Source organism: Methanolobus chelungpuianus, from assembly GCF_024500045.1.
GTDB lineage: Archaea > Halobacteriota > Methanosarcinia > Methanosarcinales > Methanosarcinaceae > Methanolobus > Methanolobus chelungpuianus.
In genome coordinates, this window is record NZ_JTEO01000004.1 from 57,087 (window position 1) to 171,118 (window position 114,032).

The 114,032-nt window shown below is 50.3% G+C and carries 120 protein-coding genes and 4 tRNA genes (2 of these 124 cut by a window edge); 78 read left to right on the forward strand and 46 right to left on the reverse strand.

Annotated features, from left to right (window positions below; all coding sequences use genetic code 11):
* Positions 1–920, reverse strand: the 5' portion of a protein-coding gene (locus PV02_RS04655) for an ABC transporter permease (RefSeq protein WP_256622228.1). The gene continues 181 nt to the left of window position 1, outside the view; 920 of the gene's 1,101 nt are visible here — the first part of the coding sequence; its start codon is at positions 918–920; the stop codon falls past the left edge of the window.
* A complete protein-coding gene (locus PV02_RS04660) occupies positions 913–2,721 on the reverse strand; it encodes an ABC transporter permease family protein (protein ID WP_256622229.1) in 1,809 nt (602 codons plus the stop codon). Before PV02_RS04660 ends, PV02_RS04655 begins: the two co-directional genes overlap by 8 nt.
* 308 nt (positions 2,722–3,029) lie before the next feature.
* Here PV02_RS04660 and PV02_RS04665 point away from each other — a divergent pair, with 308 nt between their 5' ends.
* From PV02_RS04665 to PV02_RS04715, 11 genes are all read left to right on the forward strand, one after another.
* The gene (locus PV02_RS04665; protein WP_256622230.1) at positions 3,030–3,137 is read left to right on the forward strand and encodes a mechanosensitive ion channel family protein; all 108 of its coding nucleotides are present in this window, start codon (positions 3,030–3,032) and stop codon (positions 3,135–3,137) included.
* A 19-nt stretch (positions 3,138–3,156) separates the two neighbouring features.
* The gene (locus tag PV02_RS04670) at positions 3,157–3,537 is read left to right on the forward strand and encodes a mechanosensitive ion channel family protein (protein WP_256622231.1); all 381 of its coding nucleotides are present in this window, start codon (positions 3,157–3,159) and stop codon (positions 3,535–3,537) included.
* 19 nt (positions 3,538–3,556) lie between these two features.
* Positions 3,557–4,471 (forward strand): ABC transporter ATP-binding protein, encoded by a 915-nt coding sequence (locus PV02_RS04675; RefSeq protein ID WP_256622232.1) that lies wholly within the window; start codon positions 3,557–3,559, stop codon positions 4,469–4,471.
* 198 nt (positions 4,472–4,669) lie between these two features.
* Positions 4,670–5,029, forward strand: coding sequence for a MarR family winged helix-turn-helix transcriptional regulator (locus PV02_RS04680; RefSeq protein WP_256623051.1), 360 nt, complete (start codon positions 4,670–4,672; stop codon positions 5,027–5,029).
* On the forward strand, positions 5,026–6,426 hold the full coding sequence (locus PV02_RS04685; protein WP_256622233.1) for an MATE family efflux transporter: 1,401 nt from the start codon (positions 5,026–5,028) through the stop codon (positions 6,424–6,426). Before PV02_RS04680 ends, PV02_RS04685 begins: the two co-directional genes overlap by 4 nt.
* Before the next feature lie 228 nt (positions 6,427–6,654).
* Complete coding sequence (locus PV02_RS04690; RefSeq protein WP_256622234.1) at positions 6,655–7,878, forward strand: adenosylcobinamide amidohydrolase; 1,224 nt, start codon at positions 6,655–6,657, stop codon at positions 7,876–7,878.
* Complete coding sequence (locus PV02_RS04695) at positions 7,875–8,882, forward strand: TIM barrel protein (protein ID WP_256622235.1); 1,008 nt, start codon at positions 7,875–7,877, stop codon at positions 8,880–8,882. The genes PV02_RS04690 and PV02_RS04695 overlap by 4 nt, the downstream gene beginning before the upstream one ends.
* Positions 8,883–8,977: 95 nt before the next feature.
* Positions 8,978–9,544 (forward strand): ArsR family transcriptional regulator, encoded by a 567-nt coding sequence (locus PV02_RS04700; RefSeq protein ID WP_256622236.1) that lies wholly within the window; start codon positions 8,978–8,980, stop codon positions 9,542–9,544.
* Between the two features lie 150 nt (positions 9,545–9,694).
* Positions 9,695–10,837 (forward strand): radical SAM protein, encoded by a 1,143-nt coding sequence (locus PV02_RS04705; protein ID WP_256622237.1) that lies wholly within the window; start codon positions 9,695–9,697, stop codon positions 10,835–10,837.
* On the forward strand, positions 10,834–11,679 hold the full coding sequence (locus PV02_RS04710; protein WP_256622238.1) for a DUF4130 domain-containing protein: 846 nt from the start codon (positions 10,834–10,836) through the stop codon (positions 11,677–11,679). The genes PV02_RS04705 and PV02_RS04710 overlap by 4 nt, the downstream gene beginning before the upstream one ends.
* Positions 11,680–11,723: 44 nt before the next feature.
* Positions 11,724–13,838, forward strand: coding sequence for a MutS-related protein (locus tag PV02_RS04715; RefSeq protein ID WP_256622239.1), 2,115 nt, complete (start codon positions 11,724–11,726; stop codon positions 13,836–13,838).
* Positions 13,839–13,844: 6 nt separating this feature from the next.
* Here the strand turns inward: PV02_RS04715 and hisB are convergent, their stop codons facing one another.
* The 3 genes from hisB to hisG are packed head-to-tail and all read right to left on the reverse strand — an operon-like array spanning position 13,845 to position 16,069.
* A complete protein-coding gene (hisB, locus tag PV02_RS04720; RefSeq protein ID WP_256622240.1) occupies positions 13,845–14,420 on the reverse strand; it encodes an imidazoleglycerol-phosphate dehydratase HisB in 576 nt (191 codons plus the stop codon).
* A 41-nt stretch (positions 14,421–14,461) separates the two neighbouring features.
* Positions 14,462–15,205, reverse strand: a complete 744-nt coding sequence (gene hisA, locus PV02_RS04725) for a 1-(5-phosphoribosyl)-5-[(5-phosphoribosylamino)methylideneamino]imidazole-4-carboxamide isomerase (protein WP_256622241.1) — start codon at positions 15,203–15,205, stop codon at positions 14,462–14,464.
* A gap of 9 nt (positions 15,206–15,214) precedes the next feature.
* Positions 15,215–16,069, reverse strand: a complete 855-nt coding sequence (hisG, locus tag PV02_RS04730; protein ID WP_256622242.1) for an ATP phosphoribosyltransferase — start codon at positions 16,067–16,069, stop codon at positions 15,215–15,217.
* Between the two features lie 311 nt (positions 16,070–16,380).
* On the opposite strand from hisG, the gene PV02_RS04735 reads away from it, so the two are divergent.
* From PV02_RS04735 to PV02_RS04750, 4 genes are all read left to right on the forward strand, one after another.
* Positions 16,381–17,577, forward strand: a complete 1,197-nt coding sequence (locus tag PV02_RS04735; RefSeq protein ID WP_256622243.1) for a methionine adenosyltransferase — start codon at positions 16,381–16,383, stop codon at positions 17,575–17,577.
* A gap of 242 nt (positions 17,578–17,819) precedes the next feature.
* Positions 17,820–17,929: transfer RNA gene (locus PV02_RS04740), tRNA-Tyr, on the forward strand.
* A gap of 73 nt (positions 17,930–18,002) precedes the next feature.
* Positions 18,003–18,075 (forward strand) — tRNA-Asp (locus PV02_RS04745).
* Positions 18,076–18,356: 281 nt separating this feature from the next.
* Positions 18,357–18,818 (forward strand): SRPBCC family protein, encoded by a 462-nt coding sequence (locus PV02_RS04750; protein WP_256622244.1) that lies wholly within the window; start codon positions 18,357–18,359, stop codon positions 18,816–18,818.
* Between the two features lie 240 nt (positions 18,819–19,058).
* Here PV02_RS04750 and PV02_RS04755 read toward each other — a convergent pair whose 3' ends face one another.
* The gene (locus PV02_RS04755) at positions 19,059–19,859 is read right to left on the reverse strand and encodes a helix-turn-helix transcriptional regulator (RefSeq protein WP_256622245.1); all 801 of its coding nucleotides are present in this window, start codon (positions 19,857–19,859) and stop codon (positions 19,059–19,061) included.
* Positions 19,860–20,161: 302 nt separating this feature from the next.
* Positions 20,162–20,416, reverse strand: a complete 255-nt coding sequence (locus PV02_RS04760; RefSeq protein WP_256622246.1) for a hypothetical protein — start codon at positions 20,414–20,416, stop codon at positions 20,162–20,164.
* Positions 20,417–20,589: 173 nt separating this feature from the next.
* Between PV02_RS04760 and PV02_RS04765 the strand changes: the two genes are divergently transcribed.
* From PV02_RS04765 to PV02_RS04790, 6 genes are all read left to right on the forward strand, one after another.
* Positions 20,590–21,015, forward strand: coding sequence for a hypothetical protein (locus PV02_RS04765; protein ID WP_256622247.1), 426 nt, complete (start codon positions 20,590–20,592; stop codon positions 21,013–21,015).
* A gap of 101 nt (positions 21,016–21,116) precedes the next feature.
* A complete protein-coding gene (locus tag PV02_RS04770) occupies positions 21,117–22,292 on the forward strand; it encodes a M24 family metallopeptidase (protein ID WP_256622248.1) in 1,176 nt (391 codons plus the stop codon).
* Positions 22,293–22,333: 41 nt separating this feature from the next.
* Entirely contained in the window at positions 22,334–23,230 is an 897-nt protein-coding gene (map, locus tag PV02_RS04775) for a type II methionyl aminopeptidase (RefSeq protein WP_256622249.1), read from the forward strand.
* Positions 23,231–23,244: 14 nt separating this feature from the next.
* Positions 23,245–24,015 (forward strand): hypothetical protein, encoded by a 771-nt coding sequence (locus PV02_RS04780; protein ID WP_256622250.1) that lies wholly within the window; start codon positions 23,245–23,247, stop codon positions 24,013–24,015.
* Between the two features lie 36 nt (positions 24,016–24,051).
* The gene (locus PV02_RS04785) at positions 24,052–24,339 is read left to right on the forward strand and encodes a YunC family protein (protein WP_256622251.1); all 288 of its coding nucleotides are present in this window, start codon (positions 24,052–24,054) and stop codon (positions 24,337–24,339) included.
* 47 nt (positions 24,340–24,386) lie between these two features.
* Positions 24,387–25,427: a TRM11 family SAM-dependent methyltransferase gene (locus tag PV02_RS04790; protein WP_256622252.1), complete on the forward strand. Its 1,041-nt coding sequence runs from the start codon at positions 24,387–24,389 to the stop codon at positions 25,425–25,427.
* On the opposite strand, the gene PV02_RS04795 is transcribed toward PV02_RS04790, so the two are convergent.
* From PV02_RS04795 to PV02_RS04805, 3 genes are read right to left on the reverse strand one after another with little or no spacing between them, the layout of a single operon-like run.
* A complete protein-coding gene (locus tag PV02_RS04795) occupies positions 25,405–25,992 on the reverse strand; it encodes a M48 metallopeptidase family protein (RefSeq protein WP_256622253.1) in 588 nt (195 codons plus the stop codon). The genes PV02_RS04790 and PV02_RS04795 overlap by 23 nt on opposite strands.
* Before the next feature lie 13 nt (positions 25,993–26,005).
* Positions 26,006–26,815, reverse strand: coding sequence for a tRNA pseudouridine(38-40) synthase TruA (gene truA / locus PV02_RS04800; protein ID WP_256622254.1), 810 nt, complete (start codon positions 26,813–26,815; stop codon positions 26,006–26,008).
* A 16-nt stretch (positions 26,816–26,831) separates the two neighbouring features.
* Positions 26,832–27,794, reverse strand: a complete 963-nt coding sequence (locus PV02_RS04805) for an ArsR/SmtB family transcription factor (protein WP_256622255.1) — start codon at positions 27,792–27,794, stop codon at positions 26,832–26,834.
* Between the two features lie 129 nt (positions 27,795–27,923).
* On the opposite strand from PV02_RS04805, the gene PV02_RS04810 reads away from it, so the two are divergent.
* From PV02_RS04810 to PV02_RS04830, 5 genes are all read left to right on the forward strand, one after another.
* Entirely contained in the window at positions 27,924–28,991 is a 1,068-nt protein-coding gene (locus PV02_RS04810; protein ID WP_256622256.1) for a formate--phosphoribosylaminoimidazolecarboxamide ligase, read from the forward strand.
* Between the two features lie 57 nt (positions 28,992–29,048).
* Entirely contained in the window at positions 29,049–30,455 is a 1,407-nt protein-coding gene (locus PV02_RS04815) for an NAD(P)/FAD-dependent oxidoreductase (RefSeq protein ID WP_256622257.1), read from the forward strand.
* Positions 30,456–30,953: 498 nt separating this feature from the next.
* Positions 30,954–31,433 (forward strand): 3-isopropylmalate dehydratase small subunit, encoded by a 480-nt coding sequence (locus PV02_RS04820; RefSeq protein ID WP_256622258.1) that lies wholly within the window; start codon positions 30,954–30,956, stop codon positions 31,431–31,433.
* 31 nt (positions 31,434–31,464) lie between these two features.
* A complete protein-coding gene (locus tag PV02_RS04825; RefSeq protein ID WP_256622259.1) occupies positions 31,465–32,592 on the forward strand; it encodes an isocitrate/isopropylmalate dehydrogenase family protein in 1,128 nt (375 codons plus the stop codon).
* A 272-nt stretch (positions 32,593–32,864) separates the two neighbouring features.
* The gene (locus tag PV02_RS04830) at positions 32,865–33,173 is read left to right on the forward strand and encodes a hypothetical protein (protein WP_256622260.1); all 309 of its coding nucleotides are present in this window, start codon (positions 32,865–32,867) and stop codon (positions 33,171–33,173) included.
* A gap of 40 nt (positions 33,174–33,213) precedes the next feature.
* On the opposite strand, the gene pyrH is transcribed toward PV02_RS04830, so the two are convergent.
* The 4 genes from pyrH to PV02_RS04850 all read right to left on the reverse strand — a co-directional run bounded on the left by pyrH (position 33,214) and on the right by PV02_RS04850 (position 35,948).
* A complete protein-coding gene (gene pyrH / locus PV02_RS04835; RefSeq protein ID WP_256622261.1) occupies positions 33,214–33,918 on the reverse strand; it encodes a UMP kinase in 705 nt (234 codons plus the stop codon).
* 15 nt (positions 33,919–33,933) lie between these two features.
* Positions 33,934–34,665 carry a hypothetical protein gene (locus PV02_RS04840; RefSeq protein WP_256622262.1) on the reverse strand — a complete coding sequence of 244 codons (732 nt, stop codon included), beginning with the start codon at positions 34,663–34,665 and terminating at the stop codon, positions 33,934–33,936.
* A gap of 9 nt (positions 34,666–34,674) precedes the next feature.
* A complete protein-coding gene (gene asd / locus PV02_RS04845) occupies positions 34,675–35,706 on the reverse strand; it encodes an aspartate-semialdehyde dehydrogenase (RefSeq protein ID WP_256622263.1) in 1,032 nt (343 codons plus the stop codon).
* A 65-nt stretch (positions 35,707–35,771) separates the two neighbouring features.
* Entirely contained in the window at positions 35,772–35,948 is a 177-nt protein-coding gene (locus PV02_RS04850; protein WP_256622264.1) for a DUF362 domain-containing protein, read from the reverse strand.
* A 305-nt stretch (positions 35,949–36,253) separates the two neighbouring features.
* On the opposite strand from PV02_RS04850, the gene PV02_RS04855 reads away from it, so the two are divergent.
* The 7 genes from PV02_RS04855 (at position 36,254) to PV02_RS04885 (ending at position 43,227) form a co-directional block, all read left to right on the forward strand.
* Positions 36,254–36,925, forward strand: coding sequence for a type IV pilin domain-containing protein (locus PV02_RS04855; protein WP_256622265.1), 672 nt, complete (start codon positions 36,254–36,256; stop codon positions 36,923–36,925).
* A gap of 49 nt (positions 36,926–36,974) precedes the next feature.
* Positions 36,975–39,155, forward strand: a complete 2,181-nt coding sequence (locus PV02_RS04860) for an ATP-dependent DNA helicase (RefSeq protein ID WP_256622266.1) — start codon at positions 36,975–36,977, stop codon at positions 39,153–39,155.
* 91 nt (positions 39,156–39,246) lie between these two features.
* Complete coding sequence (locus tag PV02_RS04865; RefSeq protein ID WP_256622267.1) at positions 39,247–39,684, forward strand: GerW family sporulation protein; 438 nt, start codon at positions 39,247–39,249, stop codon at positions 39,682–39,684.
* A 44-nt stretch (positions 39,685–39,728) separates the two neighbouring features.
* Complete coding sequence (locus tag PV02_RS04870) at positions 39,729–40,475, forward strand: DUF2953 domain-containing protein (protein ID WP_256622268.1); 747 nt, start codon at positions 39,729–39,731, stop codon at positions 40,473–40,475.
* Positions 40,476–40,529: 54 nt separating this feature from the next.
* A complete protein-coding gene (locus PV02_RS04875; protein WP_256622269.1) occupies positions 40,530–41,489 on the forward strand; it encodes a beta-ribofuranosylaminobenzene 5'-phosphate synthase in 960 nt (319 codons plus the stop codon).
* A 185-nt stretch (positions 41,490–41,674) separates the two neighbouring features.
* Positions 41,675–42,526, forward strand: coding sequence for an NOP5/NOP56 family protein (locus PV02_RS04880; RefSeq protein ID WP_342765627.1), 852 nt, complete (start codon positions 41,675–41,677; stop codon positions 42,524–42,526).
* Complete coding sequence (locus tag PV02_RS04885) at positions 42,526–43,227, forward strand: fibrillarin-like rRNA/tRNA 2'-O-methyltransferase (RefSeq protein WP_256622270.1); 702 nt, start codon at positions 42,526–42,528, stop codon at positions 43,225–43,227. Before PV02_RS04880 ends, PV02_RS04885 begins: the two co-directional genes overlap by 1 nt.
* Before the next feature lie 48 nt (positions 43,228–43,275).
* On the opposite strand, the gene PV02_RS04890 is transcribed toward PV02_RS04885, so the two are convergent.
* From PV02_RS04890 to PV02_RS04905, 4 genes are all read right to left on the reverse strand, one after another.
* Complete coding sequence (locus PV02_RS04890; protein WP_256622271.1) at positions 43,276–43,614, reverse strand: HepT-like ribonuclease domain-containing protein; 339 nt, start codon at positions 43,612–43,614, stop codon at positions 43,276–43,278.
* Positions 43,611–43,916, reverse strand: a complete 306-nt coding sequence (locus PV02_RS04895; protein WP_256622272.1) for a nucleotidyltransferase family protein — start codon at positions 43,914–43,916, stop codon at positions 43,611–43,613. Before PV02_RS04895 ends, PV02_RS04890 begins: the two co-directional genes overlap by 4 nt.
* Positions 43,917–44,281: 365 nt before the next feature.
* Positions 44,282–45,337 (reverse strand): disk-shape morphogenesis protein volactin, encoded by a 1,056-nt coding sequence (locus PV02_RS04900; protein ID WP_256622273.1) that lies wholly within the window; start codon positions 45,335–45,337, stop codon positions 44,282–44,284.
* 2 nt (positions 45,338–45,339) lie between these two features.
* Positions 45,340–46,122 (reverse strand): cell division protein CdpA domain-containing protein, encoded by a 783-nt coding sequence (locus tag PV02_RS04905; RefSeq protein ID WP_256622274.1) that lies wholly within the window; start codon positions 46,120–46,122, stop codon positions 45,340–45,342.
* 309 nt (positions 46,123–46,431) lie between these two features.
* Here PV02_RS04905 and PV02_RS04910 point away from each other — a divergent pair, with 309 nt between their 5' ends.
* The 3 genes from PV02_RS04910 to PV02_RS04920 all read left to right on the forward strand — a co-directional run bounded on the left by PV02_RS04910 (position 46,432) and on the right by PV02_RS04920 (position 47,954).
* Positions 46,432–47,103: a winged helix-turn-helix domain-containing protein/riboflavin kinase gene (locus tag PV02_RS04910; RefSeq protein WP_256623053.1), complete on the forward strand. Its 672-nt coding sequence runs from the start codon at positions 46,432–46,434 to the stop codon at positions 47,101–47,103.
* Positions 47,104–47,105: 2 nt separating this feature from the next.
* On the forward strand, positions 47,106–47,843 hold the full coding sequence (ribB, locus tag PV02_RS04915; protein WP_256622275.1) for a 3,4-dihydroxy-2-butanone-4-phosphate synthase: 738 nt from the start codon (positions 47,106–47,108) through the stop codon (positions 47,841–47,843).
* A 33-nt stretch (positions 47,844–47,876) separates the two neighbouring features.
* Positions 47,877–47,954: transfer RNA gene (locus PV02_RS04920), tRNA-Pro, on the forward strand.
* A 259-nt stretch (positions 47,955–48,213) separates the two neighbouring features.
* Here PV02_RS04920 and PV02_RS04925 read toward each other — a convergent pair.
* Positions 48,214–48,393, reverse strand: a complete 180-nt coding sequence (locus tag PV02_RS04925) for a CxxC-x17-CxxC domain-containing protein (protein WP_256622276.1) — start codon at positions 48,391–48,393, stop codon at positions 48,214–48,216.
* Positions 48,394–48,527: 134 nt separating this feature from the next.
* Positions 48,528–48,944: a fasciclin domain-containing protein gene (locus PV02_RS04930; protein ID WP_256622277.1), complete on the reverse strand. Its 417-nt coding sequence runs from the start codon at positions 48,942–48,944 to the stop codon at positions 48,528–48,530.
* A gap of 122 nt (positions 48,945–49,066) precedes the next feature.
* Here PV02_RS04930 and PV02_RS04935 point away from each other — a divergent pair, with 122 nt between their 5' ends.
* The 3 genes from PV02_RS04935 (at position 49,067) to PV02_RS04945 (ending at position 51,753) form a co-directional block, all read left to right on the forward strand.
* Entirely contained in the window at positions 49,067–49,972 is a 906-nt protein-coding gene (locus PV02_RS04935) for an ABC transporter ATP-binding protein (protein WP_256622278.1), read from the forward strand.
* The gene (locus tag PV02_RS04940) at positions 49,969–50,760 is read left to right on the forward strand and encodes an ABC transporter permease (RefSeq protein WP_256622279.1); all 792 of its coding nucleotides are present in this window, start codon (positions 49,969–49,971) and stop codon (positions 50,758–50,760) included. Before PV02_RS04935 ends, PV02_RS04940 begins: the two co-directional genes overlap by 4 nt.
* A 72-nt stretch (positions 50,761–50,832) precedes the next feature.
* Positions 50,833–51,753, forward strand: a complete 921-nt coding sequence (locus PV02_RS04945; protein WP_256622280.1) for a hypothetical protein — start codon at positions 50,833–50,835, stop codon at positions 51,751–51,753.
* Between the two features lie 28 nt (positions 51,754–51,781).
* On the opposite strand, the gene PV02_RS04950 is transcribed toward PV02_RS04945, so the two are convergent.
* The 3 genes from PV02_RS04950 to PV02_RS04960 form a co-directional block, all read right to left on the reverse strand.
* On the reverse strand, positions 51,782–52,522 hold the full coding sequence (locus tag PV02_RS04950) for an MBL fold metallo-hydrolase (protein ID WP_256622281.1): 741 nt from the start codon (positions 52,520–52,522) through the stop codon (positions 51,782–51,784).
* Positions 52,523–52,531: 9 nt separating this feature from the next.
* Positions 52,532–53,809: an ATP-binding protein gene (locus tag PV02_RS04955; RefSeq protein WP_256622282.1), complete on the reverse strand. Its 1,278-nt coding sequence runs from the start codon at positions 53,807–53,809 to the stop codon at positions 52,532–52,534.
* A gap of 136 nt (positions 53,810–53,945) precedes the next feature.
* The gene (locus PV02_RS04960) at positions 53,946–54,473 is read right to left on the reverse strand and encodes a DUF5817 domain-containing protein (RefSeq protein WP_256622283.1); all 528 of its coding nucleotides are present in this window, start codon (positions 54,471–54,473) and stop codon (positions 53,946–53,948) included.
* Between the two features lie 66 nt (positions 54,474–54,539).
* On the opposite strand from PV02_RS04960, the gene rimI reads away from it, so the two are divergent.
* On the forward strand, positions 54,540–55,004 hold the full coding sequence (rimI, locus tag PV02_RS04965) for a ribosomal protein S18-alanine N-acetyltransferase (protein ID WP_256622284.1): 465 nt from the start codon (positions 54,540–54,542) through the stop codon (positions 55,002–55,004).
* A 12-nt stretch (positions 55,005–55,016) separates the two neighbouring features.
* Here the strand turns inward: rimI and PV02_RS04970 are convergent, their stop codons facing one another.
* Both PV02_RS04970 and PV02_RS04975 read right to left on the reverse strand, forming a co-directional pair.
* Positions 55,017–55,682: an undecaprenyl diphosphate synthase family protein gene (locus PV02_RS04970; RefSeq protein WP_256622285.1), complete on the reverse strand. Its 666-nt coding sequence runs from the start codon at positions 55,680–55,682 to the stop codon at positions 55,017–55,019.
* Between the two features lie 50 nt (positions 55,683–55,732).
* Positions 55,733–56,914 carry a redox-regulated ATPase YchF gene (locus PV02_RS04975; RefSeq protein ID WP_256622286.1) on the reverse strand — a complete coding sequence of 394 codons (1,182 nt, stop codon included), beginning with the start codon at positions 56,912–56,914 and terminating at the stop codon, positions 55,733–55,735.
* Between the two features lie 123 nt (positions 56,915–57,037).
* On the opposite strand from PV02_RS04975, the gene PV02_RS04980 reads away from it, so the two are divergent.
* The 3 genes from PV02_RS04980 (at position 57,038) to dprA (ending at position 59,550) form a co-directional block, all read left to right on the forward strand.
* Positions 57,038–57,109: transfer RNA gene (locus PV02_RS04980), tRNA-Arg, on the forward strand.
* A gap of 564 nt (positions 57,110–57,673) precedes the next feature.
* Entirely contained in the window at positions 57,674–58,462 is a 789-nt protein-coding gene (locus tag PV02_RS04985; RefSeq protein WP_256622287.1) for a ComF family protein, read from the forward strand.
* A 17-nt stretch (positions 58,463–58,479) separates the two neighbouring features.
* On the forward strand, positions 58,480–59,550 hold the full coding sequence (gene dprA, locus PV02_RS04990) for a DNA-processing protein DprA (RefSeq protein WP_256622288.1): 1,071 nt from the start codon (positions 58,480–58,482) through the stop codon (positions 59,548–59,550).
* 286 nt (positions 59,551–59,836) lie between these two features.
* Here the strand turns inward: dprA and PV02_RS04995 are convergent, their stop codons facing one another.
* Together PV02_RS04995 and PV02_RS05000 are read right to left on the reverse strand one after the other, a co-directional pair.
* The gene (locus tag PV02_RS04995) at positions 59,837–60,271 is read right to left on the reverse strand and encodes an HNH endonuclease (protein WP_256622289.1); all 435 of its coding nucleotides are present in this window, start codon (positions 60,269–60,271) and stop codon (positions 59,837–59,839) included.
* 216 nt (positions 60,272–60,487) lie between these two features.
* On the reverse strand, positions 60,488–61,084 hold the full coding sequence (locus PV02_RS05000) for a dihydrofolate reductase family protein (protein WP_256622290.1): 597 nt from the start codon (positions 61,082–61,084) through the stop codon (positions 60,488–60,490).
* Positions 61,085–61,206: 122 nt separating this feature from the next.
* On the opposite strand from PV02_RS05000, the gene PV02_RS05005 reads away from it, so the two are divergent.
* Both PV02_RS05005 and PV02_RS05010 read left to right on the forward strand, forming a co-directional pair.
* Positions 61,207–62,010 (forward strand): hypothetical protein, encoded by an 804-nt coding sequence (locus PV02_RS05005; RefSeq protein ID WP_256622291.1) that lies wholly within the window; start codon positions 61,207–61,209, stop codon positions 62,008–62,010.
* A 225-nt stretch (positions 62,011–62,235) separates the two neighbouring features.
* A complete protein-coding gene (locus PV02_RS05010; RefSeq protein ID WP_256622292.1) occupies positions 62,236–63,363 on the forward strand; it encodes a cytochrome-c peroxidase in 1,128 nt (375 codons plus the stop codon).
* 176 nt (positions 63,364–63,539) lie between these two features.
* On the opposite strand, the gene PV02_RS05015 is transcribed toward PV02_RS05010, so the two are convergent.
* Positions 63,540–63,827, reverse strand: coding sequence for a DUF1269 domain-containing protein (locus tag PV02_RS05015; RefSeq protein WP_256622293.1), 288 nt, complete (start codon positions 63,825–63,827; stop codon positions 63,540–63,542).
* Positions 63,828–64,090: 263 nt separating this feature from the next.
* Here PV02_RS05015 and PV02_RS05020 point away from each other — a divergent pair, with 263 nt between their 5' ends.
* Positions 64,091–65,422, forward strand: a complete 1,332-nt coding sequence (locus PV02_RS05020; protein ID WP_256622294.1) for a COG1470 family protein — start codon at positions 64,091–64,093, stop codon at positions 65,420–65,422.
* Positions 65,423–65,659: 237 nt separating this feature from the next.
* On the opposite strand, the gene PV02_RS05025 is transcribed toward PV02_RS05020, so the two are convergent.
* Complete coding sequence (locus PV02_RS05025) at positions 65,660–65,989, reverse strand: hypothetical protein (RefSeq protein ID WP_256622295.1); 330 nt, start codon at positions 65,987–65,989, stop codon at positions 65,660–65,662.
* Between the two features lie 100 nt (positions 65,990–66,089).
* On the opposite strand from PV02_RS05025, the gene PV02_RS05030 reads away from it, so the two are divergent.
* From PV02_RS05030 to PV02_RS05065, 8 genes are all read left to right on the forward strand, one after another.
* Entirely contained in the window at positions 66,090–66,530 is a 441-nt protein-coding gene (locus PV02_RS05030; RefSeq protein ID WP_256622296.1) for a hypothetical protein, read from the forward strand.
* Positions 66,531–66,701: 171 nt separating this feature from the next.
* Positions 66,702–68,324 carry a thermosome subunit alpha gene (thsA, locus tag PV02_RS05035; RefSeq protein WP_256622297.1) on the forward strand — a complete coding sequence of 541 codons (1,623 nt, stop codon included), beginning with the start codon at positions 66,702–66,704 and terminating at the stop codon, positions 68,322–68,324.
* Positions 68,325–68,690: 366 nt separating this feature from the next.
* Positions 68,691–69,245: a biotin transporter BioY gene (locus PV02_RS05040; RefSeq protein WP_256622298.1), complete on the forward strand. Its 555-nt coding sequence runs from the start codon at positions 68,691–68,693 to the stop codon at positions 69,243–69,245.
* Between the two features lie 28 nt (positions 69,246–69,273).
* On the forward strand, positions 69,274–70,083 hold the full coding sequence (locus PV02_RS05045) for an ATP-binding cassette domain-containing protein (RefSeq protein ID WP_256622299.1): 810 nt from the start codon (positions 69,274–69,276) through the stop codon (positions 70,081–70,083).
* Positions 70,074–70,913 carry an ATP-binding cassette domain-containing protein gene (locus PV02_RS05050; RefSeq protein WP_256622300.1) on the forward strand — a complete coding sequence of 280 codons (840 nt, stop codon included), beginning with the start codon at positions 70,074–70,076 and terminating at the stop codon, positions 70,911–70,913. The genes PV02_RS05045 and PV02_RS05050 overlap by 10 nt, the downstream gene beginning before the upstream one ends.
* Positions 70,910–71,677 carry an energy-coupling factor transporter transmembrane component T family protein gene (locus PV02_RS05055; protein WP_256622301.1) on the forward strand — a complete coding sequence of 256 codons (768 nt, stop codon included), beginning with the start codon at positions 70,910–70,912 and terminating at the stop codon, positions 71,675–71,677. Before PV02_RS05050 ends, PV02_RS05055 begins: the two co-directional genes overlap by 4 nt.
* Positions 71,678–71,753: 76 nt before the next feature.
* Positions 71,754–72,110 (forward strand): ArsR/SmtB family transcription factor, encoded by a 357-nt coding sequence (locus tag PV02_RS05060; protein ID WP_256622302.1) that lies wholly within the window; start codon positions 71,754–71,756, stop codon positions 72,108–72,110.
* Between the two features lie 2 nt (positions 72,111–72,112).
* Complete coding sequence (locus PV02_RS05065) at positions 72,113–73,234, forward strand: SO_0444 family Cu/Zn efflux transporter (protein WP_256622303.1); 1,122 nt, start codon at positions 72,113–72,115, stop codon at positions 73,232–73,234.
* A 12-nt stretch (positions 73,235–73,246) separates the two neighbouring features.
* Here PV02_RS05065 and PV02_RS05070 read toward each other — a convergent pair whose 3' ends face one another.
* Genes PV02_RS05070 through PV02_RS05080 form a run of 3 tightly spaced genes read right to left on the reverse strand, consistent with a single transcriptional unit; the run spans position 73,247 to position 74,424 of the window.
* Entirely contained in the window at positions 73,247–73,786 is a 540-nt protein-coding gene (locus tag PV02_RS05070; RefSeq protein WP_256622304.1) for a TOBE domain-containing protein, read from the reverse strand.
* A gap of 24 nt (positions 73,787–73,810) precedes the next feature.
* The gene (locus PV02_RS05075; protein ID WP_256622305.1) at positions 73,811–74,017 is read right to left on the reverse strand and encodes a helix-turn-helix transcriptional regulator; all 207 of its coding nucleotides are present in this window, start codon (positions 74,015–74,017) and stop codon (positions 73,811–73,813) included.
* Positions 74,018–74,028: 11 nt separating this feature from the next.
* Positions 74,029–74,424, reverse strand: a complete 396-nt coding sequence (locus tag PV02_RS05080) for a hypothetical protein (RefSeq protein ID WP_256622306.1) — start codon at positions 74,422–74,424, stop codon at positions 74,029–74,031.
* Between the two features lie 308 nt (positions 74,425–74,732).
* Here PV02_RS05080 and PV02_RS05085 point away from each other — a divergent pair, with 308 nt between their 5' ends.
* Positions 74,733–78,941 carry an alpha-2-macroglobulin family protein gene (locus tag PV02_RS05085; protein ID WP_256622307.1) on the forward strand — a complete coding sequence of 1,403 codons (4,209 nt, stop codon included), beginning with the start codon at positions 74,733–74,735 and terminating at the stop codon, positions 78,939–78,941.
* 47 nt (positions 78,942–78,988) lie between these two features.
* On the opposite strand, the gene PV02_RS05090 is transcribed toward PV02_RS05085, so the two are convergent.
* From PV02_RS05090 to PV02_RS05105, 4 genes are read right to left on the reverse strand one after another with little or no spacing between them, the layout of a single operon-like run.
* A complete protein-coding gene (locus PV02_RS05090; RefSeq protein ID WP_256622308.1) occupies positions 78,989–79,387 on the reverse strand; it encodes a putative zinc-binding protein in 399 nt (132 codons plus the stop codon).
* Positions 79,388–79,402: 15 nt separating this feature from the next.
* Positions 79,403–79,636, reverse strand: a complete 234-nt coding sequence (locus PV02_RS05095) for a thioredoxin family protein (RefSeq protein WP_256622309.1) — start codon at positions 79,634–79,636, stop codon at positions 79,403–79,405.
* Between the two features lie 37 nt (positions 79,637–79,673).
* Positions 79,674–80,363: a metallophosphoesterase family protein gene (locus tag PV02_RS05100; RefSeq protein ID WP_256622310.1), complete on the reverse strand. Its 690-nt coding sequence runs from the start codon at positions 80,361–80,363 to the stop codon at positions 79,674–79,676.
* A 27-nt stretch (positions 80,364–80,390) separates the two neighbouring features.
* A complete protein-coding gene (locus tag PV02_RS05105; protein WP_256622311.1) occupies positions 80,391–81,431 on the reverse strand; it encodes a permease in 1,041 nt (346 codons plus the stop codon).
* A 174-nt stretch (positions 81,432–81,605) separates the two neighbouring features.
* Between PV02_RS05105 and PV02_RS05110 the strand changes: the two genes are divergently transcribed.
* From PV02_RS05110 to mutS, 3 genes are all read left to right on the forward strand, one after another.
* Positions 81,606–82,460: a universal stress protein gene (locus PV02_RS05110; RefSeq protein WP_256622312.1), complete on the forward strand. Its 855-nt coding sequence runs from the start codon at positions 81,606–81,608 to the stop codon at positions 82,458–82,460.
* A gap of 5 nt (positions 82,461–82,465) precedes the next feature.
* Positions 82,466–83,593, forward strand: a complete 1,128-nt coding sequence (gene arsB, locus PV02_RS05115) for an ACR3 family arsenite efflux transporter (RefSeq protein ID WP_305891135.1) — start codon at positions 82,466–82,468, stop codon at positions 83,591–83,593.
* 107 nt (positions 83,594–83,700) lie between these two features.
* Complete coding sequence (mutS, locus tag PV02_RS05120) at positions 83,701–86,361, forward strand: DNA mismatch repair protein MutS (protein WP_256623055.1); 2,661 nt, start codon at positions 83,701–83,703, stop codon at positions 86,359–86,361.
* Between the two features lie 40 nt (positions 86,362–86,401).
* Here the strand turns inward: mutS and PV02_RS05125 are convergent, their stop codons facing one another.
* On the reverse strand, positions 86,402–87,586 hold the full coding sequence (locus tag PV02_RS05125; protein ID WP_256622313.1) for a multidrug effflux MFS transporter: 1,185 nt from the start codon (positions 87,584–87,586) through the stop codon (positions 86,402–86,404).
* Positions 87,587–87,729: 143 nt separating this feature from the next.
* Here PV02_RS05125 and mutL point away from each other — a divergent pair, with 143 nt between their 5' ends.
* The 8 genes from mutL to PV02_RS05165 all read left to right on the forward strand — a co-directional run bounded on the left by mutL (position 87,730) and on the right by PV02_RS05165 (position 96,003).
* Entirely contained in the window at positions 87,730–89,664 is a 1,935-nt protein-coding gene (gene mutL, locus PV02_RS05130; protein WP_256622314.1) for a DNA mismatch repair endonuclease MutL, read from the forward strand.
* 43 nt (positions 89,665–89,707) lie between these two features.
* Entirely contained in the window at positions 89,708–90,724 is a 1,017-nt protein-coding gene (locus PV02_RS05135; protein WP_256622315.1) for a cobalt-precorrin-5B (C(1))-methyltransferase, read from the forward strand.
* Entirely contained in the window at positions 90,721–91,302 is a 582-nt protein-coding gene (locus PV02_RS05140; protein WP_256622316.1) for a cobalt-precorrin-7 (C(5))-methyltransferase, read from the forward strand. The genes PV02_RS05135 and PV02_RS05140 overlap by 4 nt, the downstream gene beginning before the upstream one ends.
* 273 nt (positions 91,303–91,575) lie before the next feature.
* Positions 91,576–92,274, forward strand: coding sequence for an energy-coupling factor ABC transporter permease (locus PV02_RS05145; RefSeq protein ID WP_256622317.1), 699 nt, complete (start codon positions 91,576–91,578; stop codon positions 92,272–92,274).
* Positions 92,271–92,555, forward strand: coding sequence for an energy-coupling factor ABC transporter substrate-binding protein (locus PV02_RS05150; RefSeq protein WP_256622318.1), 285 nt, complete (start codon positions 92,271–92,273; stop codon positions 92,553–92,555). The genes PV02_RS05145 and PV02_RS05150 overlap by 4 nt, the downstream gene beginning before the upstream one ends.
* A gap of 263 nt (positions 92,556–92,818) precedes the next feature.
* Entirely contained in the window at positions 92,819–93,601 is a 783-nt protein-coding gene (gene cbiQ / locus PV02_RS05155; protein ID WP_256622319.1) for a cobalt ECF transporter T component CbiQ, read from the forward strand.
* Positions 93,602–93,610: 9 nt separating this feature from the next.
* Positions 93,611–94,927, forward strand: coding sequence for an energy-coupling factor ABC transporter ATP-binding protein (locus PV02_RS05160; RefSeq protein ID WP_256622320.1), 1,317 nt, complete (start codon positions 93,611–93,613; stop codon positions 94,925–94,927).
* A 389-nt stretch (positions 94,928–95,316) separates the two neighbouring features.
* Complete coding sequence (locus PV02_RS05165; protein ID WP_256622321.1) at positions 95,317–96,003, forward strand: HoxN/HupN/NixA family nickel/cobalt transporter; 687 nt, start codon at positions 95,317–95,319, stop codon at positions 96,001–96,003.
* Between the two features lie 21 nt (positions 96,004–96,024).
* Here PV02_RS05165 and PV02_RS05170 read toward each other — a convergent pair whose 3' ends face one another.
* Genes PV02_RS05170 through PV02_RS05180 form a run of 3 tightly spaced genes read right to left on the reverse strand, consistent with a single transcriptional unit; the run spans position 96,025 to position 97,705 of the window.
* Positions 96,025–96,870: a TIM barrel protein gene (locus PV02_RS05170; RefSeq protein ID WP_256622322.1), complete on the reverse strand. Its 846-nt coding sequence runs from the start codon at positions 96,868–96,870 to the stop codon at positions 96,025–96,027.
* On the reverse strand, positions 96,867–97,199 hold the full coding sequence (locus PV02_RS05175) for a hypothetical protein (RefSeq protein WP_256622323.1): 333 nt from the start codon (positions 97,197–97,199) through the stop codon (positions 96,867–96,869). Before PV02_RS05175 ends, PV02_RS05170 begins: the two co-directional genes overlap by 4 nt.
* Positions 97,200–97,246: 47 nt before the next feature.
* Positions 97,247–97,705, reverse strand: a complete 459-nt coding sequence (locus PV02_RS05180; RefSeq protein ID WP_256623056.1) for a phosphopantetheine adenylyltransferase — start codon at positions 97,703–97,705, stop codon at positions 97,247–97,249.
* 166 nt (positions 97,706–97,871) lie between these two features.
* Here PV02_RS05180 and radA point away from each other — a divergent pair, with 166 nt between their 5' ends.
* Both radA and PV02_RS05190 read left to right on the forward strand, forming a co-directional pair.
* Complete coding sequence (gene radA, locus PV02_RS05185) at positions 97,872–98,849, forward strand: DNA repair and recombination protein RadA (RefSeq protein ID WP_256622324.1); 978 nt, start codon at positions 97,872–97,874, stop codon at positions 98,847–98,849.
* A 42-nt stretch (positions 98,850–98,891) separates the two neighbouring features.
* Positions 98,892–99,572: a phosphoglycolate phosphatase gene (locus tag PV02_RS05190; RefSeq protein ID WP_256622325.1), complete on the forward strand. Its 681-nt coding sequence runs from the start codon at positions 98,892–98,894 to the stop codon at positions 99,570–99,572.
* 68 nt (positions 99,573–99,640) lie between these two features.
* Here PV02_RS05190 and PV02_RS05195 read toward each other — a convergent pair whose 3' ends face one another.
* Together PV02_RS05195 and PV02_RS05200 are read right to left on the reverse strand one after the other, a co-directional pair.
* The gene (locus PV02_RS05195; RefSeq protein WP_256622326.1) at positions 99,641–99,913 is read right to left on the reverse strand and encodes a PRC-barrel domain-containing protein; all 273 of its coding nucleotides are present in this window, start codon (positions 99,911–99,913) and stop codon (positions 99,641–99,643) included.
* Positions 99,914–99,963: 50 nt separating this feature from the next.
* A complete protein-coding gene (locus PV02_RS05200) occupies positions 99,964–102,201 on the reverse strand; it encodes a CDC48 family AAA ATPase (RefSeq protein WP_256622327.1) in 2,238 nt (745 codons plus the stop codon).
* Between the two features lie 263 nt (positions 102,202–102,464).
* Here PV02_RS05200 and PV02_RS05205 point away from each other — a divergent pair, with 263 nt between their 5' ends.
* Both PV02_RS05205 and PV02_RS05210 read left to right on the forward strand, forming a co-directional pair.
* Positions 102,465–102,674, forward strand: a complete 210-nt coding sequence (locus tag PV02_RS05205) for a TRAM domain-containing RNA chaperone (protein ID WP_015053914.1) — start codon at positions 102,465–102,467, stop codon at positions 102,672–102,674.
* A gap of 266 nt (positions 102,675–102,940) precedes the next feature.
* The gene (locus tag PV02_RS05210) at positions 102,941–103,183 is read left to right on the forward strand and encodes a DUF378 domain-containing protein (RefSeq protein ID WP_256622328.1); all 243 of its coding nucleotides are present in this window, start codon (positions 102,941–102,943) and stop codon (positions 103,181–103,183) included.
* A 32-nt stretch (positions 103,184–103,215) separates the two neighbouring features.
* On the opposite strand, the gene purL is transcribed toward PV02_RS05210, so the two are convergent.
* Together purL and PV02_RS05220 are read right to left on the reverse strand one after the other, a co-directional pair.
* Positions 103,216–105,363, reverse strand: coding sequence for a phosphoribosylformylglycinamidine synthase subunit PurL (gene purL / locus PV02_RS05215; protein ID WP_256622329.1), 2,148 nt, complete (start codon positions 105,361–105,363; stop codon positions 103,216–103,218).
* Positions 105,364–105,448: 85 nt separating this feature from the next.
* On the reverse strand, positions 105,449–105,805 hold the full coding sequence (locus tag PV02_RS05220; RefSeq protein ID WP_256622330.1) for a DUF192 domain-containing protein: 357 nt from the start codon (positions 105,803–105,805) through the stop codon (positions 105,449–105,451).
* A gap of 83 nt (positions 105,806–105,888) precedes the next feature.
* On the opposite strand from PV02_RS05220, the gene yciH reads away from it, so the two are divergent.
* The 7 genes from yciH (at position 105,889) to PV02_RS05255 (ending at position 111,350) form a co-directional block, all read left to right on the forward strand.
* Positions 105,889–106,197 (forward strand): stress response translation initiation inhibitor YciH, encoded by a 309-nt coding sequence (yciH, locus tag PV02_RS05225; RefSeq protein ID WP_256622331.1) that lies wholly within the window; start codon positions 105,889–105,891, stop codon positions 106,195–106,197.
* Between the two features lie 128 nt (positions 106,198–106,325).
* Entirely contained in the window at positions 106,326–107,495 is a 1,170-nt protein-coding gene (gene nifS, locus PV02_RS05230) for a cysteine desulfurase NifS (RefSeq protein WP_342765628.1), read from the forward strand.
* Positions 107,496–107,512: 17 nt separating this feature from the next.
* The gene (locus PV02_RS05235; protein WP_256622332.1) at positions 107,513–107,881 is read left to right on the forward strand and encodes an iron-sulfur cluster assembly scaffold protein; all 369 of its coding nucleotides are present in this window, start codon (positions 107,513–107,515) and stop codon (positions 107,879–107,881) included.
* Positions 107,882–107,908: 27 nt separating this feature from the next.
* Positions 107,909–108,271 carry a transcriptional regulator gene (locus PV02_RS05240; protein ID WP_256622333.1) on the forward strand — a complete coding sequence of 121 codons (363 nt, stop codon included), beginning with the start codon at positions 107,909–107,911 and terminating at the stop codon, positions 108,269–108,271.
* Entirely contained in the window at positions 108,268–109,491 is a 1,224-nt protein-coding gene (locus PV02_RS05245; RefSeq protein WP_256622334.1) for an Nre family DNA repair protein, read from the forward strand. Before PV02_RS05240 ends, PV02_RS05245 begins: the two co-directional genes overlap by 4 nt.
* 135 nt (positions 109,492–109,626) lie before the next feature.
* Positions 109,627–110,664, forward strand: a complete 1,038-nt coding sequence (locus PV02_RS05250) for an inorganic phosphate transporter (RefSeq protein ID WP_256622335.1) — start codon at positions 109,627–109,629, stop codon at positions 110,662–110,664.
* Positions 110,661–111,350, forward strand: a complete 690-nt coding sequence (locus PV02_RS05255; protein WP_256622336.1) for a TIGR00153 family protein — start codon at positions 110,661–110,663, stop codon at positions 111,348–111,350. Before PV02_RS05250 ends, PV02_RS05255 begins: the two co-directional genes overlap by 4 nt.
* Before the next feature lie 39 nt (positions 111,351–111,389).
* Here PV02_RS05255 and PV02_RS05260 read toward each other — a convergent pair whose 3' ends face one another.
* A complete protein-coding gene (locus tag PV02_RS05260) occupies positions 111,390–112,838 on the reverse strand; it encodes a phytoene desaturase family protein (protein WP_256622337.1) in 1,449 nt (482 codons plus the stop codon).
* 52 nt (positions 112,839–112,890) lie between these two features.
* A complete protein-coding gene (purC, locus tag PV02_RS05265; protein WP_256622338.1) occupies positions 112,891–113,604 on the reverse strand; it encodes a phosphoribosylaminoimidazolesuccinocarboxamide synthase in 714 nt (237 codons plus the stop codon).
* Positions 113,605–113,767: 163 nt separating this feature from the next.
* On the opposite strand from purC, the gene nikR reads away from it, so the two are divergent.
* Positions 113,768–114,032, forward strand: partial view of a nickel-responsive transcriptional regulator NikR gene (gene nikR / locus PV02_RS05270; protein WP_256622339.1) — the 5' portion only. The gene runs 158 nt beyond the window's last position; the window shows 265 of its 423 coding nt (coding positions 1–265); it begins with the start codon at positions 113,768–113,770; the stop codon falls past the right edge of the window.

Genomic DNA, 114,032 nt, shown 5'->3' on the forward strand with positions numbered 1-114,032 from the left:
ATCAGTATCATGGAGTACAGAAGCTGGGAAACTCCCCTGTCCCTGAAGCTGATCGATATCATGCTGCTTATCAGGACAAGTATGGCTCCAATCAGTGTGACCACCATCAGTATGCTGAAGAAGTTCCTTATGACTATCATATTTGCACCCATCAGCATCATCCATGCAAAGGCCTGGAGGGGCACTATGGCCACTGCAACAAGCACTTTACCGCTGACTATATCCATCATGGACGCCGGGGTGGCCAGCAGCAGCTCCATTGTCTTCCTCTCGAACTCCTCGGTGATGAAATCAATTACAAGGCCTCCTGAAATGAAAGCCGGGGTGAACACCAGCAGAGGAAGCAGGGCCACGTAAATGAATTCGAAATAGGTGGAAGAGGTCTTTATGCCTCTCTTATTGATATTGACCTCGATGGGCGAATACCCCGGCAGGCGCTGTGTCCTGATGTCCCTGACATGCTGCTCGAACTCCTCAAGAGGCTCTTTCATCTGGAGCGATATCAGGGTGGCCTTTATTTCCGATTTTGGGAGGTATATGTCAACATTCAGTATCTCCTCTCCCTCAGGAGGGCCGGGGGGAGCGATAACTATGGCGTCAACCTTGTGTTCGTAGAAGTCTCCATAGGCAGGTGTCAGGTCACTGTAGAGCCGGGTGTTGAGCTTGCTTTCCCGGAGCAGCCTGTAGAGCTCGTTGTCCCCGGTTCCCACAACTGCAATACTTATGCCCTGCATCTCTATATCTCCCATGATGGTGGGATCGTAGAACGACGTAAGCCCGATGACAAGGAATGTCGAGAAGGAAGCGATGAAAAGCTGGATGAGCACGGAAAGTATGAATGTCTTCTCGCGCATCAGTTCTCGTGTTTCCTTCCTGGCGATACTTCTTATTTTCCCGTAAGGTCTTGTACGCTCAGCCAAGAAGCACACCTCTCAGGATGAAAAGATTGTATATGCTGTGGACCAGGGTCGCCAGGATCACCGACAACAGGTACCTCCTGGTGCCGAACCTGTACATCACCAGAGAGCTGACCGATGCTGTGGAGATATGGAGTGCCAGGGGCACGAGCAGGAGAGTGCCCATGGTCATCACTGCCCCGAAAGCCGAACTTGCTATGGGCGCCAGGGTAAGGAATGCCACTGCCTTTTCCCCGACGAAGAATCCCGTGCCAGAGAGGGCCGCGAGCCTGAGGGCACTTTTCAGGTTGGCAGGCTGGAGCTTCCTTTTGAGGATCGTGTATATCCCGGCCGACTTGACCAGCTCCTCTGCCATGGCGGAGAGTATTATCATGATAACGACCGAATGCGGGGCAGGCAGGTTGAACAGCATGACGATGAGCATCAGCTGGGTCATGTATACGAAGGGGATGAAGATGATGCTCAGCAGGAACACAGAGCCGTATGAACTTGAAAGGAACATTTCCAGGCAGTCCGTTATCTTCTCCGGGACCGCCTTCTGGGTGAAAAGATCCTCTTCTCGATAGATGTATGTACCAAAAGCAAAGGCAGAAAGCGCTACAAAGTAGAATGGCAGTGTCGAGAACAGGTAAGTATTCATCAGCACGGTCTCGCCCTCTATAAGGCGGACGATGAGCGTGATGGGTGAAATAGAACTGATAGCGTGTATGTTCGCAAACATGGCCGGGAAGAACAGGTATCCTGAAATGACCACTGAGAGGAAAACGCTGGTGAAGGTCAGCTCCTTAAAGCTCCTTGAGAGTATGGCCCCGAAGAAGGAAAGTGCGAAGAACAGGAGAACGACGGGGAATATTGTTATAAGTATCAGCAGTGAGCTCTGTGCGGTCCTCATGTCGGCCGGGAATCCCGTGATGTACACGGTGATGACTGCCTGGATGAGAAGAGTTACAATGATGTATGGCAGTGTCTTGCCTATGACCACATCCCTGCTCAGGAGCGGTGCCGCCAGGACCAGCTCCCCTTTCTTGTTGGTACGCTCGTCCATGATGCTTGTGGAATAGAACTGCGAGACGAAGTAGATGGGAAATATGAACAGGAAAGCGTAAAGAATCGCTGTGAAGGGTATCGGAGGCGAGAAGAAGGATGGAGTGGAGAGTGTCTGCTTCTGGAAGAAGGCCCTGCCCCTGTAATCATCCAGCTCGCTGATGTCTTCCGGGAGCATGAACGAGGAGCCCCTGTTGAGATATTCCTGTGTGATCTCGCCCCGGGGATAATCTTCTCCCCGGTCCTTGTTCCCGGTGTCCTGCACTGCCTCCATGGCGCCTGTTGCATTCCGGGAGCTCAGTAGCTGGAAGTTCTGGGGTCTCTCGATATCGTGGACCGTGACCCATACCGGATGGCTGTTATTGATGTCATCGTAGGAGGTCAGCACTGCTTCACGGTACTCTTTGATGGTATTCTCAAGTGCGCTTCCGGCTGCTGCAGACTTGGCACTGTCCCCAAGGTACACGTTGTTACCAATGATGACAAGATCAGCCCCGTACATGTAGAACTGGGTGGCCTCATATATCGTTAAGGGCATATAGCTGAACCTCTGGTCACTTTCAAGTATGGGGCGAAGTGTAGGTTCGCTGGATGCTGCGGTATATATTTTCTGGTTCATACTCATCTGGGTCTGTACGGCTGCAAAGGATGCTGCTATGACCAGTGCAAGAGAGAATGCCAGAAGAAAGGTGGACCTGGTATCGAACTTGAGCTTTGACCTGAAAAACTCCCATTTAGCGATAGTGTACCATCCGGACATTAAATTTATTAAGCAGGTTATTATATTAATATGTATGCAATTATTTTGCTTTTACTGGTTATTTTTTTCTTATATGGAAAGTAACTGAAAATTGTACGCCTTCCGGAAAGGGATGTACAGTAGCTGTAAAAACGGTAGACCTTCCCACACTTTAATCCCGCCCCATTCCCTATAAGAATCTGCCAGTTTCAAAGCTGGTCTTTGTCTTTTTCCCCTTGCTATCGGAATTATCATTGCAGGTCTCCTTTCCGGTACTTTCCGGAGAGGGCTCAAGAAGACAAAGCTTCCGTAGCCTGTGACAGAGTTCCTTGCGAGGTTCATGCGCACCGGGAATTGATGTAAGTGCTGTTGTGATCGGCCTTTCCGCAGTCATAGGGCTGGCACTCGGTCTTGGTATGCAGGATTCCAGCCCGTAGAGTAAGCGTTGACGTTGGCGTGAGATACGGCACGGATATCGGCAGGGCGGTCAATGTTGCCCTTGAGCTGATAAGGGGACACCCGAAAGTGCTCGAAACACCCTCCCCTGCGGTGATCACCACCGAGCCTGCGGACCCGTCTGTAAATCTGCAGCTGCGCGCGTGGGTAAATACCTCCGACTTCTGGCCTGTCAAGAACGACCTGACAACAGGCATCCACAATACTTTCAACAGGGAAGGCATAAGCATTCATTCCCGCAGATGGATGTGTATATCAAGGAACATGCGAAGCGACAATGGAGTTAATAGTACCTCTGCAGCAGCAGGCCCGGCGGTTGCAGCGCGGAGCCGTGCTTTTACTTGTATGCATTTTTATTTTTATACTATTGCTTATATATAGTGAAGTATATTCTCTTTCTGTGGAACAGAAGATCATCACAGTGGAAGGACTCAGGAAAGAGTACGGGGATTTCGTTGCGGTCGAGAACCTGAGCTTTTCCATAGGAAAAGGAGAGATATTCGGGATAGTAGGTCCCAACGGTGCAGGGAAGACAACTACATTGAAGATGCTCAGCGGCCTTGTCAGGCCAAGCAGGGGCACCATCACAATGAAGGGGCTGGATATTGGCAGGGATGCCGTTAAGATCAAATCCTTCCTGGGATTCCTTCCGGAAGAGTCACCCCTGTACGAAGGCATGGAAGTGGATGACTACCTTATGTTCTTCGCTGAGCTGTATGGCGTCGGTAAGGATGTAGCCGGGAAGAGGATCAATGATCTGCTCTTCGACCTTTCCCTCAATGCCGGCGGCAAGAAGATAGGTGACCTCTCCAAAGGCATGAAGCGCAAGGTCGCAATAGCCCGCTCGCTGATCAATGACCCCGATATCCTGATCTTCGACGAGCCTGCCTCAGGCCTCGACCCCATGACCTCGCGCTATATTACGGATTACGTGCGTTCCCTCAGGGAGGCAGGCAAGACTGTCATCTTCAGCGCCCATAACCTGTACCAGGTGGAAAGCCTGTGCGACAATATCCTGATACTGAAGAATGGCAGGATGGTCACCCTTGGTACGGCAGCCCGCATCCGCGAGGAATTCGGGAAGATACAGTACCGGCTGGAGTTCAGGGTGGACAGCGCCGAGGACTACGGTCTTGCAGAACTGAAGAAGGCAGGAGATGACTATGTTATAATCACTAATGACATTAGCATTATCAATAACACCACCAAGTGGGTCGCATCCAAAGGCGGGGATATCGTCGAGATGCGCACCATCGTGCCTTCACTGGAAGAGATCTTCCTGGAGCTGATGGGAGTCGAGCTATTCGTTGACTGACCCTCAGCGTTTTTTTTATATAGGTATAGTTGCGTATGCAATTGTTGCAATAGCAATAAAAAGAGGGTTAATATAGTTCTTTCAGCTGAAAGCGCAGAGTGCCTGAAGGCAAGAGGCCACCAGTCAATAGGAAGGGATGCATTCCTGTTCTCCAGGGAGATCCATACCTTCATAGCCAGGGAGCTGGAGCCTTTCGGCATAGGAAGCGGACAGTTCCCTTTCCTTATGCGCCTGCTCCATCGCGATGGCATCAGTCAGGAGATACTGATACGGGAGCTGAACTGCGACAGGGCCACGGGTACCAGGGCTATCAATAAGCTTGAAGAGAGCGGTTATGTGCTCAGGGAGACGGACCCGCAGGATAAGCGTGCCTACCGCATATGCCTGACTGATGAAGGAAGGCATCTGGGGCCGGTGATCAGGCAGATGTCAGCCATCATTAACAATATAGTGTTCGATGGTTTCAGTGAAGAGGAAAAGGAACTCTTCATCAGGATGATAAGGCGTGCCGCCTTCAATATTGCACACGAGAATGACCTCAGGAAGGCCCAGAAATGAAAGAGGACACCACAGAAGGCAGTTCAGGGATGCGGACGCTGGCAGGCGATCCAAAGAAAGCCATTCTCAAGCTGGGCCTGCCTATGATGTTCGCAATGTCCATCCAGACAATATACAACCTGGTTGACACTTTCTGGGTATCGGGCCTGGGTTCCGATGCACTTGCAGCGGTGGGCTTTGTGTTCCCTTTCTTCTTTGCTTCCATAGCCCTCTCCACAGGTCTTGGCGTAGGCGGAGGCTCAGCAATATCCCGCAGGCTTGGTGCGAAAGACAAGCAGGGCGCTGATAACGTGGCAGTGCACACCATGATACTGATGCTTGCACTGTCACTGCTGTTCGCTGTGCCGCTGTTCTTCTTTGCAGAGAGCATCCTGAGTGCCATCGGTGCGGGGAATACCCTGGACATGGCAGCTTCCTACGGGAAGATCATTTTTGCAGGCACTCTGTTCATATTCTTCCCAAACGTTGCAAACGCCATCCTCCGCAGCGAGGGTGACACCAGGCGAGCCATGCATGCGATGATCCTCGGCTCGGTACTCAATATCATACTGGATCCTATCCTGATATACAGCTTTGACATGGGCGTGGCAGGTGCTGCATGGGCAACGGTGATATCCCTTGCCGTGACTGCTGTCCTGATGGCAAACTGGCTGTTCTTCAGGAAGGACACCTATATTTCCTTTGATTTCAGGGACTTCAGCTTTGACAGGGGAATCCTCAGGGACATATTCAGGGTGGGCCTGCCCGCATCGGTACAGCAGTCCTCCATGGCGCTGATGATGCTTATCATGAACGTCATCATAATATCTGTCAGCAACACGGACGGGGTTGCCGTATATACCGTGGGCTGGCGGGTAGCTACCATCGCGATCTCCCCGCTGATGGGAATTTCAACCGCCGTTGTTACCATGAGCGGGTTTGCGTATGGCGAGGGCTCCTATGGGAAGCTGTCCTCTTCTCATATCTATGCCACAAAGATCTCCCTTCTGGTGGAGACCGCGATAGCTGCCCTGACCTTTGTCCTGGCTCCTCAGATAGCCTACGTTTTCACCATGTCGGAGAGCGCCTCCCATATAACCGGCGATCTGGTAATATTCCTGCGGATCATCTGCCTGTTCTATCCTATGGTGTCGCTGGGTATGCTCTCCTCGTCGCTCTTCCAGGGAATAGGCAAGGGTGTCAACGCGCTTATTGCAACTATCCTGCGTGCCCTCATATTCGTGCCTGCCTTTGCGGCCTTCTTTGCAGTGTACCTGGGCCACGGACTTGCAGGTATATGGTGGGGTATTGTGGTCGGCAACATCCTCGGGTCCTTTTTTATCTTCACCTGGGCAAGGATGCACGTTGGATCGCTGCTCAGAAAAGAAGCAGCTTTTGCAGTCGCAGAGGCTGCCTAAGCTCCTGCTGGTAAGGGCTTTGCGCCCGTCCCTGAGAGCCTGTATCTCTTGAAAACCTATTTAATCAAGCCCTGATAATACCTATGTGGTTTCACGTGATCAGTACATCAACACTTGATATTGTCCAGCCGCTAAAGCCGCTGCCTGCATAAACAACAGGTATGGAGGTGCTCTGGATGGACAAGTTGGGTTTAATCGAATGTTGCTGTAGAATATGAAGGCGATCTTATGGTAAAAAATGAGGATACCGTCTGCAGTACAGATAGCCATCCGGAAGATCCTGTGCTTTCTGCCCACAAAGGTGCTGTCATACTGCTGGAAACATCCTCCGGGGAAAGGGTGTACAGGCACGATGATTCACTTGTCGTTACGCTGCCCCTCGGCAGGAGCACTCTCACTACTTCGTGGGTGGGGGGCGGATACAGGGAAGACCTTCAGGCAGTTTTCAATCATCACGTGTCCAGGGATAAGCACTCTGCAAAGGAGCTTGAGGGCGGCAGCATCCCTGCGTACCTGGAGATAGTTTCCCGCAGGCTCGGGCTTGACCCTCAGAGGTCTTCGGGACTGCTGACCGCAGCCTGCATGGAGAATGCCGCAATATCCACGCGCTCTTTCAGAGGAGTCGAGGTCACCGTAATCGTTACTGCGGGGATCGATGGCAATGGCGGAAGGGTGGGCGATCCAGCCTCCTATTATGAGGAGGACGGGAAATTCCTGTTCATCCCGGGCACCATTAACACTATACTGCTGGTAGGTGCGAACCTGCCTCCACATACAATGGCCAGGGCCCTCGTGACAGCAAGCGAGGCAAAAGCCGCAGCCCTGCAGCAGCTTATGGCCCCAAGCCGGTATTCACAGGGAATTGCCACAGGGTCGGGTACCGATATGAGTGCCGTGATCGCCGACAGGACGAGCCCCTGCTGCCTGACGGATGCAGGAAAGCACTCCAAGCTGGGGGAGATGATAGGCCTGTGCGTGCTTGAGGCGGCCACAAGGGCGCTGGAAATGGAGTCAGGAATAACGCCCCTGTCCCAGAGGGATATGCTGCTGCGCCTTGAGCGATTCGGTGTGGATGAGGCCATGTACTGGAAAACGGCATCAAAGCTGGAGGGCAGCAACCACAGAACAGATTTCCTGAAGGCCCTGCGGGAAGTGTCAAGAGCCCCGTCCCTTGTTGGAAGCACGTCTGCTGTCCTGCATATAATGGACGAGATCTCCTGGGGACTGCTGCCTGAAACAGCAGGGAGGAAGGCTGCAATATCGATCATGAAAGGCCTGCCTGACATGCTGGGATGCGCTGACGGAGTTCCCCTGGACCGCCTCCTTGATGAGAAGGATTGCATAATCGACAACTGGTTAAGGATAACTGCATGGATCATCAAGAACGGTAAATGGAGGGGAGTGTGCGGGCAGGTCCCCGGGCCTGAGATAAAAGAAGGGGGCCCGACATGAAGGAACTTATGAATCTCTCGACCTACGCGGTCGAGCTGGACATATTTGATTCTGACTGGGGCAAGGTCGAGGGTTTCCTGGCAAGGCACCGGCTTGACGGGTTAGAACTGTACGTGGACCAGTCAACCCTTACGGAAGGAATTCCCTCCCGGCTCATTCAGGGTGCTCACCTGCCGTACTGGATGGGGCGCCACAGGGCGTGGGTGGATGATAAGGCTTTCTCCTGCGGGATCGATGATTCTGAGAAAATATATCTTTTCGGCGGTCTCAGCCGCGATGAGGTGGTCGGGAGCTTCAGCAGGGCTATGGGAAATGCGCATTCCCTGGGAGCTGCATATGGTGTCTTCCACGTTGCCTACGTGGAGCTTGAGCATGTATTCACCCGTTCCTTCAACTGCACGGACAGGGATGTTATGGCTACTACAGCGGAATTCCTTAACGAAGCCGTGAGGTCCTTTCCCAATGAGGAACCTCCCGTGCGTCTCTTCTTTGAGAATCTCTGGTGGCCGGGGCTTACTTTCCTGGACCCGGAGACTGTGACTTATTTTACAGAGCTCCTTGATTTCGATAACTGGGCCTTTGTGCTTGATGTCGGGCACCTGATGGCTGCCACCATGCAGTGCACCAGGGAGGAGGATGCGGTGGATACTGTGCTGGAAGTGCTTTCAAGGCACTCAGACGACCTGATCGACCGCATAGAGGGGATGCACTTCCACTGCAGCCTGTCAGGCGAATACATGCGTGGGGGCCTGGGTATGGATATGCCTGAAGGATTCGGAGAGCTTCCTTTCTACGACCGTCTGGGCAAGGTAATGCAGATAGTTGAAAGAATGGACCAGCATATGCCCTTCACCCATGAGCGATGCGCCGATATAGTCGACTACGTCAGGCCTGATTACCTGACACATGAGTTCATACTTCAGGACCTGCTGTCAACGGATCACAAGCTCAGTACGCAGAGGGCTGCTCTTGCCAGTGGGACGTACAGGGATCTAAAGAGATGACCGGGTGTTTTCCTGCTGCACCGTTTTCATCAGCGTCCCTTCAGGTATTGATTATCAGGAACATATTTATATAAGTCTATATATCCCTTATATTTATGAGCATGCCCGATAACAACGATATTGAAGACCCTGAACATGCGGACCGCCTGAAACTGTTCAGCGCACTTGGGAGCGAGACCCGTCTGAGGATGCTGGAAAAGCTGACAGAGGGAGAAATGCATATCTCTGAACTTGCCAGGGAGCTCGACATATCTGTCCCCGTGGCGGCAAAACATGCCAATATCCTTGAGGCTGCCGCGCTGATCCAGAGAAAGGTCTACGGGAAAACGCACGTGCTTAAACTGAACAACAGGAACCTCTTCAATGCCCTTGACATGTTTGCGCCGTCAAAGACCGTTGAGATCGAGAAGGGTGCCACACTGCTTGAAACACTCAAAAAGGTGGCTGTTGTTGAAGTAAGGAATATACGCGGTCAGGAGAACGTCGTTTCCACCAATGGCGAGGAAGGCTTCTTCGTTTACGAGGTCAATGGCGAGTTCTCGGACAAGACCGTGAGTAATTTCACCTTCGATAAGAACTCCACCGTCATGTGGAAAAAACTGGAACCCGTAAGCGTCCTTAAGGTCAAGGTCAAGGTCAGGGACAAAGGACCGGAAAACTGAAGCCCTATCCGGACCTGTTGCTCATCCATTTTTGCTGCCCTTGCCTTCTAATTCTTTCTTCTGCTCAGCCTGAGCCATTTCCTCTTTGCACATAATACTTTCACCCCGCACGGCTCCGGCTTATATATTACTGAACTGCATTACTGTGCAATGACAAACCAGCACGCTGCAGGCGAACATCATTTCACCCTTACCGAGAGGATGAAGATACTCTCCGAGGGGACAAAATATGACAGCTGTAACCAGAGTGCTGTGTGTCACGCCTTCGGTCCTGACGGGCGCTGCATACAACTGTACAAGACCCTTCTCACAAATGCGTGCGCAGGCGAATGTACATATTGTCCCAACAGATGTGGACGCCACTCCACACGCACTTCCCTGACACCAGAGGAGATCGTCAGGATCACCTGGTCCTTTTACAGGAGAAATGCAGTGGAGGGACTGTTCCTTTCCTCCGGGATAATAGGGGATGCTGAAAGGACTGCGGAGAAGCAGCTTGAGGTGGCGAGGCTGCTGCGCAGCCAGGGCTTCACAGGTTACATCCATATGCGTGTGATGCCGGGAACCCCTCTGTACCTGCTGGAGGAAATTGCGGACTACGCCAACAAGTTCGGCGTGAATGCCGAAACGACCAGCTCGGTCAACTATTCGGAGATATGCCCTAATTTCGATTACACCAGCGATGTGCTCCAGCGTCTCCAGTGGACAAGGGACCTGATAAAGAGAAAGAGGCATGAGGTCGGATACGGTGGGCGGATAGTCGGTGCCAACGACACGCAGTTTGTGGTGGGTGCTCTCAACGAACCGGACAGGGACATCATCGGGACGGTGGACAAGTTCATGGTGGAGTATGAGCTGAGAAGACCTTATTTTATGAGCTTTGACCCCGTCCCGTCCACTCCTCTTGAGAATCAGCTGCCTTCTCCGAGGTGGAGGGAGATACGGCTCTACCAGACTTCATATCTTCTCAAGGATTACGGACTGAAGGCCTTTGATTTCGATGCAGTATACGATGACAACGGCTTTCTTGTAGATACGGACCCCAAGATCCTGCTGGCGATGTCACATCCCGAGCGCTTCCCGGTGAACGTGAACTCCGCCAGCAGGGAGGAACTGCTGCTGGTACCCGGTATCGGGCCGGTAAGTGCTAACCGGATAATCCAGTCCCGTCCGATCTCTTCCGAGAAGGAGCTCATGCGCATGGGTATAGTGATCTCAAGGGCAAGGCCCTATCTAGAGATAAACGGCCGCCGCCAGACAAACCTGTCATCTTTCATGGGGGCCGGTGCATGAGCCTGCGTGTTATAGCGTTCAGGGATAATGTTGAGGGAGTGCTCCTTGCAGCATATGAGTTATTGCAGGACCCCTCTGCAGAGCTTCTTTTTGCAAAAGACATGAATGAGCTCAGGAGCAAGATCGCTTTCTCGGGAACAGAACGTGAGCTGAAGGCTGTGGGCTTCAGGCCGCCGGCAGACTGTACCACCCTTGCACACAAACTGCTCGGTAAAAGGACGGGCCGCCTGTCCCCACGGGACCCGGATGTGGAGGGTTATATAAGTCTCGTCCTGCGCCATTCATCGTGCGATCCGGCTTCACTGGTGCGCTTCATCTGCTCATGCAACGGCAGCGCAGACATGCTTTACTCGGGCAAGACCCCTGCCGGTAAGAGATATTATACTTACATGCGCGATGTATCGCGTTCATATCACCGGCTGTCCATGTTCGCACGTCCGGAGCTTGTCAACGGGATACTCTCGGTGAAGGTGGATTCCCCTCACAGGATAGGTGACATGTTCTGCCGCTGGCTTGCCGGGAAGAACCCCGACCTTCCTGTAGCTGTCCTGGAGAAGGAAACAGCATGGATAGGCAATGGGCGTTACCTGGGACTTGAGAACTTCACACATATCCGTTCTTCTTTCCTTGGAAGCCTGAGCTTCTCCGGCGCTCCCGATGATATAGATGACCTGTGGGATGTCTACTATGATTCCCAGATGATACAGGGAAGAAGGAATAAGAGACATGCCAAGCACCTTCAGCCAAAGGCTTCCTCTTCCATAAGTGAAATGTCCGCACGGGACAGGTACAAGGTCGAAAGAGGCATTTCCAGCTGCACCCTGGACAATTTTACCGGATAGTGGTCTGGATAAGTGTTTATATTTAAAAATGAAAGGTAGTTTTTATGTCGGTTGATATCAGGAGCTTACGTGATATACCCCGCATAGGGGACAAGATGGCCAAGCGCCTCATTGAGCATTTCGGAAGTGAGAGCCTGGCCCTCGAAGCCATTGTAGGTGGCGATATTGCCAGCATCTCCCAGGTCGAGGGCATGGGCCAGCGTTATGCCATCACCCTCGTGCATGATGTCCGCTCCAGGAAGGAAGGAGTGACAGCGTGTGATTTCCTGAAGACCAGGGAAGCCATGGATGTTTACGAGAAGGTCCTTGACCTTGTAAAGGGCTTCGCCCACACTTCCTATGCCAGGGACAAACTGAACATCTATATTCCCTATCCATCCAGCAGGTCCGACATTATAATGGAGCTGCGCAGCTCAGTCTCATCCTGCATGGACACCGCGAGGCTCCTGAAGGATGATGAGGAGATACTCGCCCTGCTTCCCAAGGTAAAGCAGCTCAGCTTCAAGTTCACGATTCCCAAGGTGCGGGACCGGGTTATCGTAACTGCGGACCAGAAAGTGTTCGAGTATGCCCGTGAGAGATTCGGGTCGATGCTGGATGTGCACCTTGCAAGGTCACTGTCCGAGTTCATTGACACAGCAAGGGGATATTCCCATGTTATCGCAGCTGATGATGCATATCTCTCTTTTGATTTCCCGGAGGATGTAAGGCCGGAGTTCATCACTGACCTTAAGGGTGCAGAGAACTGGCAGATCATTCCCGAGAAGGATATATCCACCTTTGCAAGGAACCTCGAGAGCATCACCTGCTCGATACGGGTGGTGCAGCTGCTACGCTCAAAAGGTATTGGCTTCTATGCCGGCGTGCCTGATAAAGATCTCGGGAAACTTGCTTCCGTTCTCTCGGTGATAGATGAGAATGGCAATATAACCGCAGGCACTGACAAGGAGGTTGACAGGCTGCGTTATGTGATGGCCGGCCTTGACCAGTCCGTTTCCATCGCCGTGAGGAATGCCAATGCAAAACTGGATGAATGTCTCGTGAACAGTGAGTTCACATTGCGCGGGCAGGAGATGCTGAAGGTGATGAAGGGGTCGGTGGAGCTGAAGGATCTGGTGGGTAAAAAGCTGCGCGCTTCCTATCATACGGTGGTCAGGGAGTGCGCCGGTGAGGTATGCAGCACCCTGAGCCTTGAAAAGAAGGAAGCCCTCTTTGTTGACTCGCTCTTTCCTGAGGAGATCACGCATCCGCTTGAAGCCGATCGTGAGCAATTGAATGTTCTCAGGCAGCATATTGAAAAAAAGATCCTGAAAAGGCAGCTTGAGCACAAGCGTGAGGTTTCCAGGGTACTTGCATCTTCTCTTGACACTGTCAGGGGCATGGTCAGGGAAGTACTGGATTTCGACGTCGGCTTTGCAATAGGATGCTTTGCGTCTTCTCACAACCTCGTCATGCCGGAGATAGTAGAGGGTCCAGGTTTTGGTTTTGAGAAGGGCAGGAACATGTTCATCCTCTCCAGGCATGGCAAGGTCGTCCCGATAGATTATTCAGTAGGCGGAACCCGCTTCAGCCCTCAGGGAGATCCAAAACGGGTCGTGCTCCTCAGCGGTGTCAATTCGGGAGGTAAGACTTCCATGCTGGAGTTGCTGGCGCAGTCCGTCATACTGGCACACATGGGCTTCCCGGTGCCTGCATCAGCCTTCGAGCTTTCCTTCACTGACGGGATGTACTATTTCGCCAAATCCAAGGGCACCTTGGATGCGGGGGCCTTTGAGACCACGCTGACCGAGTTTGCAGTCGTTGCGGACGACACAAGCAAGCTGGTGCTGGTGGATGAGCTTGAATCCATAACCGAACCGGGAGCCTCGGCTAAGATCATAGCAGGCATACTCGAAGTGCTGACAGAGAACAGGCGGAGCATGGCAGTATTCGTATCGCACCTGTCGGAACTGATCCTTGAGAATACGAAAAGCAGCATCCGTGTGGACGGTATAGAAGCCAGCGGACTTGATGCGGACCTGAACCTCATCGTGGACCGCAGTCCAAGATACGATTATATTGCAAAGAGCACGCCTGAGCTCATTGTGGAGAGGCTCTCGAAGAAAACAAGTGGAAAGGAACAGGAATTCTATGCAAGGTTAAGGGAAAAGTTCAGGTAAGCCTGGCTATAACGTTCCCTTGGTGCTCTTAATGCCCTGTCCTTCAATGACCGCTGCTCTTTTCAGGGCGTATGCGAAAGCCTTGAAGAGTGCCTCTATCTTGTGATGGTCATTGTCTCCGTAGACGCTTGCGTGCATGTTTATCTTTGCGTGCTGGACGATGGATTCGAAGAAATGCCTGACCATCTGGGTGCTGAACTCCCCTACTTTTGGTGATACGAATGCCGCTTCAAGCACGAGGTAGCTGCGGCCTCCTATATCCAGGGCCACGCTTGCCATCGCCTCGTCCATGGGAATGCGGGCCTCGCCGAACCTGGCAATGCCTGCCTTGTTCTCAAGTGCTGTTGCTATGGCCTGTCCGAGGACAATGCCTGTATCCTCAATGAGGTGGTGGTCGTCCACGATAAGATCGCCCTTTGCGTCAACAGCAAGGTCGAAACCGCTGTGTTTTGAGAATGCTGTGAGCATGTGATCAAAGAACCCTATGCCCGTACTGATGGTGGATGAACCTGTCCCGTCAAGCTTCAGCTCAATGCGGATATCGGTCTCAGCTGTCCTGCGTGAAATTTTAGCTTCTCTCATGGGTGCACCTGTGGTATTTGCCTGGAAACGTCCTTATATCTTTAATTTATATCTTCATTAATAATATTTATCGCTTCTGCGAGCGTGAACTTGCCGGTGTACAGCGCACTTCCCACAACAACTGCCGAGGCGCCTGTTCTTTTGATGGCGATGAGGTCTGAGAGTCCCGTAACCCCTCCGGATGCGATCACGGGAATGTTTACTGATCTTACCAGCTCTTCGGTAGGTTTCGTATTGACTCCTTTCATAAGGCCTTCCGTGTCTATATTGGTGAAAAGCAGGCTTCCGGCCCCAAGCTCCTCAAACCTGGACCCCATCTCGACGGCAGTGTGTTCGGACTGCTTTTTCCAGCCTTCTATGGATATTTTCCCGTTCCTGGAATCAAGGGCGACGTTGACACGCTCGCTGCCGAAGGAGCCTGCCAGCTGCTTCACTAGGTCGGGATTCTTAATGGCAGCCGTACTGAGTATCACCCTGTCGACACCAAGTTCCAGCAGGCCTGCAGCATCCTCGAATGAACGGATGCCTCCGCCCACCTGGATGACCACGCCCATGGGCTTGCACTCCTTCACGATTCTCTCAATAATAGGAGCGTTATGGCGCTTGCCTTCTATGGCGCCGTCAAGGTCTATCAGGTGAAGGGTCCTTGCGCCCTGGGACACCCAGTCCTTTGCAACTGCCACCGGGTCGTCAAGGCTTACCAGCTCGCTGCCGGGCACGCCCTGCACCAGCTGTACACACTTGCCGTTCCTCATATCCACTGCAGGGATTATCTCAAAACTCACGTTAATACCTCAGGGCATCATCCTTTCGATGGGCACGACCAGGATGTCCCTGGCTCCTGCTGCCTTAAGTTCGCCGACTGTTGCAAATATCGTGTCTGATCCGACCACTGCATGGACTGCAAGCATGGACTCGTCGGATTCCACCTTCATGACTGTAGGTCCGGCAAGCCCCGGGAGCACTTTCTTCACCTGTTCAAGGTATTCCGCAGGCACGTTCATCATCAGGTAGCGCTTGCCCTTGGCACGCAGCACGCTCTCGACTGCAGTCTTTATCTGTTCGATCTTGCCATCCTTCTGCATGCTTTTCCTGTTGGCTATCAGGTAGACCGATGAAGAGAACACCTTCTCGATCATCTTCAGATGGTTCGTGACAAGGGTGGTGCCCGAGCTTGAGATATCCACAATGGCATCTGCAATGCCAACGTGAGGGGTCATCTCGCATGCCCCGCTTACCCTTATGATCTCTATCTTCACTCCTGCGTTGTCAAAGTACTTGCGGGTGATATTCGGGAAAACCGTCGCCACACGCATGCCTTCAAGTTGTTCTGCAGAGGATATGGGTGAGTCCTCAGGGACAGCGAGCACGAGGTTGGCGGCTCCGAACTTAAGGTCCAGCAGAACCTCTACCTTGGCATCGGTCTCGTTTATCAGGTCAAGCCCGGTGATACCCACATCTGCCGCACCGTCCTGGACATACTCGGGTATATCCGCAGCCCTTGCAAAAAGATATGTTATCTCAGGGTCCGTGGTTTTTGCAAAAAGCTTCCTTGTGCTGCCTTCAAGCACAGGCAGTCCCGCTTCCCTGAGCAGGCTGACCGTGGGGTCGTGCAGGCGTCCTTTATTAGGTATGGCAATACGTATCATGTATGATCCTTCTGGTAAAAGTGAACGGCCGGACGTATGGCTTCGATAGGTATCGATGAGCGATATTGCTGCCAGGATATCCGGCACTTATATGGATTGTTCTCTGAAAGTCCTTTATATGATATAGATTTCACGCTGACGGATGTATTATCCTATATTGCATATACGCATAATTAATTACTGAGAGTAATACGGATGGAGAGTTAATATTAAATAATACGTGGGTAGTTGATACAGAAAGAATACTTAATTATCTGTCCGATTATCTATTCTTTCGCAGTGTGTTACTTAATTCACATGAGGATCAAAAAATGATGCGTAATATCAATGTCGAACACCTGATACAGACGCCTATTGAAAAGCAAAAGATCGAAATTGTGGAAAGGAAGGGTATTGGTCACCCTGACAGCATTTCTGATGGTCTTTCAGAGGCAGTGAGCCGTGCGCTATGTAAAGAGTACATTAAGAAGTGCGGCGTGGTCCTGCACCACAATACCGATGAGACGCAGATCGTGGCAGGCAGGTCAAGCCCGAAGTTCGGCGGCGGAGAGGTCATCCAGCCCATATACGCCCTGCTTGTGGGAAGGGCCACGAAGGAGTTCGAAGGTGTGGAGATCCCTGCTGAGGCAGTGGCTCTCTCAGCTGCAAGGGAATACATCCGCAGGAATATAGTCGACCTTGATCTTGAAAGGGACATGATAATCGACTGCAAGATGGGTACCGGCTCATCCGACCTCAGGGATGTCTTTAACAGGGCAAGGGTGCCCGTTGCAAACGACACATCCTTTGGTATCGGCCATGCTCCCTTCTCTGAGCTTGAACAGATCGTCTACGAGACCGAAAGGAAGCTCATCACGGACCTCAAGAAGAAGATACCGGGCATAGGGACCGACATCAAGGTAATGGGCCTCAGGGATGATAACGACATCACTCTTACCATATGCTGCGGAATGGTAGGTCGGCACATCGACGATATGGACCATTACATCAACCTGAAGGAGGAGATGATGGACTACGTAACGGACCTCGCCATGAAGCGTACCGACAGGAATGTGTCTGCCTTCCTTAACACAGGCGACAATGAGAAATGCGGCTCGGTGTTCCTGACCGTAACAGGCACATCCGCGGAGATGGGTGACGATGGCTCGGTAGGACGCGGGAACCGCTGCAACGGCCTTATCACACCGGGCAGGCCCATGAGCATGGAGGCCACCAGCGGCAAGAACCCGATCAACCATATCGGCAAGATATATAACCCGCTGTCCACCCAGATGGCAAGGGATATAGTAAAGGCAGTGCCTGAGGTCCAGGACGTTTACATACGCCTGCTGTCCCAGATAGGCAAGCCAATAGACCAGCCCCTTGTGGCAAGTGCCCAGATCATTCCGGAAGACGGAGCGAACTTTGCATCCGTCAGGGCAGAGACCGAGGCTGTCATGGATGAGTGGCTGTCCAATATCACCAGGATCACCGATATGGTGAGCAAGGGTGAACTGGATACCTTCTAACCCTGTCAGGTTAATTACCCGTATATCAGAAGGCACTTCAGCAGAGGTGCCCTACGATACTTCTTTTTTGATTGCGTATCTTAATGCTGAAGCCCTTATTGCTTTTTGGCTTTCCTGTATCTGTGCAGGTTCCGTGCCTTCCCGGAATCCCATGGCCTTTGCGGCGAAAGAGATAAGTATTATTATGCGTATTGGAGTGTTACATCGCACGGCACTGCCGTGACGTTGCATGGTTTGCAGGACCCGCCTTAACTCAGTGGTAGAGTGCGCGGCTGTAGTATGGTTCATGTGATTCGCTCACACATACCGCGCAGGCACCGCGATGCCCCCGGTTCGAGTCTGGGAGGCGGGACTTCCAAAACCAGACAAAGGTTTATATGCTAAGAATCCCATGTAAGGGTGCTCAAAAGCGATAACCTCCGCGTGTCCGAATAGTGTAGAGGCCTATCATGAAGCCCTGTCGAGGCTTCGACCCGGGTTCGAATCCCGGTTCGGGCGCTAAACCTCAAATCCCGGCTTGTCCGGGATTGATTTTCTTCTTTTTTAGCAAGAGCTAAACTTTTAATTTGAACTAACTTTGTAATCCGGATTGTGGCATCTCTGCAGGCATTATGGTACGGTGCGCTATATCTTCTCATTACAGGACCAAAATTCGATAGATATTTATCTCATACTCCCTGACTAAAAATGTAGTACTTCTCTAAATAAGATAACATGAAGAGAAGTGGAATCGAAGGTCAACGGAAATTTGAAATTCAACCATGGGAGGAGAGGGTAGAATGCGCAAACTGCATTATTCGATTGTTATCAATGCACCAAAGGAAAAAGTATGGAACACTATGCTTAATCAGGATTCCTACAGGCTATGGACGGAGGTATTCGGACCCGGTTCACAATACGCAGGTGACTGGAGCAAAGGAAGCAAGATGCTTTTCCTTGCACCCGATGAAACAGGTGCTGGGTCCGGCATGGTGAGTCGGATAAAAGAGAACCGGCCATACGAGTACATATCCATAGAGCATATCGGCATTGTTCAGGGTGGAAAAGAATACACTTCAGGTGAAGCAGTGAAGGAATGGGCCGGCGCGCTTGAGAATTACACCTTTAGGGAAATGGACGGCAGAACCGAAGTAATGGTAGATGTGGATACGGCAGAGGAGGAGTACGAGGAGATGTTCCAAACTACCTGGCCCAAAGCACTGCAAAAGCTCAAGGAGCTTGCGGAGAAAGAGGCAAGCTGAAATTTCAATGCCGTTAAAACATTGTTTATTAACAAAAGATAGTATTATTCGTAAGATTAAGAACGGTTTATCTTATATAATGAAAAAACCTACTTACTATTGCGGGTTGTGGGGAAAATGAACCGCAAGGGAGTGGAGTAGCAGAGAGATGTTGGGGGACATCCCGGATTCGTAAGGAGGGAGGCGCCTTAAAGCGTGGTGGTTTGTCCGGCGCCTCACCCTGCCTTTTAGAACAGGATCTTACTGTTCGACTGGTATCCTTATATCGTTTATCGGTACTGCTTCCTTCAACAGGTATTCAAACAGCTCTTTGGCCCATTCATGCGCGCCGGGGTCAAAGCACTCGACCTGGGTACTATCGGGGCTTCCATCATTCTTGAGCAAGCGCAGCAGAACACTGTGATCGTTATATGTGAAACCCAAAAAGTCCATTCCAGGACAGACATACATGTGAAAGAGCTTGTTCTCCATTAATCGTGTAAGCTCTTCCCGGCCGCTGCCTATCATCTTCTCGAGTACGCTGCTGGTCGCTATATAATGAACAGCTGTTCCGTTTTTGACCATCCTGGAAAGGACCGAAGACATGTCCGTATGGTAATACGCACAAGCTGTGTGGTAGGACCCGGACCTGTAACCCGCTTCAATGATCTTTTGATTAAGCTCAAATGACTCTGTAAGGGGGGGTTTTACGATGCTGTGTTCGCCAAGTTCCGTTATTCTTTTCAGGAGATGTGGCGGGAGGAAGTCCAGCTTGTGAGTTCCCCAATAGTCGTCCTCTCCATTAAAGAATGAGACGCTGTCCATGAGAGGAATCATTTCATTAACTATCAGTTTTCCGATAGTCGTCAGTTCACAGGCATCCTTCTGGTGAATGATGAGATGATGTTTCTCCAGTATCCTCATCTGTGGAAGTAAGACCTGTCTTGTCGTATTAACGTGACAGAGTATTTCCTCCATTTCCCTGGGACCGTCTTTCAACAACAATAACACACTTCTTCTCTTCTCAGAAGCAAATATGACATCAAGTAACGGTTTGTTCATGTGTGGTACATCCTATTCAGCAGTATCTATTAACTATTATCACTTATGAACTATATTTAATCGGTATTACTAACTAAGATGCTGATACTGGGAGGATGGAAATACTGCTATTTATATCAATTCCTTTGTAATGGTCCGGATATTCTTACTAAGTCAGCTTCTAAGTATGCTTGCTACATTATGTTCCAGGCAGCAAGAGAGGCTCATGGGCAGCATTGCGGAGAAAAGCGGATTCTCTTTAAAAATGTACCTGATCCGCACAGAATATGGCGGCAGGGTCTGAGGCCCCGCCAATTCCCGTTCTAATCGGGATATACACGTTCCATTATCTCATCCAGGATGGAGTGGTCGGCCCCAAGGACGAACATGGCCTGGTAGAGGCCGACGACCCTATCCTTGTAACTTTCCATATCCTCTATCTCCCCATTATCATGCTTCTGGCGGACCATGTATACGTTGTCAATAAAGCTCTTGCATATCTCTCTTGTTTTCTCGTCCGGATTCTCGAACATCCCGATACATGTCCTTATATCCCTGTCAGACTCTTCTTTATCCATGCTGCACCCCCGGCGGGAACCATACCCGTTGTTCCCATAAATGATATGAGTTCATTTTACAAGAGGGTTACAGTCAGACACACTACTGCCTGCTTTCTGTAAAGAATCCGCCTGACACTGCACAAACTACATTAATACTGAAGACTACATTATTGAAAAACAGGAGGCACTTTTTGGGCGACATATTGAAAGTTCTTGCTATATCCTTTTTGATCCTGGCAGCGATAACGGCTGCAGGCAACTACTACTACGGGGCCGGAGGCTGCATGCAGGTCATCAGTGTGAGTGAAAGCAGCATGGGCAATGACAGGTTCATAGCTGTCACAAATGCTTACGATGACCGGCTGGAGTTCAGCTATGTTCTGCGTGAAGCTGCAATGGATGGTGATTATTATATTACCTACACCATCACAGTCGACGGCAACACCCTGGAGTCCTCCGGCAGGCAGTTACGTGAAAATGTAACGGTTGAGGAGCCCGTGATGATCACTATCCTTCGGCAGAGTTCTTCCTTGTACGAAATAGAAATGCTCATAGAGGACATGCAGGGAAATGCCGTACACAGAAGCACCATAAGGATAGGTCCGCAGGCTCAGTGAAAAGCAGAATTATGGTTCTTATCTTTCCGGGTTTGAGGCGGGATATTCCTTCCGGACAACCTTAACAACAATTTTGTACTAGCAGATACAAGATAATCAGCATGAAGACCGGAAAGAACGTACTTGATATCACTGAGACTCTCAGGGCCCACAGGTCCGATGCCTTCCTGATCGTAGGGAACTCGAATAACCCGGACATCTTTTATTCCACTCATTTCTTTGCCTCCGACGCATACGCCTATGTGCAGACAAAGGATGCTGCAGAGGTCATTCTCGTATCCGATATGGAGCGCACACGGGCGGAGAAGGAGTCCCGGGTTCCCAGAGTGCGCACCCTTCAGGATTACGGCTACCGCGACAAGATAAAAGCAAGGGGAGACCCCGCACTTGCATATTGCGACTGCCTGGCCCAGATGTTCCAGGAACTGGGGGTTCGCAGGATAGCCGTGCCCCGCGATTTCCCATATCATATAGCCCAGGTCCTCAAGGAGGAAGGTTTTGCATTCGAGGCTGTCAAAAGCCCGTTCCAGCAGCTGCGCGCCAGGAAAAATGCAGAAGAGATCGAGAAGGTCAGGAAGGCCCAGGATGCATGCAACCTTGCCATGAAAGCAGCAGTGGAGATGATCCACAAGTCTGAGATTGTCAACGGGCATCTCAACTACCACGGATATGACCTGACCGCCGAAAAAGTGCGTGCAGCCATAGACCTCACGCTCATCGAGCATGGCTGCGAGGCCGAGGGCACGATCGTTGCCTGCGGGAAAGGCTCGGCCAATCCCCACTGGGAAGGTTCAGGCCTGATTATGGCGGATGAGCCCGTAGTCATTGACATTTTCCCCCGCAACAAGCGCGACAGGTATTTTGCGGACATGTCCCGCACAGTGCTCAAAGGCAAATCCCCTGAAAGGCTTGAGGATATGTACAAGGCTGTCCTTGAGGCACAGGAGGAGGCCATAGCAATGGTCAGGCCGGGTGTCCTCTGCAGCGACATACACAACAGGGTATGTGAGATATTCGGGGAGAAAGGGTATGCAACATACAAGAGCGGATCCAGTGTAGGTTTCATCCACTCTACCGGTCACGGTGTGGGTCTTGAGATACACGAGGCTCCCTCCGTGGGAGAGCGCGAGGTGGCACTTGAGGAAGGTAATATCATCACCATTGAGCCCGGCCTGTACTATCCGGACATCGGCGGCATCCGCCTGGAGGACCTTATCCTCGTTACAGCTGACGGGCACGAGAACCTGACAGAGATGGAAAAGCGCTTCGCGGTATGATCCGCAAAAAGTTTATTTTATTTAAGGACAGGAGATAGCATATGAAAGAAGGACCCAGGATGACGGATGAGATAGTTGAGAAATACTTCAGCGCAGGCAGGATACTCTCGCAGGTAAGGAGTGAGGCAAAGGACAGGATAAAGGTCGGCGCCAGCATGCTGGAAGTGGCCGAGTTCGTGGAGAACCGCGCGGTCGAGCTGGGAGCCGATGGCTCGGCTTTCCCCTGCAATCTCTCCCGCAATGACGAGGCTGCGCATGCAACTCCCCTGCCGGGAGATGAGACCCTCTTCGGGGAGGATGTCGTAAAGCTCGACCTTGGTGTCCATGTTGATGGCTACATCGCAGACTCAGCCATAACCGTGGACCTGACCGGCAGGTACGGCGACCTTGTAAAAGCATCCGAGGCAGGCTTGGATGCTGCCATCGATACTGTAAAGAACGGCGTCACCACCGCAGAGATCGGCGCTGCCATAGAGGATGCCATCACATCATACGGCTTCAAACCCATAGGCAATCTCACAGGTCATGGCGTGGCCCGATATATTCCCCATGCTCCTCCCAGCGTTCCAAACCGCAGGATCGGGGGCGGTTCCGTACTGCACACCGGCGATGTCATTGCTATCGAGCCTTTTGCAACAGACGGCGCAGGCAAGGTGTTTGACGGCAGTCTCACGGAGATCTTCCAGGTGATACGCAGCAAGCCTGTAAGGTTGCCTGCTGTCAGGCAATTGCTCAAGGACCTGGAACCATACAGGACACTGCCCTTTGCAAGAAGGTGGCTGAAGGGTGATAAGATCGAGTATTCCCTGCTCCAGCTTGAGAAGGCAGGTATCATCCACTCCTTCCCGGTGCTCAAGGAAGCAGCGGGCGGAATGGTCTCCCAGACCGAGCACACGCTCATAGTGACAGAGGACGGGTGCCATATAACGACAAAGTGAGCGGTACCGATAACATGAGGCTGAATAACGTACTTCGCTCCCTCTGCCTTGTATTTATCTTTTACACCATGCTCGTTGCTCCAGCGGCTGCTTCCTATTCCTGGGAGAACAACATCACTGTGGGTATGGAAGGCATGACCTGGGAATATACGGAGGAGTATTCGGGACTCCAGTGCATCCTCTTCAGATCTGCCATCGATTCGGAACTGGGTAACGGCGACGGCTTTGTTGCCGCCTGGGAGGTCCTTAAGATGGATACTGTCAGCAGAAAGAACCTTCACGGTTCCGTAAGCCGGAAAATGGATGTGAGGATCAACGATTCCTCTTCCCGTATCCTGCTGTCAGGAGTGGAATGCGTCCTGTCTAAGAAACTCCTTGGCCCTGTATCGAAGCAGGAGCAGGTTCTCAATACCTACAGGGTCCGGTACAATTTCAGAGCACCTCTTTATGATCAGGGCGACAGGATATGGTTCCAGGGAGAACCAGGCACGTCTGTTCTTATAACCATGCCTGAAGGTATTGATATCCTGGAAGTGGAAGGCATCGGTAATGCAACTATCCGGAAGCAGGGCTCTGTTCAAAAAGTGAAGGGCGATTTTGACTTCACCGGCGAAGCAGTGCTTGTGTTCAGGGAGAACCGCACAGCAGCGCAAACAGGGGCAACTGTGGTGGTTACTGAGCTCAGGCCTGCCCAGGCCCGCAGATATCCTTCCACCCTGGACGGCGTCTTTCCAGGCACCACAGACAGGCTCCTTGAGATACTGGACAGGAGTTCAAAACTTTAATTTATATCCTTCTCAATCTGTAATATGTGATCCCTTATGCTCATCGAGAAGATAGAACTTAATAACGGAACGGCAATCGGTCTCAGTTATCAGATGCAAAAGGCTCCCATTATTGTGATCAATGCCGATAAGGGCTTTGTCATGTGCGGCTACCTTGACCTGGAAGCTGCAACAGCTCTTGATGATGTGGCTGTCAAGGTAAAGGGAGTCAGGACCTTTGAGGATGTACTTGAGGCGCCTGTGGTTGGTGCAACCCCATCAGCCATCAGCCTTGGAGTGAAGGTTGGGATGACAGGCAGGGAAGCCCTTGAACTAATGTTCTGAGTCCCATTGAAACACTTTAATAGTACTTCCTGCTTCTATTGCGGTACATGCTGTATGCTTTTGAATTGTCAGGGGAGCATGAAGGACTTCCCCGAAAGGAGATCCTATCCTGTCTCAGGCTGACAGGGTTCGTGTTCAGGGAACATGCCTGCCTGGACCAGTGCCTTGTAGTTGATATCGAGGGAGACGCCCTTGATACCGACAGAAGGCTTGTGTCAGTGGCAGAGCGGCTTGCCATGTCACATCATATAATCAGGGTCGCAGGCATATGTGATGTAAAGGCTGAAGATATCATATCACTGGCTGAGGAGAGCGATCTCTCCGGCCATATCGCACCCGGCAGCACTTATGTTGTGCGTGCCAAAAGGATCAAGCACTATGGGGAAGGTGTCAAAAGGGAGGATATCGAGGGAAAGCTCGGAGGCGCCATATTCCGCAAAGGCCACCAGGCAGATCTCAGGTCCCCTGATGTAAGTTTCCGCCTGGTCATAACGGACAGGGCTGTGTTCGGGTCCGTGGTAGCATCGATCGACAGGAGCAGCTACGAGCACAGGGCTCCCCATAAGAAACCCTTCTTCTATCCGGGTGTCCTGATGCCCAGGGTCGCCAGGGCCCTTGTGAATATCAGTGAGGTAAAGCCGGGAGAAGTGCTCCTTGACCCTTTCAGCGGTACGGCAGGCATACTTGTAGAGGCAGGCATGCTTTCCGTCCATGTGATAGGGCTTGAGGTCAGGCGGATGATATCCCATGGCGCGAGGATGAACCTGGAGCTTTTCGGTGCAGACCACTCGCTCATAACCGGGGATGCCTGCAGGGTCCCGCTGAAGGACTGCAGTATGGATGCAATTGCAACAGACCCTCCTTACGGGCGCTCGGCGGCAATAAAGGCAGAATCCCTTCATCACCTGTATTCTGGCTCGTTCTCGGAAATGTACAGAGTACTGAAAAAGGGCAGGCTTGCAGTGGTGGTATCGGAGATAGCGGTACTTGAGTACGCCACAGAAGCCGGTTTTTCGGTTGTGGATGTGTTCACCCAGCGGGTGCACCGGAGCCTCACAAGGACCTTTACCGTGCTGCGCAAGGACTGATGCTGTTAACATGCTGCTGTATCAGGAGCCAGTAAGCTGAAAGTTTCCGGTCACAGTCCTTATGCTCACTGAAGCGCGTCCTGATAAGGCTCTGGAAGGCAGGGCCGTGATTGAGTTCTATGAGATGCACCATCTCATGAAATACGATATACTCCATCAGCTTCTCAGGAAGGAACCTGATATGTGTGTTGAAACAGAGATTCCCTTTTGAACTGCAGCTTCCCCACTTCGTTCTCATCTTCCTGAAACGCACAGCCTTCGGGGCAACTCCCAGTTCCTCTGATATGGCGTCTGTCATCCGGTTCACAAGGGACCTGAACTCTTCTTCCTGCCTGTCGGTGACAAGCTCTGCTCCCTCTGCCAGGGCAAGCATATCCCGGGCCCGGCAGTGCCGGTTGTAGATCCATCTTCTGTGGCGGTGGATGATACTCTCAGGTCCGGCATAGTTCTTCGGGAGTATGAGTCTCAGCCTGCCTTCCCTGAACTCAAGCCTCGGGTTCTTGACGCTGCGCCGGATGACATCATAGCAGATGACGGCATCCTTTATAGTGACCTGGTGTTCCATGCAGTGCGACCCTTTATTCCCTGGGTACCAGATGGTCCATCACTTCTGCCATGACACGGTGACGTATCATGTATTCGTGGAAATTCTCATTGGCCTTGCGGATGGAATATGCATCTTCCTGCCAGTCTATCGGCTCGGGATATATTATCTCCATAAGGGTGAGTCCGTAGGCCGGTGCAGGTTCGAGCCCTTCCTCATAGACCTCGGGCTCAAGCATCTGCTGCAGCCAGGCCTCGTCCCTGGCACCGCTTCCCACAAGGGTAAGGGCTGTCACTATCTTGCGCACCATGTTCCAGAGGAAACTGTTGGCCTGGATATCGATCTTGGTCAGTGTCCCGCTGACCCTCACATCGACCTTCTCTATGGTGCGGACAGTGCTTTTCTCGCCTTCCTTCACGCAGAAGTTAGCAAAATCATGGGTACCAAGCAGGATCTTTGAGGCCGACCTTATTCTGGATATATCATATTGCTCTCCGCTCATGATATACCGGTACTTTCTTGCGATAGCTGCTCTCCGGGGATCAAAGTCATCGGCTATCGGGGAATGTGCCCAGGCCCATATGGCGCTCGGCAGTTTGGAGTTGATGACCCTGGGAATGGCAAGGTTGACCTTATCGGTATCAAAAGCAATGACCAGTTCCCTTGCATGTACTCCGGCATCCGTCCTTCCCGCACTTGTGAAGTTGGCGGATTTTGGGTCCTTTATTATTTCCAGCTCTGTGAGCGCCCTGAAGATCTCCCCTTCAATGGTTGCTACATTCGGCTGTATCTGTGACCCGTGGAATCCCGTGCCAACGTATGCTATCTTAAGTGCGACTCTCATGGCAATTCACAGAGGGTCATATATTCTTTTTTCTATAATACAGTTCTCTCACCAGCAGCAGGGTGATGATGAACAGGCACCCGAACAGGAACCATACGCTCACATGGGACAGCAGGTCGTAGGGTATTAGCCCCGATACCTGGTCGGAGGCTGCGGACAGGTTGTCTGATGCTATCCGGGAACTGTCCATGGCAGGTGCGCCTGTCATGTTGGTACTATCAAAAGTGTCCTGCGGCATCGAGGATACAAGTCCGGGATCTGCATCTTCCGGTACATATCCGTCAAGACCGGAACTGTCTGCAGCATAGTCCGGGCCCGGTGCTGTGTCTCCTGCGCTTGTTTTAAAGGCGCCGGCCTCATTGAGTGCATCCTCATCGATCCCCAGTCCCTTAACGCTCTCTTCGGTACCGGGAACACTCCCATTAGCCATAAGAGGTTCAGATCCGGGCATCTCCTGCGAAGCGCTCTCATAGACGTCCGCCATGGGGACATATTCCGCATTACGGTAAGCTGCATCTGCAGCTGTGTATGTTGTGGGGGCAGCTCCGATGCCAAATCCCCTGCTCCTGGCAAGAGCCTCCAGGCCCGTAGCCCCGAAAACAGCCCCTGCAACCAGTGCAAGATATTTCTTGAGCATGCTGAGCACTGAGGATTTGTCTTTCATGGAGCCAGGTGCCACTACAATGAACTTCTGGACAGGCTCGTATATCTTGATCTCCCTGCCCTTCTTGCTCCATTTCGTCTGCTTGACCTTGATAAGATCGACCTCGACCAGCGCATCTATATTATACTTGACCGTGGTCAGCGGCATTCCCATCTTCTCGGCCACATCCGTTGCCGACATGGGCTTATCTGTGAGGATCTCCAGGACCTTCATGGCCTTGTCATTGGAAAGGATCTGGGTGATCTTCTTTGAATCCTCACTCAGGGGCAAGATCAGAACTTTTTCCGAACTTGACGTTGTTTCGTTTTCTTGCATGAGGGTTACTATAGATCTAGGTAATTATATCGTTTCCTTAAGCTTCGAACCGGTTCGAAGTCTTCCCGGGGTAACTCGTAAAGTTAAAGAATGAGCAGGACAATATGGGGTAAATTTCGGGGCTATATTATGATTACTAAAGAACGTATAATGGAAATCATCGGGAACTACGACCTTGACAAGCTCAGTATTGCAACGGTCTGTTCCCACTCAAGCCTTCAGATCTTTGATGGGGCAAGGAAAGAAGGTTTCAGGACCATAGGGATATGTGTGAAGAAGCCTCCAAGATTTTACGATGCATTCCCTAAGTCAAAGCCTGATGAGTTCATTATAGTCGACAGCTACAAGGACATTCCTGGTATCGTCGACCAGCTTGTTGCAAGGAACGCTATTGTGATACCCCACGGTTCGTTTGTGGAGTATCTGGGACATGAGAGGTTCGTGGACCTGGCAGTCCCTTCCTTCGGTAACAGGGCTGTGCTTGAATGGGAGTCAGACAGGGAGAAAGAGAGGGTCTGGCTTGAGGGTGCGGGTATACACATGCCCAAAAAGGTGAACCCGAGGGAGATTAACGGACCTGTCATGGTCAAGTACCACGGTGCAAAGGGCGGCAAGGGCTTTTTCATAGCCAAGAACTATGAGGAGTTCCAGGAACATGTCAAGCCGGATGAGAAATACACCATCCAGGAATTCATAACGGGTACAAGGTACTACTTCCATTACTTCTATTCCCCTCTGCGCCAGGAAGGCTACCGCCTGAGCGAAGGCATACTTGAGATGCTGAGCATGGACCGCAGGGTCGAGTCCAATGCAGATGAGATCTTCAGGCTCGGCTCCCCGCGGGAACTGGAAGAGGCAGGCATACACCCGACATATGTTGTCACGGGCAATGTTCCCCTGGTAGCCAGGGAGTCCCTGCTGCCTCTCATATTCGAGCTGGGGGAGAAGGTCGTCGAGGAATCCCTCAGCCTCTTTGGCGGCATGATCGGTCCGTTCTGTCTTGAGACCGTGGTCACTGACAACCTTGAGATCAAGGTTTTCGAAATATCCGCGAGGATAGTTGCAGGTACCAACCTCTACCTGAACGGTTCTCCATACTCCGATCTTATAGAACCCGGCCTGTCCACCGGAAAAAGGATCGCCCAGGAGATAAAGTACGCAAGGTCCGTGGGCCAACTGGACAAGATTTTATCATAAGGACACCAACATACCCATGGATACCCTGTTTCGCGGCATCCGTGGGTGTGATATGTTTTGAGATTCTCTGATCCTGATTATGATGTTGTGATCGTGGGTGCCGGACCCGCAGGTCTCTTTGCGGCACATGAGCTTATGCTATCCGGCCTTTCTGTACTGGTCATTGAAGCGGGCAGGGATATAAGCGCGAGGATCTGCCCCATGAACGATGTTGTCAACTGCAGGCACTGCCATCCCTGCTCCATACTGCGCGGGGTTGGCGGTTCGGGTGCCTACTCTGACGGGACACTCAATCTGCATCCTGATATAGGGGGCACCCTTTCAGAATTCACAGGCGACCAGGGTTCTGCCTGGCGCCTGGTGGATGATGTGGATCGGATATTCCTGAAATACGGCGCCCCGGAGAACATATCGTCTCCTCCTTCCGTGGAAATAGAGTCCCTCAAAAGGAGGGCTGCCTCTTCAGGTGCAAGGTTCATTGATATCAGGCAGCGTCACATAGGATCTGATAATTCCATAGCCCTGATATCCGAGCTTAAGAATGAGCTTGAATCCAGCGGAATAAGTTTCCTGCTTAACACCGAGGTAAGTGATATTGTCATAGACAACGGTGCCTGCCAGGGTGTGATCCTTAAGGACGGCAGACGCCTGCATTCCCGATATACACTGCTTGCACCGGGCAGGGTGGGATGTGACTGGGTCAACGAGCTCGTGAACAGGTATTCGATAGCTTATTCCTTCAGCGGGGTTGACATAGGGGTGCGTGTTGAGGTACCATCTATTATTATGGACCCTGTGACCAGGATAAACCACGATCCCAAGTTCCACATACGCACAAAGCGCTATGATGATTCCGTCAGAACATTCTGTACCAATGAGCATGGTTTTGTGGTAAAGGAGGAATATGAAGGGTTTGTTGCCACGAACGGTCATTCGATGCATACCAAAGGCTCGGATAACACCAACTTCGCCTTCCTTGTACATGTGGAACTGACCCATCCCATGGAGAATACCATAAAATATGCACGGTCCGTGGCCAAACTTGCAACTACGATAGGTGGCGGGAAGCCTGTCCTCCAGAGAATGGGCGACCTGCGCAGGGGACGGCGCTCCACGGAGCAGCGCATAGGACGGAACGCGGTTGTGAACACCCTGAAAGATGTCACTCCGGGAGACATCTCCATGGCGATGCCTCACAGGATAGTCATGGACATTATAGAAGGCCTGGAAGTCCTGAACGAGATAATTCCCGGAGTGGATTCGGATTCGACCCTCCTGTACGCTCCGGAGGTCAAGTTCTATTCGATAAAACTGCAGGTGGACCGCCACATGCAGACCAGTATAGCAAACCTGTTCGCAGCTGGTGACGGCGCAGGCCTCTCCAGGGACCTGGTGAACTCGGCGGCTACAGGAGTGCTTGCAGCAAGAGGGATAAAGTCTCTGAATGCCGGAAAGCAAGCCTGATAAAAGGATGTAGTGATGCAGCTGTAGGCGGGAAAGAACGTAAGAGGAATCCTGCATTGGTTGGTTGGGTTGTGGGTGTGATATGTCCGTTAAAGAAGGACTGATGTATTGAGAGGGGAACTATTGGATGCAGGCTTTCCTCCGGGCGGTAAATAACCATTTCCATATATAAGCCTTGCTACTTGATCGCCCTTGGTTCGTGGCTCTTGCTATCTTTTCCTTTTTCTGTGAGTTACATGTGAATTACATTCTGTGCTATGTAAAATGTATATATTGCAGCAGCTCTTTCTTGGCAGGAAACGAAAAATCATTATGGCAGCACACTTGCTTCCGGTATTCTCATTAACCAGTGGCTCAGGCAGGGCCGCCAGCCGGGAATGTCGTCGTCTGCATGTCCTCAAAAGTTCCTTTTCACCATTACTATTTAGTATTATTGTATGTATTATATGCACTCAACGTTGACTATCATATACTCATAGATTGCAACCCGGTGTTAAAATGAAAGGAAGAGTCTGGAAATTCGGAGATGATGTTGATACGGATGCTGTTATTCCCGGCAGGTATCTTATCCTCAATACGCCAAAAGAGCTTGCAGCCCATGCCTTCGAAGGTGTGAGGCCGGAATTTGCGAAGCAGGTAAAAGAAGGCGATATCATTGTCGCAGGGAACAACTTCGGCTGCGGCTCCTCAAGGGAACATGCGCCTATCGCCCTGAAGGGCACCAGGATCTCATGCGTGATAGCAAAATCCTTTGCACGTATCTTCTTCAGGAACTCCATCAATATTGGAGTGGCACTCCTGGAGTGCCCTGACACTGACAGGATATCAGACGGTGATGAGCTGGATGTGGATTTTGCAACAGGTGTTATCACAAACCTCACAAGGAACGAGAAATACCAGGCGACCCCACTTCCTGACTTCGTGAGAGGCATCATGGACGCTGGCGGCCTGATAGAGTATACCAGGAAGATCATCTGAAATCCCATAATAACGATAGCAGGAGAATAACATGACACAGTACAAGATACCGGTGATACCCGGTGACGGTATAGGACCGGAGATCATCGCCGAGGGCTGCAAGGTAATCGATGCGGCAGGCGAGAAGTTTGGCTTCGATGTTGAATGGGTCGAGTATCCTCACGGTGCCGACCACTACCTTAAGACCGGTGAGCTTATCTCTGAGGATACGCTTGCGGAACTGAACAGGAACCCTGTAATCTACCTTGGCTCCATAGGAGACCCCAGGGTGGCACCCGGTGTGCTCGAGAAGGGTATACTACTTGCCGCCAGGTTCTACTTTGATGAGTACGTCAACCTGCGTCCCATCAAGCTGCTCGAGGGTGTCTGGACACCGATCAAGGACAAGACTCCCAAGGACATTGACTTCGTGGTTGTCAGGGAGAACACCGAGGACTTCTACATCGGTATTGGCGGAAAGGCCGGCAGGGGCACCAGCAAGGATCTGCTTGAAGTGTCTAGGAACCTGTACTCTGCAAAGTTCGGCCTCGATATCGAGACTGACAGCGAGGAGATAGCCTATCAGATAGGCATGATCTCCAAGGAAGGCACCCAGAGAGTCATCAGCTATGCATTCGACCTGGCCGAGAAGAGGAAAAAGCATGTATCCTCCGTTGACAAGGCAAACGTGCTCTCCGACATCTATGGCTTCTGGAGAAAGGAGTTCGAGGCAATTGCAGCAAAGCACCCCGGAGTGACCACTGATTTCAATTATGTGGATGCTATGACCATGTGGTTCGTTAAGAACCCGGAGTGGTTCGATGTCGTAGTAACCCCCAACATGTTCGGTGATATCATCACTGACCTTGGCGCAATGGTCCAGGGCGGTCTCGGCCTAGCCCCGGGAGGTAACATCAACCCCAAGGGTACCAGCATGTTCGAGCCAATCCACGGTTCAGCACCCAAGTACAAGGGGCAGAACAAGGTCAACCCCATAGCAACCATCTGGGCGGGTGCCATGATGATGGAACAGCTCGGCGAGAAGGAAGCTGCCGATACGATTGTCTCTGCAATTGAGACCAACATTCTCCAGGCCAAGGTAAGGACCTACGATATGGGCGGCTCCTCCACAACCTCCGATGTCGGTGACGACATTGCAAGGATAGTGCAGGGTAAGTAACTTAATAAGCTGACCATCTGTTTCTGCATCCTCAAGGCATGCAGACCCTTTTTTCTTTTCTCTATGCTTCCTTTTTCATCCCGGCAGCTGATCGGGGTTTAGCCTCATCATTATGATAAGCATTATCTACAATTCTATAGATATCTTTTTATATTTAAAGCCAGACACTATCATGTAACTGATATTGATGCATCAGTTATCGGATACCGGTATATGGAATGCCCCGGTCAGATCCGTTCATTCATGCTAATTGGATTGTGAGGTGTATGTTAATGGTAAGATCAATCGAAGACCTTGAAAAGGACCTGGATACTATGAATGAGATGTTCCGGAAGTATGTGAAGCTCTCCGAGCATTATCAGAAGCAGGTCGACAGTGCGAACATTCCTGAAGAACAGCGCAGGATGCTGCTGGAGAGGTTGGCACAGGAAAACGAAAAGGTCCAGAAGGCAAAAATGCAGATAGAAACCTTTGAGAGGACCATCCAGACACTGAAGGACTCCCGGGAAAAGCTGAAAGAAGTGGTCCACAAGACCGAAAAGCCGCCCTGCGAAACGGAATATCTTGTGGCCTATAACTGATATTATTTGATCACTTATTGGAAGGCTGTCCGGAAGGTCTTCAGCCTCTGATGCGGGTCCCCAGGTGGACTCCCTTCAGAGGTTCTGTCCTTATGCTCTCCTGAATGATCGCTTGCAACACGTTCCGGGCGTTTGTTCCGTCCATGACTATTGTCTCTATGTTGCAGCGCTCGATTATCTTTGCTGCGAGCGGGTCAACAGGTGACTTGGAGCCGGCCTTCATCTCAATGCTCATGACAATGCTCACAAGTTCCTTTGGGGACATTATCTCATACTTCTTTGCATTGGGATACTGCTTCGGGTCGGCTGTGTAGACGCCGTCCACTGCGGTAGCGATGACAAAAAGGTCCGCACGCAGGTATTCTGCAAGTATGGCTGCCACTGCGTCTGTGGTCTGTCCGGGTATGACCCCTCCCATGACAACTATCTTTCCTGAGGACAGTGCCTCCTGGGCTTCCACATAGTCGTGGGGAGGCTGCGGATATGCATCCTTGCCGAGAGCGGATATCAGTAGTTTCGCATTCAGCCGGGTTATGTCTATCCCTATATAATCGCACTCGACCTCGTTACATCCGGCACAGCGTGCCACGTTTATGTAGTCCCGTGCAGCAGTGCCGCCGCCTGTTACAACGGCAACTGTGTTTTCCTTTGCAAGCTCCTTCAGTACGGCAGCATAGGCCAGAAAGCTTTCCGGCTTCAGGTCCCTTGCCAGGATGGACCCGCCAACAGATAATACGATCAACATGATAATCTCCAGTCCTTAACGCTGTCTTTGGCTTAAAAGTATCGCCACCCCTCCAAGGGCAGCAAGGGACATCACGACCGAAAATCCCGGGACAAGGGCGGTAAGGGACAAAGGCGAGCGGTTCTTTGCCATGTTCTCGCTATGAAGGATGCCGCTATTGTAGAGTCCATACACTTTTACCTCCTCTCCGCCTTTGAGATCAGTGGCCCCGTAATAGAATACTTTAGTCTGTTCGCCAGTGTCTTCCTCTGTGACCATGGCCTTATAGCTTCCAGCCGAGAGCTCAATGCTGCTCAGGTTTCCGGTGATTGTCACGTATCTGCCGTTGTATAAGGCCTGATTCCCATTAATGTCGCTTATGCTGGCCTGGCCGGCATTCTGTACAGGGTAATGCAGTACGTAGCTGGGGTGCATGATGTCATCACCCAGGGAATTGTGCCTGAACTCACCGGTCAGCATCACCTGCTCTCCCAGCTCGAAACCCTCAAAAAGCTGGATTCTTGTAACATCGACCTTAAGCGCTGACCTATCGTCTGCAATGCTTGCAGAGTGTTTGTTTAATTCAGAAAGATTGCCCACCACGCTTATCTTACGGTATGCGAGGGTACTGTCATATACTGAAGGCTGCTCGATGAGCTTCGAGACAGGCACTATCTCCAGCTCGAACATCGAAGCACCTGCAAAAGTGGCAGTGCATGTGACCAACAGCAAGGATGCCATTAATTTCGCTGCACTGCCGTTTTTCAATTTACCACCTTAGAGTTTGCCCATCTTGTGCAGCAGCTCGGCATTGAGCACGCTGGCACCTGCAGCTCCACGGATGGTGTTATGTCCCATGGCCATGTAGCGGATACCTTCCCTTATCCTGCCGACTGTGATGCTCATACCCTTGCCCATGCTCCTGTCAAGGCGGGGCTGCGGCCTGTCCGGCTCGTCCCTGACGATGAGCACCTGCTCGGGCTCAGTGGGGAGGTCTCCAAGATCTGGCTTGAAATTGAGGAATGCCTGCCTGACCTGCTCAGGCGTAGGATTATCTGTCATCTTTGCCCATATGGCTTCCGTGTGCCCGTCCATCACAGGTACCCTGTTGCAGGATGCACTGATCTTTATATCCGCAGGGACCACTTCGGAACCGTCGAACTCACCCAGCAGCTTCAGGGGTTCGCTCTCCATCTTCTCTTCCTCGCTTCCGATGTATGGGATAATGTTATCCATTATTGCCATGGAGGCAACTCCGTCATAACCTGCGCCTGATACTGCCTGCATGGTGGCGACCTGGACAGACTCGAGGCCAAAGGCCATCAGCGGTTTGAGTGTCGGCACCATGATGATCGTTGAACAGTTGGGGTTTGTCACTATATAGCCGTCCCAGCCGCGCTTGTCCTGCTGTACGTCTATCAGCCCGAGATGGTCAGCGTTAACTTCCGGGACGACCAGGGGGACATCTTTCTCCATCCTGAACGCAGATGCATTGCTTGCCACCACGAAGCCTTCCTTTGCAAACTCGGCTTCAACTGTTTTGGCAAAGCTTGATGGAAGCGCTGAGAATACAACGTCAGCGTCAACCTTCTTCGGATCGACCGGCACGATCTCCATGCCTGTGACACTGTCCGGCATTTTGCTCTCGAGCCTCCAGTTGGCTGCCTTGCCGTATTTCTTGCCTGCACTCTTCTCTGATGCTGCAAGACATGTGATCTCGAACCAGGGGTGGTTCTCCAATGCCTGTATGAATCTCTGTCCTACCGCGCCGGTAGCACCCAGAATACCTGCTCTGATTGTCTCTGGCATAACCTTTCCTCGGGGAATGATGATAAAAAGTGTAAAAATAAGAATTTACGGAATAAACAGTTCGCTTATTCCATTTTAATTGCATTTGTCGGGCACACGTCGACACATGCACCGCAATCCAGACATTCGTCTGCATCCACGACTGCAATATTGTCGCCATTAAGGACAATTGCCTCTGCAGGGCACTCATCGATACATGTTCCGCAACCTACGCATTCATCGACAATGATTATTGCTACCATTTTACTTTTCTCCTTAATTCGTTCGCTTATATTGTATATTAGTCTATACTATATTAGTAGAAACCTACACTCTATCATAACAGAAATGAAATAAAAAGTTATCGTTATCTATCTAAAAACAGCATGCGTTCGGAGACTTGAGGGCGCATTTCCTTCGGTCCTGTAGTTCCTCTTTCCTAAACTAGCGCTCTGGAAACCGGACAGATAAATTAGTAATTCTCCCTAGTTTATTTATGAAAACATGACTGAAAATTATAATAGGCGAATTAAGCAAAATTTATATAGTTGCCTTCTAACAAGTCACTATGAAAAGATTATTGCCTGCAATGCCAAGTTCTAAGCACCTGCGTAAAAACAATATTGCTATTTCTCCCGTTATCGGAGTCATATTATTAATACTCCTGACCATTTTGCTTGCAGGCATCACCGTTTCTGCTGTCTACGGGAAGGACTATTCCACTTCACTGGAGCCTGCTCCCATGGCAGTGATAGAGATTGAAAGCGTGGTGGGCGGCGTGCCATATATAGGGTATCCTTATGGCATTAGATATGAGAAAAATTTCATAGTTCTGCAGCATAAAAGTGGAGATCCTCTGGATGTTGACTCTACATATCTCATAATAACCGGTGAAGGTGCTTCCACTATAGGAACGAGGCCACGCTATGCCATTCCCAAAGGTGAGATAGTCGTTATCTATGGAAATCTGGATTATGGGGGAAAAGAAAGACCGTACAAAACAAGAAATCCAGATATTTCCGATGGGATGTGGTCTGCGGGAGAAAGACTGGTTTTTAACGGTTATGACAGTATTGATGGGACCGCTAGATCTTCCGTACATGTAACCATTAATGGAATAAGCAACACTTACAACAATTACGGCCTCAAGGAAAACAGCGTCATCACAATAAAAATATTTGACCGGAAGAGCAACAAGATCATCGCCGAAGCGAAGTACAAGGTCACCCCTGCAAAATGAGCTTGCAATCAAAACCGTTTAAGTAATGTGAGTTCATAGGGGTAGTGAAATGAGCGAGAAACGCGGCTATATGAAATACTTCCCCAAGGGCGCCTGTTACCCTAATCAGCAGGATGCGATGGACAGGATGCATTCCGCACTTATGAACAGAGAGATCATCCTGTTCGAGGGAGCCTGCGGTACGGGCAAGACACTCAGTGCGCTCGCCCCTTCCTTGCATGTGGGAAAACAGCTTCAGAAAACAGTCATAATTGCAACCAACGTACACCAGCAAATGGTGCAGTTCATCAGCGAGGCCCGCGAGATAAAGCAGTCCAATGACGTCAAGGTGGCTGTGGTCAAGGGTAAGACCACCATGTGTCCCAATGGCGTGGACTACGAGGAATGCGCGGTAAAGCGGGACAACACCTTCGAGCTGCTTGAGACCGAACGCGAGCTGGCATTGAAGAAACAGGAGATGAAGTCCGCAACGGAGAATTACAAGCGCTCCAAGGACCATTCCCTGATAGCCCTCCGCGATGCCCTTGCAAAGGAAATGGATGTTGGAGAGGGAAAGATGAAGGAGCTGAGGGACAGGTCATGCAACCACCTTTACGAGGTGCTGCGCTCTGACAGTGAATCCTTCAGGCAGTGGCTCTTTGCGGACGTGCGTACTCCTGAAGAGGTGAATGACTACGCTTTCCATAGGGGCATGTGCGGCTATGAGCTGCTCAAACGGGAGCTGAAGCATGCAGACTTTGTTATATGCAATTATCATCATGTGCTCAATGCCGACATCTTCTCAACGGTCCTGAACTGGCTGGAAAAGGAGCCCCAGGATGTCATAGTTATCTTCGACGAGGCCCATAATATAGAATCCGCCGCAAGGTCCCATTCATCTATTACCATCACGGAGCATACGATTGACAAGGCCATCTCCGAGATAGAGGCGAACCTTGACCAGATGCCGGATGGCGGTGCCCATAATCTTTTCAAGATACTTCTCAACGTCACAAGGGAGACTTACACATCCCGTTTCAAGTTCGGGGAGCGTGAGCGCGTCGGCAGGAACTGGTATGATATACGCATAAGCGACCCCTATGAGCGCAACGACATGATCAGCGGTAAGTTCCTCAAGCTTGCAAAGGAAGCGGGATTCGGGGACGAGCCTGATATCCAGAGGACTCTCGCCGAAGCAAGCGCTTTCGGGGCCATGCTCGATGACAATTACCGTGACCAGTACAAGAAGGGGCTGAGCAAGGTGCTGAAACGCTCTCACATCCGCTATGCTGCTGACTTCCTTTCCTCGTATCTCGTACTGGCAAACAATCTAAACTACTATCCCGTACTCAACGTCAAGCGTGACATGAACGATGAGATATACGGCAGGGTGGAACTTTTCACATGCATACCCAAGAATGTGACAGAACCCCTGTTTGACTCAGTGTTCTCTGCTATCCTCATGTCTGCCACGCTGCGCCCCTTCGATATGGTGAAGTCCACTCTCGGCATCCGCAGGGAGACCTGCGAGATGGCTTACGGCACATCATTTCCCCCTGACAGGCGCCTCACCATTGCAGTATCGGTGCCGCCTCTCTTTGCAAAGAGCAGGGATGATCCCCACGCACTTCAGGCCGTCGAGGAAACCATATTCGATGCTGTAGAGAACACTCCGGGTAATGTCATTATCTTCTTCCAGAGCTATTTTGAAGCCAAGCGCTACCATGGCAAACTGAGCGAGCAGTTCGATATCCCGGTCTACCTTGATGAGGTTGGCATCTCCTCCCAGGAAGTAAGGGAAGAGTTCTTCAGGATCGGTGAGCAGGGGGGCAAGGCCATATTGCTCTCCTACCTCTGGGGCACGCTCAGCGAGGGCATCGATTACCGCGATGGCAGGGGCAGGACGGTCATAGTCGTGGGTGTGGGATATCCGGCCCTGAATGACCGGATGAATGCGGTGGAATCGGCATACGACCATATGTTCGGTTACGGCGCCGGATGGGATTATGCCGTACAGATACCCACCATCCGTAAGATCCGGCAGGCCATGGGAAGGGTTGTGCGCTCTCCAAGTGACTATGGTGTGAGGATATTGCTGGACGGACGCTTCATGACAGAGGCGCCGGCGAAGTTTGGAAAGTTCTCGGTATTTGAGGTGTTTCCGCCCGAGGAGAGGGATGAGTTCATCGATGTGGATCCTGCAAAGGTGAAATACTCGCTGCTCAACTTCTTCCAGGATAACAGGACATAAGCTCCTTACAATATTCCAGATACACTTTTTTAGTAGGAATATCCTATAGTTATTAAGGAGGAAATATTTCTTCATTCAAAGGGGTTGTAGTATGGCGCTTGAAGACGTAATTAAAGGAGTATCCTGCGAACTTGAACGGCTTGTGAACACAAAGACCATAATTGGCGAGCCTATTGTATTTGGAGCCAATACCATTATACCTGTGAGCAAGGTCTCGTTCGGGTTCGGGACTGGAGGAGGAGAGGGCAGGAAGAAAGGAGAGGAAGAAGGATTTGGCGGTGGCGGAGGGGCCGGTGCCAAGATAGAGCCTGTCGCATTCATTCATATATCTCCCGATGGTGTAAAACTGTTACCTGTCTCAGGAAAGGCCGATATAGGCCAGATAATTGATTCCGTTCCCGACCTTATCGACAGGATGAAGTCCATGAAGGACAAGGTCAAAAAGGGGAAAGGCAACGAGGGTCAGGGTTTACAGGAAGAGGAATGCGAGATCATAATTGAGCCTGTCGTGGAAACAAGAAGGGGCTAACGCCTGCCCCTCTGTTCCAGGATACTGTATCTGCGGAGAGGCTTATGGTCGTAGAGATAATCTTACTATTGATAGCGGTGCTAATACTGCTGATCCTGTTCGTTTCTTTTCACATCATGCTCGTTGCTGATAAAAAAGGGGAGCAGTCATATTATAAGTTGATTGTGAAATGGCTTTTCCTGAGCTATACAGTCAGCAAAGGCAGGATATCAGGTTCTGATGATCTTGCTAGGGGTGAGATCATAGGGGAAATGCCTGAGAATGTCATTGTCTGCAAGGTGCGTGAAGGCACTCCCACGGAGATCCGGAATCTTTCCCGCGACGACCGCGACGAGATAATCGGGGCTGAGACAAAGAAGAAGCCTGCTGAAGAAGCGATGATTGGTCTTGAAGAGGAAAAGGAAGGGGAGAACAAATGGACCTTCGGAAAGGTCGTACACCTGGCAAGGATGCTCTTTCATCCCATACTTCAGCTCGTTGAGGATGTCCTGAAGAAGATCCACATTTCCGAGATCAAATGCAATCTGCTGTACGGATTCGACAACCCCGCAGACACCGGGATAGTAAGCGGTTATGTATATGCGCTGAGAGGATACCTGCATGCCCAGTATGACCGGATCAGGTTGTATGCGGAGCCTACCTTCGTTGAGGAGAAAATGGACGTGCACATGCTGGCCGATATCAGCTTCAGGATAGCGAGCCTGGTGCCTGCGGTTATGACCTTCCTGCTCAACAGGGATGTAAGGCGGATTTCGTGGGCTCTTATCAGGAAAAAGGACCTGCCTGAATGAAAGCATTACTTGAGTGCTAAAGTTTAATAGTATGCTGAACTGATAAACACCTTCATGATAAGAATAACGTCGCCTTCCAGGTTACATCTGACACTTATCGATATGAATGCGTCACTGGGCAGGATCGATGGCGGTGCAGGTATATCCCTGACCTCTCCTCATGTTGTCATATCGGCGCAGAGGTCAGATATAGTGGAGGTAACAGCTGGTTCCGTACTGACGGACAGGATGGTGGCTGCAGCCAGGAAGGTCCTCCCGGAAGGCGAAGGTGTACGTATCACTATTGAAGAGGATATGTTCGCGCATGTAGGTCTGGGTTCAGGCACTCAGGCAGCGCTGTCTGCTGCTGCTGCTGTCAATGAACTGTACGGCCTGGGGATGAGCGTGCGCGAGCTTGCGATAGCAGTAGGTCGAGGAGGCACATCGGGGATTGGAGTCGCATCCTTTGAGTCGGGCGGTTTTATCGTTGACGGAGGTCATAGGTTCAGTGACAAGGGCTCCTTCATACCTTCATCTGCAAGCAGGGCAGCCCCGGCTCCGGTACTTTTCAGGCAGGATTTCCCCGACTGGGACATAGTACTTGCGCTTCCCGATGTACAGGGGGCTTACGATACGAGCGAAGTTGACATTTTCCGCAGGGCATGCCCCATACCCCTGAACCAGGTTCAGGAGCTGTCTCATTTAGTTCTCATGAAACTTATGCCTGCGGTTGTTGAAAAGGATATTGAGGCCTTCGGCCATGCAGTCAACCACATACAGACCCTGGGTTTCAAGAGATGTGAAGTAGAACTCCAGCATCAGGTGGTGCGGGATGTGATGACGCTCATGCAGGAATCCGGTGCATATGGTGCAGGCATGAGCTCCTTTGGCCCTGCGGTATACGGGGTTGTTGATAATAAAGAGGATGCCGCCTACATTATGGAGGATGTGCAGGATCTGCTGGACAGCACCATAGGCGGAAAGGTCATGATAACAAGTGCCAACAATACAGGCGCAGAGATAAGGGAGGTGTAGTTCTGGAGTTCACTGCATGGTTTGGCAGGCTTAACATCAATGAGCAGGGTGAGGTCACGGACTGTCAGCCTTTCAGTAAGGATCCGGATGAGCTGGCTGAGAGACTCCTTGCATTTCAGGAGAGCGGTCAGAACGTTCGCCTGCAGGGTATTGACCTGAGGCAGACTGCATCAGATTGTGGTTTCGTGGAGCTTGACGAGGAATATGATGTTCTTCTGAGGGATGTCTGCATAAGGGCCGCCAAGAGCAGGATCTCAAGCAACGATACCGATGATGTGCGCATCATCCAGGCCGTGCAGGCACTGGATGATATTGACCGTAATGTCAACGAACTGAGCGAGCGCCTGCTGGAATGGTACGGCGCCTATTTCCCTGAGCTTGAACTGACAGGTGAAGCCCTGGCAAGCTTTGTCACTTCCTTCGGATCGCGGGCAAATGTACCGGCGGGCCATCCCCTGCATGAGAAAGCGTCAGGCTCCATGGGAGCTGAGATATCCTTCGCCGATGAGGAACTGCTGAGAACTTTCGCTTCGAACCTGTGCAGTCTCTATGATACCCGCAGGCATATTGAGAGTTACATCGTAACGGGCATGGGTTCCCTGGCGCCTAACCTGTCCGATATTGCAGGTGCACTGCTTGGAGCCAGGCTGATAAGCATGGCCGGGAGCCTGCAGAAACTTGCAAGCTTCCCTTCGAGTACGGTGCAGGTGATAGGTGCTCACAGGGCGCTGTTCAAGCACCTCAGGAGCAACACACCCTCCCCGAAGCACGGTATCATTTACAATAACATCATTATCAAGAACGCACCCTGGTGGCAGAGAGGCAAACTTGCCAGGGCCTTTGCCTCAAAGATAAGCCTTGCTGCAAGGACCGATCTATATTCAGGCAAGAAGAATCCCTCTATCAGGGAGAGCATGGAGAAGAAGCTGAATGCTATTCGCGCAGCCAATCCCTCGCCGCCAAAAAGGGAGTCAAAGCCTACAGGAAAACCCGGTCCGAAAGGCAGGGGCAGGAACAGGAAAGGAGGCAGACGCTAATGCCGGTGGAAGAATTAAGTGACGGGATATTCAATCTCAGTATCGATGACCGGCAAATGCTTGCCACCAGGAACCTCATGCCAGGTATAAGCGTGTACGGAGAGCGTCTCATAGTGGAGGATGACGTGGAATACCGCCAGTGGGACCCGAGCAGGAGCAAGTTAGGAGCCATGGTGCTCAGGAACTTCGAGATTCCCCTTACCTATGACTCCACAGTGCTATACCTGGGCGCAGCCTCTGGAACGACGGTAAGCCACGTATCCGACATACTCAGGGACGGCCTGGTTTACGCAGTGGAATTCTCTCCCCGCACCATGCGTGACCTGCTGCAGCTCTGCGACCAGCGCCCCAACATCATCCCGATACTTGCGGACGCCAACAAGCCCCAGTCCTACGCCCACATCGTGGAAAAAGTGGATGTCATCTTCCAGGACGTGGCCCAGCCCAACCAGGCCGAGATAGCAGCCGTCAACTCAAAGTATTTCCTAGAAGAGAACGGCCACCTGATGCTCTCCATCAAGTCCAGGAGCATCGATACAGTAGCCAGCCCCAAAAAAATATTCAAGGATGAGGTCCGCAAACTGGAAAGCGGCTTTGACGTGGAGTTCGAGGTGCTGCAGAGAAAGGAACTGGAGCCCTTCCATGAGGATCACCTGGGCGTGCTGGCGCGGATGTTCGTGGATCATGAGGAGAAGGAGTGATTTCGGAAACGCAGATGATGAACGGAAGATCATCCCTGGCAGCAGTCGTCAGTTAGTGTCTTGAAGGATGTGATTCATCTTTTGTTTTAAATCCGGCAGATCCTGTTGAATAATATCCCAAGTAAGTTCAAGATCGACTCCGAAATACCCATGAATCAGCTTGTCCCTAGTTCTTGCCATTTCACTCCAAGGTACATCTCCGTATCGTCTTTTGAAATCTTCAGGGATATTCTTTGATGCTTCACCTATTATCTCTATTCTTCTGATAGTTGCATCCTGGAGCTGGACATCTTCAAGAAAATCATCTTTAGTTTTATTGTTGGTGAAGTCTTCTATCCTCTCAATAGAATCTATTATATGCTTTATGAAGACAGAGGGATCTTTCATAGTATCTTCACTTCTTCTTTCAGGACCCTTTCTCTGATGAGAGGACTTATGGAATCATAGGTAATCACTTCTACCTTCCTCTTTGATTCCTTTTCAAGTTCCAGCTCGAGCCTGGCAAGGTCGAAAAGGCTCTTTCTGCCTTTGAACTTAACAAGAATATCGATGTCACTATCTTCTGTGGCTTCGTTTCTTGCAAACGATCCGAAGATCCCAGCTTCATTAACATCGTTTTTGATAAGTATCGGAACGATTGTAGGTTTGTACTTATCAATTTGGTTTTCGGTCTCTTTATCAGCGTTCATGTTCAACATAATATTGGCTTCTTTCTTATTATTCTTTATTCCGACAGCATTGAACTGTGGTTTTCCAACGAGGATCACCTGAACGTGCTGGCGCGGATGTTCGTGGATGATGAGGAAGAGTAAAACTTAACTTCGTTTTCTTCACCTCTTCAATTGCTTCCTCAATAGCCGGGTCGATAAACATTCTCTGCAAATCATCTGTTAACAGTCTCAATTGAAGTAGTCCGGCTGAGTATAAAATAAGGTATTTCTGAAGCAAAACCTCTGATAGGGTATTTACTGAATGGATTATACTAAGTAACTGGCCTGGTATGAAAACCAGCATATGAAAAAAGGAAAGTAAAATTAAAAAGAAAAAAGAGGACTTAAGCTGTGACTGCCTTTTTCGCTTTTTCTTCCGGGGCAGCAGGAACAGCTTCTGCATCTTCTCTTGTGAGAGCTGCGATCAGGCATCCTCTTGCGATCGAATATATCGGGTCCTTAGAATCAGCCGTGGCGGATCTGTTCTTCTTGACCTTTGAGACATTGATCGGAAGGTTTGCTTCTGATATCCTCTTCTCGAATACGTCCAGGAATCCCTTTGCGCGGCTGCTGCCGCCTGCGACAGCTATCGGGAATTCGACATCCGGGGGTGCGACCTCAAGGAGCTTCTTCTTCAGGTTGGCAATGATGTAAGTTATCAGGGCATCATAGTAGAGCGCAAGGGCGCCCTGAACGCTTCCGATCTCATACTCTGAATTGAATGAGAAGTCTGTTTCCTTGATTGCGGTTACTCTCTCGTTTGGTACGCCGGTGGCGCTGGATACCTGTTCATCTATCCAGTCCCCTCCTCTTGCAATGCTGAAGGAAACTATCGGTGTTGCAAGATAGGCCACAGTGATGTTGGTCATGCCTGCGCCTACGCTTATGCCGATGCCTGTGAAATTGGAATCCCCTAGTTCAGAGAAAACCACTGCCAGTCCTTCGTCTATAAGGTTTGTCTGGTAACCGGCTCTCTTTGCAAGGGCTTCAACCGTCTTACTGTGATACAGGACATTGACCTTGCTGTCAACAGGGCTTGCAGGCACTGAAATGTAGACTATCTCTCCGTCTTTTTCAGGCTTGCCCAGCACTCTTTCAATGATCAGCTTGATCATGGGGATGGATTCTTTCTCCTCCGGACTGATGATACCCTGCTTCATCGGCCTTCTTATGGACTTGTTGAATACGTTCGAGAACTTGAAAGCATCTTCGCCCAGCACATTGATGGTGTCATCTTTCTGGGTGTAAAGTATCTTGGCGCTGTCCAGCATGTTCTGTGCCAGGTCGCCGGCTTCCATTTTCAAAAATGCGTTCCTCTGCTGTGCGAATGAAATGGAATCTCCTTTTCCCTTCTCTGCACAGATTATGTTCATTGTTCCTACATCCAATCCTTTTGCCATGTTTACCGCCTTATAGAGCTCAATTTCATCTTAAGTTTGTTCGACATCTTCTTGTTCTGTTCTTCGGTGTGCTGCTTCATTGTTGCACTCAGCATCTTCGTAGTCAGATCGATAGCATAATCGTTCACTTTGACCTTCCCATTGATAGCGCTCTGCAGGGACTCGACCTCGCTGATGCTATCTGTCATCTCAACTCTGTCCTGAGGTGATTCCTTCAGGGTCCTCCCATGGACAAAAACCGTTTCCTCTTCTTTTATATCCAGGTTGAATACGGAAAACCGGCTGCCATCAGAGAGAGATCTGTTCAAGGTCTCTTCAACTTCTTTCTCAATGTCCTCTGTCGTGTAAAGGCTGGCTGCAATCTCACGCAACTGCACGGAGCGCTCTTCAATAAGCTTTATCACTGCGTTCCCAAAGGCATTTCCTGAGAGCAGGCAGATCCCGGCAGCATATGCAAAAGAAACGTAGGTGACAGTTGGATACACCCAGTTGCTTCCATAGGTCCTTGCAAAGGACCATACACCGAGGATCGAGAATATAAAACCGAATATCATAACCCAGTTACTATAAAGACCATAAGGTCTGCGCTGGCTTATCATAAGGTTTATCCCAAGAAGTATGAAGGAAAGCCCAACACCCAGAAGGCCATAAGTGGTGATTATTTCCGAAGGATCAGATGTTCTCCTGAGGTGGACCATAATAGCAAACGCTATCGCACCTATGGATAAAATAAGGCCTGACAGGAATACCATCGACCCAAAATAATATCTGAGTTTCGATTCCATCACTCTTATTAAATAGTATCTTTAATATATAGATTACGCTATAGTTATAATTATTATATAATTAGTTTAATACATTTGTGTATCCGTACTAGTTACCTGCTGAATCATACTTTAGCAGATTGAAACTTCCAAAATGAAATATCTCCTCTGCCGTGCAGACATGAGTATCCTGGTAACACCCATGGACAATGTAAGTTGATTACTGTCACCTAGATCTTTTCAGACTCATGCCTTTCCATCACCCATCAAAACCTTTATCTCTCACTCCTCATATATGAGATTCTACTCATATTTGAGATGGCGCTATTTATGTACAGGACCGAATCCCTTAAAAAACTGGCATTGCTCGGGGCAATTGAGAAGCCGGTCAAGATCTCCTCCAGTGAGTTCACAAGGTATACCTCTACAAGTTCCAAGACCGCTGCAAGGGTTCTCAAGCAGCTTGAGGAAGAGCAGTATATAGAGAGGCAGCTTGTGGCCGGAGGCCAGATGGTCCAGCTCAGGGAAAAAGGTGTGGACCTGCTCAAAAATGAGTATGCCGAGTACAGGAATATCTTCTGCAGGGACCGCAATGATATTGACCTCTATGGCAATGTCATCACAGGGCTTGGGGAAGGACAGTACTACATTTCCAGGGACGGTTATATGTCCCAGTTCCGGGACAAGCTGGGTTTCATACCTTATCCCGGAACCCTTAACGTAAGGCTTGACAGTGTCAGTGCAGAGATGAGGGAGAAGATAACTCTCATAAAGCCGATAGTGGTTCACGGTTTCAGCGACGGTGAGCGCAGTTTCGGTGGAGGGAAGTGCTATCTCATAGAGATAGAGGGCATCAGAGGTGCGGTCGTTATCCCGGACCGGACACATTACCCTGCGGACCTGCTCGAGATAATAGCTCCCGTGAAGCTGCGGGAGATGCTCAGGATAAATGACGGGGATAAAGTAAAGATAGTGGTCAGGGACCCGCAAAGGTGTGAGTGAGAATGGTTTCAAACGGATACGGCGAGAATATAAACAAGGCTATAGAGGCCCTGCAGAGCGGCAGGATGATACTTCTTTTCGATATGGAGGGCCGTGAAGCGGAGACCGATTTCACAATCCCTGCAAAGGCTGTCACTCCGTCAGACGTGAGGTGGATGCGCAAGGATGCAGGCGGCCTCATATGTGTGGCTCTTGACCCACATGCCTCAGAGAAACTGGGCCTGCCTTTCATGGCGGATATCCTCCGAGAGGCCGGGCAGTCCGGCAATTCCCTGGGCAATATCGTGGAAAAGGGCGGGGACCTCAAGTATGATTCACGCTCTTCCTTCTCTATATGGGTCAACCACAGGGATACCCGCACTGGCATTCCCGACAATGACAGGGCGCTGACCATTAACAAACTGGGGGAAATAGTGGACAGGGCTCTTGACGGCGAGATACCTGACTTCGGTAAGGAGTTCCGCACACCCGGCCATGTCGCAACCCTGCGTGCAGCCAGAAGGCTTGTCCATGAGCGCATGGGCCAGACTGAACTGTCCATTGCCCTTGCCAGGATAGCAGGCATAACTCCTGCCATGGTCGTATGTGAGATGCTGGACGACAACACTGGCCGTGCCCTCTCGAAGGAAGATGCCATCAAGTACGGAAAAGATAAGGATCTGGTCTTTGTCGAAGGCGAGGAAGTAGTAAAAGCTTATAACACCTGGCTCGGTTCAGGACCGGACCATCAGAAAGAGTGAAATACTGGTACGCGTATTAAGTATCATTCCTGCGGGATCGTAGGGTAGCCTGGTCCATCCTGTTAGGCTGGGGGTCTAGCGACCGGAGTTCAAATCTCCGCGGTCCCACCATTTAATCAAGTTGTTTTTTATTGTTGAGGTATTACACGTAGTGTCATACCTCTTCTCGCGCTCCAGAAGTGTAATTCGGGTTGCAGATCTCCGCGGTCCCACTGTCCGTTGTTCCTTTGATCGATAAGCATCAGGCTGTTTTTAAAATGAAAAACGGATCATAAACCAGAATGGCCCTGACCTGAAGTATTCTTATATAACAGCGTCTTCGATCAATCAACACAAAGCCAATGAGATATGCACTGCAGTTGCATGCAGCTCAGAATTTCCTGGGCGTGCTGGGTTTATGCTTCCTGTAGCATTCACCGCAGTACACGGGCCTGTCCGGGTCCGGTACAAAAGGAACTTCTGTTTCCTGGCCGCAGTCTCCGCATGTTGCCTTATGCATTTCCCTCGGACCACTTGGCCTGAAGCCACCACTACTTCTTCTACCATTCATTATCTTATCCCACCTGTTTACCGGCCGGTCAAAAGAAATGCTATTAAGATCTACTACCCCGGGCATTCCGCAATATCAGCCGATAATATCATTTAGACACTTATGGCTTAAAGAACTTTTGTTACAGTCTGCATTTATGGTATCAGTATCTCGTCAATGGCATGTATAATGCCGTTGGTGCACTCGATATCCGCTTCTATTATCCTTGCGGTATCGATCCTGAAGCCACCTTTCGTTGCATCACTTGTAATCTTCAGGGCCTTGCCACTAACGGTTTCCAGGGATGTGAGGTCCTTCAGGTCAGCTGTGGTGTATTTCCCTTTCACTATATGGTAATTGATTATCCCCAGCAGATACGGATGATCCTCGAATGACTCATCTATGACCTCGGCAGGGATGGTCTCGAAAGCGGACTCCACCGGAGCAAACACAGTATAGGGTCCTTCCTTGCTGTACTTGTCAATAAGACCAAGTACTTCAGCAGCTTTGATAAGGGTTGAGAATGCCCCCTTCTCTCTTGCGGTATCTATCAGGTTCTTCAGTTCGGCCATTTTGTTCCTCATATCACTATTCTATCTTTATGTTAAAAACCGGTTCGCTTCTCCCCGGGCACGGACGGCTAAATCGAAAAGGATAAGAATATTCCCCCCAACTTGAATAAGGGTGATTCATAGTGCCGGTGATAGTCGCCAGGGATCTCGTAAAGAAATATAAGGATACTCTTGCGGTGGACAACATAACCTTCTCTATAGAGGAAGGGGAGGTGTTCGGTTTCCTGGGGCCTAACGGTGCCGGAAAGACCACTACCATGCGCATGATCCAGTGCGTTTCTCCCGTTACTTCAGGCAGCCTGGAAATATTCGGGATGGATGCCATGTCGCACCCCCGGGAAATAAAATCCCGTCTGGGGGTGGTTCCCCAGGAGAACAACCTTGATATGGATTTCACGGTGTATGAGAACCTTGTTGTGTTCTCAAGATATTTCGACATACCCCGCGGCGAGGCCGAAAGAAGGGCCACTGAGCTGCTGGAGTTCGTCCATCTGGAAGACAAGAAGGACACAATGACAGAAAGCCTTTCAGGAGGGATGAAACGCCGTCTCATACTTGCCCGTGCGCTTATAAACCGTCCCCGGATGCTTATACTGGATGAGCCCACGGTAGGCCTGGACCCACAGGCACGGCACATGATATGGGACAAGCTCCGTGCCCTGAAAAAACAGGGAGTGACAGTGGTGCTGACATCCCATTATCTCGACGAGGTCGAGAAACTCTGTGACCGGCTGGTCGTGATGGATTACGGTAAGATCCTTGTTGAGGGCAGCCCCTCGCAGGTCATCAGGGAATATGTGGGCTCCGGTATCGTCGAGGCTGAGAACAACCCTGAGCTTATTGAATGCCTGAAGAGGAAAGAGGCCTCCTATGAGGTCATAGGGGACCTCGTTCATATCTATACCGATAACCCTAAACAGATAGCAGAGTTCCTGACAATGGAATGTTCCATATCCAAGATGAGTGCAAGGCCGGCAACCCTTGAAGATGTTTTCCTCAAGCTTACGGGCAGGAGGCTGAGGGAGTGAGAATATCCGAATATTTCCGGCTTCCTAGGGTGAGCTCCAAAGCGTATACTGTCTGGCAGCGGAACAAGGATGTTTTCATGAAGGATATCAAGCTCAATTTCCTCCCTCCTTTCATCGAGCCCCTGCTCTATCTGGTGGCCCTGGGATTCGGGCTCGGCAGGTTCGTGGAGAGCATAGACGGCGTACCCTATGCCAAGTTCATAGCTCCTGCCCTCATTGCTATTTCCGTGATGTACGCCTCGTTCTTTGAATGCAGCTACAGCTCCTACGTGCGCATGTACTACCAGAAGACCTTCGATGCCATTATCGCAACCCCTGTGACCATAGAGGACGTCATCGCGGGGGAATTGCTCTGGGGTGCCACCAGGAGCATGGTGAATGCCACAGTGATGATCCCCGTGATAGCACTGTTCGGGCTGATAGACATCCGCTATGCATTGCTCATAATCCCCTTCGCGTTCCTGGGCGGCCTGTTATTCGGGGCTATCGGCATGTGTTTTACGGCAGTGACTCCCAATATAATGTCCATCAACTATCCTGTGCTGTTGTTCATCACTCCCATGTTCCTGTTCAGCGGCACCTTCTTCCCGCTGAACGCACTTCCTGAACCCATACAGTACTTTGCCATAGCTTTCCTGCCGCTCACTCATATTGTCAACGGCATCCGGCTGATAGGCTATGGCACACTTGAACCCGTGATACTCTTTGATCTTGCGTGGATCGTGGTTGTCTGTGCTGTCCTGCTGGTGATCTCCATAAACATGATGAAGAAAAGGCTTATTGTTTAGGATCACCTGCAACCTGTAAGCGGTCCTCATGAAAGCAGCGATATCTTGATAAAATATCTCGCAGATTGTGTAATGATGAAAAAGCGTACCATAATGGCATTTTGCATACTTATGATCCTTTTCCTTGCAGCAGGCTGCATCGACGATCTTGTTCCTGTTGACCAGCAGGCAAGTACGGGGAACATATCCTCCTATGAGTTCGAGGCATTCACCAACCACAGTTTCATCGATGGGGATTTCCTGCCCACTGCCACTTTCTATCTATCCCGGGAAGGCCATGCAAATGTTGTCTACATGGTACAGAATGAATCTGTCATAGACATAATACCCCTTGAAGACCTGAGTTCCTCCAATGAGGAACCTGTAACAGACATCGTTGTCATTGCAAGCAGTGCCGGTGGTGTGAATGCATCTGCCCGTATGTTCGAGGAGCTTTCAGCATCATCTGAAGCCACCCCCGTGAACTATACTCTTTCTGAGGACGTGGTTCGCGGGCAAAAACATGTGTATCTTACGTTCAGTGAGCCTGTAACAGGCTTTGTAGCCTTCACGATGTCAATCCCCAGGGGCCAAGATTTCCTGCATGTCACAACACCGCCATCTGTTGTGCGCTTCGTTATACCGGAGGGCTATACCACAGGTAATTCTCTGATCGGTAAGACAACTCCCGCACCCGATGATATATATTATGATTCCTCTGGCAGGAGGAACCTTGTCTGGATAAGCCCAGGAACGGCTTCAGGCGGCATACTCGAAAGGCTGCAGAGTTTCTCTAACAATACCGACTCCCAGGTAGAACAGATACCCCGTGCAATAAGTGTCAAGTACTATTCGGAGTCAGCACCCCGGGGTCTTCTGATCGCGACCCTTGTACTGGGTTTGGCCGCGTTCCTTGTGCTTTCAGGATACAGGCGTGAGAGAAAGAGACTTGCCACGATAAGGCAGGATGTTGAGAGCCGGTATAGTGACAGGGATAGGAAGAAAAAGCAATGACTGCAGATCCTGGATTCTGCTCCTTTCTTTATAATTCAAAGCTCATGCCGTCATAGGCCAGGGGATATTCCTTTGCCGCCTCATCATGCGGTTTGAAGAAGTGGCTTAGGTGAGTGAATATGACTTCCTTTGCCCCGATCTCCCTGGCAAGGTCCCATGCCTCCTCCGTGTTCATGTGCTTCTTGACGCCTACAGTGGGAGGCACTATGGCATCTGTTATCAGCAGGTCCGGGTCCATGATATGCTGCATGCTTCTTTTGGGAATGTTCCTCTGGGAATCCCCTGTTATCACGACTTTTTTCCCGGCGTGCCTTATGATGACCCCCACGGGCTTCTTAGCAGGCGGGTGCACCACGTCGAACAGGGTAAATTCCAGTCCTATAAGGCTGAAAGGCTCGTAGGGAGACACAATATGTCTTTTGGGGTGCATGAATTTCAGGTAGTCGAAGATATAGTCTACTGTTTCTTTCAATCCGTATACATCCACATTGTACTGTACCCTGTGGAATTCGGGAAAGCCTGCAAAATGATCATAATGGGCGTGAGTCCATATCACCCCGTCAATGCGCCCTGTCCCGTGTTCGAGCATCTGGGCCCGCAGGTCCGGCCCGGTATCTATCAGTACAGATCCGCTGTCAGACTCCACCAGCACCGCAGCCCTGCTTCTCCGGCTCTTGCCTCCGCGATGAGCATCCTGGCATGCCGGACAACTACATCCGATCACAGGTGTCCCGGTAGCGTCACCTGTACCCAGAAGAGTTATTCTCATGAAAACCACTTAGGTCGTAGCATCGTACTCATTGGTCTTGAGCATGGCCCGCTCGTCAAACTTTGCAATGGCACTGAGCAGGTCCTTCTGGTTCAGCTCCATGCGCTCGGTCACAAGTGCACTGAGCACACATTCCCTGATGACCATACGCAGGTCTGAACCACTGTAGCCATGTGTAAGGGATGCGATCTCCTGCGTGTCGAAATCTCCCTGGATCTCCTTTGTGACGATATCAAGTATCTTCTTGCGCATGTCGGTGTCCGGAAGCGGGAACTGCATGATGTCGTCAAAACGCCTCCATGCAGCTGTATCAAGCATCTTGGGATGGTTGGTGGCGGCCAGCAGGAGCACGCCGTCATTGGTGAGGCTGATGCCGTCGATGGCCTTGAGGAGGGTGTTGACCGCTCTCTTCAGGGCCGCGTGCTCATCCGAGGAGCGGGTCTTTGCGATAAAGTCGAACTCATCAATGAAAAGTATGCAGGGGCTCAGTCTTTTTGCAAGCGCGAAGACCCTGTCGATGTTCTTGGCTGTCTCACCCAGGTACTGGTCAGTGATCATGGACAGGCGCACTTCCACAAAGGGGATGGCAAGGTGCTCTGACATTGCCTTTGCAAGTGATGTCTTTCCGGTCCCGGGCGGCCCTACCATCAGGATCTTTCCAACGTCATAGAGGCCGATACGCTTCAGGTATTCCCTATACTGGATGGCCTTGACGATCTTACGGACATCATCTTCCTGGGCAGGGGTGAGGATAAAGTCTTTCAATGTCTGCCGGATGTCCTCGGGGGCACTGATATGGGCGAGCTTGAGCATATCTGCGCCTCCATCCTCTTTTTCTATCTCCTGCATGAGGGATTCTATCCACTCCCTGTCTACTTCCTTGGGCCTGACCTTTGTCCTGGCGGTGCCGTAGTCCGCACCACTCACATGCTTCTTCTCATAGTAGTAGGCCAGCGTGGGGTTCTGGGAGATCCTGTCCATTGCTCCTTCCCTCTTCTGGAACCAGTCCGCGCCCACTTCAAGGGCTGTAATCTTGACCGAGAAATCCACTTCATCTATGCTGACAAAGGGCAGCGAGTTCAGCATACCGTTTATCTTGCTGATCTCGAACATCTTTTCAATGTCCAGTGTTTTCATTCTGATGGGTTTGGGTACAGTTCTCTGCTCCCTGTTCCAGTAGTACTTACGGATGTTCTTGGGAAGGTCGTTCACATCCAGTTGCGGGTACTTGTTATATACTTGTGCAGTGAGCAGCAGCTCAATGATATCAAACGTTGTATCGGACATATTCTTACCTGATAGCATGAAGTCAAACTAAGGGTTTGCAGGTTTTTGTAATCGTTCAGACATTACATATAAGGCTTCATTTCAAATATATCTTTTGTATAGAAGTAATTTAATAAGCTCCTTAATATGCCGGCAATTATTTCCGTAAAACCTCGTCCGCAAGACAGAGCCTGCCTGAGGAGGGTTCGTATATCTCTCCGGAGCTTTTCATCTTCTCAAGGATTGTCTCCAGCTGCTGTTCATTGATCCCATGCTCCAGTGCAAGGGCTTCCAGCATCCCTGTCTCCAGTTGTCCCCCGTTCGAGCTGAGCAGCTTAAGAATTATCTGCCTCGGGTTCCTTTTGGATGGCTGCCTTTTGTCCTTAAAACCTGCGGGGTCGATCTCAGGCTCATCCGATACAAGGGATGCCCTGTTATCCTCGATCCCGGATATGACCGCAAGCTCGCCCTTCATCTGCTCTTCCAGATTGTGCACTCTGGCCTGCAGGACCGTTCTTGCAGATACTGCCTCTTCCAGGCTGTCAGATGTATGGAGAAGGCGCAGTTTGCGGATATCAAGGGATGCTCCGCATTTCTGGCACCTGGTCTTCTTCGCTCCTCCAAGTTCAAGTATCTGGGCGTGTTCCCTGCACCTGGGACAGACTATCACTCCGAATGCCGGCATGTCAGCTCCTTAAAACTCCTTAGTTATCCAGGAAGTATTAACTATAAATACTAGTTGCATAAATGATTGAACGTCCGGGATGAGAACATGATACGCAGGGCTATACTGGCTGACATACCTCAGATGGTGCAGGTGGAGAACCTGTGTTTCCCCGTGCCATGGCCTGATTTTTTGTTCAAGGCCCATCTTAATAATCCGGGCTTTGTGGCGTATGAGGAGGAAGGCCTTGTCCTCGGCTATGCCATGGTTGGTGACTTCAGAGGGAAGGCCCATCTCCAGAACATTGCAGTGCACCCTGACTTCCGCAGGCAGGGTATTGGGACGGAGCTGATTGAGTGGTGTATAGACCTCGTAAGGCTTTACGGCTATCGTGAGATGGTGCTTGAGGTCAGGGAAAAGAACACCGGCTCACAGGCATTCTATTCAAGCAACGGCTTTAAGGTAAGCAGGACTGTCGAAGGATATTATATGGATGACAATGCGATCGTTATGAGCAGGAAGATATATGCTCTTCCCCTTCCCGAGGCTTAGGTGCCTGCACAGCTATTTTCCAAACCTTCTCTGCCGCTTCTGGAAATCCCGTATTATCCTGAGGATGTCCAGTTTCCTCATGTTGCGCCAGTTCACATCCGTAAAATAGAGCTCAGAGTATACGGACTGCCAGATAAGGAAATCCGACAGGTGCTTGCCTCCCGAGCGGATGAAGATGTCCGGCTCGTGCTTTACCTTCAGCCGGGATTCGATGGTCGCCTCCGTGATATCTGAAGGCGATATCTTCCCCTCCTCTACTTCTGAGAGAACAGATAACACAGCTTTAGTGACCTCTTTTCGCCCTCCGAACCCTACCGAGATGTACACCAGCAGTTCCTTACCCTTCCTGCCGGCACTGAGTTCGCCGTCAGCGGTGTAGATCTCATAGCCCACTTCAGGTGGCATCTTTGAGAGTAGGTCCGAGAGCTTGTGTGCGAGCTTTCCTATCATTTCCGTCCTGAGCAGCTCCTCGGTGTCCAGTACATCTACGTAGATGCTTGTAATGCTGATATCCAGCTGCCTGCACCATGATATGTAGTCCTTCATCTTCCCGAGGCCGTTTGAATATAGCAGGTCTGTCTCGGAAAGCACGAGGGATACATGCTTGGGCACTCTTGCAGATGTTCTTTCTATCTGCCCCAGCAGGTAACTCTCGTACATAGATGTGATAACGCTCATGGACTATCCCTGAAAATGTGTTGTCTGCTGTTCATTTTGTGGGTGAGTGGTCACTTTGCGGTGGATACTATCTTCACAACGTCACCGTTGTTGAGCTCGTGCTTCTCGCCCAGGCGCATTTTCGTCTTTGCATCCACTGCATAAAGGAAGTGGCTTCCTATATCGGTGTGTATCTTGTAGGCGAGATCATGGGCTGTTGAGCCTTTCTTCATGAGGAACGCGTCAGGGAGCATCCTGTCGTTCTTGTCGGACCATTTGCCTTCATCCTCCACCGGGTACACGACTATGAGGTTGAGCAGTTCGAAAACCGCCTTGTTGATGCATTCCTGGATGCCTGTACCGCCAGTCTTCATGAGCAGGGCATGTACGCTCTCCAGGCCTTTTTTCTGGGCGGGCGTGAGGTCCGGCTTGATGATCGTGAAGTCGTCATCCCCTGAGTTATACCTGATGGCTCCTCCCTTTGATGCTGATCTGAGCACAACCTCGGCGGCTGCGCTGGTGGGCACCACTATCTGGTCCAGTGACTTCAGGTTGCTCACAAACTCCGCAGGGGCGATGTCCGCCTTGTTGGCTGCTATCATCATTGGCTTGCTGAGGATGCGCACGGCATCACATAGCCTGACGAGGTCGTCGTCGCTCCATTTGACATGGTTGTGGTCGAGCCTGCATTCGGAAAGTGAGCATATTACATGGTACTCGTCAACCCCCGCGCCGGCAAGCTGTTCGGAGAGGACTTTCTCGATCTTGAGCCCTTCGGCCTGTATCTTGCGTGCCAGCCGGTCCCAGTTGCGTTTGAGGATGCCGAACATCCACATGGTTATCTCGCGGTTGAGGAAATCGATGTCATCCATCGGATTGTGGCTGCCCACGTCTATGGGGTTGCCCTCGATGTCGGTACCCCCCGAGGCGTCAATGACATGAATGATGGCCTGCGCCTGCCGCAGCTCGTCCAGGAAGGTGTTGCCAAGCCCCCTGCCGAGATGGGCATCCGGCACGAGCCCTGCGACGTCAATGAGCTCCACAGGCACGTAGCGGATGCCGTCAACGCAGTGCCCGCAGCGCTTTGGCCGCGCCACGCAGGGACACTCGGTGCGCACATAGGTAACCCCGCGGTTGGCATTGATGGTGGTGAACGGATAATTCGCTATCTCCACATCCGCCATTGTGGCGGCCTTGAAGAATGTGGATTTCCCCGCATTGGGTTTGCCTGCAAGTCCTATGGTCATTGACATGCTTAACTAATCACTGTTGCAGGATTTAACTTTTATCAATGCTTTTCCCCTGTCCCGCAAGTTCAATATCCTTTCAGGCGATAATCTTTATATCCAAGCAGGACATTAGAACACGAACCAAGTGTCCCGGTAGGGTAGCGGATATCCTTGAGGCCTGCGGAGCCTTAGACCCGAGTTCGATCCTCGGTCGGGACGTAAATTTTTATCCTTTTTTTGGGTTGGGTTGATGATGTCCACTCTTTCTTCAAGGAAATAATGTTCTGGGCACCTTTATTGTTTTGTGACGCTATAGCCATTAAAGATCGATGAAGTTAGTTTTCAAAACAGCCTATATATAATAATATAATTAAATTATATTAATACGAGACTGTCGAAAAAGTTGGCTCGTATGAAGATTAAAACTAATTATAGCAACAATAGATAAGAATATACCAATTTCAGTTATATTCATAGTGGCCATTAATATTGATTTCTTAATTGTCTATTGCTATTTGACTCTGCTCACCGGGAGAAATTATCTTGTTTGGGGACTTTTCCGACAGTCTTTTTTAATCTAACTTTGACAGTCAAACTTGAGCTGAAAGATTTTAAAATTCGCTATTTAGAGAATACAACTATTACTAACATCTTTTTATAGTATACAGTAGCCTAAAACACTAAATGAAATTTATAACTTTCTACTTGAAATGAGTATTTGCAAAAAATATTATTGGTGAAATAATGGAAGTCTGTAGTTTTCTAAGACTAAAGGAAAGTCAGATGTTTGGTAACACATATTTCTGCGAGCTTAATAATTTTGTTACATGTTGGCCAAACAATAATCCCTTTTGTCGTTTTTGTAAACACAACCCAAATAAAAAATCTCATAGTGCTGTTTATACCTTATCAGATAATGTTATAGCGGATTCAAAAAATATATGTGGGATGTTTTGCAGTCCTGAAGAGCATGAATTTATTTTAAAGAAAATATTCATAAACCCTCAAGAACATAAGTTAGCTACGGAGCTTATTAAAAAATTTTCTCGAGAGGAGTACTTTGCCTTAGCGCTAAAATCGAATGTATGTTTTGGATTTTATTATCCAAAAAATAGAGGAGTAAAGTCCGAATTTAGCTCGTTGATTTTAGCTGTTAAGAATCAGAAAAAGGCTGCAGTTGAATTTTTCGTAAAGTTACTTATTGTTATTCTTTCAGATAAGGAAGAGTTCGTTATATGCGTTATACCCAGCCATGAAGCAGGACTAAAACCCTCGGGCATAAGAGACATCGCGAAAAGATTATGCAAAGAGCCTATAATTGACGGAACTGATATATTGGTCAGAAGTAAAACGATACCCTCAAAACATCAAAGTGGAGTTCGGGACTTGAGATTAGAGAGAGAATCCTTGGATGTTATAAATAAAAATAAAATAAAAGGTAGAAACATACTGCTTTTAGATGATGTAGCAACAACTGGTACTTCCTTAGTGGCCGGAAGAAGTAAACTATTGGAGGCAGGTGCTAAATCTGTTGCATCAATTGCATTAGGGCATACTCATATTACCTCTTGATAATATAGGGAGACAACATGAAACCAATACCGTTGTTAGCATTACAAAAAATGCCTGGTATAGGTACAAAAACAATTGAGAAAGTACTTTCTTTACCAAATATCGATGAATCCGCCACCCCAGAAGAATTGATAGATATTCTTAAAACAGCAAAGGCAAGTTTTGGAAAGATAATAGTACCCGATATTCAAGCCGCTCAAATTGCCTGGAAGAAAGCTCACTATATATGGGAGATTTCAAAAGAACATAATATTCATATTATTACAAGAGGTGAAGATGAGTATCCAGAGCTATTGGCACAAATACCTGATTCACCTGCGTTATTACATGTAAAAGGTAATATCAATGCCTTGAAAAAGGACTGCATCGCAATTATAGGGACTCGAAAGCCAATAGAGTTCAGCAAAGCTCAAGCACGGAAAATAAGTTCATCATACGCATCTGAAGGGTATGCGGTTATTAGTGGCTTGGCTGCAGGTATAGATACAGCAGCTCATAGAGGCGCTTTGGATGTTGATGGAACAACAATTGCAGTTTTAGCTCACGGATTAGACACAATCTATCCCGCCAGTAATAGAGAACTTGCGGAGTCAATTCTTAACAAAAACGGTGCGCTTATTTCAGAGTATCCATATGGTACAAAGATTAATCAAAGTTACTTCGTTGCCCGCGATAGAATTCAGAGTGGATTGTCATTAGGAGTTTTCGTGATTGAAACTAATATAAAAGGTGGCACAATGCATACGGTAAATTTCTCTGAAAAACAGAAAAGAGCTCTTTATGTATTGAAGCATCCTGAAATATTAAAAAATAATCCAAATATAGCTGGTAATGCACAGTTAATCGAGGGAAAAAGAGGAATTGCATTTGATGCTGATAATGATATTAGCTCAATCAAAATTGAACTAGAAAGAGTAAAACATAAATTCAACTCAAAGCTTTTTCTTCAAAGTGTACAGGAATGGGAAACATTTAACAAAATATCTGAAGCCAGCGAGAGCGAAAAAAACTCTTTGCTCGAGAAGCAAATGAATGATGAAGTAAAAAAGAAGAAAACTATCAAAACTACTTTTGCAGATTTCCTTTAAATTATTTCTAAAGGTCAGCTGTATGAGAGATAAAGAAATATTCAAGTTAGTACCCCAAGTTTGACAGTCAAACTCGGGTGGCATATCTGCCCTTCTGCAACCAGTTATTAGGACAAAGAGAATCCCACTGATGAACTTACGGTCATCAGCTCTCTTCTCCCGACAATAAGTTGTGGTGACAAATATACCTTAATAAAATTCTATTGTTCCTCATAGAGGTCTCTGAATTTAATTCATATTCCCATATACCAGCGGAGGAAATGGTATTTACAGTTTTTACACGGGCTCATAATCTAATATCATTGTTATCCTCATAAAGATGGAAACCTTCGTCACCTTCAAAGTCAGATGATGTTGATTTTAGATATAGATTACCATCTGATAAAAGTCCGAATTTTGAAAACAATTCAAATTTATCTTCTATCCTTTGTTTGAATGCATTCTCTAACTTTGTATTTCGAGGGTGCAAAATGGAATGACATTTAATACAAATGCATGACAAATTACTCAAATCATCACTTCCACCTTCACTGCGATGAATCATGTGATGAGTGTGAAGTTCTATTCCTCCTTCCAAACAGTATCGGCAATGACCATTCTCTCTTCTAAAAGCTTCTTTTCTTAAAAATTGCCAGTTACTAGGATAACCTATTGGGATTTTAGCTGATTTTCTTTTAGTTGCATTTTGAGTAGCTGCGTAAGTATTTCCATAAACAGACATTCTTCTCACCACTTTAGAAAGTAATGTGAAATATTATCTATTTAATGCAAGCATAGTGAAAGTAATCCATAAGACCTTCTGTAATATGCCAGTAATAGAAAAATATGTAGAAACCCTCAGGGAGTAGTACTTTTTAAATTATATGTAAATAATAGTAATTTAGTTTTCCACATAGCCTGTATGCATGTATCTTGTAATCCCCTATACTCCTTTACCTCAAAACGACCCCGTTTCCACTCCCCCACCACGCCTGTAATAAGCTACTATCACGCCCCTCGGCGACTTTTTCAAATCTTGCAGAGTAAAGGCAGCGGGAATAGTGCCTTCGGCAAACAGGCGCTTGCCTGTTCCGAGCGTGATGGGAAATATCATGAGCCATAACTCGTCAACGAGGTCGTGCTTCAACAGCGTCTGAACGAGGTTGCCGCTGCCAAGAACCTGCAGCTGCGGGCCTTCCTGCGCCTTAAGCTTTTTTATTTCCTCTACGACATTGCCTTTCAACAGGACCGAATTACTCCACTCCGTCTGCAGAGGGGAATGAGAGGCTACATACTTCCTTGCTTTATTGAGTGCTTCTCCCTCTTCATTGTGGTCCGGCCAGTAGCCGGCAAATATCTCATATGTTCTCCTGCCAAGCAGGAGGTCAAACGGCCTGCTCATCTGCTCGGTCATTACCCCGCCAAGAAAGTCGTCAAAGTAAGGAAAGGTCCAGCCGCCATACCTGAAACCGCCTGAAGTATCTTCCTCCGGCCCGCCCGGAGCCTGCACAACGCCGTCAAGCGTTATAAAAGACGAGACAATTATCTCTCCCATAATGTTTCCTCCCCAAGTTCAAATGTGCCTGATCTATTATTTTTGTCCTCTCAACTATATATCCTGTACGGCATTTGTCCTGATTCATCTCACTTAAATACAGTCCCCACATTCTACTCTACATGACCGCCCCCGACATCGCCACCTGCATCACGGAAGCCGAAGCGATAGAAGAAATGTACATGGACCTGCTGGAAGGTACGATCCAGAAACGGATGAGGCATGCTGATGATGGTTCTACGGGATTGCAGAATTCTCAATATAAAGTGTGTGTCATCAATTCCGCAAATGAGCCGCTGCAGCGCGCTCTCTTGGTAAAGTACGGGGTCTGGTATGAACTTTGCAGGAGGCTTGCTCTTGAACATTTGGGCAGGGGGAGGGATGCGAAGTATGAGGGCTTCACAGGGCTGCATGAAAAGATACTGAGCCTTATCAACCTGAAGGACCCTGCCACCAACTCCAACGAGAAGAAGCATCTGAAAGACGGTTTTCTCTCTTCTTTCGATACCCAGGTCAACATGCTCTACACAATAGAACCCCTCATAGCCTCAGCTAAGGACAGCTACAGGAAAATGATCACCGCAGAGCTGGTGAGTTCGGCACTTGACGAGGCTGAAAGCCTGTATCGGCAGGGCCTGCTCCGCGCTGCCGGTATCATGGCCGGTTTTGCTCTTGAAAGATACCTGAGGACACTGTGCGAGGTAAGCGGCATCGGACTGGAGCCGGATGACAAGATGGCTACGATGGCCCGGAAGCTTCTTTCATCTGATGGGCTGTATGGACTCGATCCTGAAATCCTCGGACCGATAGACCATTTTGCATTTCTGAGGGATGAATGCACCCGCCAGGAAGAGGAACCGCAGGAACATGAGGTCAGGGAACTGATCGATAAGGCACGCGAGATAATCTTCCTGGCCTTCTGTTGAGCAAATAAGTGTTTAGGTTCTAAATTATCCTCTATGGGTTCTCATAAACCGAACTGAGGTAAGTATATATCTTTCCAGGCTCAACTTCTAGCATTTAAGCATTGGAATGAGGTCTGTGTGGGTGGGGCCTTGCCAGCAAAAAAAGATATAGGTGGGCTTCTCACCTGATCTCGCCTCTGAGCGGTACTCGTTGTTCTGACCTGATTCTGATTGCGGGGGTACATTATGGGTAAGATACTTTTAGTTCTAATTGCAGTTGCCTTGCTGGCAACGGTCGGAACATGCGCTGCTCTCTCGGATGAGGAGGAGCTTGGAAAGTTGTTGTATTTCGATGAGAACCTGTCAACACCTGCCGGTCAGTCGTGCGCAAGCTGCCATCACCCGTCAGTGGGCTTTGCCGGTTCTAATGGGCTGCCGGTCTCCCAGGGTGTGCTTCCGAACCGCTTTGGTAACAGGAACAGTCCCACGGCGGCTTATGCAGCCTACAGCCCTGACTTTGGCACCGTTACCGAAGATGATGAAACTCTTTACGTGGGAGGCCAGTTCTGGGACGGGCGCGCAAACGACCTGGCCGAGCAGGCAAAGGGTCCCTTCCTGAATCCCCTGGAGATGAACAATCCCAACAAGAGAACTGTGATCGTCAAGATCAAGAATTCCGCCTATGCAGGCTTCTTCGAGCAGGTGACTGGGGTAAGCCTGAAAGACCTTTCGGACGGCAATGTGGAGCTGGCCTACGATAAGGTCGCCGAGGCCATCGCTGCATACGAACGCACTTCCGAGCTCAACCAGTTCTCCTCGAAGTATGATCTCTATGTGGCAGAGGAAGTCGAGCTCACAGAGGAAGAAATGCTGGGCCTGGACCTCTTCAATGGCAAGGCAATGTGTTCGCAGTGCCATCCAAGCCAACCCGGACCCTATGCGGATCAGGCCCTGTTCACGGATTATACCTATGACAACCTGGGCACTCCTAAGAACGTGGACAGTCCCTTCTACGATCTCCCCAGGAAGTTCAATCCCGACGGAGCCGGATACATCGATTACGGCCTTGGGGGATTCCTGAAATCTGTCGGCACTCCGGGATGGGAACTGGAGGCCGGCAAGATGAAGGTGCCAACTCTCAGGAACATCGCTGCCACTTCTCCATATATGCATAACGGAGCGTTCAATACTCTCACGGAAGTCGTGGACTTCTATAATACGAGGGATAACGCCACTGCGAACTGGCCTGAGCCTGAGGTCGCTGAGAATGTCAATGTGGACGAGCTCGGGGACCTTGGCCTGAACGAGACAGAGGTTTCAGCCCTCGTAGCCTTCATGGAAACGCTCACTGATGGCTATACAATTCCTGAGTGAGCTTTTCTCCATATCCGGATGCGCGCACTGCGCACGCACTTTTATTCTTTTATGTGGTTCTGCAAGAATGCCATATTAGGCAACAGGATACTTGTTGCAGCATGAGCTGTAGCACGGATGGCGCAGGATCCATTTTGTCCTGCCTCACGGGCCAGGGCGGGCCCGTGCCTGCTATCTCATATCATCATCAGCAAAGCGATCAGGGCAAGGAGGCCCAGCAGGAAGAATCCAGCAAGCGCCAGGATGATTTTCTTTCTTTGCCTGTCATCTTCAACTGAGATCGGTAAGGGGTTCGGGTTATACTTTTTCTCCATATATGCCCCTATCCCTGCTCCGATGGCAACTCCAATCAATGGCCCGATGACGATCATGTCTATCAGGAGGCCTATAGGAAGGCCAAGAGGGATGCCGATAGCCATTCCCACTGCCATGAAATGGCCCCTGGGGTATCTTTTTTCCTGCATGGGCTAACCTATAAGTTTAATATATAAATACTAAACTATGCAAAAGGTCCGCGTACTGTCAGGCCATTCTCATTTGCCTGTATTGTTGCAACCTGAATGCTCCTGTCTGGTTCGTATCAAATTCTATCGATATCAGGTCCTATCTGATATTTCTCATATCGTCACTCCCTGCCATTTATAACTGCGAACTGCACTGAAGTTTACACAATTATTTAATAAGTGTAATGCCTACCATTATGTTGAGAACACAAGAGGTGCGATACATGAAAAAATCTCTAATTTATATGGTGGGGCTGCTGTTTGTCAGCTCTCTTTTCGCGTCGGGGGCAATGGCAGATGATGTTGCTCTCTTGATAAGGCCGCTGACTACGGAGGTAAAGATGGTTTCATCATCGTCTGGATATGGTGTGTCTTCCACGCCTGCGATCGCAGAAGATGCAGTGATCTATCCTTACGGGGAAATGAGCAAACTAGTTGTAAAGCCAAGCTATTCCAACATCAGGCTCCAGCCCGGTGAGAACAGGGAAGTAAAGGTCACTGTAACCAACAGGGGAGAAGAAACAGCTTCCATTAATCCCACGCTGGTCATCCAGCCTTATACCCAGAACTACCTCAAGGAAGAATGGGTGACTGTCACCCCACAGTCCTTTGAGCTGGCACCGGACGCAAAACAGCAGTTCGTGGTAAAGGTCAGCATACCGAAGGACGCGGATATCGGGTACTACTACGCATCCATGGTATTCGGAAAGTTCGATGAGCAGAACTATACTAAATACCCGGTCTATGGCGGTTCCATGGAAATGTCCATAGATGTCTGGACACCTCCAAGTGTGCAGATAGGTACAACTTATATCAATGACCGTGTTGAGGCCGGGAAAGGTTATGACTATGAGGTAAAGATCACAAATGTGGGCAAGCAGGATATAGCAATGGACCCCGAAGTGCTCATGAACACTGTCTACTATGCTGAAGCCGTATCTTCCATCAGGTATGATGCAGGCGCTTCTAACGTAGTAATGGATGAGAGCTCAGTCACCATAAGCGCCCCTTCAATCATTAAAGCAGGTGAAACGGTAACAGTCAAAGTTCACCTTGACGTGCCGGAAGACGCAACAGGGTCCTTCAGCGGAACACTGGACCTTGGCATCGACGATTCTGCACTGCGCGACTGGGAAGGCCAGGTGCAGCTCTACTTCACAGTATGGGAGAAACCCTCTGAACCGTTCGTGAAGGAGTTTACCACCACTACCGACGGTACCATGAGAATTGAGATCACTACCAGCATCTATGACTATGGGATGTATGGCAGCACCACATCGGGAAGCCTCTCTCCATCCTTCCAGGTCTCAATGAAGCAGGGAAGCCAGCAGGTGGGTATGCAGCTCGTAGGGAGCACTACCAGGGGTCAGGTTGTCTACGGTTCTGGCAACGTCAGGCCGCTGGCATCCTCCGGTTCTCTCGGTTACCAGAACACAAGCACGGTCTATACAGAGGTGTATGAGGTTTCAGGTGCTGCAGGTGAGTGGACACTCAGTATACTTCCTGTAAACACTGATAACTTTGAGTATAGTATCACTACGGGTGAATTCAGATAAGGCAGGGTTATTGACCCTGCAGTTTTTATTGATCTATCCTTGTCTCTTTTTATTAGGTCTAACTGTAATGGTGGTCTGGATGACTGGGCATCTGTCTACTAAACCAGCGATAGTGCTGGTATTTTTGATGTTGTATGTGCTTGTACTGGTGAGCATTGCTCTTGCAGGGCTTGGCACCATTTAGAATACTGTCGCTATCATGGGACGTCGGATACTAACTTTCTTGCAGCAGAGGCATTATAATAGATAATTATTTATATATATTTTTACAATAATATATTCAGGATTGTTCATAGGGAGTATTACATGAACAAAAAAGATGAAGCTACATTCAATGAGTTCAAGGAAGTATTTCACAGATACCTGGATACAGATGACCTTTCGGATCAGGAGTTCCTCCTCAGGGATGATATGATCCAGTTTATCAAGAACGCCTGCATAAGGAGTCTTGTGGTCTGTTAGGTATCTGATCCTGGTGAGTCTTAGCAGGAGCCCTTTACTTGCTGTGTGCATGCAGAGGCAGGTCTCTTCAACTGCTGATAGCTCCCGCTGCCCATTGTCTTCCATGTTAGCTTATGCAGGTCCTTTTGTACTCCCGGACAAAATACTTATCTTATTGTATCCTATCTTTTAATCGGAACAATTATTCCATTAGCGGGGTATTATTATGGGTAAGCCGGAAATCTTTCTTGAGAAGTCAAAAAATAACTCCTTTAGGGCCTATGACATTCCCTTGATGATGAAAAGCCTGAAACAGGATGCACTTAGGGGTATCATTGACCTGAGTGAGGATGATCTGCAGTGGTTCAGGACGTATAGCTTCGCGCTGCAGCAACTGGAACTCAATGCCGGGGGCAGGTCCCCGAATTTCAATGAGAGTGACTGGGGAGGTACGATCGAGGATTTCGGGAAGGTCAAATCCATGGTGGATGAGATGGAAAGGGTGGGTGTGGTCACCAATGTGGGCTGGACCGCAGGAGGCAACTCCCTTTTTAATGCTCCTAACCCTGGTATGTCCTTTTTCAATATTCCTGCACCTGCACGTTACAGGCAGCATGTTTACTGCCTGATAGATGCACATCTTGACAAACTATATAACCGGGGCTGAGCCCTATTTATCTTCCTCCTCTTATTTTATTCCGTACATTACAGGCGGTTAAATTTATATAGAACTGCTTGCATTTAGATTGAGCAGTATGAGTATCCCGTATACTCGATGGCAACTAATGCTAACTTTCCATATTGATAGAATGACTCATGGTTATAAGGAGGTTATAATTTGGCAGGACAGCCCAGGTACGTTTTAGGAAGCGGTGGCAGGAGATCTTCACGCGGAAGAGATGCACAGAGCATTAATATCCTTGCAGGTAAAGCCGTGGCAAAGGCAGTAAGAACCACACTTGGCCCCAAGGGTATGGACAAGATGCTTGTGGACTCCCTCGGTGATATTGTAATTACCAACGATGGTGCGACCATTCTCAGGGAAATGGATATCGAGCACCCGGCAGCCAAGATGGTGGTCGAGGTCTCGAAGACGCAGGATGATGAGGTCGGCGACGGTACTACCACGGCAGCTGTACTCACCGGAGAGCTTCTCGCAAAGGCAGAAGAGCTCCTGGAGAAAGGTGTCCACCCCACGATCATAGCTTCAGGATACAGGCACGCCGCAAAAAAATGTGCTGAGATCCTCGACACAATTACAATTGACGTTTCTAAGGATGACAGGGAAACTCTGAAGAAACTTGCCAGGACCGCCCTTACAGGGAAAGGCGCAGGCGAGTACAAGGAGTTCCTTGCAGATATCGTGCTCGATGCCGTTCTTTCCGTAGCGGAGGAGACCGATGATGGCATAAAGGTGGATGTGGGTGACATCACCATTGAAAAGAAAGAAGGCGGAAGCATTCTTGATACTGAGATGATCCCCGGCCTTGTTATTGACAAAGAGCGCGTCAGGCCCAACATGCCAAAGAAGATCCAGAACGCTAAGATCCTGCTGGCAAGCTTCGGCATAGAGTTCCATAAGATCGAGAAGGATGCTGAGATCAAGATCACCTCACCTGACCAGATGCAGCTTTTCGTTGAGCAGGAAGAAAGGATGGTCAAGGAAATGGTGGACAGGATCATCGCAAGTGGAGCCAATGTAGTGTTCTCCCAGAAGGCGATTGACGATCTTGCACAGTACTACCTGGAGAAGGCAGGCATATACGCATGCAGGAGAATCAAGAAGAGCGACCTCCAGAAGCTGGCAAAGGCAACCGGAGCAACCCTGTTCCAGGATGTCACCGATATCAGGCCAGGCGACCTCGGATCTGCCGAAATGGTGGAAGAGAGGGATATCGGCGGTGCCAAGATGACCGTTCTTACCGGATGCAGGGAAGAGAAGACAGTCTCACTTGTCCTCCACGGCGGTACAACACATATCGTGGATGCACTCAAGCGTGCGCTCAATGACGCACTTTGTGTGGTAGGCGTTGCACTGGAAGACAAGAAGATCGTTGCAGGCGGCGGCTCGCCGGAAATAGAGCTTGCACTCAGGCTCAGGGAATATGCTGCAACCCTCAAGGGCAGGGAACAGCTCGCAGTAAGCAAGTTCGCTGAAGCGTTCGAGATAATCCCGCAGACGCTTGCAGAGAATGCAGGTCTGGATGCCATTGACATGCTTATCGAGCTTCGCTCCCAGCACGAGCAGGGCAACAAGAACGCAGGTCTTAACGTTTACACCGGTAAGGTCGTGAACATGTACGACATGGACGTCCTTGAGCCTCTCAGGATCAAGACACAGGCTATCAATTCCGCCACAGAGGCAACCGTAATGATCCTCAGGATCGATGACGTCGTTGCAGCAAGCGGCAAGGGCGGCGCAATGCCCCCGGGAATGCCCCAGCCTGACATGGACATGTAAAGTTGCTTGGATTTACTTTGTAGTGCCGGAGTTCCCGGCATTATTCTCTTTTCTGTCTTATATCCGCTCCTATTGTTTCCTATACCAGCATGATGATACTGGCAATAGTGGTGGCTGGAGCAGTTTCCCTGTGATTGTAAACCCTGCAGTCAGTTGTATACGATAAGTCTTTTATATCATGTAAACCATCTACAGAAAAAGGTTGACATAGCTTGTACAGCCTGGTATTGGTGCTTACATGGTGCAGTATTCTCAGTTTTGCACTCGGGCATTGTTCCAATTGTAAACCTCAGCCCTTAGCTGGAAATGTATCCTGCAGGACTGAGGTCATCATCGGCTTACAGCTCAGGTAAAGACGGGAGAATCATGAACGAAAATTACCATTACGAGAACTATTACGAGAGCGATGTCCGAAAAATGGCGATGGCATCCCTTTTTACCGCCCTGATAGCAGTCGGGGCATTTATCCGGATACCGGTCCTCATAAGTCCTGTTCCCATAACTCTGCAGGTGCTGTTCATATTCCTTGCAGGTGCCATGCTTGGTGCACGCTGGGGATCCATGAGTGTGATGATCTACCTGCTGCTTGGGATCATAGGACTGCCCGTGTTCTCCGGAGGCTCATCGGGTATTGGCGTGCTGTTTGGACCTACCGGTGGATATCTGGCAGGCTTTGTTTTTGCTGCGTTTGTCATAGGTACATTTTCCGACAGGTGGGGCACTTCAGGTGTGCTCCGGAATGCATTGTTCATGTCGGCAGGATTACTCGTGATCTATCTGCTGGGTGCTGCCTATATGGTCTACGTTGCACGCATATCAGTGGAAAGTGCTATCCTTCTGGGTGTTGCTCCGTTCATTCCGGGGGATCTGCTTAAGCTTGTATTCTCTTCTGTGATCGCCGCAAAGTATTCTCTTGAGTAGGTTCCATGAACAACACTGTGCCCGGACGATGAGCATGATAGATATCCGCGAACTGCGTCACACTTATCCCGACGGGACCCCGGCACTGGACTCAGTGAGCCTGCAGATTGGTAAAGATGAGTTCATTGTAATTGCAGGGAGGAACGGTAGCGGTAAATCCTCCCTCATCCGGCACATGAACGCTTTGCTCCTTCCCTCGGATGGCTCCGTACATGTGAACGGCCTGTGCACTGCGCAGAAGGAACACCACCCTGCCATCCGCAAGGCCGTGGGTATGGTCTTTCAGGATCCCGATTCGCAGTTTGTCGGCATGACCGTGGAGGAGGACATCGCTTTTGGCCCGGAGAACCTGGGCCTTCCTTCTTCAAGGATAAAAGAGCTTGTGGAGCACTCTATGGAAACCATGGGGATCTGCGAACTCAGGTTCCATTCTCCCCGTTCCCTCAGTGGCGGCCAGAAACAGAAGCTTGCTATTGCAGGGGTACTTGCAATGGAACCCCAGTGTATCGTGTTGGATGAGATCACTTCCATGCTCGATCATCTTTCAAGGCAGGAGGTGCTTGATGCTATCAGGCGCATCCGTGAGCAAGGCACTGCTGTTGTTTATGTCACTCACCGGCTCGGGGAGGCTGCGGATGCGGATCGCCTCATCATCATGGATTCAGGAAGGATTGTGGCTGACGCATCTCCCCGCGATGTTTTCAGAAAGCACGATATCGAAAGATATGGGGTTGAGATGCCGCCTGTGGCAGCGCTCTCAAAAATGCTTGCCGACGCAGGATTTAATATAGGGCTTGCCCTTACGAAGGATGAGCTGCTGGAGGATCTGTGTCCATAGTGGTCCGGGATGTGACTTTCCGTTACAACCCCGGCACTTCTCTGGAAAGGACCGCCCTTGAGGATGTCAGTCTCTCCATCGGCAGGGACGAGCTCGTGCTCATAGGTGGTGCCATCGGCTCAGGTAAATCCACACTCATACGGCATTTCAACGGTCTGCTCAGGCCCTGCTCGGGACAGGTGACCGTAGATGGCATGCAAGCCTCTGAAAAGAAAGTGAGGTCCAGGGTAGGTATGCTTTTCCAGTTTCCCCGGCAGCAGCTCTTCGGGCGTACCGTTTTTGAGGAGCTGGCCTTCGGTCCGAAAAACTTCGGTCTCCGGGGTCCTGAGATTGAGAAGCAGGTGCATTACGCACTGGAACTTCTTGGCCTTGGTCGGGACATATTGTCCACATCGCCCTTAAGACTGAGCGGAGGCCAGAAGAGGCTGGTTGCCATGGCAGGCATCCTGGCATGCAGGCCGGACTATCTGGTGCTGGATGAACCTCTATCAGGGCTGGATGCAGAGAATAAGGGCTTGCTCATTTCCGCGCTCAGGCTTCTCAATTCAGATGGCGTGACGATCATTGTGGTATCTCATCGTGTATCGGACATGCTGTCCCTTGCAGACCGTGTATACTGGCTTGATCGGGGAAGGCTCGTGTTCAGCGGTACTCCTGCAGAGTATGCCGGGCATGAATCTCTTCCTCTTCCTGAGATCACATGCCTCATGAAGGAACTGCGCACCAGGGGATTTGATGTAAGGTGCGATATCTTCGACACAGATGAGGCCTTCCGGGAAATATCCCGCGTGCTGGGATCGAAGAGGGTCAAGGGGGCAGCCGAGGAATGAGCGCCCTTCTGTTCAGATATGTTCCGGGCGACTCCTTTCTTCACCTGCTTGACCCGAGGGTGAAGATAACTGCAATGCTGGTGGCAAGCATCAGCATCTTCATGTCCTCCACTTTCAGGGAGATGGCCGCCATATCGCTGGTATTCTCTCTAATACTCCTGATCTCCTCCGTTTCTCCCCGGATCGTGCTTGGATCCCTCAGGCCCATGCTGGTGTTCCTGTTCCTGATATTCATTCTTCAGCTCTTCCTTACCGGAGGTGATTCCCTGTTCTCCCTGATGGGGCTGGACGCCACCTACCAGGGACTGGTAAAAGGGTCGCTGCTTGTCCTGCGTTTCATTCTACTGCTTATGTTCGCCTCACTTCTCACAGCCACAACAAGTCCTTCCATGATGACGGCGGGGATAGAACGGATGCTTCGCCCCCTGCCTTCAAGGAAGTTCGGCATCTCTTCCTTTGACCTTGCGACCATGATGTTCCTTTCCCTCCACTTCGTGCCTCTTCTTCACGAAAATTTTAGCAAGCTCCGTGATTCACAGCTCTCCCGCGGCCTGGATGCAAAGAAGAATCCTGCGCTGGCCCTCTATTCCTTATCTGTTCCCATGGTCAGGGCCGCCTTTGGCTCTGCAGAGGATGTGGCCGTTGCCATGGAAAGCCGCTGCTATCAGGGTGATCACCGCAGCTCCCTTCATGAACCGCAGCTCCGGAAAAAGGACCTATTGTCATTGTTATCCTTTGCCGCTGTCATGCTTTTAATGATATGAGTTAGTAAGATTGATCGGCTGATCTCTCTGGCCTCATGCAATATCCATAAATATATGCACATATGTTCATATGTTTATGACAGACGATCCAGGGCATGTATGTGCCGATCAAGAATCAATATCACTTCTCTCGCAAAACATTCCTTCGGAGGATGAGCTTTGCAGGATATGCAATATCTTCGGCGCACTGCAGTCAGAGACCAGGCTGAAGATACTTTTCCTGCTTTCCGGGGGTGGCCTGTGTGTCAAGGAGCTTGAGGGGGCGCTTGACATTTCCCAGCCTGCCATCTCTCACAGCCTGCGCACCCTGCGCCAGCTTGACCTAGTGCGCGTGAAAAAGGAAGGCAGGTTCGCAGTCTACCATATTGCCGATGAGCACGTGCATACCTTCATTGATGTGTGCCGGAAACACGTTTCTGAGTGTGAGTGGTGAAAATGGATACGCTGTTTTCGATACTGGCGGGAATCGCCATGGAATCCTGGCGTCTCTTTGTAGAGATGGCTCCTTACCTCTTCCTGGGATTTGTGATAGCTGGCCTTCTGCACGTGTACATCCCGGAGAAACAGATCATGAAGTATCTGGGCAGTTCGGCAGGAAAGATCAGGTCGGCACTGCATGCATCCTTGCTTGGCATTCCAATCCCTCTCTGCTCCTGTGGTGTGGTGCCCACTGCCCTGTCACTCCAGAAAAGAGGTGCTACAAAGGGTGCCACATTGTCATTCCTGATATCGACCCCTGAAACAGGCGTGGACTCAGTAGCGATAACCTATGCCCTGCTTGACCCCATAATGACCGTGTTCCGCCCGCTGGCAGCTTTCGTAACAGCTCTTTCCGCAGGGATAGCGGAGAATTTCCTCAATCCTGAAAAGCTTCCGGCAGCCGGGAACAAGGCCGCTGAGAACACGGCTTCCGGAAAAAAGAACGTACTTATGCTCCAGCCGATGACTGCATGCAGCGATTCTTCCTGTTCATGCCAGGCTCCTGCTGCCAGGGATACTGGCTCCCCGGGAGCGGGCCGGCTCAGGGAGGGCGTAAGATATGCCTTTGTCGAGCTCCTTGGAGACATTTCCAGGTGGCTTGTGTTGGGCATAGTCCTTGCCGGCGTGATCTCCTATGCAGTCCCGTATGAGCTTGTGAGCTCTTACCTGGGGGGCGGCGTCACTTCCATGCTTTTCATGCTTGTGGTGGGTATTCCCCTCTATATCTGTGCAACTGCGTCCACACCGCTGGCAGCAGCCCTCATAGCAAAGGGAATGAGTCCGGGAACAGCATTCGTCTTCCTTCTTGCCGGGCCTGCAACAAATGCCGCCACGCTTACCATGGTGACAAGGTTCCTCGGTAAAAGAAGCGCTGCTCTCTATCTCGGAATGATAGCCTTCTGTTCGCTGGGCTTTGGCCTGCTGCTGGACATGATCTATTTCAGGCTCGGGATAGAGGCGAGTTCAGTTGTTGGCAGTGCAAGTGAGATACTACCTGAGCCATTGAAGCTGGTGTTTGCACTGGCGCTGATCCCGTTCATTGCTCGCGGTATCTCCAAAAAACAGTGCAAGCAGTAATTTACACTATTACTACCTTGCCTTTTTACCCAGGAGAACCTCGGTGGACTTGACTATCGCGAAGACCTCGTCCCCTGGCCTGATATCAAGCCTTTCCACGGCCTCGCTGGTGATAATGGACGTCAGGAGCGAGGGCTCTATTTCAAGGGTTATCTTTGAGATAAGGCCTTCACTTTCCACCATGGTCACTTTGCCCGGTATCCTGTTCCGTGCGGATATCTTCAGTCCTATGTTCTCCCATGAGCCCTCGTCCTTCATGGTATCCTCGATGAAGTCCCTGTTGTGCTCGTATTCGCGGATAAGCTGACGGCCTTCTTCTGTGAGAAAGGTTCCCTGGTCCTTTCCTCCCCTCACGGTCGTCACCACATCTTTCCCCAGCCTCTCGCTCATGGTGTTAAGCACGTTCCACGCATGTTTGTAGGAAATATCCAGCCTCTCGCAGGCTTTCCTGAGGGAGCGCTCCTCATCGATTGCCTTCAGGAGGGCCACTTTTCCTGCTCCGATGACCGGTTTCCCTTCCGAGGCCAGCCAGACCTTTGTTTTAGTCTCCATGTGTTCCTGTCCTGTACTGCTTTCTTATGCGAGGTCTTCTTCCTCGAATATAAATAACTCGTCTATGCTGGTCTGCAGGCACCTTGCAACCTTGTATGCGAGTTTAAGCGAGGGGTTGTACTTACCTTTTTCCAGGAATCCAATGGTCTCCCTCCTGACTCCCACGCGGCTGGCAAGGTCTTCCTGGGTCATGTCGTACCTTGCCCTGAGTTCCTTGATCCTGGTCTTCATAACGACCTCACTTACTCCACATCACCCTTCCTGAACAGGTACCACTGGAAACCCTTTGCAGTGACTGCCATTACAAGGATCAGTAATCCAAGCACCTGGTCCACTGTCAGCTGCAGGATACCAAAGTAGTTTACCCAGAACAGTACGGCAACCACGACAAGTGTGACGAACCATGAGTAGGAGAGTCCGTAAGAGCCGATCCTGACAGTTCTTTCATCCTTCAGCGGTCCGCTCCTGTAGCGCCTGGCTCTGATAAAGGTCACGAATATTATCACTGAGCCTGCATTTATCAGGCCGATGGACATTTCCTGATAGTTCTCCAGGAAAGCCATCAGTGCCACTCCTGCCATGATCAGGACGGCAGCTACGGAGTACATAGTTTTTGTGTATTTTTCCAGCTTGCCCATTTTATCTTTTCCGATATTATTCTAGCATTATAAGGTAAATGTACATCTTAATATTAGCTTTATATATCTTAAAGTTAACTAAATCTAACATATGGTCCCTTTTTATTTGTACTTGTGCCCGCTAAAGGGGAGATGTTATCAAGACACCTGAAAGCAGGCATACCGTGACCCATAGCTGCAGGAATGCGCCGTCATCCATAACTTCAAACATCGTTGAAGTTTAAGCAAAGTATATACGGACCTGCCTCATACACCTTAATCAACGAAATTTTAATAACTGTTATTACAGGCACAGGTAGTGGTGAAAAATGAAACTTGCATCAGTCAAAGCAGGGTCATGCATCATATGCATGCTTATCCTCTTTTCCCTTCTCTCAGGGTGCATCGGTAACAAAACTGAACTCTCTTCCAACCTTGCCGGTCCGTGTACCGGCCAGCTTGCAGGCGCAGGTGATGAGTTTCTCATACTTGCTCCCAAGGTGCTTTTCTCGGGAGGCGAGAGTTCTGTAACGATGGCGGCCTTTGATAAGGGAGAGCCGGTGAGTCGTTGTATAGAGTATACTCTTGTGGATGAGAATAACACTGAGATTCCGCTTATAAGCGCATCCACCACAGGTGCAGGCAACTCCGTAGCTTCCTTTGAAGTGCCTGATGTGAAGGAAGGGCGCTATGTGCTCACCGCAAGGCCGGCAGGCTATGAGCGCAATTTCACGGCCACCGTGGAAGTGGTAAGGAACAACCCTCTTTTTATCGAAACTGATAAGCCCATCTACAAACCCGGCCAGACCATCCATGGCAGGATACTTTCCCTCAACAACAACCTGGTGCCCGTGGAACAGGACATGCTTGTGGAGATAACGGATTCAAAAGGCATCAAGGTGTTCAAGGAAGAGATGAACTCCAACGAATACGGCGTTGCCTCCTTCGACCTGCCCCTGGCCTCGGAGCTTAACTTGGGCACATGGAAGATAAAGGCAACAGCCGGGGATTCAGTTTCCAATGTGGACGTCCAGGTGGCTAAGTATGTGCTTCCCAAATTCGATGTAACCTTAAGCACGCCGCAGGACTGGTTCCTTGTGTCGGACAAGATAACAGGCACAGTTTCATCTTCGTATTTCTTCGGCAAGGATGTGGACGGGGAGGTGCTCGTGGAAGCCTCCCGCTATGTAGGCGAATGGGAGCAGTATGCCACCTACAATGCAAAGCTCAGGAACGGCTCCGCTGATTTCGAGCTTCCTGCCGTGGGATATGCTGCAGGCACCTACGGTGCGGGTGGACAGGCAAGCCTTATGCTCAATGTCACAGTAACGGATACGGGCAACCACAGCGAGACCAGTAACAAGCTGCTGACAATTGCCGAGTCGCCTCTGTTACTCCAGATTATTCCCGAATCCAGTTATATCAAGCCCGGAATGCCGCTCCAGGTGCTTGTGGTGGCCAAGGACCCCGGAGGAAAGCCTGTGGACACTCAGGTAACTGTTGATACGGCATTCACGGACGAATCATATCAGGATAACAGGGACCAGCAAACCGTGTCCACAAAGAACGGTGTTGCTCTCATTACATATGATGTGCCTGAGTCAGCCATGCAGTGCTCCATCACGGCAAGCGCCGATAGTGCATATGCATACAAGGGGCTGAATGCTGTATATTCACCAAGCGCAAGTTTCATCCATATAACCCAGCTCACAGAAGGAATTCCGGAGGTGGGAGACACCGTATCCTTCAGAGTATATTCCACCAATCGGGGAACAGTATTCTACGATGTGTTTGCCAATGGCAGAACCGTGTATTCGGGTACAAGCAAGACACAGGATATCAACATCCCCGTCACAATGCAAATGAGCCCGCAGGCAAAGGTCGTGGCATACATGATCAATCCCAACAGCGAGGTTTCAGTGGACGTGCTGCCCTTTGACGTGCAGTTCTCCTCGCAGGTGGAGCTTTCCAGTTCCTTTGACAGTGAGTCCGTGGGACCGGGAGATAATGTGACAGTTGACTTCGATGCAGGCAGCAGGTCCATGATAGGCTTCTCCATCGTTGACGAGTCCGTGTACTCCCTGAGCGAGGGCCGGCTGAACCTGAAACAGGTGTTCGACGAACTTGAGAAACGCTTCATGGAGCCCCAGGCAGAATCGCATCCCTCATGGTACCGCGAGGGTGCCTATGAGATGCTGGAAAGCACCGGCGTGACCGTAATGGCCTCCCCAGGCATCAATGTCCCGAGATCGCAGGCCCGGGGCTGGGAGGCTGACGGTTTTGCAGGCGGTTTTGATGACATGGTAAAAGGCGTTGAGAATGAGATACCGGTAGATGCCCCTGCCATGGAAGCGCCTATGGAAACCGTCACAGACTCTCATGAAGCGGGCTCAGGCGCTTCCCTTGCCGAGGTGCAGAAGGTGCGCCAGTTCTTCCCCGAGAAGTGGATATGGATGCCTGATATGCTCACAGATGGGCAGGGGCGTGCCAGCCTTGAACTGGCGGCGCCTGACAGTATCACTACCTGGAGGCTGCATGCCGTGTCCTCGGGTCCTGAAGGTATCGGCATCTCCGAGGCCCGGCTGAGGGTGTTCCAGGACTTCTTCATCGACCCGGACCTGCCGTACTCTGTCATCAGGGGTGAGGAATTCCCTGTGCAGGTACAGGTATACAATTACCTTGACCGTGAGCAGAATGTGATGCTTACTCTGTCGGACGCCGACTGGTTCGATATCGTAGGCCGGGATGTGGAGGAAGTCATAGTGGATGTCAACAGCGTCGGCTATGCAAGTTTCACCATCCGGCCCACATCTGTAGGCAGGAAGGTCATAGAGATAAAGGGCCAGACCACAGAGAAGGCCGATGCTGTCAGGAAAGAGCTGATCGTTGAACCCGAAGGTGTCACCAGGGAGCTTGTGGACAATGGCGTCCTGAAGAACGGGTCCGTGATAATGGACGCCACACTTCCTCAAGGAATCGTTTCTGATTCCGGGAAAGTGCTTGTGAGCTTCAGCCCGAGCATAGTGGCCCAGACCATCAACGGTGTCGATGACCTGCTGGGGATGCCCTATGGATGCGGCGAGCAGAACATGATGCTTTTCTCAACTGATGTGGAGGTGCTGCGCTATCTTGAGGCTTCGGGACAGGATAACCCGCAGGTCAAGGCCAAGGCGGAAACGTACATAGTCACCGGTTACCAGCGCCAGCTCACATATCGGCACAGTGACGGCTCCTTCTCGGCTTTCGGTGAGAGCGACCCGGAGGGCAGCCTGTGGCTGACGGCATTCGTGCTTTCACAGTTCAGCGGTGCAAGGGACCTTACAACCATAGATGAGGGTATCCTTGCAGACTCTGCTTCCTGGATAGAGTCCCGTCAGCAGGCTGATGGCTCCTGGGAGCCCGTGGGCTTTGTGATACACCAGGATATGATGGGCGGTGTCAGCGGCACCTATGCCCTGACTGCCTATGTGACCCTGGCCCTTGACGAATACGGCTCCGCCAATCCGGTAGTGATGGCCGGTGCCCGCAAGTACCTTGAGGACAACCTTGCATCCCAGAAGGACCCCTATGCCCTTGCCATCGGCACTCTGGCCCTCCAGAAACTTGAGAGCCCGTTTGCCGATAAAGCCCTGAATGACCTGCTCGCACTTGCAAAGCAGGATGACAGCGGCACATACTGGGGCTATGGGGAGGGCAACGTGCCCATGCCGTACGAACACCGCGGCTACGATTTCATGGTGCCGTCAAGCAAGAATGTCGAAACCACTGCATATGCAACCCTCGCGCTTATCGAAGCAAAGAACCCTGCAGCCAGCTCTTCATTGAAATGGATAGCGGCGCAGCGCAATTCTAACGGAGGCTTCTCCAGCACTCAGGATACTGTCATGGCCTTCAGGGCGCTTATGAGCGCAGCTGCCTCAGCCGGCAGGGATGTGGATGCAACCGTGACGGTATATGCAGACAACCTGACAGTCAGGTCCATAGAAGTGAATTCCCGCAATTTCGATGTGGTGCAGATAGTGGAGATTCCGCAGAACGCAGCGCAGGCCAGGCTCGAGCTTGAGGGTGCAGGCGAGGTAAGTTACCAGCTCGTAAGGCGTTTCAATGTGATAGTGCCTGAGCTCACCCCGCAGCAGGAGATAGAGCTTGAAGTGGATTATGATTCCACCAATGTAGCGGTGAACGATATTGTGAATGTGCAGACCCGCGTGAAGTACAACGGCCTGCGAGGCATCGGCGGCAGGGTTACATCCAGCGGAATGATGATAGTGGATATTGCAGTGCCCACGGGCTTCACTCCTGTCACATCAAGCCTCACGGCCCTGAAGGACGAAGGCGTGATAACCCGCTATGAGGTCGCAGGCCGCAAGGTGATACTCTACATCGACGACATGCAGCCGGGAGAGGAAATAAATTTCAGCATTCAGATGAAGGCGCTGTTCCCGGTGAAGGCCATCGGGCAGGAGAGCAGGGCGTATTCGTACTATAACCCACAGGTGAGTGCCGAGGCAAATGGTACGGATGTGACCGTGGAATAAAATAGCGATAAGAAAGTGAATGAAGGGGATATCCTCTTCATGTACTTTCAGTTTCCCAGAGCACTTCCCACTCTGGCCATCACAGCGCTTACTTCATTTTCCTGAAGGTCCAGATCCTTGTTCTTCTGCATGCCAAGTTCTGTCAGGACTACATGCTTGTTGACTGTGAATCCTGCAAGTTCCAGTGACTTTCTTGCACATGTCAGGGCGCAGCCGTCGATAGCTATTATCTCGTCGGTTCCTTCGGTGCTTTTCATGATGCCCGGAATCCTGGCTCCAATTCCCGCCGTGCACATCATCCTGCCTTTGCCCTGTTTTGTAAGCTCGACAGCTATTTTATTTGCCATCTGTCCTACATTGCAGGCCCCGGCACATGCATACAGGCCGGTGACTGTCGCTTCGCATGCACATTTTGCGGCTGTTGCCATCTTTAGTTCATCTGCCATTTTATCTTCTCTGTTCTACTCTGTAATCCATTCCTTAACTTTCTCGGCCGTTGGAACTTTTCCTGCGATCTTCACATCACCATCAACAACAACGGCCGGCGTGATCATCACTCCATAGGAAAGGATCCTGTCCATATCCTCTACTTTGACCACCTGCGCAGCGACACCAAGCTCGGCAACTGCCTGCTCGACTATTTCCTTTGTCTTCTTGCACTTTGCACAGCCTGTACCAAGAATTTCTATTTTCATTTTATCACCTTTTGATTCCTTGAATTACAATACGAACTCAATTTCCTCTTTCCAGTATCGAGATCAATTCATCTGCATGGGGCATGTTCTTCCTGATCCTGTCCCGGGCAGTCTCCATATCGTACCCCACCCGGATAATCTCCGCCTGCATGGTTTCTGTATCAAATACAGCGCAACTTGCTCGGGTATCTCCGTCCCTGGGCTGACCCACAGACCCGGGATTAACCAGGGTCACATCCCCTACCTTCCTCACAAAGGGCGTATGTGAGTGGCCGACAAAAATGAAGTCGGCGTCCAATCCTTTTATGTATCCTCTGATAAGTTCTTCAGGGGTATCCGGTCTTATGTAATCATAGAAGGACAGGGGGCTGCCGTGGGTAAAATACAGTTTAACTCCTTTTTCCATCCGTGTCAGGCTGAAGGGGAGCTTTCTGAGGAACTCCAGCTGCCTGTCGCTCAGGACTTTCCATGTGTATTCCCTTGTCGATTGGGAAAGGTGCTTGTACCGGTAGCCACAGCCGCAGTCCATCCTGAACGCAACGGCATTGTCGTGGTTACCCATGACCATTGGTATGCCCTGCCTTTCCAGCAGGTCGATACATTCCCCGGGTGAGGCTCCGTAGTCCACGATATCCCCGAGACAGATCACTTCGTCGTGCCGTACCTCCATTACAGCATTAAGAGCTTCCATGTTCCCGTGGATGTCTGAGATCACCAGTAACTTCATTCCTTCACCATTCCTCTATCTTTCCCGTTACAATATATAATAGCCGAACAGAATTCCGGATATCATCGCAGCTAGGACCACGAGGGCAATATAGGAGAGTCCTTTCCTCACTCCCATAATGTGGCTGATGACTATCATATTAGGCAGGCTCAGTGCCGGGCCGGCTAGCAACATTGCGAGCGCGGGCCCTCTTCCCATGCCAAGCACTGTAAGCGCATTAATGATGGGAACTTCCGTCAGTGTGGAGAAATACATCAGCGCCGCAGCAACGGAAGCTATGAAGTAGGACATAAGACCATCACCGCCCACGTACCTGACCACAATGTTTGCAGGGAGCAGTTCCACAATAATGCCTGCAAAGAAAACGCCCACCAGCAGAAGGGGAGTTATCATCTTGACAAGGAACCAGGTCTCTTCCATCCAGCTCTTTCTCTCCTCTGCAGAGTACCACTTGAAAGAGAAGTATACTGTCAACGCTATCAGGGGTATTTCCACCAGGGCCAGATAGGTCCACGACCTTATTATTTCAGGAACCACAAGTATGGCCAGCAGCAGCAGGAAGAGATAGACCGTATGGGAGTGCTTGTCACCGCCGAATGTCTTGATCCCTTTATGCACCTCACTCTTCCTTTCATATATCAGGGCCATTATCAATCCTATAATTATAGACAGCAGTATGGCGGCCACAGCCCTGGCTGCACCGAGGTCGTAGCCCAGGATCTTTGCAGTGTAGACTATTGCCAGGATATTGATGGCCGGCGCGGAGAACAGAAAGGTGGTGGCTGGGCCGATACCTGCTCCTCTTTTGAAGATGCCTGCGAACAGAGGAAGTACTGTGCAGCTGCATACTGCAAGAAGACAGCCGGACACGGCTGCAACTGTGTATGATATGTACTTGGGTGTATTCGCTCCGAAGTACTTGAGCACTGATTCCTTTGAGAAAAGGGATGCAATGGCTCCGGCAAGGAAGAATGCGGGAATCAGGCAGAGCAGTACGTGCAGGGCCAGGTATTCCTGGACGGACTGCAGGCCTGCATTAAACAGATGCATCAGGTAGTCTTGGGTCATGTATTTCAAATATATTTGAAACATACTATTTAAGGATTTCCATTTCAAATTTAGTTGAAATCGTTTATATATGATAAGATCCAACCTATATTATGGGGTTTCAGGGATTCCAGGCCTTAAGACCTCAGAAACGTGTTCAAATGGAGTGGCATATCGGAACTGACGGAGGCCCAGATGATAGAAACTGTACTTGTGCCAGTCGATTTTACGATCGAGAGTGAAGAGCTTCTTGCCTGTGTAGGGGAATTCAAAAATGCCGGGCTTAAGAAGGTGATATTACTGCATGTGGTGGACATCTATCAGGCCCAGGGACTGGCCCCGATGTTCGAGGAGAATGCAAGAAAGAGGATCGCTGAGTACAGCCAACTGCTTGATGAGATTGGTGTGGATGCAAGCACGCTCGTTATCCACGGCGATGTTAAGAAGACCATCGTACGGGTCGCAGATGAGGAGAATGTGGACTGTATAGTTATGGGTGCGACCACTTCAGGCCCGGTAAGAGGTCGTCTCATAGGAAGGACGACAGAATACATATCCCGTGGATCGGGAAAGATAGTGCTTATTGAGAAGTATGATACTCTCATGGGGGGCGGGACAGAGACCTATGTGAAAGCCTGCTCCACTAAGTTCTCGAAGGTTCTGCTTCCGGTCGATCTTTCAGGGCATTCGGAGAAGATACTGCGGGAGATCGGATGCCTGAAGGATATTATTGGTGAGCTGGTATTCTTACATGTGATCGAAGACGGGAACGAGGCAGCCGGACTTGAAAGTGAGAGGCAGCGCATCCTGGGCCGGCTCGCAGGAATGGGACGCAGGTTTGAAAGTGAGATCAAGGTCAGTCATTATGTGAGCAGCGGAAGGCCTGCCGAGGAGATAGGCACTCTTGCAGAACAGCTGGGCATCACTCTTATTGCAATCACAACTCATGGAATGGGGTCATTAAAGGACATACTGCTGGGAAGTACTGCGGAAAGCCTGCTGCGCAGGACGAGGAAGCCAATACTGCTGGTTCCGGCAGGGAAGGAGTGATAGGTATGGAAGAAGGACGGAAAAAAACAAAGGAAAAGGAAGCAAGTAGAGAAATAAAAAACGAAATCGAAAATGGAAGGGAAGAAGAAAGGGAGCTTGACTTTTTCAGTAAGTACCTGTCCATATGGGTTGCAGTCTGTATAGTACTGGGCACTGCAATAGGGTACCTGTTCCCGGGATTTGCGCAGTCCCTGAGCAGAATAGAAGTGGCTAATGTCTCCATTCCGGTGGCGCTCGTGCTGCTGGTGATGATGTATCCGATCATGCTGAAGATCAATTTTGAAGAGGTACTGAATGTCAAGAGGAATTCCAGGCCCCTTACACTTACGGTCATTGTTAACTGGGTCATCAAGCCCTTTACAATGGCCTTCATTGCCTGGCTGTTCATGAGCGTTATCTTCGCAGACCTCATACCGCCGATGCTCCAGGAAGAGTACATTGCAGGCATGATCCTGCTCGGTCTTGCCCCGTGTACTGCCATGGTGCTTGTGTGGACCTACCTTGCCAGGGGCAACATCAATTATGCGCTGGTGCAGGTTTCTGTGAACGATCTCATCATCCTCGTGCTGTTCGCCCCCCTGGGAGCACTGCTTGTGGGAGTGACCACGGACTTCCCGGTGCCTGTAATGACAGTCTTCTTCTCGGTGCTGTTCTATGTGGCAATACCCCTGTCCCTTGCGGTCATCACACGGCATGCGGCCATAAGAAGTAAAGGCGTTTCCTGGCTTGAGAACAGCCTCATCAGGAAGATAGAATGGGTGACCCCGGCGGGCCTGCTCGTAACGCTTGTCCTGATCTTCATCTTCCAGGGTGATAAGATAATCAATTACCCGCTGCACATCCTGCTCATAGCCATACCCCTGGTGCTGCAGACCTATTTCATATTCTTTATCGGGTACATGGGAGCCAGGAAACTCCGGATTCCCTATCAGGAAGCTGCCCCTTCCACATTCATCGGTGCCAGCAACTTCTTTGAGCTTGCTGTGGCAGTCGCCCTTATATTGTTCGGTATCGATTCGGGAGCCACGCTGGCAACCGTGGTAGGCGTGCTGGTGGAAGTGCCGGTGATGCTGCATCTGGTGAGCATCATGAAGAAAAACAGGGCCAAGTTCCGGTTTGGAACAATGGCATGACATTTTTCATGCAGTTCAAAGTATCCAAAGTATCGCACCTGCTTCCAATGAAAACACAAAAATACTAACAGCCAGATAATTTGGGAAACAAAGCATTTCCACAGATTATCATGAATCAGATGACACCTGCCATGCAGCAGTATTATTCGGCCAAGGAGGAGTATGCAGATGCTCTCATATTTTTCAGGATGGGGGATTTCTACGAATCCTTTGGCGAAGACGCAAAGACCATTGCCAGGGAACTGGAGATCACATTAACCACAAGGGGAAGGGGTAAGGACGGAAAGGAAATGCCGCTTGCGGGCATTCCTTACCATGCAATTGACAACTACCTGCCCCGGCTCATTAAGAAGGGTTATAAGGTCGCCATATGCGAACAGCTCGAGGACCCTAAAACAGCCAAAGGGGTCGTGAAAAGGGGTGTCGTGCGTGTTGTCACGCCGGGTACTGCCATGGACCCATCCATGTTCCCGGATGCTTCGAACAACTATCTCATGGCGCTCTATGGGGAGGGGAAGGATTTCGGGCTCGCGTTTCTGGATATCTCCACGGGCGAGTTCCTGACAACGCAGCTTGCGGACAGTTCTCCATACGACAGGATAGCAAGCGAGGCTGCGCGTATGGGCCCCTCCGAGTGTATCATGCCACCTTCCATGCTTGCAGATGAGAAGCTGGTGGAACGGATAAGGGAACTGAAGATCATTATCCATGAATACGGGGAGGATGCCTTCGGGCAGGAATGCGCGGATAAGCTGCTGAAGGAACATTTCCATGTGTCCACACTTGAGGGCATGGGATGCAGCGGGCTACCCTTTGCAGTATGTGCCGCAGGTGCAGCCCTGCAGTATGCTGTTGACACGCAGATGCGGGAGCTATCGCAGGTGCAGCAGCTCAAGACTTATTTTGACTCGGAGTTCATGGTGCTGGATGCCATCACCCTGCGCAACCTGGAGATAGTGAAGAACGTTAGGGGTGAGGGTAATGATTCCACCCTGCTGGGCGTGCTGGATGACACCAAGACACCCATGGGCGGAAGGCTTTTGCAGAAGTGGCTGCTCAAGCCTCTCGTATCTGTTGATGATATCAACCAGCGGCTGGATGCGGTCTCACAGCTCCTGGGCAGCACTCTTGTGAGGTTCGATCTCAGGTCCCACCTGTCCTATGTGAAGGACATGGAGAGACTGGTGGGAAGGGTCCTGTATGGCAATTCCAATGCAAGGGACCTGGTGGCACTCAGAAGGTCGCTGGAGGCCGTGCCACAGGTAACCGAGTCCATGGAAGGATACGGGAAGTCCGGGCTGCTGGCGGATATCGTCTCACAGCTCTTTTCTTTCAGGGAGCTGGAGGAGCTCACGGGCCTGATAGGCAGGGCGATAGTGGATGAACCTCCTGTAAGTGTCAGGGATGGCGGGATGATAAAGTCCGGCTATAATGATAGGCTGGACGAGCTAAGAGGCATGTCAAAGAGCGGCAAGCACTGGATAGCCGAGTTCCAGCAGAAGGAACGCGACAGGACCGGCATCAGGTCGCTGAAGGTGGGCTACAATAAGGTGTTCGGCTATTACCTGGAGGTCACCAAGGCCAATATATCCCAGGTACCGGACGATTACATCCGCAAGCAGACCATGACCAATGCGGAAAGGTTCTACACTCCGCAGCTCAAGGAGCGCGAGAGCGATATCCTCTCCGCTGACGAGAAGATGGTGGCCCTGGAGTATGAGATATTGTGCGAGATCAATACGGTTGTGGCCTCCCATGCAAAACAGCTGCAGGATATTGCTGCAACCCTTGGAATGCTGGATGTGCTTGCCAACTTCGCCGAAGTGGCGGCTAATAACAATTACATAAGGCCCGGGATCACCAGCGATTGCAAGCTGCTTATCAGGGACGGGAGGCATCCGGTGGTCGAGAGCGCGGTCCCGGGTGGTTTCGTACCCAATGATGCGGACATGGACTGCCAGAACAATCAGTTCATGCTTATAACAGGACCCAACATGGCAGGTAAGTCCACATACATGCGCCAGATCGCGATGATAGTCATCATGGCGCAGGCAGGGTCCTTTGTGCCTGCCTCACATGCGTCCATCGGCATAGTGGACAGGGTGTTCACCAGGGTCGGGGCTTTTGATGACCTTGCCAGCGGGCAGAGCACATTCATGGTGGAGATGGTGGAGCTTGCCAACATCCTGAACAATGCAACCCCAAGAAGCCTTGTACTGCTGGATGAGATTGGAAGGGGCACCAGCACCTATGATGGATATAGCATAGCAAAGGCAGTGGTGGAGTATATCCACAACAAGGGACGCGTTGGCGTGAGATCGCTCTTCGCTACCCACTACCACCAGCTCACCGAGCTTGCAGGCGGCCTGAAACGGGTGAAGAACTTTCACATCGCAGTAAAAGAAGAAGGTGACGATCTGGTCTTCCTGAGGAAGATCGTGCCCGGTGCCACGGACAAAAGCTATGGCATCCATGTGGCAAGGATAGCAGGAGTACCCTTGAGCGTTACCAAGAGAGCTCGTGAGATCCTTGAAGATATAGAGAACGAGAGCGCCATCAGTATGAACGATACCAGGGCCGGCAGGAAGCACCGCAATAATGCCAAGTACACCCAGCTCATACTCTTCGACCAGGCTGCCTCAGCAGAGGAAAGCAAACCGCATCCAGTTCTGGAGCAACTAAGGGAACTGGATGTCAACTCATTGACACCCCTTGAGGCGCTCAACAAGCTCAGCCAGATGAAGAGCAGGCTGGAACAAAAAGGATGAGTGGCGGAGTGCCGCCCTCATTTGTACTCTCTTGCTGCTTTTATGAGCGGATGTGGACAATATTCTTTCTTTGCAGTATCATCCACGCAACCAGCACAAGGGCGCCGCAGCTCAGGGCGATAGCGCCCAATATCCGTATCCGGTCCGTCCAGTCCTGGGACACCAGCCACATGCCCACTGCCCCCAGTGTGAAATAGGTGAATATCAGTAAAGATGATGCTGAGCCTGCGTCCTTGCGCACCTGCTCAAGAACGAGGTGATTGCTGGGCGGGCGGCTGATGCCGATGGAATAGGTTATTATCGCCATGGGGATGGCAAAGCTCCATGGGCCGCGCTGGCCGATCGTAAGGATCAGTGCTGCTCCCAGCACAATCCCTGCAAATCCGGCTGTTATCATGTATCGTGAGTCTGTCCTTCCTGTGAGTTTCAGGCATGACATCGACCCTGCCATGAGTGCCAGGGCGTTGAAGGCGAAGAAGTAACTGAAGTTCTGCTCGCTCAGGCCAAATCCGTTGATGTACAGGGCAGAGGAACCGGCAATGAAGCTGTATAGCGGCAGGAGGCTCACGGACATCACCAGGACCATGATGACGTAGTTCCTGTTAAGCAGGAGCTTTCCGTATGAATGCATTACCCTTGAGAGAGGTGTTTCGGATGCTTCCTTCAGGGTCTCCGGTGTCCTCAGGACACCCATAAGGCCTATCACTCCCATCATTCCCTGGGCAAAGAATATCCAGTGCCATGAGAGGTATGCAAGTATCCAGCCTCCCAGGATTGGGGCAAACATGGGGGCCAGCGCCATGATTATGGCTATATAGGCAAGTATCCTCTCCCTTTCCTTGCCCGAGAAGATGTCCTTGGTCATTGCCATTGACAAGGATGCACTGGCTGCAGCTCCTGCTGCCTGAAGTATACGGAATGCAATGAGCGTTGCCGCGCTGTTTGCCACTGCACAGAGCATGCTGGCCAGGATGTATAGCGAGATGCCGGCTATCAGGGGCCTGCGTCGCCCGTACCTGTCCGATATGGGGCCGTAGAACAGCAGGAAAAAAGCATAGGTTACGAAAAAGGCAATGAGGATGAGATTGACCACTGAGAGGGACTTGTCCCATATCACTGCAAGGGAAGGGATGGCTGGCAGGATCATGTCCGTGGAAAAGGCAGGGAAGGCTGTCAAAAGTGCCAGCAGCGGTACTATGTTCTTTAGTTCGGCGGGTTTGTGCATCCTTAAGCCTTCTGATTTGATGTTGCTTCTAAAAACATGAACAGATATAACGTTTGTGTATAGTGGGCAATTGCATGACCTGCCGGCAAGGAAAAGTATGTGTATTCCCTGATACTTCTTAGGAATAGGTCAGGAAGAGGTACATGACTGAGCAAATTACAGGACCGGAACACGTGAGAAAGGAGGGAAAGATTACGGCCGACAAGGATTATGATCTGCAGGGTTCCAGGATACATGTACTGGACGAGTCCACGATAAACAAGATAGCTGCAGGAGAAGTCATCGAGCGTCCGGCATCCGTGGTCAAGGAGCTCATCGATAATTCCATTGACGCTAACGCCACCGATATTCGAGTGGAAATAAAGGGGTCTGGCACGAAAAGCATACTTGTTGTTGACAACGGTTCCGGGATGAGCCACCAGGATGCTTCGCTGGCCTTCACGAAACATGCAACAAGCAAGATAAGCAGCATAGAGGACCTTGACCGTGTGCTCACCCTGGGTTTCAGGGGTGAGGCGCTTGCATCCATAGCCTCGGTCTGCAGGGTCGAGCTTACGACCAGACAGGAAAACGATATTTCCGGAACCCGGGTGGTCGTAGATAGCAGCGGCATCAAGAGCATATCTCCGGCAGGCTCGGCTGTGGGAACCTCCATAGTCGTGAACGACCTCTTTTACAGTACTCCGGCACGGAAAAAGTACCTTAAGAGCCTGCGCACCGAACTTGCCAATATCACTGATGTGGTCACCAGGCACGCAGTAGCCCATCCCGGGATATCCTTCACCCTGGTGAGCGACGGCAAGGTCATCATTAGATCCCCAAGCTCAGGCGAGCTCTTTGACAGCATAGTTCACCTGTATGGCGCAGACGTTGCCCGTTCACTGGTACCTGTGGAATTCAGGTCCGAGTTTGTGTCCATATCCGGTTACATATCCAAGCCTGAGCTGACCAGGAGCGGAACTGACCTCCAGGCTTTCTTTATCAATGGCAGGAGCATCTATTCCAGGGTGATAGCCAATGCTGTGAGACTGGGATACTACACTCTCCTTCCTAAGGGGCGCTACCCCGCAGCCTTCCTGAAACTCGAAATCGATCCCTTCCATGTTGATGTGAATGTACATCCGACAAAAAGGGAAGTACGCCTGAGCCATGAGAAGGAAATAGAATCCGCCATTACCACCGCAGTGGAACAGGCACTCAGTACTGCTGATCTCATTCCTGAGCTCAGGATCACAAAGGAGAGCACTGTCCAGTCAAGGATACATGAGCCTGAGGCCCGCCCTCCTGAAAACGATGGAAGCGGAACTGCTCCCGCGGATCCTCTTTTCCGTGAGGGCAGGCAGGACTATCAGGAGAAGTACCGGCAGGAGTCTCTCCCTCAGCAGCCTTCGGTGGTCAGAGAGGAAAGCCAGTCTTATCGCTACCCTATGAAAGATACCGAGAAACGGCTCATGAGAAGTGAGAGGCTCCAGGTAAAGCACGCGCCTCCTGTAAAGAAAAACGAGGCTTTTCCGGATGTGAAGGTGCTGGGCCAGTTCGCGGACCTGTACATACTCACTGAAAGCGAGGGGAAGCTTGTGCTGGTGGACCAGCATGCTGCCCATGAGCGTATCATGTACGAGCAGGTGCTTAAGATGCGGGACATGGGCTGGCAGGAACTTATCACGCCAGTGACCCTTGAGCTCAGTACAAAAGAAATGGCCATTATAGAGGACTACGTACCCTTCCTGGAACAGATAGGCTTCTCCATATCGGAATTCGGTCCGGGTGCTTATGTTGTCACCACGGTGCCAAGTATCTTTGGCAGGCTGGAGGAGCCGGGAATCGTTCACGATATTATTTCCGACCTGGTATCAGGAGGAAGGATCAGGGAGGATACCGAGGTGTATGACCGCCTGTGCAGCACCATGGCCTGCCGTGCGGCGATAAAGGCGGGTGCGGTATGCACTCCGGAGCAGATGCAGGGACTGCTGAGACAGTTGATGCTATGTGAGAACCCCTACACATGTCCTCATGGACGGCCTACCATGGTCTCCTTCACAAAGGAGGAGCTGGGTAAGATGTTTGGCAGGACATGATTTGTCGGTAAATTTTAAAAGTATGAACTACAATTGACCTGAGATGATCGACCCGGTAAACAAATCCAAAATACCAGATGAATGGCTTGAACGCTCGCAGATGCCCCGCAAGGAGCTTGAAGAAGGCATACGGAGCGGAATGCTGGTTGTACTTAGCAATGGCTCGGTGTTGAGGAGAGGTTTCACTACCGGGACAACGGCTGCACTTGCCGCAAAGGCTGCGGTGCTCTCTCTCGGAGGAGATGTGACCCGTGTATCGGTTCCCACACCGGTGGGACTGCGCGCCGAGCTTGATGTGAAGGCGGGCAAAGGGCATGCTGTTGCAGTCAAGATAAATAACGATCATGAGTCCGACATCACCCGGGGACTTGAGTTCGCTGCCGATGCCAGGGAGGCTGACGGCATTATAGTGAATGCGGGTCAGGGTGTCGGTATTGTCACCCGCAGCGGTCTTGAATCAAAAAAAGGACAGCCTGCCATCAATCCGCGCCCCATGGAGCAGATAAGGGCGGCTATCGAGGAAGCTGTGGAAGAGCTGAATCTGAGGGGCGCTGAAGTCACCATATATCTGCCCCGGGGGAAGGAGATCTCGAAGGAGACCCTCAACAGCCGTATAGGGATCATTGACGGCATATCTATTCTCGGCACCACGGGTTTCGTTGAGCCCTGGAACGACCATCTTGGAGAGATGAAGGGAGACCTGATAAGGGAATCCGACAAGGTGGTGCTCACCACAGGCAGGATCGGTATCAGGTACTCCACTATGCTCTTCCCCGAGCACACAGTGGTGCTTGCCGGAAGCCGTATCGATGAGGCTCTTGAGGCAGCGCACGGGGATATTGTGATATGCGGCCTGCCGGGCCTTGTCCTGAAATGGGGTGACCCGGACATGCTCAAGGACAGCGGGTTTGCCACCGTGGTGGAGATGCTTGAACTTGACCCCGGCAACGAGCGGCTTAAAAAGGCCTTTGAGGGAGCGATCGAAAAAGGCAAGGGTGCGCGCATTGTCGTTGTCGACCGTGACGGCACCGTGCTCATGGACAGTGGGGACGGTATATGATCATAGTAGGCGTGGGCGTCGGCCCGAAAATGCTGACCCGGGAGGCCATTGAGGCTATCAGTGCAGCTCCGGTGATCTACGGCTCGGAGCGGGCCATAGAGCTTGCCAGGGACCACATTAAGTGCGAGGCCCACCCGATCAAGAGTTTCAAGAACCTGCATCTGCTGCCCGCGGATGCTGTTGTGCTGTCCACAGGGGACCCTATGTTCTCAGGTCTCGGGAAGTTTGCAGGCGAGCATGACAGGGTTATCACGGGCGTTTCTTCCATACAGGCAGCATGTGCACGCTTCCATGTGGAAATGTCAAACCTGGCTATGATAACGGCCCACGGCAGGGACCCCGCCCCGGCAAGAGAGGCTCTTATACGCGAGCTCTCCATGGGGAAGAACATCTTCCTTCTCCCCGCCGACAATTTCGGGCCGGCCGAGGTCGCGGGCATCCTGAAGGAAATGGGCATTGATGCCAGGATATGCATCTACGAGAATATCGGTTATTCTGATGAGAGGGCTGCGACGGGCACTCTAAGCGAACCTCCTCTGAACGAGTCTGATGTGTACTGTCTGATGGTCGTCAGATAATATCAAGTAAACTTTCTTATCTTAAGTGCACTTTTATAAAAAGGCTTTAGCAGTTGACCGGGGTATTTCTCTGGCGATACAGATTTCAGTGTTTCATTAAAACATTTTAACAGATATGAATGATTATCGTTCAAACACTTATTATCTATTTAAGTAACATGTGTCTACGGTAAAGTGAATCGTTATGTTTATTTACCATAACATGGTACCTCTATTAGCTCTAATCAATTCTACTTGATTTCGCAATGTTGGTAAAAAGGAAGGTGATCTCAGTTGCATATATTCGAAGGGTTCCTACCCTCTCCCTGGTGGCAGATCTGGTTTGCTGTCTCCATTCCCGTTATAATATATGGTATGTATCAGATGAACAAACTTGTGAGCGAGAGGCGCGAAGTGGTGCCTCTGCTTGCTGTTGCGGGCGCTTTCATATTCGTGCTGTCTTCCCTCAAGCTTCCTTCTGCGGTCACCATGAGCTCTTCTCACCCAACCGGTACAGGAATGGCTGCAATACTCTTTGGTCCAGCCATCACTTCTGTCCTGGGAGTCATCGTACTGCTCTACCAGTCACTCTTCCTCGCACACGGCGGTCTGACGACCCTTGGAGCAAACACCGCATCCATGGCAATAATCGGTCCCGTAGTAGCTTATGTGTTCTACAGGTCAGCTTCCAAAGCCGGAATGAACTTTTACCTGAATATCTTCCTTGCGACAGCTCTTGCCGATCTTGCAACTTATGTGATCACATCAGTTCAACTTGCCCTGGCCTTCCCTTCGGAGGTGGGCGGTGTCTATGCATCGTTCACAAAATTCGCCCTGATCTTTGCTGTAACCCAAATACCTCTCGCAGCTGTTGAAGGAGCTCTGACCGCACTTATCATGAAATATGTGGTGCAGATCAAGAGCGAGGTGCTTGTGGACCTGAATGTTCTCAGCTCTGCAGCTGTTACAAAGATCAAGGAGGCAATGGAATGAAGCTTGAGTACATTGTGGGTATTGTACTTGTCCTCTTTGTAGCCCAGTTCCTCTATGGACTTGTGATGAACCCTGATTCCGAGTTCAGTGGTGCGGACAGTGCAGCCGAGGACGTGATAGCTGAGATCAATCCTGATTATGAGCCCTGGTTCGGTGGGATCGGCTTCGAGCCTCCGGGCGGAGAGACCGAAAGCCTTCTATTTGCACTTCAGGCTGCTATCGGGTCTTTGATAATAGGATATACTCTGGGCTATTACAGGGGAAAGAACAAAGTCAACTAGCTGATGTAACTGTATTGGCGCTCACCCTTTTACGCTTTTTATGAGCACTCCGTCTCTGGTTTTTGCTATTGGTGTAGAATTCGTATGGTGGTTGGTACGCCGGATTGATGTTCTATTATTTTGTTATTCCTATTGCTATTGATTTCTTGATGTTGGGTTGACGAAAAACTTATCTATGAAGCAACCTCTGTTATTCTGGCTTATCTGGGGCCGATTATAATTTATCTATACAAAAACTGCTCCCGGATAAAACGTGGTAATATATGGTAAACATTCTTGATGATTATGCGCTGATGAGCCCTTTAAGGTACAGGAATAACTGGCTCAAGCTATCCATAGTTACCTTCGGTATTCTCACAGGTGTATCTTCCACATCTCCTTTCACCCCTTTGATCATTGCCTGGTGCATGGGCTTTGCCACTGTGTATTTTGGCAGGACACCCCTTAAGTTCTATCTGAAGCTGCTCGCCCTGCCGGCAGGTTTTGTGTTAACGAGCGCCGTTATAATAGCTTTCTTCTTCGGTACAGGGGATACCCTGTTCTCGTTCGATATTGCGGGATACACCCTTGCAGTAAAGAGCGGTGGCCTGAATATGGCACTTCTTGTACTCTCAAGGACCATCGGCGGCATGTCTTGCCTGTTCTTCCTCTCCCTCACGACCCCCATGGTGGAACTGTTTGCAGTGCTGAAGGCAACCCGCTTCCCAGACTCTTTCGTGGAGATAGCCATGATGATGTATCGCTATATCTTTGTCTTCCTTGAGGTTGCAATGGGAATCAGGTATGCACAGACGGTGCGTCTTGGTTACCGGGATCTCAGGACGTCCTTCAGGTCGCTGGTCATGCTTGGCACCAACCTCTTCATACGCTCCTGGGAGCAGGGCGAGAAGCTGTACCTTTCCATGAATTCCAGATGTTACGACGGCAAGATGATACTGCTGGAGGAGAAAAGGCCGGTGAGGATGCCGGAAGTCCTGCTTACATGCGGCTATTTTGTGCTGGTGCTGGTTGTCTTCTATCTTACAAGAGGTATAACCCTTATATGAGGTGAAAAAATGGTCGTTCTGGAAACAAAGGATCTCAGTTACTCTTATCCTGACGGTACCCTTGCCCTTGAGGATATCAACATAAAGATCGAGAAGGGAAAGAAGATCGCATTTGTAGGGCGCAACGGCTCCGGTAAATCAACCCTGTTCATGGCACTGAACGGGACCCACCGTCCGCAGAAAGGCCAGGTGCTCTATCACGGCGAGCCTCTCAGGTATGATTCAAAATCCCTGCGCGAGGTGCGGAAGAATGTGGGCATAGTTTTCCAGAACTCCGATGACCAGATATTCGCACCGACCATCTACCAGGATGTGGCCTTCGGACCTATCAATCTTGGATATCCGAAAGAGAAGGTTGAAAAGATAGTTACTGACACCCTGGAATATGTGGGCCTGACCCATCTGAAGAACAAGCCTCCTCACCATCTCAGCGGAGGACAGAAAAAGAGGGTTGCCATCGCAGGCATAGTCGCCATGGACCCCGAGATCATCATTCTCGACGAGCCTCTCTCCAATCTTGACCCGGTGGGTGCTGACGAGGTCATGGACCTGCTCAACGAACTGAACTACTTTGGCAAGACCATTATCATCTCCACTCATGACGTGGATCTGGCATACAGCTGGGCGGACTATGTTTTTCTAATGAACAACCGCAGGGTTATCAGTGAAGGTGTTCCGGAAGACATATTCAGGCAGACGGAAAACCTCAAGGCTGCTTACCTGAGGAAACCTGTCACTCTTGAGATATATGAGGAGATCAAAAAGAGGGGCCTTGCGAAGATCAAGAGCTGTCCCCGCGACATCCCGGACCTTGTGCAGACTCTGCGTTCCCAGCACCTGATGTGGGTGGACGTCCCTCCCGAGGTTGAAGTGGGCGACACCATAAACCTGGGGATACTCTATGGCGAATATGCCATGGATTCCATGTACGAGGCCATCAACTGCCGCGTGCTGCATATCCATGAGGAAGGCCTTGCCATAGTGGAAATGGACCGAAAGGCCCTCAGGGCAGGTTCTATCGGCATCTATGACACCTCCAGGTACTCTCACGATGAACTGATGCGTATCATCAAAAGAGATGGCATAGAATGCGTGGGGGCCATGGGTAAGAAAAGCAAGCTGATCGCTGAAGAGAATGACATCTATATTCATGTCACTTCAGGTGTTATCGACCGCTCTATCCTCAATGCTCTATCCGGGCAGAGGTGCCTCATTCTTACTCACGACGGCATGGTGGAGCATGCGCTGGACCGTATCAGGGGCTATATGGAAAAGAGCGGTATAAATATTCCTGTAAGCGTTGCTAACCCCCGGGCGGAAAAGTAAGTGCATGAAGTCTCATAAGACGCTAATGCCTGTGCAAATGGCGAAGTGATTCAATGCCGGCATGCACGTCTCCCGGCTGGCATTTATTCATCCGCGTGTTTAACATTTTCATCAGGTCTTCTGCTCAGTGAATGCTACGGTCCGGTTGAGAGCTTGCATAGGTGTTTTTCTTTTTATCTATGATGTCTTCTCACGGTTTCATAGAATAGTCCTCTTGTCTGTTTTTATTTAGTTCATGATCGACTGCAATCAATAGAGTAACACTTTACCAGGGCACAATAACATACTTATTAATAAGCCTTATATAAATGAAAAGCAATTAAGTATTACTAGGTAACACTCAAACCTACGGAGTTTAAATACTCCTGCATGAAAGGTGATCATAAATCATGGAATTATTATCATTTGGAACGAATATAATCTCGCCTGATCTTAACTTTCTGATGCTTATCTCTGCATTCCTTCTCGGTGCATTACATGCGCTTGAACCAGGCCATGGAAAATCGATCATGGCAGTCTTTGTCATGGGTACGGATGCAGATGTAAAAGATGCCCTTCTCCTTGGGCTGACTATCGTTTTCTCTCACGTTATAGTTGTGATGGCTTTAGGTGTTGCATCTATCTATCTCGTGGAAACCCTGAATGTCGATCTGACTCACGATATCATGAGCCTTATGGGCGGAGCCATACTGATAGCTGTGGGGTTATGGATATTAAGAAAATTCTATCACCCTCATGAGCATGTCATCGATACAAAGAAAGGTATTATCGCAATAGGGCTTTCCACTGGCCTGATACCATGCCCCGCAGCGCTCGCCATCTTGCTCCTCAGCCTTTCAAATGACCAGGTGTATAATGGTCTTTTCTATGTGCTCGTATTCAGCATAGGTCTGGCAATAGCTATAACGTCCCTGTCCATCATCTTCGTTAAAGGGAAAGGTTTCCTTGAGGGCTATGTCAGCAGTAGGAGCATCAGCAGGCTTCCCCTTGTGAGCGGGTCGCTTATAGTCCTGATAGGTGTACTCACGCTGATCCACCCGGTAATGGAACACCTGGCACCGGGCATTCATATTTAAGAATGATGATGCCAGGGAATTTCAAACACTGGCGTATGTTCTTTGCAGGAGGAGGGCATCACCTTCATTATCGGGGCTCTCGCATATCAGAAGGCCCCTTGCCCTGAATTCCTTCAAGGCCTTCATCAGTTCTGCGTACGCAAGGTCTGATTCCCTGAGATTGAGATGATTCCTCTCTCCTTTCTCCCCGTACTCAATTCCTGATACATGCATGTGCATGTCACACAGCCCCTCCCTGCCCAGTGTTTCCTCCACCGTGGCAAGTATATCGGAAAATTCCTCGTAGGAGTTCTCATTTCCGTTGCTTCTGGCATGCAGATGTGCAAAATCGATGCAGGGGAGCACTCCTTCTATCTCGCTGCTCAGGCGCAGTGTCTCACTGAGGGATCCGAACTGCGTTGGCTTGCCTGTGGTCTCGGGCCTCAGGACAACAGGTATGCTCTTGTCCTCAAGCCGCGATGTGAGTGCTTTGAGAAGGACAGAAACCCTGTCATGCACCTTCCCGGGCGTATCCTCATGATAGTAGGCAGGATGGAAAACAATATTCCTTGCCCCGCACAGGCTTCCTGTCCTTGCGGCTGCGTATATCCTCTCTATACTTGCATCTACCTTTTCGGGTTCTGCGGAGTTGAGATTGATATAGTAGGGTGCATGCACGCTCAGGGCAACATTCGTTTTATCCGCTTTCTCAAGAACGCTTTTTGCGCTCTTCTCTCCCATCTTTACTCCCCGGACGAACTCCAGCTCCATGCAGCCGAGTCCCACATCCCGGATCCTTTCTATTCCGCTGATGCTGGTACCTTTAAGGGAGCCCCCTGGTGTGCCTGCAGTTCCAAATAACAGGGCAGCAGGCTTCTTACTGCTCATACCAACCCGAGTTTTGCCTTAAGTTCCTTTTCCCTTTCAGGTGATATTCTCTCTCTGACAAATTCCATGAAGGACTCGACATCCTCATCTTCAAGGGAGCGGATGTCCTCCTTATCCTCCATGGCAAGGCCCACTAGATAATCAAGCTCCGTAGCATCAAGCCTCTCCAGCCGGTTTCTGAAGTCTTCTGCAGACTGTGCTATCCTGTGGGATATAGGTCTGAGTATGAAGGGGTAGTTGTGCCCCATGCCGGACATCGTGCTGCCGCCGGCTTCGGGTGCAAGCTTGTCGAATATCTGTTTGTCCATCTGTGAGAATTCTCTGCTCATGAAGTTTAGTTGGAAAAGAAGGTTAATAAAATTATGTACATTTGATATCAGTGAATAATATGCCCGTGAATGTCTATTTCTCCCCGGACTATCCTGGTGGAGGAAATACGTTCACTGTCCTCTGCCAGTACAAAACCTATTTTAACTATCTCAATTGGTCTCATTCCCTTTCCTTCCCGGATACTATTGATCCTGAGCGCCACGGGATAGGTCTCAGGGGAGACAACAATATGATCGTAGTCCTCGTCAAGGGTCCTGCCATAGGGATCGTTAAGTTCGATGATCCTGTATTGTGTGTTCCCCGGAATTCCCTTCAGGTGTTCAAGCAGTTGGGATTTCCGTTGGGAGTAGTCCGGTATAGCGCGGTTTCGGCGGCTTGCCATTTCATTGGAGGTAAGCCCGATGTCGACCTGTCCGCCATCTGCAAGCTCGAATGCCCTTCTTAGCAGTTCCCTGTGCCCGTCGTGAAGGCATTCGAAAGTGCCCCCTATCGCTACTTTTGCCATCGGGATGTAAATTCTCATTTAATATGATAAGGCTTTGTGTTATATCATCAAAAGCGTACCGAATACTTTCACCACGCTTGGTCTATGTATATATACTCTCATCACCATAGAATAGCACAATTGTGCACCTCATGGATAGCAATGTGCACCTATGGAGTAATGAATAATGGCTGAAGTGTTATTAGAAGAACTGGACCATGTGGGTCCGGCAACTGCACAGAAACTGATGGATGCAGGTTTTACAACGGTGGAGGCAATAGCTGTCTCATCACCTGCAGAGCTTGCAACTGCTGCGGATATCGGCGAGTCGACCGCTGCGAAGATCATCCTGGCTGCCAGGCAATCTGCGGATATCGGGGGTTTCGAGACCGGAGATGTCGTGATGGAGCGCAGGAAACTTGTGGGAAAGCTTTCAACAGGCTGCGTTGAGTTCAATGAGATGATGGGAGGCGGGATCGATACCCAGGCAATTACCGAGATGTATGGCGAGTTCGGTTCCGGGAAGACCCAGGTAGCCCACCAGCTTGCTGTCAATGTACAGCTTCCCAAGGAGCAGGGCGGTCTTGATGGCTCTGTAATAATCATTGATACTGAGAACACTTTCAGGCCGGAAAGGATCAAGCAGATGGTTGAAGGACTCTCGGAGAAATATGGCCAGGAGTACGATTACGAGGAGTTCCTGAAGCATATACACGTTGCCCGTGCCTTCAATTCCAATCACCAGATACTGCTCGTGGATTCTGCGATGGAGCTTGCCAACGAGCTGAAGAACTCCGACAAGCCCGTAAGGCTCATAATTGTGGATTCGCTGACGGCTCACTTCAGGGCCGAGTACATAGGCAGGGGGACCCTTGCAGACAGGCAGCAGAAACTGAACAAGCACCTGCACGGGCTGCAGCGGTTCGGGGACCTTTTCAATGCATGTGTCGTTGTGACCAACCAGGTAATGGCAAAACCTGATGCATTCTTCGGTGATCCCACAAAGCCAATAGGCGGCCACATTGTAGGGCATACCGCGACTTTCAGGCTTTACCTGCGCAAGTCCAAAGGGGATAAGAGGATAGTCAGGCTTGTGGACTCTCCCAACCTTCCGGACGCGGAGGCTATCATATCCGTGACCACCGCAGGGTTGCGCGATCCGTGATCAGGGAAACTTTTTAATCGTTTCCCTTTATCCTACATTTTTATGAAATTCAAGGCCCTTGCCATCGACATAGACGGCACCATAACGGATATGGACCGCCGGCTCAACCTGAGAGCGGCTGAAAAACTGCGCGCACTTGATGTACCTGTTGTCCTTGCCACAGGCAATGTACTGTGCTATGCCCGGGCAGCTTCCAAGCTTATTGGGGTCTGCTGTCGCATAATTGCCGAGAATGGCGGCGTTGTCACGGACGGTTTTGACAGGGAGCCCATAGTTTCGGATCACATCCACGAATGTGAGGAGGCCTTCAGTTTCCTCTCTCAGGTGTTGCACATGGAAAAGCTTGACTCTTCACTCAGGAAGACGGAGATCGTGCTCAGAAGGGACTTTGATATCGACGCTGCAAGAGCTTTGCTGGAAACCACAGGGTTGGACGTTGAGATAATCGACACCCACTTCGCAATTCACATCAAGAGCAGGAAGATCAACAAGGGCACCGGTATTGCAAAGATGGCGGAGCTTATGGGCCTGGAAGTCTCCGATTTTGTTGCCATCGGTGATTCGGTGAACGATATCGAAATGCTTGATGCTGCAGGCTTCGCCATTGCCGTGGGAAATGCAGACAATGTGGCAAAAGGTATTGCTGACTATGTAACAAGTACCACTTATGGGGATGGTACAGCAGAAGCTATTGATTATCTCCTGTCAGAGGGCATGCTGTGACCCTCCAGAGTATACAGGTATAAAACGGAAAAGCTGCAAAGCCCGGGGTGAACCTTGCATCTGTGGCTTTACAAAACCGTTTTGTCTTTCAGGCCTCTGGCAAGGTTCTTGTCCACAACGATATAGTCCTTGATAGCTCTCACCGACTCGAAGGGCAGCAGTATATACTGGTCATCGGTCTGGTATTTGGATGTATCAAGGCTCATATCAGGTTTAACTATCAGGTTTATCAGATCGCCTGTCTTGACGTCCATCACTATGTTGAAAAGCACGCCTATCTCTGTGCCGTCGGTTGCCATTACCTGTTTGCTCGAAAGGTTTTTTGCAAAGACATTTGCCATAATTTCATTCACCCCTGAATATAAAAGTGACACTTAAATTTTTCATATATTTATCTGTATCCTATATAAGAACTTGCTTCCTCTTTCTTTACGCCGCCCTTGAATTGCGCCTGTATCCTCTCGTAATACTCCATCATGTTCTCTGATAGCGTGGGTCTCACCTTGGCCAGGGCCTCCCTGAAATATTTCATGCCGACCTTGTCGTTCTCGAAGTTGTCACGCAGGGCCAGCATCACGGCTTCCCTGCAGACAGCCTCGATGTCCGAGCCGACAAAGCCTTCTGTCAGGGTTGCGAGATCATCGATACTGACATCTTCTCCAAGAGGGATGTTCTTGGTGTGTATCCTGAATATGTCCTTCCTGCCTGCAAGCGTGGACTGCCCGACAAGCACCAGCCTGTCAAAGCGCCCGGATCTCAGCAGGGCGGGATCCAGCATATCAGGACGATTGGTGGCGGCTATCACGACTATCTCTTTAAGTGGCTCGAGCCCGTCAAGTTCTGTAAGCAGCTGGTTGACGATCCTTTCCGAGACCTTGCCGTCCTCGGTCATGGCACTCCTCATGGGTGCTATAGAGTCGATCTCATCGAAGAACACAATGCTCGGAGCTACCTGCCTTGCCTTCTTGAAGGTCTCACGGATGGCCTTCTCTGATTCCCCTACCCATTTTGAGAGCATCTGCGGCCCCTTCACGCTGATGAAGTTGGCATTGGACTCATTGGCAACAGCCTGCGCAATAAGGGTCTTTCCCGTTCCGGGAGGACCGAACAGCAATACTCCCTTGGGAGGCCTGATACCCATCTGGACGAACTTCTCCGGCTTTGTCAGAGGCCATTCCACTGCCTCTACGATCTCCTGCTTGGCCTTGTCAAGACCACCCACATCGCTCCATTTCACTGCAGGTACTTCCACAAGCACTTCCCTCATGGCCGAAGGCTCGATCTCCCGAAGAGCGCTCTCAAAGTCTTCTCTGCATACATTTATCGTGTCAAGGATCTCCTGCGGTATCTCCTCGTCCTCCAGGTTGATGTCTGGAAGTGCGCGCCTTAGCGACTTCATGGCGGCTTCCTGGACCAGTGCAAGCAGGTCTGCACCTACAAATGCCTGGGTATGCTTTGCAAGGTACTCAAGGAACTCGGGTGTGACATCCTCACGGAGAGGCACTCCCCTTGTGTGAATCTGAAGGATCTCAAGGCGGTCGTCGGTATCCGGGACTCCTATCTCTATCTCCCTGTCGAACCTTCCGGGCCTGCGCAGGGCCGGGTCTATGGCATCCACGCGGTTGGTTGCACCAATGACCACTACCTGTCCACGTTCCTCAAGGCCGTCCATCATGGTGAGGAGCTGGGCGACGACCCTCCTTTCCACTTCTCCTGTAACGTTCTGCCTCTTGGGTGCGATGGAATCTATCTCATCTATGAATATGATCGAAGGGGCCTCTTCCTCTGCCTCCTCGAAGATCTTGCGTATACGCTCCTCGCTTTCACCATAGTACTTGCCCATGATCTCGGGGCCTGCAATGTACAGGAAGTTGGCACGGGACTCGTTTGCCACGGCTTTTGCAATAAGTGTCTTGCCGGTTCCTGGCGGCCCGAAAAGTATGATCCCTTTGGGTGGCTCGATGTTCAGCCTCTGGAACAGCTCCGGGTGCTTGAGAGGCAGCTCTATCATCTCTCTTACACGCTGTATCTCGGTGCCAAGTCCGCCTATGTCCTCATAGGTGATCCCTCTTGCTGCACCGTCATATCCTCTCACCGGCTTCTGCCTCAGTTCTATCTCGGTGAACTCCCCTATAATGACGATCGCATCAGCAGGCTCGACTTCCACGGCTATCAGCGGTATGGCCTGCCCTCCGCCCACCTGGCTGGACATTGGCTGTGTCATCGAACTGATAATCGGTATGACATCCCCTTCAACAAGAGGCCTTTTCATAATGTTCCTCTTGATGATCTCGCTGATATGGTCCCCGAATTCCATGGTCACGCCTTCGGGAGGAGCAAGGATCACCTTGGTGGCGGTCTCAACGTCAGCTTTCCGGATGGTGATTCTCTCCCCGATGCCCACGCCTGCGTTCTGCCTTATGAATCCGTCGATACGGACTATGCCCTGTCCCCAGTCCTGTCTCTCGGCTCTCCACACCTTGGCTGCAGTCTTTCTTTTCCCCTCTATCTCCACGATGTCCCCCGGAGACAGCTGCAGGCTCAGGAGTGTAGTGGGGTCCAGCCTGACAATGCCCCTTCCGAAGTCGTTCGGATGTGCTTTTTCTACTTTGATCTGTACTTCGTCCATTGAGTTCATCCTGAATATTATTCCAAATCTATAATTTGATTGTGATTTCTAGGTACATATTTTATTTTAATGCTTAAAATAGATGTGGTCTAAGCTGTAACCGGCAAGCCCTTCTGTCACTAAAAAGATTTAAATATTGATTTGTATGTATTATGCCTGAGATTCGATACTATTCTGCAAATTCTCTGTAAATTCCTATTTATGGCGTCTTTTTGGCAGCATGGTTGAAAGTCTTATTTTTGAAATAAAGGACGTGCATTGTTTTGTTCAACAATAATCAAGAGTCAACAGCTCCTGTAGCTGCTGGAGAAACATACGAAGTAACGATTCAGGATATCGCAAAAGAGGGAGACGGCATTGCCAGGATAGAAGGCTTTGTTATCTTCGTTCCCCAGACCGAGGTCGGCGAGACCGTAAACATCAAGATTACCAAAGTACTGCGCAAATTTGCGTTTGCAGAAAAGGAAGAGTAATTTCCCATGATGGACCCCGGTCCATCCCACTTATATTTTACATCCATTCTACAATTCCTATTTCTATCCGGTATCCTATCCATTGCTCTTGTATCTTGTCCGGTTCCGGATTCTAAGTATCAGCAGCATTGCATAGTGGATATTCCCTCTATGTCTGTCTCCTTAATGTGTCCTGTTGAATCCTAAAAGTTGTTACTCCCTTCTTTATGAATCATTACCCACATAAAGAAAATTAATATTTAGGGGGTTTACAGGGAGGTGATGAATTGGCAACAAGAATGAATGCTCTTGACTGGTTATCTCTTGCACTCGTGATAATTGGAGGCCTCAACTGGGGTCTGGTTGGTGCACTCAGGTTCGACCTTGTAGCAGCGATCTTTGGTGAGATGACAACGATCTCAAGGATAATCTATGTCCTTGTGGGTCTGGCAGCGCTCTATATGCTATACTTTGCCACAAGGGTAGGCAGCGACACAAGAGCGGATGAGACCACAACAACACGCAGATAAGTTGTACTTATGTGCTAAGGTTGATGATGGATTCACTCCATCATCAGTTTTGTGAGGCTTTCTCTTGCCTCTTTTATTTCTCCAGGCCGCAGAGAGAGGCTGAAACTTTCTCCTGCTACCTTCAGTTCACTGCCTCCTGTGGTGCCAATAACAGCGTGAGGGACATCCCCGAGCAGTTTCTTCACAGCTTCAGGCTCTGAAGTTGCAATTATAGCTCTTGCATGTGATTCAGAGAACAGCACCTCGTCAGCCCTCATCCCCTGTCCGACGGATGTAAGGTCAACATCAGCACCCATATTTATGCTCATCTCGCAAAGCGCTACAGCAAGACCTCCAAGAGATATGTCATGTGAGGTTGTTATCTTCCGGCTCTCCACCACACTGATAAGCGCGTCGACAATAATTGAGGCATTCTCTGGGACATGGGGCACTTTCCCGTTCTTTTTCTTCCCGGCAAGGGCATAGTACTCGGACCCACCCATCTCGTCCCTGGTCGTCCCTACAAGTATGATGGTCTCTCCCTCTTTAGAGAATACATCAGAAGGAGCTATTGTCACATCACTGATGTAACCGATGACACCAATGGAAGGCGTGGGCGGGATGGCAGTCCTGAATTCCTCACTTTCGTTATACAGGGAAACATTGCCACCCACTACCGGGATCTTGAGCTCCCTGCAGCCGTCCCCCAGTCCGAGAATGGCGTGCTTGAACTGCCAGTATATGTCCGGCTTTTCAGGATTGCCGAAATTGAGACAGTCCACCACGGCAATACCTCGGGAGCCTTTGACAGCAAGGTTCATGGCGTTCTCGATCAAGGTGCCCTTCCCTCCCTGGTAGGGGTCAAGCAGGGTCTGCCTGGGGTTGCAGCCGCAGGACATTGCAATGCCCTCGCTGCCGTCTATCCTAAGGATGCCTGCATCATTTCCCGGTTTCATGACTGTCCTGAGCTGCACTTCATGGTCATACTGCCTGTAGATCCATTTCTTTGAGGCTACGTTATGGGATGAGAGCACTTTCAGAACTGCCTGCTTAAGATCCTCAGGAAGCTGGGGCTTATCCCCTTCATCGCGAGTTGCCGGAGCCCTGGAAGGGCGCTCGAAGGTGGGTGCACCTTCAGTGAGCAGCTTGATGGGTATGTCTGCAACTATATCTCCCCTGAACTCGACGGTATATCTCAGCTCCTGCTTGAGTTCACCGATCATGCTTGCATTAAGGTCGTACTTCTTTGCGATATCAAGGACTGCCTGTACGTCCTGCGGTTCCACCTCGAAGAGCATGCGCTCCTGTGATTCCGCTATAAGTATCTCGTATGGGACCATGCCCTCTTCACGAAGTATCACGTTGTCAGCTATTATGTGCATTCCCAGGTTGCCCTTGGAAGCCATTTCGGAACTGGCACCTGCAAGCCCGGCAGCTCCCAGGTCTCTGCAGGCTTTGACATATCCTTTCCTGATCACTTCAAGGGTTGCCTCGATCAGCAATTTCTCTGTAAATGGGTCGCCTATCTGGATGCTTGGTCTGTCCTCCGCTTCAGACTCTTCCGAGAGGTCCCTGGAAGCAAAAGAAGCACCGCCAAGCCCGTCCCTGCCTGTGGTCGAGCCCATAAGGACAAGCTTGTTTCCTGCCTTTTGTGCACATGCAGTCACGATATCCTCTTCCCTGGCAAGACCGACTGCCACCACATTCACAAGAGGGTTGCCGCTGTATGCTTCGTCAAAGAACGCCTCTCCGCGAACAACGGGCACTCCGATGCAGTTTCCATATCCTGCAATACCCTTGATGATGTGCTCGAAGAGATACAGGTTCTTGGGACTGTTAAGTGGCCCGAAGTAGAGTGGGTCCATAAGTGCGATGGGACGTGCGCCCATGGATATAATGTCACGTACGATGCCTCCTACTCCGGTGGCTGCCCCGTTGTAAGGGTCTACGTATGAGGGGTGGTTATGACTTTCCATTCCTATGGCAAGCACCCAGCCGTTCCCGAAGTTGACTACGGCGGCATCATCACCGGGCCCGATGATCACTCGCTCGCCGGTTGTTGTAAAGGTCCTGAGCAATGGCGCACTTGAGCGGTATGAGCAGTGTTCGCTCCAGAGGTTAAGGAAGCATCCCTGTTCCACAAGATTTGGTTCCCTTCCCATCTTTTCAGTAACGATCTTAAAATCATTTTCAGATAACATTCATGTGCCTCGGTATTTAAACTCTCGATTAACTAGGCTTTTAAAGCATCCGGAAACTAATAAACGTTTCTTTGAGGAATATGTCTTAACATTCATTCCTGAAAGTGAGGGTGTCGCCTACCTTCAGGCCTGCTTTTTTTGCTGTCCCTTTGGCAGTCTCGATTATATATTTTACCTTTGTCCCGGACGAGCATAAGCCTGTCCATGGCCTGAGCCCGGATATCTTTACTATTCTCTTGTCCTCATCCAGGAAAATGGCATCAATGGGAAAAATGACAAAAAGCATGTGTAAGGATACTTTCCTGCTCCTGTCCATAACAAATATCAGGGCATGATCTTCGGGGATATTCTTCCTGAACATCAGGCCGAGGGCCTGCTTGAATACACTACATGCAAATTCGGTACTTGTAGCGACATATTCACCACTAGGTTTTAATATCATTGTTGTTTACTTTAATCATCTATTTTAATTTAAGTCTATGTAATGTTTAAAATAGGTAATAATCCCGGAGGATAAATCAAAAGATGAGTTCTGAAATGTGTTCGGTATGTGGCCTGCCAAAGGAACTTTGCATATGCGAAGAAGTGGCAAAAGAGCAGCAGAGAATAACGGTAAAGGTTAATAGAAGACGCTATGGGAAGGAAGTCACTGTTGTCGAAGGCTTTGATGCCCATGAGATCGATCTTCATGAGCTCTCTACGTATCTGAAGTCCAAATTCGCATGCGGAGGGACTGTAAAGGGCAATGGTGTAGAACTGCAGGGTAATCACATAGGACGCATGAAGGATGTTCTTGTTGAGAGGGGATTCTCTCCGGAACAGATAAAGGATTGAACGGCCTGTCCGTTTGTTCTAGTTCATTCTTCTTACTTGCTTCAGCAGGGACGGGATCCTGTCCCCTGCATTGACATTTTTCAGGCGGGTGCAGGGTATTTATTTATTAAGAGCATCCTCTATTTGTGATGGATAGTATGAAGCGGATATATATGGACCATAGTGCGACCACAGCTGTGGACCCACTGGTTATGGATGCTATGCTCCCTTATTTTACAGAACGGTTTGGCAACGCCTCCAGCCTGCATTCTTTCGGGCAGGAAGCGGCAGAGGCACTTTCTGATTCACGCTCCATGGTGGCTGAATCCATCGGTGCCAGGGAAGAAGAGATCATATTCACATCGGGAGGCACTGAGTCCGATAACATCGCCCTTCAGGGTGTCCTCTCCCGTGAGGCAGGAAAAAGGCAGCACATCATTACATCTGTCATCGAGCACCCGGCGGTGCTCAACACCTGCAGCTTCCTGGAGAGCGCGGGCCATGAGGTCACATACGTGCCTGTTAACAGTGAGGGTATTGTGGATCTGGGGGAAGTGGAGAGGGCTGTCAGGGACAATACCGTGCTTATAAGCATCATGCATGCCAACAATGAGATCGGTACCATACAGCCTGTAAAGGAGATCGCAGGGATAGCAAAGGAAAATGATCTCTACCTGCATACCGATGCCGTGCAGTCGGTGGGGAAGATCCCGGTGGACGTGAACGGGCTGGGTGTCGATATGCTCTCCATATCCTCTCATAAGATACACGGACCCAAGGGAATAGGTGCCCTGTACGTGCGTGAAGGCATAACTCTTGATCCTGTCATCTTTGGCGGAGGCCATGAGCGTGGTCTGCGTCCGGGTACAGAGAACATACCGGGTATAGTGGGTCTTGCAAAAGCAGTTTCCCTTGCCCGTGAGCGCCTCGGGGCGGACTCAGCGCATATGGGAAAGCTGCGGGATTCGCTTATCTCGAATGTCTTCGGTACAATAAGCGATGTCCGGCTCAACGGCCATCCCAAGCAGAGACTCCCGAACAATGCCAATTTCAGTTTCAAGCATGTTGAGGGTGAGTCCCTGCTCATGATGCTTGACATGGCCGGGATTGCCGTGTCTACCGGCTCGGCCTGCTCCTCCAGATCCCTTCACTCCTCCCATGTGCTGACCTCTATCGGTCTTGAGCCCGATTACATCCATGGCTCTGTCAGGGTCAGCCTGGGAAGGGAGAACACAATGGATGAGGTAGATCATCTTACAGGAGTGCTGCAGGAAACCGTGGCAAAACTGCGGCAGATATCCTCCCCGGGACAATGCTGAACACCCAGGAGAAAGACATGTACTCAAGGAAGACAATAGAAGAATTCACAAATCCCAAGAACGTCGGGGTGATTGAGGACGCTGATGGCGTCGGTGAGGTCGGCAGTACTGTTGATGGTGATGTTATCACCATGTATGTCAAGGTAAACGACAATGTGCTCACTGATGTCAAATTCAAGACTTTCGGGTGCGTAGTGGCAATCTCCACGTCCACCATGGTGACCCAGCTTGCAAAGGGAAAGACGATAGACCAAGCCCTTGCGATTTCAAATGAGGATGTTCAGGAAGCATTGGGAGGTCTTCCTGAGGGTAAGGGCAAGTGCTCCGGTTTTGCCTTGGATGCGCTTCGTAAGGCCATTGAGGATTTCCGTAATAAACAACACTAAGCACCTCAAAAAACAGGAGAGATTCCAGTGAAAACTACATGCGAGATCATGGTACAGAAGGTACTGCCCGCCATACGCGCTGAGATAGCCCGTACGATTATATCAGAGCATGGTCGTACCCAGCAGGAAGCGGCTGAAGTTCTGGGCCTCTCACGGGCAGCCGTGTCCCAGTACCTGAGTGAGAAGAGGGGAGCAGAGGTCTATCTGTCAGAAGATGCACAGCGGGAGATACGCAAATTCGCATCCCAGCTCCTGGAGGGCCTGGACCTTAAGGAACAGATTATAGGCATGTGCAATATCTGTAAGTATATCCAGATTTCCGGCTGGCTGAACAAGAATGAGCCTGACGCAGGCTACTGCGTCCTTTGCGGAGACCAGGTAAAGCAGTGAGCAGCAGCCTGTGTGTTCGATGTAAGGGTAAAGGTCTTTGTGGCCGTCCATTCTGCCCTATCCTGGAAAAGTTCCGGTCAGTAGAATCCACTTTCTCCGGCATTACCGGTGAGACCTCTATCTTTGGTGCTTCCCCTCCTTCTGTGTTCGTGGGCAGGCACAACTACCCCGAGGTAAGGGCAGGTCCCATGATCCCTCCTCAGCTTGGGGGCGATGAGGCCAGCCTTCTCGAGGACCCTAAGGCCCTGCTGAAAATGGGCATCCAGGACATAATCTCATCCCGTTCGAGACTTGTGAGGGCGAACACAGGTGTCAATGTAAAGAATGCCCGCAATCCCGATAATCCTCTTATCGAGAAGTCCCAGGAGCTGGCCCTGTCAAAAAAGCCGGTGGATACCGAGGCATGGTTCAGCAAGCCTATCCGGAACGAACTGAAATTTGACAATGTACTGACACCCATGGGTCCTTCAGGCGAACTGAAGGACTTTGATATAGCTGAGAATCCCAGGGTCCCCAAAAAGGTGGACTCTCTTGTCTACGATACCGATGCCCTTGCAAAGGATGCAGTTTCCGAGCTGTGGGGCGGCAATATCCCAGTGGAACATATCACGCGCCTGCTTTCCATCGGCCTGCTGGGACAGGAGAGGAAACTGGTGCCTACCAGGTGGTCTATCACGGCTGTGGATGACCTGGTAGGTAAGGAAATGCTTTCCCGGGTGCGGGATTACCAGCAGCTGAGCAATATCCGCGTATTCAGCGGGGGAGCTTTTGGTAATCATTTTGAGATAATGTTCCTGCCAAGGAGTTTCACTTTCGAGCTGATAGAGGTGTGGATGCCGCAGGCTGTCTGGACCGGGCAGAGCACATGGATCGAATCGGACAGCGAGGATCATGGTGGCAAGAAAGGATACTCCAATCTTGCAGGCGGTTACTATGCAGCGCGGCTGTCTGCTCTGGAATACCTGAGTTCCATACGCAGGCAGGCATCGGTGTTCATGGTACGCGAGATAAGGCCTGAATACTGGGCTCCGCTTGGCGTCTGGGTCGTACGCGAGGCATCACGCTCGGCGCTTGGGTCACAGCCAGGGATATTTGAGTCTGTTGAGGAAGCACTCAGGGACATGTCAACCCGGCTGCGTACCCCCAAGACGAAGTGGATGGAAAAAGCAAAGATGCTTTCCAATATAAGAGCTCAGCGAACCCTTGACTCTTTCTTCTGAAAACCTGTCTTCGTTTTCTGTCCGGGACTATGGAGGCCTATATAGGAATATATAGGAATATTTAGATTAAATAAGACAGGTTTATCTATATATGATCCTTAGCCGTACTAAAAATACATCGAGGAATCCGACAAAATGGACTTATTCAATCCACTTGTAATTTCGCTTATCATAGCAGGTCTATATATGGCATGGAATATCGGTGCCAATGACCTTGCCAATGCCATGGGAACTTCTGTAGGCAGTGGTGCGCTCTCTATTAAACAGGTCATCATCGTTGCTGCATTCTTTGAGTTTGCGGGTGCTGTCTTTTTCGGGAAGAGGGTTACCTCTACGATTGCCAAGGGAATAGTGCCCATTGATTCGATATCTGCCATTGACAGCCACCTTGTTGCAATAGGAATGCTTGCAGCCATCCTTGCAGCAGGTTTCTGGATCACCCTTGCGACCTTCTACAATCTTCCAGTTTCTACAACACATTCAATTGTTGGCGCTGTCCTGGGTTTTGGTCTCGTAGCCGCATTTAACGGAATCATCGGCCTTCATGAGATAAACTGGGCCGTGCTTGTCAAGATCGTTAGCAGCTGGCTTATCTCTCCTGTGCTGGGTGCCATCCTTGCTTATATCATATTCTCCCTGATAAGGTACTTCATATTGCAGAAGACAGAAGATCCTTACAAGATCGAGAACAAGTTCGTCTTCCTGCAGATAGCCACGGCATGTTATATCGCATTCGCGCACGGCTCGAATGATGTGGCGAATGCCGTGGGTCCCCTTTACGCCGCTCTTCACGTGCTTGATCTGGCAGGCATATCTGTCCCTATATGGGTAATGGTCATGGGAGGTCTTGGAATGGTCTTCGGTCTCGCCACATGGGGTTATCGCGTAATAGAGACTATAGGTACAAAGATCACGGAGCTTACTCCCACTCGAGGTTTTTCTGCTGAGTTCGCGACCGCATCGGTTGTGGTAATGCACAGCTATATCTCCCTTCCCATCTCGACCACACATACCCTCGTGGGTTCGGTCATAGGGGTGGGCCTGGCAGGAGGACTTGCAGCGGTTGATTTAAGTGTTATCGGGAAGATAGCTCTCTCCTGGATAGTCACGGTGCCCGTAGCAGCACTGACGTCCGCCCTGATATTTGTAGGACTGATGGGAGTAGGAATATGAAGAAGGAATACATCCGCTCGGTATTGAACATATTTGCAAGTTCCCCGTTCAAACCCCTGTGCATGCATGCGAACAAGGGAGGAGACTGCGTTAGAAAACTAAGTGAATCCGTACATGCCTTCTGCGAAGGCGATATGGAAAAGGTTGAGAAGCTCAACCGGGAGATCGATGTGATCGAGCATGAGGCGGATGTCATCAAGCAGACCATAAGGGGCGAGCTGTCATCTTCCATCATGCTTCCTGTGCATGCCACGGACTTGCTGAACTTCCTCAAACCGCAGGATTCCATATCCGACGAAGCCCAGGAAGTCTCCTACTGGCTCACCCTGCGCAGCTTCGATGCCCCGCCGGAGATACGTGCAGGTTTCATGGAACTGATGGAAAGGACACTTGCCACTGTTGAACATTACGAGAAGCTCGTTGACACGCTTAGTGAGCTGCTGGAGTCCTCTTTTAGCAAAAAGGATGTCGATGAGACCCTTGAACTGGTTGTGCAGGTCGAGGAAATGGAGCATCAGGTCGATGTCATTGAGAAGGAACTGATGCGCAAGGTGTTCCGCAACGAGGATGTGCTTGGAGGCGTGGGCGTTTTCCACCTGTCACGCCTAGTAATGGGTATCGGCAAGATAGCAGACAATGCAGAGCATGCTGCTGACAGGCTGAGGACTATGATCCTGAGGAGATGATCCTCAGATGCCATCTTTTTCTTCTTTTGCCTTTCCCGTCTATTTGTGAAGGTTACCGTCCTCGTTCATACGCTGAAGCAGTTCTATTACCGAGTAGGCTGCGCGGGTGATCCCCATGCTGCGTCGGTCGGTATCGGTGCCTGCCACATACAGGTTGTTGATAGGTGTCCTGATGTCAGCAAAATATCCGTTGATGGTCACTGCAGCCTTTTCGGGAACAGTGATCTGCTCGTGCCTCATCTGGATATGGTCCTCGATACCGGGAATAGCATGATAGATCGTTTCATATGCCTTCTTTATCTCAGAACCCTCGTCACTATCGAGACCGATGATGAATGAAAAGCCTACCAGTTGCCTGCCCTTGGGTGCAAGGGAAGAGTCGTAGTTGCTGATGGGCATGGCCCAGTAAGGATGGTTCTTGAACCATATCTCCGATCCGATGTAATTGAACTCCTCCATGACGGAGTCCAGCCCGAGCCATACTGTCAGGCTCCTGGCATGATCCACGTTCCTTAGTTCCTCCATATATGAGTTTGGCAGGGTCTCTACCAGCCGGGGCAGGTCGGTAACAAAGCCGGTATACACCACAGTACCTGCATAGTATGTCTCATCTGCTTCAACCCCGACAACTTTGCCGCTATTAGTGAGTATGTTCTTTACTTCACAATCTGTCTTTATCTCCACGCTGCGTGGCAGGGAGAAAAGCAGTGCATTAAGAAGTGATTTCAGTCCCTTTCTCGGGTACCCTTGGGAATAGCTTACCCTGTTGGTAGCGAGTCTCCCAAGTGTCGTAAGCGGCTTGGATGCCTTGTTCATCCTCGTCTGCAGGGATGTATGCAGGTTGGAGGGCAATATGGATTTGAGGACAGGCTCGGTCTGTGGCTTTTCATGGGCCTTCATAATGCTTTCCATCTGCTCCTGGGGAACACTGTCCCTTACAAAACTGCTGCCTGAAAGGATCCTTTGTGCAGATGTCTCTTTCATGTCCCTTCCCGAGAGGAAGTAAGATATCGTATCCACGAAATCATAGGTGTCCTTTGAAAGGTTATCCGGGATGAACTCCTGCACGGACTGTTTTGAAAGGTCGATGCCAAAGGTGGAGAGTGTCAGCGCTTTGGTTATAGCCTGCGAGACGATCAGCCTGTCCTTCTTCGGAAGCACGTCGAACGTAACGAAATCCCTTATGTTCGAGGGAACTTTCAGGAACTGGTCCTCTGTCCTTACATAATAGTGCCCGTAGTCCTCAAAGACAGGCATGTAATCAAAATAGTTGTCCATCAGCCTTCTCAGCGGTCCCACTTCCAGATGCGTGATGGCGTGTGCACCGGTGTCAACCTGGAAGCCGTCTACCATATAACTGTTACAATTGCCGCCGACAAAACTGTTTTTTTCAAGAACCAGGACTCTGTTGCCGTGTTTTGATAGCGTGAGTGCCGCCAGCAGGCCGCTTATGCCTGCACCCACAACTATGACATCGTATTTTTCCATCTTTCCCCTCGGAATAATTGTAAGTGTAAGTGTAAAAATAATGGCAGAGATATTATTTAAATATCTCCGGTACTATGCGCCTTGCGACTTCTTCATAGGCCTTGGAAAGGTCACCCTTGTCAAAGCGGAATATATCCTTGTCCATGGACTGTCCCGTGCTCTTGTCCCAGAGCCTGCAGGTGTCACAGGAGATCTCGTCGGCCAGGACTATCTCCCCGTCCTTCCTTCCGAACTCCAGCTTGAAGTCGGGGAGCAGGAAGCCTTTGGAATCAAGGTATTTCACGAGTATGTCATTTATCTTGAGTGCCATGGAACGTATCTGGGCTATTTCCTCGTATGTGGCTACCCCCATTGCAACGGCAATATCCTCGTTGAGCATCGGGTCGCTGTATTCATCGCTCTTGTAGTCCAGGACGACAACAGGCTTCTTGAATACGGTACCCTCCTTTATCGGGTATTTGCGGGTTATTGAGCCTGCCGCAATGTTGCGCGGTATGACTTCGATGAGAACGATCTCAACTGCGTCAACAAGCATCTCAGTATCTGAAACCATGTCTATGTAGTGGGTCTTGATACCTTCTTTCTCAAGCATCTCGAAGATCTTCCTTGAGATCTGGGCGTTATAGTACCCCTTTCTCGCAGCTTCGCTCTTCTTCTTGCCGTCGAATGCCGTGAGGCTATCCCTGAATTCAACAACCAGTTTCTTCGGATCGTCGGTCTTGTATATTGTCTTTGCTTTCCCTGAGTATAACTGTTCTTTTTTCATAACATCACCCCTCTAAGGTATTCTGTGCTTTAATCTTTTATGCTTGATATCGTATAACTATTTATGTCTGAATTTATGTATTATAAGTGACACTAAATGTTATTACAATTTACATGTTGTTATTATTTCAAACTAATAATGCTTATTCAAGGTGAATTTAACAATGGACCAGGAACTTATGCGCATAGGTGTATCGCTTCCGGAAAACCTTCTGACGAAATTTGATACCATTATTGAAAAAAGGGGATACTCCTCCAGGTCTGAAGGCATCAGGGACTCCATCAGGAACTATATTACCCATTATGAGTGGATGAGCGACGTAAAAGGCAGGCGCGTGGGCACTATCACACTCATATATGACCACACGAAGCGCGGCCTGTCCAGCGCCCTCACGGATATCCAGCATGATTACTCCCACCTCATAAAAT

Bases quoted from the DNA above. Each gene is read 5' to 3' on its own strand.
- PV02_RS04905 (WP_256622274.1), bottom strand. From the start codon at position 46,122: ATGGAATCGAAACTCAGATATTATTTTGGGTCGATGGTATTCCTGTCA.
- PV02_RS04695 (WP_256622235.1), top strand. From the start codon at position 7,875: ATGAAGGAACTTATGAATCTCTCGACCTACGCGGTCGAGCTGGACATA.
- PV02_RS05165 (WP_256622321.1), top strand. From the start codon at position 95,317: ATGGAATTATTATCATTTGGAACGAATATAATCTCGCCTGATCTTAAC.
- PV02_RS05260 (WP_256622337.1), bottom strand. From the start codon at position 112,838: ATGGAAAAATACGATGTCATAGTTGTGGGTGCAGGCATAAGCGGCCTG.
- PV02_RS04710 (WP_256622238.1), top strand. From the start codon at position 10,834: ATGAGCCTGCGTGTTATAGCGTTCAGGGATAATGTTGAGGGAGTGCTC.
- PV02_RS04925 (WP_256622276.1), bottom strand. From the start codon at position 48,393: ATGAATGGTAGAAGAAGTAGTGGTGGCTTCAGGCCAAGTGGTCCGAGG.
- PV02_RS04875 (WP_256622269.1), top strand. From the start codon at position 40,530: ATGATAAGAATAACGTCGCCTTCCAGGTTACATCTGACACTTATCGAT.
- dprA (WP_256622288.1), top strand. From the start codon at position 58,480: ATGAAACCAATACCGTTGTTAGCATTACAAAAAATGCCTGGTATAGGT.
- PV02_RS05025 (WP_256622295.1), bottom strand. From the start codon at position 65,989: ATGGAAGACAATGGGCAGCGGGAGCTATCAGCAGTTGAAGAGACCTGC.
- map (WP_256622249.1), top strand. From the start codon at position 22,334: ATGAAAGAAGGACCCAGGATGACGGATGAGATAGTTGAGAAATACTTC.
- PV02_RS04890 (WP_256622271.1), bottom strand. From the start codon at position 43,614: ATGAAAGATCCCTCTGTCTTCATAAAGCATATAATAGATTCTATTGAG.
- PV02_RS04860 (WP_256622266.1), top strand. From the start codon at position 36,975: ATGAGCGAGAAACGCGGCTATATGAAATACTTCCCCAAGGGCGCCTGT.
- purC (WP_256622338.1), bottom strand. From the start codon at position 113,604: ATGAAAAAAGAACAGTTATACTCAGGGAAAGCAAAGACAATATACAAG.
- PV02_RS05045 (WP_256622299.1), top strand. From the start codon at position 69,274: ATGAGCATGATAGATATCCGCGAACTGCGTCACACTTATCCCGACGGG.
- PV02_RS05250 (WP_256622335.1), top strand. From the start codon at position 109,627: ATGGACTTATTCAATCCACTTGTAATTTCGCTTATCATAGCAGGTCTA.
- PV02_RS05005 (WP_256622291.1), top strand. From the start codon at position 61,207: ATGACCGCCCCCGACATCGCCACCTGCATCACGGAAGCCGAAGCGATA.
- PV02_RS04995 (WP_256622289.1), bottom strand. From the start codon at position 60,271: ATGTCTGTTTATGGAAATACTTACGCAGCTACTCAAAATGCAACTAAA.
- PV02_RS04975 (WP_256622286.1), bottom strand. From the start codon at position 56,914: ATGTCAATGACCATAGGACTTGCAGGCAAACCCAATGCGGGGAAATCC.
- PV02_RS04685 (WP_256622233.1), top strand. From the start codon at position 5,026: ATGAAAGAGGACACCACAGAAGGCAGTTCAGGGATGCGGACGCTGGCA.
- PV02_RS04850 (WP_256622264.1), bottom strand. From the start codon at position 35,948: ATGGTAGCAATAATCATTGTCGATGAATGCGTAGGTTGCGGAACATGT.
- PV02_RS04715 (WP_256622239.1), top strand. From the start codon at position 11,724: ATGTCGGTTGATATCAGGAGCTTACGTGATATACCCCGCATAGGGGAC.
- PV02_RS04910 (WP_256623053.1), top strand. From the start codon at position 46,432: ATGTACAGGACCGAATCCCTTAAAAAACTGGCATTGCTCGGGGCAATT.
- PV02_RS05195 (WP_256622326.1), bottom strand. From the start codon at position 99,913: ATGGCAAATGTCTTTGCAAAAAACCTTTCGAGCAAACAGGTAATGGCA.
- PV02_RS05010 (WP_256622292.1), top strand. From the start codon at position 62,236: ATGGGTAAGATACTTTTAGTTCTAATTGCAGTTGCCTTGCTGGCAACG.
- PV02_RS04820 (WP_256622258.1), top strand. From the start codon at position 30,954: ATGAAAGGAAGAGTCTGGAAATTCGGAGATGATGTTGATACGGATGCT.
- PV02_RS05100 (WP_256622310.1), bottom strand. From the start codon at position 80,363: ATGAAGTTACTGGTGATCTCAGACATCCACGGGAACATGGAAGCTCTT.
- PV02_RS04795 (WP_256622253.1), bottom strand. From the start codon at position 25,992: ATGGAACACCAGGTCACTATAAAGGATGCCGTCATCTGCTATGATGTC.
- PV02_RS04780 (WP_256622250.1), top strand. From the start codon at position 23,245: ATGAGGCTGAATAACGTACTTCGCTCCCTCTGCCTTGTATTTATCTTT.
- PV02_RS05065 (WP_256622303.1), top strand. From the start codon at position 72,113: ATGGATACGCTGTTTTCGATACTGGCGGGAATCGCCATGGAATCCTGG.
- PV02_RS04865 (WP_256622267.1), top strand. From the start codon at position 39,247: ATGGCGCTTGAAGACGTAATTAAAGGAGTATCCTGCGAACTTGAACGG.
- PV02_RS05125 (WP_256622313.1), bottom strand. From the start codon at position 87,586: ATGCACAAACCCGCCGAACTAAAGAACATAGTACCGCTGCTGGCACTT.
- radA (WP_256622324.1), top strand. From the start codon at position 97,872: ATGGCTGAAGTGTTATTAGAAGAACTGGACCATGTGGGTCCGGCAACT.
- PV02_RS04750 (WP_256622244.1), top strand. From the start codon at position 18,357: ATGCGCAAACTGCATTATTCGATTGTTATCAATGCACCAAAGGAAAAA.
- PV02_RS05140 (WP_256622316.1), top strand. From the start codon at position 90,721: ATGATCATAGTAGGCGTGGGCGTCGGCCCGAAAATGCTGACCCGGGAG.
- PV02_RS05200 (WP_256622327.1), bottom strand. From the start codon at position 102,201: ATGGACGAAGTACAGATCAAAGTAGAAAAAGCACATCCGAACGACTTC.
- PV02_RS04985 (WP_256622287.1), top strand. From the start codon at position 57,674: ATGTTTGGTAACACATATTTCTGCGAGCTTAATAATTTTGTTACATGT.
- PV02_RS05255 (WP_256622336.1), top strand. From the start codon at position 110,661: ATGAAGAAGGAATACATCCGCTCGGTATTGAACATATTTGCAAGTTCC.
- PV02_RS05170 (WP_256622322.1), bottom strand. From the start codon at position 96,870: ATGAGCAGTAAGAAGCCTGCTGCCCTGTTATTTGGAACTGCAGGCACA.
- arsB (WP_305891135.1), top strand. From the start codon at position 82,466: ATGGAAGAAGGACGGAAAAAAACAAAGGAAAAGGAAGCAAGTAGAGAA.
- PV02_RS05180 (WP_256623056.1), bottom strand. From the start codon at position 97,705: ATGGCAAAAGTAGCGATAGGGGGCACTTTCGAATGCCTTCACGACGGG.
- PV02_RS04960 (WP_256622283.1), bottom strand. From the start codon at position 54,473: ATGCCGGCATTCGGAGTGATAGTCTGTCCCAGGTGCAGGGAACACGCC.
- PV02_RS04735 (WP_256622243.1), top strand. From the start codon at position 16,381: ATGATGCGTAATATCAATGTCGAACACCTGATACAGACGCCTATTGAA.
- PV02_RS04755 (WP_256622245.1), bottom strand. From the start codon at position 19,859: ATGAACAAACCGTTACTTGATGTCATATTTGCTTCTGAGAAGAGAAGA.
- PV02_RS04870 (WP_256622268.1), top strand. From the start codon at position 39,729: ATGGTCGTAGAGATAATCTTACTATTGATAGCGGTGCTAATACTGCTG.
- PV02_RS05015 (WP_256622293.1), bottom strand. From the start codon at position 63,827: ATGCAGGAAAAAAGATACCCCAGGGGCCATTTCATGGCAGTGGGAATG.
- PV02_RS05060 (WP_256622302.1), top strand. From the start codon at position 71,754: ATGACAGACGATCCAGGGCATGTATGTGCCGATCAAGAATCAATATCA.
- PV02_RS04660 (WP_256622229.1), bottom strand. From the start codon at position 2,721: ATGTCCGGATGGTACACTATCGCTAAATGGGAGTTTTTCAGGTCAAAG.
- PV02_RS05220 (WP_256622330.1), bottom strand. From the start codon at position 105,805: ATGATATTAAAACCTAGTGGTGAATATGTCGCTACAAGTACCGAATTT.
- PV02_RS04830 (WP_256622260.1), top strand. From the start codon at position 32,865: ATGGTAAGATCAATCGAAGACCTTGAAAAGGACCTGGATACTATGAAT.
- purL (WP_256622329.1), bottom strand. From the start codon at position 105,363: ATGTTATCTGAAAATGATTTTAAGATCGTTACTGAAAAGATGGGAAGG.
- PV02_RS05085 (WP_256622307.1), top strand. From the start codon at position 74,733: ATGAAACTTGCATCAGTCAAAGCAGGGTCATGCATCATATGCATGCTT.
- PV02_RS05090 (WP_256622308.1), bottom strand. From the start codon at position 79,387: ATGGCAGATGAACTAAAGATGGCAACAGCCGCAAAATGTGCATGCGAA.
- ribB (WP_256622275.1), top strand. From the start codon at position 47,106: ATGGTTTCAAACGGATACGGCGAGAATATAAACAAGGCTATAGAGGCC.
- PV02_RS05040 (WP_256622298.1), top strand. From the start codon at position 68,691: ATGAACGAAAATTACCATTACGAGAACTATTACGAGAGCGATGTCCGA.
- hisG (WP_256622242.1), bottom strand. From the start codon at position 16,069: ATGATACGTATTGCCATACCTAATAAAGGACGCCTGCACGACCCCACG.
- PV02_RS05075 (WP_256622305.1), bottom strand. From the start codon at position 74,017: ATGAAGACCAGGATCAAGGAACTCAGGGCAAGGTACGACATGACCCAG.
- PV02_RS04790 (WP_256622252.1), top strand. From the start codon at position 24,387: ATGCTGTATGCTTTTGAATTGTCAGGGGAGCATGAAGGACTTCCCCGA.
- PV02_RS05020 (WP_256622294.1), top strand. From the start codon at position 64,091: ATGAAAAAATCTCTAATTTATATGGTGGGGCTGCTGTTTGTCAGCTCT.
- PV02_RS05055 (WP_256622301.1), top strand. From the start codon at position 70,910: ATGAGCGCCCTTCTGTTCAGATATGTTCCGGGCGACTCCTTTCTTCAC.
- truA (WP_256622254.1), bottom strand. From the start codon at position 26,815: ATGAGAGTCGCACTTAAGATAGCATACGTTGGCACGGGATTCCACGGG.
- PV02_RS04760 (WP_256622246.1), bottom strand. From the start codon at position 20,416: ATGGATAAAGAAGAGTCTGACAGGGATATAAGGACATGTATCGGGATG.
- PV02_RS04885 (WP_256622270.1), top strand. From the start codon at position 42,526: ATGCCGGTGGAAGAATTAAGTGACGGGATATTCAATCTCAGTATCGAT.
- PV02_RS04950 (WP_256622281.1), bottom strand. From the start codon at position 52,522: ATGAGAATAACTCTTCTGGGTACAGGTGACGCTACCGGGACACCTGTG.
- hisB (WP_256622240.1), bottom strand. From the start codon at position 14,420: ATGAGAGAAGCTAAAATTTCACGCAGGACAGCTGAGACCGATATCCGC.
- PV02_RS05030 (WP_256622296.1), top strand. From the start codon at position 66,090: ATGGGTAAGCCGGAAATCTTTCTTGAGAAGTCAAAAAATAACTCCTTT.
- PV02_RS04700 (WP_256622236.1), top strand. From the start codon at position 8,978: ATGAGCATGCCCGATAACAACGATATTGAAGACCCTGAACATGCGGAC.
- PV02_RS04770 (WP_256622248.1), top strand. From the start codon at position 21,117: ATGAAGACCGGAAAGAACGTACTTGATATCACTGAGACTCTCAGGGCC.
- asd (WP_256622263.1), bottom strand. From the start codon at position 35,706: ATGCCAGAGACAATCAGAGCAGGTATTCTGGGTGCTACCGGCGCGGTA.
- PV02_RS04705 (WP_256622237.1), top strand. From the start codon at position 9,695: ATGACAAACCAGCACGCTGCAGGCGAACATCATTTCACCCTTACCGAG.
- PV02_RS05175 (WP_256622323.1), bottom strand. From the start codon at position 97,199: ATGAGCAGAGAATTCTCACAGATGGACAAACAGATATTCGACAAGCTT.
- PV02_RS05160 (WP_256622320.1), top strand. From the start codon at position 93,611: ATGGTCGTTCTGGAAACAAAGGATCTCAGTTACTCTTATCCTGACGGT.
- PV02_RS04855 (WP_256622265.1), top strand. From the start codon at position 36,254: ATGAAAAGATTATTGCCTGCAATGCCAAGTTCTAAGCACCTGCGTAAA.
- pyrH (WP_256622261.1), bottom strand. From the start codon at position 33,918: ATGTTGATCGTATTATCTGTTGGCGGGTCCATCCTGGCAAGGGACCTG.
- PV02_RS05235 (WP_256622332.1), top strand. From the start codon at position 107,513: ATGTACTCAAGGAAGACAATAGAAGAATTCACAAATCCCAAGAACGTC.
- PV02_RS04825 (WP_256622259.1), top strand. From the start codon at position 31,465: ATGACACAGTACAAGATACCGGTGATACCCGGTGACGGTATAGGACCG.
- PV02_RS05080 (WP_256622306.1), bottom strand. From the start codon at position 74,424: ATGGGCAAGCTGGAAAAATACACAAAAACTATGTACTCCGTAGCTGCC.
- PV02_RS05000 (WP_256622290.1), bottom strand. From the start codon at position 61,084: ATGGGAGAGATAATTGTCTCGTCTTTTATAACGCTTGACGGCGTTGTG.
- PV02_RS04785 (WP_256622251.1), top strand. From the start codon at position 24,052: ATGCTCATCGAGAAGATAGAACTTAATAACGGAACGGCAATCGGTCTC.
- PV02_RS05095 (WP_256622309.1), bottom strand. From the start codon at position 79,636: ATGAAAATAGAAATTCTTGGTACAGGCTGTGCAAAGTGCAAGAAGACA.
- cbiQ (WP_256622319.1), top strand. From the start codon at position 92,819: ATGGTAAACATTCTTGATGATTATGCGCTGATGAGCCCTTTAAGGTAC.
- PV02_RS04810 (WP_256622256.1), top strand. From the start codon at position 27,924: ATGATTACTAAAGAACGTATAATGGAAATCATCGGGAACTACGACCTT.
- PV02_RS04895 (WP_256622272.1), bottom strand. From the start codon at position 43,916: ATGAACGCTGATAAAGAGACCGAAAACCAAATTGATAAGTACAAACCT.
- PV02_RS04970 (WP_256622285.1), bottom strand. From the start codon at position 55,682: ATGAGCGTTATCACATCTATGTACGAGAGTTACCTGCTGGGGCAGATA.
- mutL (WP_256622314.1), top strand. From the start codon at position 87,730: ATGACTGAGCAAATTACAGGACCGGAACACGTGAGAAAGGAGGGAAAG.
- PV02_RS04900 (WP_256622273.1), bottom strand. From the start codon at position 45,337: ATGGCAAAAGGATTGGATGTAGGAACAATGAACATAATCTGTGCAGAG.
- PV02_RS05070 (WP_256622304.1), bottom strand. From the start codon at position 73,786: ATGGAGACTAAAACAAAGGTCTGGCTGGCCTCGGAAGGGAAACCGGTC.
- PV02_RS05135 (WP_256622315.1), top strand. From the start codon at position 89,708: ATGATCGACCCGGTAAACAAATCCAAAATACCAGATGAATGGCTTGAA.
- PV02_RS05105 (WP_256622311.1), bottom strand. From the start codon at position 81,431: ATGACCCAAGACTACCTGATGCATCTGTTTAATGCAGGCCTGCAGTCC.
- PV02_RS05110 (WP_256622312.1), top strand. From the start codon at position 81,606: ATGATAGAAACTGTACTTGTGCCAGTCGATTTTACGATCGAGAGTGAA.
- PV02_RS04930 (WP_256622277.1), bottom strand. From the start codon at position 48,944: ATGGCCGAACTGAAGAACCTGATAGATACCGCAAGAGAGAAGGGGGCA.
- PV02_RS05190 (WP_256622325.1), top strand. From the start codon at position 98,892: ATGAAATTCAAGGCCCTTGCCATCGACATAGACGGCACCATAACGGAT.
- PV02_RS04690 (WP_256622234.1), top strand. From the start codon at position 6,655: ATGGTAAAAAATGAGGATACCGTCTGCAGTACAGATAGCCATCCGGAA.
- PV02_RS04955 (WP_256622282.1), bottom strand. From the start codon at position 53,809: ATGTCCGATACAACGTTTGATATCATTGAGCTGCTGCTCACTGCACAA.
- PV02_RS04805 (WP_256622255.1), bottom strand. From the start codon at position 27,794: ATGCAAGAAAACGAAACAACGTCAAGTTCGGAAAAAGTTCTGATCTTG.
- nifS (WP_342765628.1), top strand. From the start codon at position 106,326: ATGGATAGTATGAAGCGGATATATATGGACCATAGTGCGACCACAGCT.
- PV02_RS04945 (WP_256622280.1), top strand. From the start codon at position 50,833: ATGATGAAAAAGCGTACCATAATGGCATTTTGCATACTTATGATCCTT.
- yciH (WP_256622331.1), top strand. From the start codon at position 105,889: ATGAGTTCTGAAATGTGTTCGGTATGTGGCCTGCCAAAGGAACTTTGC.
- PV02_RS05150 (WP_256622318.1), top strand. From the start codon at position 92,271: ATGAAGCTTGAGTACATTGTGGGTATTGTACTTGTCCTCTTTGTAGCC.